At 60.0% G+C, this 115,343-nt stretch carries 83 protein-coding genes and 1 tRNA gene (2 of these 84 only partly in view); 47 read left to right on the top strand and 37 right to left on the bottom strand.

From position 1 onward, the window contains the following. From xylB to AC1RMX_RS04850, 11 genes are all read right to left on the bottom strand, one after another. Positions 1–715, bottom strand: the 5' portion of a protein-coding gene (gene xylB / locus AC1RMX_RS04800; RefSeq protein WP_096820356.1) for a xylulokinase. Its footprint begins 782 nt before the window's first position; 715 of the gene's 1,497 nt are visible here — the first part of the coding sequence; it begins with the start codon at positions 713–715; its stop codon lies beyond the left edge, outside the window. A gap of 14 nt (positions 716–729) precedes the next feature. Next, positions 730–2,202: a mannitol dehydrogenase family protein gene (locus tag AC1RMX_RS04805; RefSeq protein WP_102619821.1), complete on the bottom strand. Its 1,473-nt coding sequence runs from the start codon at positions 2,200–2,202 to the stop codon at positions 730–732. Positions 2,203–2,218: 16 nt separating this feature from the next. After that, entirely contained in the window at positions 2,219–3,322 is a 1,104-nt protein-coding gene (locus tag AC1RMX_RS04810) for an ABC transporter ATP-binding protein (RefSeq protein ID WP_493070728.1), read from the bottom strand. A gap of 33 nt (positions 3,323–3,355) precedes the next feature. Next, a complete protein-coding gene (locus AC1RMX_RS04815) occupies positions 3,356–4,186 on the bottom strand; it encodes a carbohydrate ABC transporter permease (protein WP_096820359.1) in 831 nt (276 codons plus the stop codon). Positions 4,187–4,194: 8 nt separating this feature from the next. Further along, the gene (locus tag AC1RMX_RS04820) at positions 4,195–5,121 is read right to left on the bottom strand and encodes a carbohydrate ABC transporter permease (protein ID WP_096820360.1); all 927 of its coding nucleotides are present in this window, start codon (positions 5,119–5,121) and stop codon (positions 4,195–4,197) included. 80 nt (positions 5,122–5,201) lie between these two features. Then, positions 5,202–6,512: an ABC transporter substrate-binding protein gene (locus tag AC1RMX_RS04825; protein WP_493070730.1), complete on the bottom strand. Its 1,311-nt coding sequence runs from the start codon at positions 6,510–6,512 to the stop codon at positions 5,202–5,204. Between the two features lie 227 nt (positions 6,513–6,739). Further along, complete coding sequence (locus AC1RMX_RS04830; RefSeq protein WP_096820362.1) at positions 6,740–7,645, bottom strand: AraC family transcriptional regulator; 906 nt, start codon at positions 7,643–7,645, stop codon at positions 6,740–6,742. Positions 7,646–7,698: 53 nt separating this feature from the next. Next, positions 7,699–8,577 (bottom strand): PI-PLC domain-containing protein, encoded by an 879-nt coding sequence (locus tag AC1RMX_RS04835; protein ID WP_096820363.1) that lies wholly within the window; start codon positions 8,575–8,577, stop codon positions 7,699–7,701. Between the two features lie 146 nt (positions 8,578–8,723). Next, positions 8,724–10,016: a glycosyltransferase gene (locus AC1RMX_RS04840; protein WP_493070732.1), complete on the bottom strand. Its 1,293-nt coding sequence runs from the start codon at positions 10,014–10,016 to the stop codon at positions 8,724–8,726. An 84-nt stretch (positions 10,017–10,100) separates the two neighbouring features. Continuing rightward, positions 10,101–13,967, bottom strand: a complete 3,867-nt coding sequence (locus AC1RMX_RS04845; protein ID WP_493070734.1) for a hypothetical protein — start codon at positions 13,965–13,967, stop codon at positions 10,101–10,103. Positions 13,968–14,169: 202 nt separating this feature from the next. Continuing rightward, positions 14,170–14,535, bottom strand: a complete 366-nt coding sequence (locus tag AC1RMX_RS04850) for a response regulator (protein WP_096820366.1) — start codon at positions 14,533–14,535, stop codon at positions 14,170–14,172. Between the two features lie 263 nt (positions 14,536–14,798). On the opposite strand from AC1RMX_RS04850, the gene AC1RMX_RS04855 reads away from it, so the two are divergent. From AC1RMX_RS04855 to AC1RMX_RS04875, 5 genes are read left to right on the top strand one after another with little or no spacing between them, the layout of a single operon-like run. Next, positions 14,799–18,290: a response regulator gene (locus AC1RMX_RS04855; protein WP_192560860.1), complete on the top strand. Its 3,492-nt coding sequence runs from the start codon at positions 14,799–14,801 to the stop codon at positions 18,288–18,290. Then, positions 18,290–19,123 carry a CheR family methyltransferase gene (locus AC1RMX_RS04860; RefSeq protein WP_096820368.1) on the top strand — a complete coding sequence of 278 codons (834 nt, stop codon included), beginning with the start codon at positions 18,290–18,292 and terminating at the stop codon, positions 19,121–19,123. Before AC1RMX_RS04855 ends, AC1RMX_RS04860 begins: the two co-directional genes overlap by 1 nt. Then, on the top strand, positions 19,120–19,713 hold the full coding sequence (locus AC1RMX_RS04865; RefSeq protein ID WP_096820369.1) for a chemotaxis protein CheB: 594 nt from the start codon (positions 19,120–19,122) through the stop codon (positions 19,711–19,713). Before AC1RMX_RS04860 ends, AC1RMX_RS04865 begins: the two co-directional genes overlap by 4 nt. Further along, a complete protein-coding gene (locus AC1RMX_RS04870) occupies positions 19,707–20,921 on the top strand; it encodes a hybrid sensor histidine kinase/response regulator (protein WP_096820370.1) in 1,215 nt (404 codons plus the stop codon). The genes AC1RMX_RS04865 and AC1RMX_RS04870 overlap by 7 nt, the downstream gene beginning before the upstream one ends. Positions 20,922–20,965: 44 nt before the next feature. Continuing rightward, positions 20,966–21,343: a response regulator gene (locus AC1RMX_RS04875; protein ID WP_007954537.1), complete on the top strand. Its 378-nt coding sequence runs from the start codon at positions 20,966–20,968 to the stop codon at positions 21,341–21,343. A 13-nt stretch (positions 21,344–21,356) separates the two neighbouring features. Here AC1RMX_RS04875 and AC1RMX_RS04880 read toward each other — a convergent pair whose 3' ends face one another. The 3 genes from AC1RMX_RS04880 to AC1RMX_RS04890 form a co-directional block, all read right to left on the bottom strand. After that, entirely contained in the window at positions 21,357–23,027 is a 1,671-nt protein-coding gene (locus AC1RMX_RS04880; protein ID WP_493070738.1) for an ATP-binding protein, read from the bottom strand. Further along, on the bottom strand, positions 23,024–24,526 hold the full coding sequence (locus tag AC1RMX_RS04885; protein ID WP_192560862.1) for an ATPase domain-containing protein: 1,503 nt from the start codon (positions 24,524–24,526) through the stop codon (positions 23,024–23,026). Before AC1RMX_RS04885 ends, AC1RMX_RS04880 begins: the two co-directional genes overlap by 4 nt. Positions 24,527–24,665: 139 nt before the next feature. Beyond that, positions 24,666–25,721, bottom strand: a complete 1,056-nt coding sequence (locus AC1RMX_RS04890; protein ID WP_096820373.1) for a tetratricopeptide repeat protein — start codon at positions 25,719–25,721, stop codon at positions 24,666–24,668. 192 nt (positions 25,722–25,913) lie between these two features. Here AC1RMX_RS04890 and AC1RMX_RS04895 point away from each other — a divergent pair, with 192 nt between their 5' ends. Genes AC1RMX_RS04895 through AC1RMX_RS04905 form a run of 3 tightly spaced genes read left to right on the top strand, consistent with a single transcriptional unit; the run spans position 25,914 to position 29,224 of the window. Then, positions 25,914–28,049 (top strand): FUSC family protein, encoded by a 2,136-nt coding sequence (locus AC1RMX_RS04895; RefSeq protein WP_493070741.1) that lies wholly within the window; start codon positions 25,914–25,916, stop codon positions 28,047–28,049. Continuing rightward, positions 28,039–28,239: a DUF1656 domain-containing protein gene (locus AC1RMX_RS04900; protein WP_096820375.1), complete on the top strand. Its 201-nt coding sequence runs from the start codon at positions 28,039–28,041 to the stop codon at positions 28,237–28,239. Before AC1RMX_RS04895 ends, AC1RMX_RS04900 begins: the two co-directional genes overlap by 11 nt. A 4-nt stretch (positions 28,240–28,243) precedes the next feature. Beyond that, complete coding sequence (locus AC1RMX_RS04905; RefSeq protein WP_493070743.1) at positions 28,244–29,224, top strand: HlyD family secretion protein; 981 nt, start codon at positions 28,244–28,246, stop codon at positions 29,222–29,224. A 59-nt stretch (positions 29,225–29,283) separates the two neighbouring features. Here the strand turns inward: AC1RMX_RS04905 and AC1RMX_RS04910 are convergent, their stop codons facing one another. The 6 genes from AC1RMX_RS04910 to AC1RMX_RS04935 all read right to left on the bottom strand — a co-directional run bounded on the left by AC1RMX_RS04910 (position 29,284) and on the right by AC1RMX_RS04935 (position 37,003). Then, positions 29,284–30,705 carry an efflux transporter outer membrane subunit gene (locus AC1RMX_RS04910; protein ID WP_096820377.1) on the bottom strand — a complete coding sequence of 474 codons (1,422 nt, stop codon included), beginning with the start codon at positions 30,703–30,705 and terminating at the stop codon, positions 29,284–29,286. Further along, complete coding sequence (locus tag AC1RMX_RS04915; RefSeq protein ID WP_096820378.1) at positions 30,702–33,881, bottom strand: efflux RND transporter permease subunit; 3,180 nt, start codon at positions 33,879–33,881, stop codon at positions 30,702–30,704. The genes AC1RMX_RS04910 and AC1RMX_RS04915 overlap by 4 nt, the downstream gene beginning before the upstream one ends. 15 nt (positions 33,882–33,896) lie before the next feature. Further along, positions 33,897–35,150: a multidrug efflux RND transporter periplasmic adaptor subunit MexE gene (gene mexE / locus AC1RMX_RS04920; RefSeq protein ID WP_096820379.1), complete on the bottom strand. Its 1,254-nt coding sequence runs from the start codon at positions 35,148–35,150 to the stop codon at positions 33,897–33,899. Between the two features lie 276 nt (positions 35,151–35,426). Continuing rightward, positions 35,427–35,879: a DUF805 domain-containing protein gene (locus AC1RMX_RS04925; protein ID WP_096820380.1), complete on the bottom strand. Its 453-nt coding sequence runs from the start codon at positions 35,877–35,879 to the stop codon at positions 35,427–35,429. Positions 35,880–35,894: 15 nt separating this feature from the next. Beyond that, complete coding sequence (locus AC1RMX_RS04930; protein ID WP_096820381.1) at positions 35,895–36,242, bottom strand: DUF4190 domain-containing protein; 348 nt, start codon at positions 36,240–36,242, stop codon at positions 35,895–35,897. Positions 36,243–36,343: 101 nt separating this feature from the next. Continuing rightward, positions 36,344–37,003 carry a hypothetical protein gene (locus AC1RMX_RS04935; protein WP_096820382.1) on the bottom strand — a complete coding sequence of 220 codons (660 nt, stop codon included), beginning with the start codon at positions 37,001–37,003 and terminating at the stop codon, positions 36,344–36,346. Positions 37,004–37,337: 334 nt separating this feature from the next. Between AC1RMX_RS04935 and AC1RMX_RS04940 the strand changes: the two genes are divergently transcribed. Further along, the gene (locus AC1RMX_RS04940; RefSeq protein ID WP_096820383.1) at positions 37,338–38,522 is read left to right on the top strand and encodes a sugar transporter; all 1,185 of its coding nucleotides are present in this window, start codon (positions 37,338–37,340) and stop codon (positions 38,520–38,522) included. 417 nt (positions 38,523–38,939) lie between these two features. On the opposite strand, the gene AC1RMX_RS04945 is transcribed toward AC1RMX_RS04940, so the two are convergent. From AC1RMX_RS04945 to AC1RMX_RS04965, 5 genes are all read right to left on the bottom strand, one after another. Next, a complete protein-coding gene (locus tag AC1RMX_RS04945) occupies positions 38,940–40,565 on the bottom strand; it encodes a GTPase (protein ID WP_176504841.1) in 1,626 nt (541 codons plus the stop codon). Next, positions 40,552–42,405 carry a dynamin family protein gene (locus AC1RMX_RS04950; RefSeq protein WP_096820385.1) on the bottom strand — a complete coding sequence of 618 codons (1,854 nt, stop codon included), beginning with the start codon at positions 42,403–42,405 and terminating at the stop codon, positions 40,552–40,554. Before AC1RMX_RS04950 ends, AC1RMX_RS04945 begins: the two co-directional genes overlap by 14 nt. After that, entirely contained in the window at positions 42,402–42,866 is a 465-nt protein-coding gene (locus AC1RMX_RS04955) for a hypothetical protein (RefSeq protein WP_096820386.1), read from the bottom strand. Before AC1RMX_RS04955 ends, AC1RMX_RS04950 begins: the two co-directional genes overlap by 4 nt. Positions 42,867–42,895: 29 nt before the next feature. Then, complete coding sequence (locus AC1RMX_RS04960; RefSeq protein ID WP_493070752.1) at positions 42,896–43,741, bottom strand: GTPase; 846 nt, start codon at positions 43,739–43,741, stop codon at positions 42,896–42,898. Positions 43,742–44,186: 445 nt separating this feature from the next. Continuing rightward, entirely contained in the window at positions 44,187–45,101 is a 915-nt protein-coding gene (locus AC1RMX_RS04965) for a LysR family transcriptional regulator (protein WP_085709803.1), read from the bottom strand. Positions 45,102–45,371: 270 nt separating this feature from the next. On the opposite strand from AC1RMX_RS04965, the gene AC1RMX_RS04970 reads away from it, so the two are divergent. From AC1RMX_RS04970 to pgm, 4 genes are all read left to right on the top strand, one after another. Beyond that, complete coding sequence (locus AC1RMX_RS04970; protein ID WP_085731020.1) at positions 45,372–46,394, top strand: zinc-dependent alcohol dehydrogenase family protein; 1,023 nt, start codon at positions 45,372–45,374, stop codon at positions 46,392–46,394. A 546-nt stretch (positions 46,395–46,940) separates the two neighbouring features. Beyond that, the gene (locus AC1RMX_RS04975; protein WP_493070754.1) at positions 46,941–48,395 is read left to right on the top strand and encodes a hypothetical protein; all 1,455 of its coding nucleotides are present in this window, start codon (positions 46,941–46,943) and stop codon (positions 48,393–48,395) included. A 49-nt stretch (positions 48,396–48,444) separates the two neighbouring features. Beyond that, the gene (locus AC1RMX_RS04980) at positions 48,445–49,845 is read left to right on the top strand and encodes an aminotransferase-like domain-containing protein (protein ID WP_493070756.1); all 1,401 of its coding nucleotides are present in this window, start codon (positions 48,445–48,447) and stop codon (positions 49,843–49,845) included. A gap of 109 nt (positions 49,846–49,954) precedes the next feature. Beyond that, a complete protein-coding gene (gene pgm, locus AC1RMX_RS04985; protein WP_096820391.1) occupies positions 49,955–51,601 on the top strand; it encodes a phosphoglucomutase (alpha-D-glucose-1,6-bisphosphate-dependent) in 1,647 nt (548 codons plus the stop codon). 63 nt (positions 51,602–51,664) lie between these two features. Here the strand turns inward: pgm and AC1RMX_RS04990 are convergent, their stop codons facing one another. Next, the gene (locus AC1RMX_RS04990) at positions 51,665–52,360 is read right to left on the bottom strand and encodes a pirin family protein (RefSeq protein ID WP_085731268.1); all 696 of its coding nucleotides are present in this window, start codon (positions 52,358–52,360) and stop codon (positions 51,665–51,667) included. Positions 52,361–52,639: 279 nt separating this feature from the next. On the opposite strand from AC1RMX_RS04990, the gene AC1RMX_RS04995 reads away from it, so the two are divergent. Beyond that, positions 52,640–55,114: a UvrD-helicase domain-containing protein gene (locus AC1RMX_RS04995; protein ID WP_493070758.1), complete on the top strand. Its 2,475-nt coding sequence runs from the start codon at positions 52,640–52,642 to the stop codon at positions 55,112–55,114. A 57-nt stretch (positions 55,115–55,171) separates the two neighbouring features. On the opposite strand, the gene AC1RMX_RS05000 is transcribed toward AC1RMX_RS04995, so the two are convergent. Further along, positions 55,172–55,444: a DUF1652 domain-containing protein gene (locus AC1RMX_RS05000; RefSeq protein ID WP_096820481.1), complete on the bottom strand. Its 273-nt coding sequence runs from the start codon at positions 55,442–55,444 to the stop codon at positions 55,172–55,174. A gap of 263 nt (positions 55,445–55,707) precedes the next feature. On the opposite strand from AC1RMX_RS05000, the gene AC1RMX_RS05005 reads away from it, so the two are divergent. The 14 genes from AC1RMX_RS05005 to AC1RMX_RS05070 all read left to right on the top strand — a co-directional run bounded on the left by AC1RMX_RS05005 (position 55,708) and on the right by AC1RMX_RS05070 (position 77,085). Next, on the top strand, positions 55,708–56,523 hold the full coding sequence (locus tag AC1RMX_RS05005; RefSeq protein ID WP_493070760.1) for a helix-turn-helix domain-containing protein: 816 nt from the start codon (positions 55,708–55,710) through the stop codon (positions 56,521–56,523). A gap of 51 nt (positions 56,524–56,574) precedes the next feature. Next, positions 56,575–57,981 (top strand): NAD(P)/FAD-dependent oxidoreductase, encoded by a 1,407-nt coding sequence (locus AC1RMX_RS05010; protein WP_493070762.1) that lies wholly within the window; start codon positions 56,575–56,577, stop codon positions 57,979–57,981. 41 nt (positions 57,982–58,022) lie between these two features. Further along, positions 58,023–58,367, top strand: a complete 345-nt coding sequence (locus AC1RMX_RS05015; RefSeq protein WP_493070764.1) for a cupin domain-containing protein — start codon at positions 58,023–58,025, stop codon at positions 58,365–58,367. A gap of 56 nt (positions 58,368–58,423) precedes the next feature. Next, positions 58,424–59,509 carry a polyamine ABC transporter substrate-binding protein gene (locus AC1RMX_RS05020; RefSeq protein ID WP_273539067.1) on the top strand — a complete coding sequence of 362 codons (1,086 nt, stop codon included), beginning with the start codon at positions 58,424–58,426 and terminating at the stop codon, positions 59,507–59,509. Positions 59,510–59,912: 403 nt separating this feature from the next. After that, complete coding sequence (locus tag AC1RMX_RS05025) at positions 59,913–61,370, top strand: serralysin family metalloprotease (RefSeq protein ID WP_096820397.1); 1,458 nt, start codon at positions 59,913–59,915, stop codon at positions 61,368–61,370. Between the two features lie 93 nt (positions 61,371–61,463). Continuing rightward, positions 61,464–61,892 carry an AprI/Inh family metalloprotease inhibitor gene (locus AC1RMX_RS05030; RefSeq protein ID WP_158243853.1) on the top strand — a complete coding sequence of 143 codons (429 nt, stop codon included), beginning with the start codon at positions 61,464–61,466 and terminating at the stop codon, positions 61,890–61,892. 204 nt (positions 61,893–62,096) lie between these two features. Next, entirely contained in the window at positions 62,097–63,881 is a 1,785-nt protein-coding gene (locus AC1RMX_RS05035; protein ID WP_096820398.1) for a type I secretion system permease/ATPase, read from the top strand. Beyond that, a complete protein-coding gene (locus AC1RMX_RS05040) occupies positions 63,878–65,227 on the top strand; it encodes an HlyD family type I secretion periplasmic adaptor subunit (protein WP_096820399.1) in 1,350 nt (449 codons plus the stop codon). The genes AC1RMX_RS05035 and AC1RMX_RS05040 overlap by 4 nt, the downstream gene beginning before the upstream one ends. A 2-nt stretch (positions 65,228–65,229) precedes the next feature. Beyond that, entirely contained in the window at positions 65,230–66,594 is a 1,365-nt protein-coding gene (locus tag AC1RMX_RS05045) for a TolC family outer membrane protein (RefSeq protein ID WP_096820400.1), read from the top strand. A 42-nt stretch (positions 66,595–66,636) separates the two neighbouring features. After that, positions 66,637–69,588 (top strand): autotransporter serine peptidase EprS, encoded by a 2,952-nt coding sequence (gene eprS / locus AC1RMX_RS05050; protein WP_493070766.1) that lies wholly within the window; start codon positions 66,637–66,639, stop codon positions 69,586–69,588. A 121-nt stretch (positions 69,589–69,709) separates the two neighbouring features. Beyond that, positions 69,710–72,796, top strand: coding sequence for an autotransporter serine protease (locus AC1RMX_RS05055; protein WP_096820402.1), 3,087 nt, complete (start codon positions 69,710–69,712; stop codon positions 72,794–72,796). Between the two features lie 57 nt (positions 72,797–72,853). After that, the gene (locus tag AC1RMX_RS05060) at positions 72,854–74,542 is read left to right on the top strand and encodes a polyurethane esterase (RefSeq protein ID WP_493070769.1); all 1,689 of its coding nucleotides are present in this window, start codon (positions 72,854–72,856) and stop codon (positions 74,540–74,542) included. Between the two features lie 151 nt (positions 74,543–74,693). Further along, complete coding sequence (locus tag AC1RMX_RS05065; protein WP_493070771.1) at positions 74,694–76,547, top strand: polyurethane esterase; 1,854 nt, start codon at positions 74,694–74,696, stop codon at positions 76,545–76,547. A gap of 163 nt (positions 76,548–76,710) precedes the next feature. Next, on the top strand, positions 76,711–77,085 hold the full coding sequence (locus AC1RMX_RS05070) for a hypothetical protein (RefSeq protein ID WP_096820405.1): 375 nt from the start codon (positions 76,711–76,713) through the stop codon (positions 77,083–77,085). Positions 77,086–77,143: 58 nt separating this feature from the next. Here AC1RMX_RS05070 and AC1RMX_RS05075 read toward each other — a convergent pair whose 3' ends face one another. Next, positions 77,144–77,368 (bottom strand): YgdI/YgdR family lipoprotein, encoded by a 225-nt coding sequence (locus AC1RMX_RS05075; protein WP_096820406.1) that lies wholly within the window; start codon positions 77,366–77,368, stop codon positions 77,144–77,146. Between the two features lie 197 nt (positions 77,369–77,565). Between AC1RMX_RS05075 and AC1RMX_RS05080 the strand changes: the two genes are divergently transcribed. From AC1RMX_RS05080 to AC1RMX_RS05090, 3 genes are read left to right on the top strand one after another with little or no spacing between them, the layout of a single operon-like run. Next, the gene (locus AC1RMX_RS05080; protein WP_493070773.1) at positions 77,566–79,218 is read left to right on the top strand and encodes a VRR-NUC domain-containing protein; all 1,653 of its coding nucleotides are present in this window, start codon (positions 77,566–77,568) and stop codon (positions 79,216–79,218) included. Beyond that, positions 79,215–81,533, top strand: coding sequence for an ATP-dependent DNA helicase (locus AC1RMX_RS05085; RefSeq protein ID WP_493070775.1), 2,319 nt, complete (start codon positions 79,215–79,217; stop codon positions 81,531–81,533). Before AC1RMX_RS05080 ends, AC1RMX_RS05085 begins: the two co-directional genes overlap by 4 nt. Before the next feature lie 10 nt (positions 81,534–81,543). Next, positions 81,544–83,463 carry a hybrid sensor histidine kinase/response regulator gene (locus AC1RMX_RS05090; RefSeq protein WP_493070777.1) on the top strand — a complete coding sequence of 640 codons (1,920 nt, stop codon included), beginning with the start codon at positions 81,544–81,546 and terminating at the stop codon, positions 83,461–83,463. 48 nt (positions 83,464–83,511) lie between these two features. On the opposite strand, the gene AC1RMX_RS05095 is transcribed toward AC1RMX_RS05090, so the two are convergent. Then, on the bottom strand, positions 83,512–84,666 hold the full coding sequence (locus tag AC1RMX_RS05095) for a MalY/PatB family protein (RefSeq protein ID WP_493070779.1): 1,155 nt from the start codon (positions 84,664–84,666) through the stop codon (positions 83,512–83,514). Between the two features lie 218 nt (positions 84,667–84,884). On the opposite strand from AC1RMX_RS05095, the gene fdnG reads away from it, so the two are divergent. The 7 genes from fdnG to AC1RMX_RS05130 all read left to right on the top strand — a co-directional run bounded on the left by fdnG (position 84,885) and on the right by AC1RMX_RS05130 (position 93,939). Beyond that, positions 84,885–87,950: a formate dehydrogenase-N subunit alpha gene (gene fdnG, locus AC1RMX_RS05100; protein ID WP_493070781.1), complete on the top strand. Its 3,066-nt coding sequence runs from the start codon at positions 84,885–84,887 to the stop codon at positions 87,948–87,950. Then, the gene (gene fdxH, locus AC1RMX_RS05105) at positions 87,951–88,886 is read left to right on the top strand and encodes a formate dehydrogenase subunit beta (protein WP_096820413.1); all 936 of its coding nucleotides are present in this window, start codon (positions 87,951–87,953) and stop codon (positions 88,884–88,886) included. Beyond that, positions 88,883–89,536 (top strand): formate dehydrogenase subunit gamma, encoded by a 654-nt coding sequence (locus AC1RMX_RS05110; protein WP_249486209.1) that lies wholly within the window; start codon positions 88,883–88,885, stop codon positions 89,534–89,536. The genes fdxH and AC1RMX_RS05110 overlap by 4 nt, the downstream gene beginning before the upstream one ends. Before the next feature lie 3 nt (positions 89,537–89,539). Then, positions 89,540–90,466 carry a formate dehydrogenase accessory protein FdhE gene (fdhE, locus tag AC1RMX_RS05115; protein WP_493070784.1) on the top strand — a complete coding sequence of 309 codons (927 nt, stop codon included), beginning with the start codon at positions 89,540–89,542 and terminating at the stop codon, positions 90,464–90,466. A 48-nt stretch (positions 90,467–90,514) separates the two neighbouring features. After that, complete coding sequence (gene selA / locus AC1RMX_RS05120) at positions 90,515–91,921, top strand: L-seryl-tRNA(Sec) selenium transferase (protein WP_493070786.1); 1,407 nt, start codon at positions 90,515–90,517, stop codon at positions 91,919–91,921. Further along, on the top strand, positions 91,918–93,837 hold the full coding sequence (gene selB, locus AC1RMX_RS05125) for a selenocysteine-specific translation elongation factor (RefSeq protein WP_493071157.1): 1,920 nt from the start codon (positions 91,918–91,920) through the stop codon (positions 93,835–93,837). Before selA ends, selB begins: the two co-directional genes overlap by 4 nt. A 6-nt stretch (positions 93,838–93,843) precedes the next feature. After that, a tRNA-Sec gene (locus tag AC1RMX_RS05130) sits at positions 93,844–93,939 on the top strand. Between the two features lie 11 nt (positions 93,940–93,950). Here the strand turns inward: AC1RMX_RS05130 and AC1RMX_RS05135 are convergent. Continuing rightward, on the bottom strand, positions 93,951–95,246 hold the full coding sequence (locus AC1RMX_RS05135) for an OprD family porin (RefSeq protein ID WP_493070788.1): 1,296 nt from the start codon (positions 95,244–95,246) through the stop codon (positions 93,951–93,953). A 163-nt stretch (positions 95,247–95,409) separates the two neighbouring features. Between AC1RMX_RS05135 and AC1RMX_RS05140 the strand changes: the two genes are divergently transcribed. Beyond that, complete coding sequence (locus AC1RMX_RS05140) at positions 95,410–97,020, top strand: mechanosensitive ion channel family protein (RefSeq protein WP_493070790.1); 1,611 nt, start codon at positions 95,410–95,412, stop codon at positions 97,018–97,020. Between the two features lie 5 nt (positions 97,021–97,025). Here the strand turns inward: AC1RMX_RS05140 and AC1RMX_RS05145 are convergent, their stop codons facing one another. Then, on the bottom strand, positions 97,026–98,360 hold the full coding sequence (locus AC1RMX_RS05145) for an ATP-binding protein (protein ID WP_493070792.1): 1,335 nt from the start codon (positions 98,358–98,360) through the stop codon (positions 97,026–97,028). Further along, on the bottom strand, positions 98,357–99,082 hold the full coding sequence (locus AC1RMX_RS05150) for a response regulator (RefSeq protein ID WP_102619865.1): 726 nt from the start codon (positions 99,080–99,082) through the stop codon (positions 98,357–98,359). The genes AC1RMX_RS05145 and AC1RMX_RS05150 overlap by 4 nt, the downstream gene beginning before the upstream one ends. A 146-nt stretch (positions 99,083–99,228) precedes the next feature. Between AC1RMX_RS05150 and AC1RMX_RS05155 the strand changes: the two genes are divergently transcribed. After that, positions 99,229–99,555 (top strand): hypothetical protein, encoded by a 327-nt coding sequence (locus tag AC1RMX_RS05155; RefSeq protein ID WP_493070794.1) that lies wholly within the window; start codon positions 99,229–99,231, stop codon positions 99,553–99,555. Continuing rightward, a complete protein-coding gene (locus AC1RMX_RS05160) occupies positions 99,555–100,235 on the top strand; it encodes a DUF3313 domain-containing protein (RefSeq protein ID WP_493070796.1) in 681 nt (226 codons plus the stop codon). The genes AC1RMX_RS05155 and AC1RMX_RS05160 overlap by 1 nt, the downstream gene beginning before the upstream one ends. A gap of 62 nt (positions 100,236–100,297) precedes the next feature. On the opposite strand, the gene AC1RMX_RS05165 is transcribed toward AC1RMX_RS05160, so the two are convergent. The 3 genes from AC1RMX_RS05165 to AC1RMX_RS05175 all read right to left on the bottom strand — a co-directional run bounded on the left by AC1RMX_RS05165 (position 100,298) and on the right by AC1RMX_RS05175 (position 105,440). Then, positions 100,298–101,545, bottom strand: a complete 1,248-nt coding sequence (locus tag AC1RMX_RS05165) for a carbohydrate porin (RefSeq protein ID WP_493070797.1) — start codon at positions 101,543–101,545, stop codon at positions 100,298–100,300. 84 nt (positions 101,546–101,629) lie between these two features. After that, a complete protein-coding gene (locus AC1RMX_RS05170; RefSeq protein ID WP_493070799.1) occupies positions 101,630–104,035 on the bottom strand; it encodes a glucose/quinate/shikimate family membrane-bound PQQ-dependent dehydrogenase in 2,406 nt (801 codons plus the stop codon). Positions 104,036–104,306: 271 nt separating this feature from the next. Beyond that, positions 104,307–105,440, bottom strand: coding sequence for an aminotransferase class V-fold PLP-dependent enzyme (locus tag AC1RMX_RS05175; RefSeq protein WP_493070801.1), 1,134 nt, complete (start codon positions 105,438–105,440; stop codon positions 104,307–104,309). 148 nt (positions 105,441–105,588) lie between these two features. Between AC1RMX_RS05175 and AC1RMX_RS05180 the strand changes: the two genes are divergently transcribed. Then, positions 105,589–106,200 (top strand): dTMP kinase, encoded by a 612-nt coding sequence (locus AC1RMX_RS05180; RefSeq protein WP_493070803.1) that lies wholly within the window; start codon positions 105,589–105,591, stop codon positions 106,198–106,200. Here the strand turns inward: AC1RMX_RS05180 and AC1RMX_RS05185 are convergent. Further along, positions 106,193–106,774 carry a TetR/AcrR family transcriptional regulator gene (locus AC1RMX_RS05185; RefSeq protein ID WP_096820428.1) on the bottom strand — a complete coding sequence of 194 codons (582 nt, stop codon included), beginning with the start codon at positions 106,772–106,774 and terminating at the stop codon, positions 106,193–106,195. The two genes, AC1RMX_RS05180 and AC1RMX_RS05185, sit on opposite strands and share 8 nt — an antisense overlap. A gap of 118 nt (positions 106,775–106,892) precedes the next feature. Here AC1RMX_RS05185 and AC1RMX_RS05190 point away from each other — a divergent pair, with 118 nt between their 5' ends. Genes AC1RMX_RS05190 through AC1RMX_RS05200 form a run of 3 tightly spaced genes read left to right on the top strand, consistent with a single transcriptional unit; the run spans position 106,893 to position 112,617 of the window. Then, entirely contained in the window at positions 106,893–108,050 is a 1,158-nt protein-coding gene (locus tag AC1RMX_RS05190; protein ID WP_096820429.1) for a MexC family multidrug efflux RND transporter periplasmic adaptor subunit, read from the top strand. Between the two features lie 27 nt (positions 108,051–108,077). Further along, the gene (locus tag AC1RMX_RS05195) at positions 108,078–111,209 is read left to right on the top strand and encodes a multidrug efflux RND transporter permease subunit (protein WP_493070806.1); all 3,132 of its coding nucleotides are present in this window, start codon (positions 108,078–108,080) and stop codon (positions 111,207–111,209) included. Positions 111,210–111,213: 4 nt separating this feature from the next. After that, positions 111,214–112,617, top strand: coding sequence for an efflux transporter outer membrane subunit (locus AC1RMX_RS05200; protein WP_493070808.1), 1,404 nt, complete (start codon positions 111,214–111,216; stop codon positions 112,615–112,617). Between the two features lie 83 nt (positions 112,618–112,700). Here the strand turns inward: AC1RMX_RS05200 and AC1RMX_RS05205 are convergent, their stop codons facing one another. Further along, on the bottom strand, positions 112,701–113,267 hold the full coding sequence (locus tag AC1RMX_RS05205) for a TetR/AcrR family transcriptional regulator (protein ID WP_493070810.1): 567 nt from the start codon (positions 113,265–113,267) through the stop codon (positions 112,701–112,703). 536 nt (positions 113,268–113,803) lie between these two features. On the opposite strand from AC1RMX_RS05205, the gene ectB reads away from it, so the two are divergent. Both ectB and AC1RMX_RS05215 read left to right on the top strand, forming a co-directional pair. Next, positions 113,804–115,057 (top strand): diaminobutyrate--2-oxoglutarate transaminase, encoded by a 1,254-nt coding sequence (ectB, locus tag AC1RMX_RS05210; protein ID WP_493071159.1) that lies wholly within the window; start codon positions 113,804–113,806, stop codon positions 115,055–115,057. Continuing rightward, positions 115,054–115,343, top strand: the 5' portion of a protein-coding gene (locus AC1RMX_RS05215; RefSeq protein WP_192557898.1) for a GNAT family N-acetyltransferase. Its footprint extends 178 nt past the window's final position; only the first 290 of its 468 coding nucleotides appear in the window; the start codon lies at positions 115,054–115,056; its stop codon lies off the right edge, out of view. Before ectB ends, AC1RMX_RS05215 begins: the two co-directional genes overlap by 4 nt.

Genomic DNA, 115,343 nt, shown 5'->3' on the forward strand with positions numbered 1-115,343 from the left:
TGGGGTTGATACCCAGTTGTTCGGCAATCGCCGGCAGGATCGTGCCGACCGCTTGATGGGCGTCGATCAGCTCCGGCAGCGCTGCTTGCAGACGGCCGCTGGCATCGATGTCGCGCAGCAGTTGCAGATCCCATTGGCGGGTGCGCACATTGAAATAGCCGGTGCCGGACGCGTCGCCATATTCGCTACAGCTACGGCCGGTGAGCCAGAAGTTCAGGTAATCGTGGGGCAACAGGATCTTTGCGATCCGTGAGAAAACGGCGGGATGTTGTTCCTTGGTCCATAGCAGTTTGGACACGGTGTAACCCGGCGCGATGACCACGCCGAGGCGTTCCAGCGAGCCTCTTTCGCCGCCCAGGTAAGTCAACAGCCGATCGTTTTCTGCGGTGGTTTCGGTGTCGCACCAGAGCTTGGCCGGGCGCAGTACCTGGCCTTGGTCATCGAGCAGCACCAGACCGTGTTGCTGGCCGGAAACGCCGATTCCGAGGATCGACTGGCCGTCGACATTTGCTGCCAGCAACGCACGCCGGGTGGCGAGGGCGAAGGCCTCCAGCCACTGCCCGGTGTCTTGCTCGCGACGGCCGTTGGCACCGCTGATCATCGTGTGGGCGGCGGCGCCCTGGCCCAACACCTGACCGCTGGTGGCGTCGAGGATGATGGCTTTGGTGCCTTGGGTGCCGCAGTCGATGCCGAGGAAGAGTTGTTGGGTTGTCATGAGTACCTCACCCGTCAGGACAGAATGCTTTCCAGAGTCCGCGTCACCCCCTCTTCCCGCAAGCTTTTCAGGCACCACTCAAATGCCGCCACAAACTCCGTCGAACGCGGTATCGCCGTACCGAAGATTTCTTCAACCCCCAACAACCGCTCAGTAATCAGCGAATCCTCCGCCACCAACGCCTGACAAAACGCCGCCCGAGGATCCGGAATCGAATAAGTATCGCCATTCTCATCCACGCCTTTCAGATACAACGCCCAGGCCGCCACCACCAACGCCGCCCGTTTGGTCTCACGTCCATCCGCAATCAACCGATTGATCGTCGGAATGGTGAACTTGGGAAACTTCGACGAACCATCGGAGCAAACACGTTCAAGCTGATCGGCAATCGCCTGATTGGAGAACCGCGCCACCAGCGTGTTCTTGTACTCGGTCAGGTCGATGCCCGGCACCGGCGCCAGTTGCGGGGTCACGTCCAGGTCCATGTAGGCGCGCATGTAGCGCACGAACAGTGGGTCGTTCATGGTGTCGTGGACGAAGCGGTAACCCTTCAGAAAGCCCAGATAGGTCAGGGCCAGATGACTGCCGTTGAGCAGTTTGATCTTCATCTCTTCGTAGGGCGAAACGTCGTCGGTGAACTGCACGCCGACCTTTTCCCAGGCCGGGCGGCCGTTGACGAACTTGTCTTCCAGCACCCATTGCACAAACGGTTCGCACACCACCGGCCAGGCGTCGTCGACGGCGTGTTTGTCCGCCAGTTGCAAGCGATGCGCCGTGCTGGTCATCGGGGTGATACGGTCGACCATGGCGTTGGGGAAACTGACGTTGGCGTCGATCCAGTCGCGCAAGTCCGGGTCAAGCAGCGCGGTGAAGGCCAGCAGTGCCTTGCGGGTGACGGCGCCGTTGTGTGGCAGGTTATCGCAGGACATCACGGTAAACGCCGGAATGCCCGCCGCACGTCGCCTGGCCAGCGCCGCGCAGAGGAAACCGAACACGGTTTGCGGCTGTTGCGGGTAAGTCAGGTCGTGCTGAATCTGTGGCAGGTGCGTCATGAACTCGCCGTTGCTGTCATCAATGCAATAGCCACCCTCGGTGATGGTCAGCGAGACGATGCGGATCTGCGGGTCGGCGAGTTTGTCGATCAGCACCTGGGCACTGTCGCTGGCCAGTAGCATGTCGCGGATCGAACCGATGACGCGGACTTCGGTGTCGTCGCTGTCACCCAGTTCGAACAGGGTGAACAGGTAGTCCTGTTCCTTGAGGTCGTCACGGGCGCGGCGGTCTTCGGCGCGCAGGCCGACGCCGCAGATCGCCCAGTCCAGCGCTTCGCCGGTGTTCATCAGCGCATCGGTGTAATACGCCTGATGCGCGCGATGAAAACCACCGACGCCAATGTGGGCGATGCCCTGGCGTGTGTCACTGAGGCTGTAGGCCGGCAACTTCACTTCGGCGGCGAGGCGATTGAGGTTCTGTTTGTTGAGTTTCATCGGGTCAGTCTCGAAATCAGGCGGCGGCGCGCATCGGGCGGGTCAGCGCCACGCCGTCAGCATCGAACAGATGGCAGTGGGAGGCGTCCAGGTGCAGGTTCAGTTGTTCGCCGTAACGGCTTGCCAGATCACCGCGCACGCGCATGGTCAGGGCTTCGCCGGCGTTGGTCTTGACGTGGCAGAAGGTGTCGCTGCCCAGCCGTTCGCTGACGTCGGCGGTGACTTGCAGGGTGCAGTCGCCCGGTTGCGCCAGCTCCAGATGTTCCGGGCGAATGCCCAGGGTCACGGCGCTGCCGACGCTCAGGTTTGCCGCGTTGAACGGCAGGGTGATGCGCGTGCCGGCGTCCAGCGAAACTTCGCAGCTCTGGCCGTCGACCCGGGCGATCTTGCCCTTGAGGAAACCCATTTTCGGCGTGCCGAGAAACCCGGCGACGAACAGGTTGGCGGGGTTGTGATACAGGTCCAGCGGCGAGCCGACCTGTTCGATCTTGCCGCCATTGAGCACCACGACTTTGTCGGCCATGGTCATGGCTTCGACCTGATCGTGGGTCACGTAGATCATCGTCGCCTTGAGGTCCTTGTGCAGGCGCAGCAGCTCCAGGCGCATTTGCACCCGCAGGGCGGCGTCGAGGTTGGACAGCGGTTCGTCGAACAGGAAGATTTTCGGGTTGCGCACGATCGCCCGGCCGATGGCTACGCGCTGACGCTGACCGCCGGACAGTTGCTTCGGCTTGCGTTCGAGCATCGGGCCGAGTTCGAGAATCCGTGCCGCTTCGCCGACTTTCTTCTCGACTTCTGCCTTCGGTACGCCGGCCAGGTCGAGGGCGAACGACATGTTCTTTTTCACGGTCATGTGCGGATACAGCGCGTAGGTCTGGAACACCATCGCCAGGTCACGCTTGGCCGGGCTGACTTCGGTGATGTCGCGCCCGTCCAGTTCGATGGTGCCGCCGCTGACTTCTTCCAGGCCGGCGATCAGTCGCAGCAGGGTGGATTTGCCGCAGCCCGACGGGCCGACGAATACCACGAATTCCTTGTCGTTCACCTCAAGGTCGATGCCCTTGATGATGGAAAAGCCTTCGAAGCCTTTTTGCAGATTCTTGATTTTCAGGTTGGCCATGATGGCGCTCCTTTTATATTTGTTCTTTAAGGGCTATTTCACGGCGCCGAACGACAGGCCGCGCACCAGTTGTTTCTGGCTGATCCAGCCGAAGATCAGGATCGGCGCGCAGGCAAGCGTCGAGACGGCCGACAACTTGGCCCAGAACAATCCTTCGGGGCTTGAGTAGGAGGCGATCAACGCGGTCAGCGGCGCGGCTTTGGACGAGGTCAGGTTCAGCGACCAGAACGCTTCGTTCCAGCACAGGATCAGCGACAGCAGCACGGTCGAGGCCAGCCCGCCCTTGGCGATTGGCAGCAGCACCCGGAGCATTTCCTGCATCAGCGTGGCGCCGTCGAGGCGGGCGGCTTCGAGGATGTCCTTGGGGATGTCTTTGAAGTAGGTGTAAATCATCCAGACCACGATCGGCAGGTTGATCAGCGTGTAGATCACGATCAGCGCAATACGCGTGTCGAGCAGGCCGAAACTCTTGGCCAGCAGGTAGATCGGCATCAGCACGCCCACCGGCGGCAGCATTTTGGTGGAGAGCATCCACAGCAGCGTGCCCTTGGTGCGCTGGGTTTCGTAGAACGCCATCGAGTAGGCCGCCGGCACCGCGATCAGCAGGCAAAGAGCCGTGGCGCTGAAGGAAATCACCACCGAGTTCCAGGCAAAACTGAAGTAATCACTGCGCTCGTTGATGTGCAGGTAGTTCTCCAGCGTCGGCGTGAAGATGAACTGGGGCGGCGTGGCGAAGGCGTCGATTTCGGTCTTGAAACTGGTCAGCACCATCCAGAAGATCGGGAAGAAAATGATGATCGCGATGGCCCAGGCCAGCGTGCCGAGCAGCAGGCTTTGCAGCCGGCGGGATTGTTGGAGAGTCATGGCAGGCCTCAGGCTTTGTCAGTCAGGTTTTTACCGATCATCCGCACCAGAATGATCGCGGCGATGTTGGCGATGACCACGGCGATCAGGCCGCCGGCCGAGGCCATGCCGACGTCGAACTGCACCAGCGCCTGGTTGTAGATCAGGTAGGCGAGGTTGGTCGACGCGTAGCCGGGGCCGCCGTTGGTGGTGGTGAAGATTTCGGCGAACACCGACAGCAGGAAGATGGTTTCAATCATCACCACCACGGCAATCGGCCGCGCCAGATGCGGCAGGGTCAGGTGCCAGAAGATCGCGACAGGGCCGGCGCCGTCGAGGCGGGCGGCTTCTTTCTGTTCCTGGTCGAGGGACTGCATGGCGGTCATCAGGATCAGGATTGCGAAGGGCAGCCATTGCCAGGAAACAATGATGATGATCGACAGCAGCGGGTAGTGCGCCAGCCAGTCCACCGGTTGCGCGCCGAACAGCTTCCAGAGGTAGGCGAGGATCCCGGAGACCGGGTGGAAGATCAGGTTCTTCCAGATCAGCGCACCGACCGTGGGCATGATGAAGAATGGTGAAATCAGCATCACCCGCACGATGCCGCGGCCGAAGAACTCGCTGGCCTCCAGCAGCGCACTGATCAACACACCGAACACCACGCTGATCAGCAACACGCTGCCCACCAGCAGCAAGGTGTTGGTGGCGCCGGGCAGGAACCCGGAGTCGGTCAGAAAGTAGGTGAAGTTATCCAGCCCGACGAATTCATTGATGCCCGGGTCGAGCAGGTTGTAGCGGATCATCGAGAAATAGACGGTCATGCCCAGCGGCACGATCATCCACAGCAGCAACAGGGCCACCGAAGGGCTGACCAGAAACCAGCCGGGATTGGCCACGCGGTTTTTGCGCTGGGGTTGCGACAGGTCGATGTGGGCTTTGGCAGTTGAAGTATTCATGGCGATCACGTACTCGAGATACAGCGAGTTCTTTGAAGGGAGGGAGCAAGCTCCCTTCCTTCAATTGAAGAGGGCAGTGGTTACTTGGGGTAACCCGCGCGCTTCATCTCGCGTTCGGTGGTTTGCTGGGCGGCGGTCAGCGCCTGGTCGACCGTGGTCTGGCCGATCAGTGCCGCCGAGAACAGCTTGCCGACCTGGGTGCCCACACCCTGGAACTCAGGAATGGTCACCAGTTGAATGCCGATGTAAGGCACAGGCTTGAGGGTCGGTTTGCTCGGGTCAGCCGCTTTCAGCGACTCCAGCGTGACCTTGGCAAACGGTGCGGCGCTCATGTAGGCGTCGCTGTAGGTCGAGGCACGAGTACCCGGCGGTACATTGGCGATGCCGTCGGTCTTGGCGACCAGTTCGCCGTACTCTTTTGAGGTGGCCCAGGCACTGAATTCTTTGGCGGCGTCCTTGGCCTTGGAGCTGGTCGGAATCGCCAGCGCCCACGAGTACAGCCACGCCGAGCCTTTATCGGTGACCTGATGCGGCGCAAAGGTGAAGCCGACGTGATCGGCGACCTTGCTCTGGGTCTTGTCGGTGACGAACGAGCCGGCGACGCTGGCATCGACCCAGATTGCGCATTTGCCACTGTTGAACAGCGCGAGGTTTTCGTTGAAACCGTTGCTGGAGGCACCCGGTGGGCCGGACTTCTTCATGGTGTCGACGTAGAAGTTCAGCGCGTTCTTCCATTCCGGGCCACTGAATTCGGGTTTCCACTGCTCATCGAACCAGCGTGCGCCGTAAGCGTTGGCCACGGTGGTGATCAGCGCCATATTCTCGCCCCAACCGGCCTTGCCGCGCAGGCAGATGCCGTATTGCTCCTTGTCCTTGTTGGTGAGTTTTTCGGCGAAGCCTGCGATCTGCTCCCAGGTCGGACGCTCCGGCATGGTCAGGCCGGCGTCCTTGAACAGGTCGGTGCGGTAATAGGTGATCGAGCTTTCGGCGTAGAACGGCAAGGCGTACAGCGAACCCTTGACCGACAGGCCTTCACGCACCGACGGGAACACATCGTCGAGGGCGTAGCTGGTCGGCAGATCCTTCATCGGTTCCAGCCATCCTTTTGCACCCCAGAGTGCGGCTTCGTACATGCCGATGGTCAACACGTCGAACTGACCGCCCTGGGTGGCAATGTCGGTGGTCAGGCGCTGACGCAGGACGTTTTCTTCCAGCACGACCCAGTTCAACTTGATGTCCGGATGCTCGGTCTCGAAGGTTTTCGAGAGCTTTTGCATGCGGATCATGTCGCTGTTGTTGACGGTGGCGATGGTCAGGGTCTGGGCGCCAAGGCTGACGCTGCTGAGGGTCATGCAGGTGAGGGCAAGCAGAGCTTTTGCAGTGGGTTGCATCGTGCACTCCTTTTCTGCACCCGGTGGGGGACAGAAGGACAGTTATTGTTTTTGTGTCTTCCGGCTGCAGGAAGAATGTGCACTGATTACAGCCTTCAATCGCTGGGCTGACAAATCATCCCTAGCACTTGAATCGATACTTTTTTGCACTCTCGATTGAGGCGACAAACACAGGGAAGGGCGTTTCAGGACGGCGAGGGCAATGAAACCGTACAGGTTTTCGGGCGTCAGCCGTGGTTTTGCTCGGTCAGACGCTGCACCACCAGCCGCCGATAATGCGAGGGCGTCATGCCTTTGAGCTGCTGAAAGCGCCGATTGAAATTGGAGATGTTGTTGAAGCCCGATTCGAAACACACCTCGGTCACCGGTTTGTCACCGTCCGCCAGCAGTTCACAGGATTTGCTGATGCGCAGACGGTTGACGAATTCGATGAAATTGCGCCCCGTGGCCTGCTTGAACACGCGGCTGAAATAGGTCGGTTTCATGCCCAGGTGTTCGGCGACTTCCTCCAGCGGCAGTTCGCGGGCGTAGTGGGCGAAGATGTAATCCACCGCGCGGTTGGTGCGGTCGATGTTGTGTTCGTCGGCCAGTTGCGGCGTGGTTGCTCCAGACAGCAATTGGTAGTCGTCGGAGGCCGCCAGCAATTCCATCAGGATGAAAAAGTGTCCGAGACGGGTGATCCCGCTTGAATCGGCGATGCGTTGCATCAGGGTCATGGCCTGACGAATCGTCTGCGGTGAGCGGAATTCGATGCCGTACTGCGCGCGTTCCAGCAGTGGCGCCAGAGTCTTGAGTTCGGCGAACACCTGATGGCCGCTTTCGAACAGTTCATCGGTGAAGTTAACCAGCATGTCGCGTTTCTCGACCACTTCGTCTTCGGCCACCTGGCTGATCCAGTTGTGCGGCAGGTTGGGGCCGGTGAGGAACAGCGTCTGCGGGTAGAAGTTGCCGATGTAGTCGCCGATGAATACCTTGCCCGAACTGGCCACGATCAGGTGCAGTTCGTATTCCTTGTGAAAATGCCAGCGCACCAGCGGGCAGGGGAAGCCGTGCTGGCGATAGATGATGGACAACCCGTTGTGGTCATCCATCAATTCATAAGAGGGGTCGGTGACGCGGGCGGTTCGGGTCATGGTCGGGCGCTTTTTTTGTTATCGCCCGGCGATCATGCCTCTTTGCGCGCCCGTTACGCCAGCAGGCGATCAGCGGGGCGCAGGTGGGCCTTGGTTTGATTCACGGCACGGCAGAACGACACGATGTTGCTCTCTTCGATGAAGTCGACGTTGATGACGTTGCACTTCATTGCCCAATCACTGTTGTCTGGATCGAACCACTCGTTCAGTTCTTTATGAATATCAACCGGGCCGCCCAGTGCGGTGTAACAGGTGGCGGACAACGACCAGGGTTTCCACGCGCCAGGTGGGGATTTCAGGACATTGCCGATGAACTGTTTCAACTCCGCCGAGCCGGTCAGATCGCTGCCCGACCATTCATGGTTGATGTAATCGATGAACACGTTGCGATCAAGTTGCCAGTGTGACCGAGCGGCCGCGAATACACGTTGCTCTTTGCTGATGTGTTTGAGTTGCCCAAGGCCGGCGCTCAGGTTTCTGCTCGGGATCAAGCGATGTCCGAGCAGGTGAATCATCATTTTATTGAAGTAGTCATAATCGAAGTCGTTACCGTCGAGACTGTGGAAGTCCAGAACAATGAACTCGTCCGGGTTTTTCTTCAGAAAGTTTTCTACGTCGGTGATCAAGCTGCCCAGGGTTCGGGAGTTGCGGTGTCCGCCATGGTGAGCACGGAATCTGCCGACGCCTTCGGCCTTTGGCTCGTAGGCCAGGCGAATGTCCAGCACCCGTGCGCCATGGTGAAGTTGGGCGTGAAACGAGTCATGCTGGCAAGCCAGCCAATGACGGGGTGGGCCGAACACTGGATAACTGGCGCGCCAGTCGCTGCCGGCGTTGTGGGTTCCCGGCAGGGTCAGTTCGGATATCGAAAGTGAATCAATGGACGGTGTCGCCGCCATCCAGTTATAGGAGGCGTAGTTATTGATATCGGTCATGCATGCATCCTGCATAAGTTAATTGAGACGCCACTCTTTAATAACGAAAGTGGCGCGGGCAGGATGTTTATAGTGTTTAGCTTTTCAGATGGCTATCTATCGATTGATACAGGTTGTTGGTTGTTGTGTTTATAAATTTCCGGGCTTTATTGTTTGTTTGCATTCTTTGCTTCAATCCACTGCGCCATGTATTGCGTGCTCTTGTGCGAGTGATGTCGCAACATGCTGCCGGTGAAGTTGTTGCGTCTTAGTTGGGCAATGTTTGCGCGACAGTCCAGCAGTTTGTTGATCAGCGCCGCCCCATGTATGGCCTGCTGATAAACCTCCTGGAGTAGCGCGTGCCCCTGGGATTGGGCCGCTTGCCAACGCACCTCGTCTCGATAAAGCTCGACCGCGGCATTGGCCAGATCCTGCGCCGTACGGCAGACAGCGCCCGGCCAGGGTTGGTCGGTATGCATGCCTTCAGCGCCAATCGGCGTGGTGACACTCGGCGTGCCGCAAAGCATGGCATCGATCAGTTTGCCCTTGATGCCGGCGCCAAAACGCAGGGGCGCCAGGCAGATGCGCGCATCGGACATGACCTGCAACGCATCCTCGGCCCAGTTCATGATGTGAAAACCCTGCGCTGCATTGTGCAGTGCTGCAGCCTTGGGCGGCGTGTAGGCGCCGTAGATGTGCAATTGTGCTTTGGGCAGTTGTTCGCGGATCAGTGGCCAGACGCTCGACTTCATCCATAAAACCGCGTCCCAGTTCGGCGCGTGACGGAAATTGCCAATACTGAGGAAGTGCGCGCGCTCCTCGAAAGGTTTTGCCGGTGCGCTGGGCGGTTCGACCATCAACGGACACCAGTGCAACAACTCGGGCGGCAGCTTGAACTGCTGCACCAGCAACTCGATTTCCACCTGCGAAATCATCAGGTTCAGATCGCAGCGGTAGAGCGCGGCGATCTCGCGCTTGGCCAGGTCGGTGTCGGCCATCAGGTCGAACTCTTCGGCCAGCGCCGGGGCAAACAGCTGATCGAAATCGTTGGCGTCATCGCTGAGCTTGAGGCGATCCTTCAACCGCTGATGACGGGCATGCCGCAGGCTTTGCAGATCCGATGTTTCCAGAACGCGCAAGGCATCAGGGCAGTGCTTTTCCACTCGCCAGCCGAACTGCTCTTCGATCATGAACTGGTCGAACAGCACGATATCCGGGGCGAGGTCGCTGATGAAGGTGTCGAAGCTGCTGTTGTTCAGCTCGATCGGGACTTCGCGGATGCCCAATGCAGTCAGGTCGGCGCGGTGCTCACCGGTGCCGGCAGGGCTGGCAAAGGTGATTTGCCAGCCTTGTTGCAGGAAGGTCTCGAGAATCTGCATCACGTGCCCGCTCGCAGCGGAGGAGCGGGGTTCCGGCCAGACGTAACCAATGACGAGGACTTTGGTTGCGGGCTGACTCATGAGAAACGATTCCTGGGACGAAGAGACGAAAAAAAAGGCGCGCGAATTAGAACACAATGCGCGCGTCCGCCGATCCGCTTTTTCTCAGATCGATGCCCTGGCGAGTTTGAGCCGAACCGAACCATCGATGAAACCGAGTTGGTTGGTTTTCTTCACTCCGTTCTGAATCCGGGCGAGATTGAGCAAGAACGCTTCCCGGTGAGTGCGTACCTGATCGAGCATGGAAACTGCCAGAGAGTAGGAGTCTGCGTTGAGCAGTGCCGGGTGTTTTTTCACCAGTGTCGGCAAAGTATTCTCAATGAGCCCCAACAGCTCGAATCCCTCATCATTGATAGCCTTGAAATGCGGATTGGACAGGTTTTTAGGGTGCGCCTTGTGGGCGTCCTTGGCGAAATCCAGTAACCCGGCCACGTCCATATCCGCAGGCCCGGCCCCGGCGTGTTTCATTTGCCCGTAGTACAGATCCAGCGAATCCGGCGCGCCGTGCGCCATTTCATGAATCAGTACATCACCGATTCGGCCATCATCGTACTTCGCCATACGGTAATAATCGTCCAGACCTTCGGGGTAGATCACCAGAAACCGCTCAGGTGTGTTTTTCAGATACGAACCATCGAGGACGCTGGTCTTCCAGCGCTTGTAAACCACCGGGCGCAACGCAGCGTTAGCCTCTGAGCCTTTTCTGAAAGACATGTTGGCGAGCGTGACGAAGTCCAGATCGTTTCGCATTTTGTGCAAGTTTGACTTCACATGCTTGAGCACTTCATCGGAGTCATTGCCGAAAACATGCTTGAGGACGGCTCGCACGTCAGCGCTGTCGGTATCCAGAAGCATCAGCGTCGCATTGTCGAGTTTCGACTTGGCGGCCGGCAGTGCTTTTTTCACATAGGCCCGGGTGTAACTGAAAGGCTTGGCACGACCGAAAAACTGTCGAAGTGGCGCCAGTGGTGACACCTTCAGGTTTCTCAATGTCGGCCCCCATGCACCGCCAACCCTCAGGTTCAAGGCGTACCAGTCACTGTTGCGCTGAAGTGCCAGCAGATTGACCGGATCCCCCAGGTCATCCGCCGCTTTCCAAGTGCCCTGAAACAAATCGGTTTTTTGCGCGGCCTTGACCAGGTCATAAGACTGAGCACTGCCCGTCAGCCTGCGCAGTTGGCCAGTGGCGGTTTCCACGGCGTTGAGCCCGTGTTTGCTCAGGAGCAGGGCACCTTTCCTGGCCAGTCGTCCCCCTTGCACAGCCAGCGCCGGCAAGCCATCGAGCGGATTGAAGATCGACACTGAAAAGTGAACACCCGCCTTGGCAATACTCAGAACTTTGGCAGTCGTAGATGTCGTCTTGCCGACGACGCCGACAATTGTGGCCCCGAACCCGACTACCAGCCCCAACAGCGCCAGTCCATCGAGTATGCAGCCGCCGATGCCTTCGGATACTCGATGTGCATCGCCGGAGCGGATGTCCTCAATGCATTTTTTGAAGGGCACGATCACATTGATGATGGCGTCATTCACTGTTTCGTTATCGACGCGTATCTTTTGCAACTCGGTCTGCGCGTACAACGCCGAGTAAAGTTCTTCACGGCTGGCTACCGGGTGATTGCCCAATACGCCCTCAGCCAGCGCTTCCAGCGCTCGGGAAAAGAACAGTGGGACTGGCTGGACTTCATCTGAAGCCAAGGCGAAATTCCAGAGTTTTTCTACGATTACACTGGACGTCAGCCCTCGTTTCGGCTCGCTGCCATTCAAATAGGCATCAACGTCGAGAGGCCATTGCCGCTCAGGTTTTTTGGGTTGAAAGTCCGTATCGGCACCCGAATAGGACAGTGATTGCTCTTCGAACGCCACACTGCTGGATTGCAGCATATCGGCCAACTCCGGTCGTTCGCGACAGAGTCCCCTGAGCGAAAACAGCTCGTAACAGCGAAAAACCTTGCCTTGCTGGCATCCCAGGATAATGCCGTAACGGCCCTTGGCAGCATTGCGCTGGCGTAGGGTTTCCTCAAATGGATTAAGAGGATTTACCGATTTTCGGACGGTATATAAGGTAATCAAGCCATTGGCGATCATTGTCCTGTCACGCTCTGGCAAGTGGGAGACTGCCATTTTCAGGATGGCCGCCTGGGACTTATTGAGTGTCTGGTGGTATTGCTCAAAAGCCTTGTTGAATATCGAATCAATCGGTTTCAGTTCACTGAGTCGTGAAAAAGCGCCAGGGGGCGAGTTGAGTTTTTCCGTGGTCATGAACTTGTCAGTCAGTTTGCCGTTTACGACCAGATCACCCGACATGTAAAGGTCGAGAACCGAAGCGCGCAGTCTCTCTATCTTGGAGTTTTCGCCCGATACATTACCGAGACTGACCGGATGATAAAGAATCAACCATTCAAGAAAATTGCGCTCACCCAATGCAGGATCGAATTTGGCCTTGAATACTTTTTCTTCAAGATAATCACCCTCAGGCATAACGCGTTTCAGTTCTTGCAACGCCAACTCCCGCCGATCAGGCGGCACAATCGCAATCCCCGTTTCGACGTCATTCAACGCTTCCACATATTGGCTGAAACGGTTGGCGGCGGTGGTAAAAGCGTTCAGGTCATCGTCGTTGCCGGTGATATCAGGCAGGACACCGTTGAGCATTGCCCATTGGATGATGGGTGCGATGGTCGTCAACTCGTGCAGCGTGCGCTGAGCTGTACTGACGGGCGCCAATTCCGAAAACGCCTTGATCCGGTCGTAGGTCATCAAGCGCGATGCCCCGGGTGCCGTCAGCTCGATCAGTGCGACAGCCTGAGACACGATCACCCAACCTGGCTTGCCGATGGTCAACTCGGCGGGCGTTTGTTGAACCAGTAACTGTGGTGCGGCGCAGGCCAGCAGCAGGTGAGCAGCCAACGGAGCGTAGAGCGGGTCCAGTTGCAATTCGCGGGTCAATTGCCATTCAAACGCTTCAACCACCTGCGGCGCCGTTTTGGCAGCATTGCTCGGGTGATACAACTGAAAACCGGCAATGACTTTCGCATGCCGTTCGACTTCAAATCCGAGATCGAGAATCAGCGCCGTAGCCACCATGCATTTGATCTGCCGCGAGGCCACTTCTTGATGGTCTGCGTCCAGATGCCATCCGAGGCGATCATGCAGACGGATGCCCAGCGCAACGGCCTCGGGTGTCTGCAGTAAATGATCCAGATAAATGGCTGCACGCTCGCGTCTCAGGCTGGCCGGGAGCGACTTGTAGTCCGGCGTGGCGATATGTTGCAGCAGACTGCCCCGGCTCTGTGTTGTCTCCTTCGCGATCTGCTTGATCGTTTGACGTTCGACGGCCGAAAGGTGGAAGGCTGATTCGGCAGGCGCCATCAGCAATTCGTGATAATCCCCGGTCACCGGGCTGTCCGGCAGTTGAAATTCCAGCCAGGCAATCAGATCGCGTACTTCGGCAACGGTGGAGGGCAGTGTGTATTGATGAAAGTTCAGCCATTGCTTGAGGCCAAACACCTCGGCGCAAAACACATAACCACCGGTTTGTAACGCACACTCACCAAGCGTGAGGATGTCCTCTCGCAGTTCGGAGGTGATCACGGCGTCGTGGGTGATTTCAACCCAGGAATCATTGACCCATACCCTGAGTCTGGCCTGTTCGTCGATGCACACGACAGTGCCGACAGGCAGAGAATGTTTCTCTGCGAGAAATAGAAAGTCTTCGGTTTCCAGCATCTTCGACAAGGCGATGCGGGCATATTCGACAGCGCTGTCAAACGTGGTGTCCGACAGGCGTGAAACAGTGGTGTAGTGCAAGTCAACGGATTCACCGTGCGCACAGTTATCCGCAATACCTGAGAGTGTTAAAACGATGCTGGCTTTCTCTGCCTGATCAAGTTTCTGGCGTTCGGCGAAATACCCGGAATCAAACACAACATTATCAACACCCAGCAGGCTTCCGTTCTGTGCAAGTTGCATGAACAATTTATCCTTGAATTGTTTGTACGGTAGTGGACCTCCCTGTGTGTGAAAGTTGGAGATGCAACAAACTCACAACTACGGGGGCGGCGCCAGAGTAAGTGTGTTTTGCCGCGAGTGGATAGTTGTAGTTGGTTTCAAAGTTGGTCAGGGCAGATTGAAGACCTGCCCGTTGGATTTTTCTCGGATGGAAGTTTCGGTCTCAGGATTGACCAAGAACTGATTTTACCTTGTCACGCAATTGATCAATGGAAAACGGCTTGCCGATCACATGCATGTCTGCCGGCACTTCAATGGTTTCGGCATAGCCGCTGGCGAACAGAATGGGTAGAGCAGGGCGCAAGTTGCGCGCTTCAGTAGCCAATTGACGGCCATCCATGATCGGCAAGCCGACGTCGGTCATCATCAGGTCGATGTGTTGATTCACATCCTTGATGATCTCCAGCGCCTGCTCGCTGCCGTCCGCTTCCAGAACCTTGAACTCCAATTCCTCCAGCACGTCGACGATCAGCATGCGCACGATGGCATCGTCTTCTACTACAAGGATGGTGGACGCAGTGGTGGACATAGTGGCGGCTCTCAAGAATGGGGAGGGTGGCGCCGGTCGATCAAAATTGCCGGGCTCTTGCATGAGTAAGTGGCGCATAGCCACAAGTTCCCGAATGGATACAAAAAAGAATAGGTGCAAACGGGCGGGCAAGGATAACCGTTGGCCTGTGAATCGGCGCAGGCAAATGTGGGAAAACAGTGCTAACACTGTGAGAAAAATGGATCCATGCCGCCGTTTTGGGGCAAACTCCTTGGTTTTCAACAGTTCGACAAGGCTGCCACATGTCCTCTCCGTCTTCGGTTGATGAGCAACGGTTTCGCAAACTACTGAGTCGCAACGTCAGCCTGCCTTTGGGTGTGGGCGCAATCAGCGCGGTGTTCTTCGTTTGCCTGATCACCTATCTGTTGTCGGTGATCCAGTGGGTGGAACACACCGACCGGGTGATCAATAACGCCAATGAAGCGGTGAAACTCACCGTCGACCTGGAAACCGGCATGCGCGGTTTCCTGCTCAGTGGCGACGAACACTTCCTCGACCCGTATGAAACGGCGAAGCCGCGTATCTCCGTAGCGCTCAACACCTTGCTTGAACTGACCGCCGACAACCCGGTGCAGACCGACCGCCTGCGTCGCCTGCAAGCCTTGCAAACCGAGTGGGCGACCTACGCGCAATCGATGATCGACCTGCAGCGCGCCAGCGGCGACTACAAGGCCGCGGTCAAGGCCGGGCGCGGCAAACGCCTCACTGACGAGATCCGCAAGCAATTCGAGGACGTGATCGATACCGAGCAGACGCTGCGCACCACGCGCAACGAAGATGTGCGCCGCACCACCATCTGGAGCATCAGCCTGTACCTGCTGTTCATCGCCGGTATCAGCGGTTTGCTGGCTTATATCGGTCGTCGCGATCTGCTCAGCCTTTCCAGTAGCTATGGCGCCAACCTCGCTGCGCAAAAGGCCAGCGCAGAACGCCTGGAGCAGCAGGCCTGGCTGCGCACGGGCCAGACCGAGCTGGCCGAACAAGTCCTGGGGCAACTGACGCTCAATCTGCTGGGCCGCAACATTCTGCAGTTCTGTGCCCAGTACCTTGGCACTGCCGTGGCTGCGTTGTATGTACGCGAAGAGCATGGCGGGCTCAAACGCGTGGCTAGCTATGGTTTCTCCCGCGAGCAGGAAGAGCAGGAACAATCGATCTACAGCGGTGAAGGCATTGTCGGCCAGGTCGCGCAGCAGGCGCGGCTGATTCGTCTCGATTCGGTGCCGGCCGACTACTTCAAGGTCAGCTCCGGATTGGGCGAAGGCCTTCCACACAGCGTGCTGGTAGTACCGACCAGCGATGACGACCGGGTCAACGGCGTGATCGAGCTCGGCTTCCTGCGTCCGCTCACCGAGCGTGATGTGGCGCTTCTGGAACGGATTGCCGGCAACATCGGCACATCCATCGAAGCGGCGCGTTACCGTCAGCGTCTACAGGAAGTGCTGGCCGAAACCCAGCAGCTCAACGAAGAGTTGCAGGTGCAGCAGGAAGAACTCAAAACCGCCAACGAAGAACTGGAAGAACAGTCGCGGATTCTCAAGGAGTCCCAGGCGCATCTGGAAACCCAGCAAGTCGAGCTGGAGCAGACCAACGAGCAACTGGCCGAACAGGCCCAGACCCTGGCCGAGCAACGCGACGCCATGGACCAGAAGAACACCGAGCTCAATCAGGCTCAGGTGCAACTGGAAGAGCGCGCCGAAGAGTTGCAGCGTTCGAGCAAATACAAATCCGAATTCCTCGCCAACATGTCCCACGAACTGCGCACGCCGCTGAACAGTTCGCTGATCCTGGCCAAGCTGCTGGCGGAAAACCCGCAGGACAACCTCAGTGCAGAGCAGGTGAAGTTTGCCGAGTCGATCTATTCCGCCGGCAACGATCTGCTCAACCTGATCAACGACATTCTCGACATTTCCAAGGTTGAAGCCGGCAAACTCGAAGTGGTCCCGGAAAACACCAGCGTGGCGCGCCTGGCCGAAGGCCTGCGCGGTGTATTCGAACCACTGGCGGCGGACAAGAAACTGGCGTTCAGCGTCGAGTTGCAGCCGGACGCACCGATTACGCTGTTCACCGATCGCCAGCGTCTGGAGCAGGTCATCAAGAACCTGCTGTCCAACGCCGTGAAATTCACCGAACACGGCACAGTCAGCCTGACCATCGCCGGACAACCGGACGATCGCATTGCCTTTATCGTGCGCGACTCGGGGATCGGGATTGCCCAGGACCAGCAGGAAAGCATTTTCGAAGCCTTCCGCCAGGCCGACGGCACCACCAACCGCAAATACGGCGGCACCGGGTTGGGCCTGTCGATCTCCCGGGATCTGGCGACCTTGCTGGGCGGCTCGATCAGCGTCAGCAGCGCGCCGGGGCAGGGCAGTGCCTTTACGCTGGTGTTACCGCAGCAATACAGCGAACCGGGTGATACGCCGGTTGCACCGCTGACCTTCAGTCCGCCGGCGTCCGCACCGGTCATTACACCTGCCGTCGCGGTGTCGCCGCTGGCGTCCGTCGACATCCCGCGTTTCAACGACGACCGCAACAAGGCACCGTTCGATACCCGCTGCATTCTGGTGGTGGAAGACGAGCCGAATTTTGCCCACATCCTCTACGACCTGGCCCACGAACTGGGCTATCAGTGCCTGGTCGCCCACGGTGCGGATGAAGGTTATGACCTGGCGAAAGAGTTCGTGCCGGACGCGATCCTGCTGGACATGCGCCTGCCGGACCACTCGGGCCTGACCGTTCTGCAACGCCTGAAAGAACACGCCGAAACCCGGCACATCCCGGTGCACGTGATTTCTGTGGAAGACCGCGTCGAAGCGGCCATGCACATGGGCGCTATCGGCTACGCGGTCAAACCGACCACCCGCGAAGAACTCAAGGACGTGTTCGCGCGCCTTGAAGCCAAGCTGACCCAGAAGGTCAAACGCGTGCTGCTGGTCGAGGACGACGATCTGCAACGCGAAAGCATCGCCCGCCTGATCGGTGATGACGACATTGAAATCACCGCCGTCGGCCTGGCACAGGACGCGCTGGAGCTGCTGCGCACGACGATCTTCGATTGCATGGTCATCGACCTGAAGCTGCCGGACATGCTTGGCAACGATCTGCTCAAGCGCATGTCCACCGAAGACATCTGCTCGTTCCCGCCGGTCATCGTCTACACCGGACGCAACCTGACCCGCGATGAAGAGGCCGATCTGCGCAAGTATTCGCGTTCGATCATCATCAAGGGTGCGCGCTCGCCGGAACGTCTGCTGGATGAGGTCACACTCTTTCTGCACAAAGTCGAATCGCAGTTGTCCCATGAACGGCAGAAGATGCTCAAGACCGCGCGCAGCCGCGACAAGGTCTTCGAGGGTCGCAAAGTGCTGCTGGTGGACGACGATGTACGCAACATCTTCGCCCTGACCAGCGCGCTGGAAACCAAGGGTGCAGTCGTGGTGATCGGCCGTAACGGTCGCGAAGCGATTGAAAAACTGAATGAAGTCGAGGACATCGACCTGGTGCTGATGGACGTGATGATGCCGGAAATGGATGGTTTTGAAGCCACCATGGAAATCCGCAAGGATCCGCGCTGGCGCAAGCTGCCGATCATTGCGGTAACGGCCAAGGCCATGAAGGATGATCAGGAGCGCTGCCTGCAGGCGGGCGCCAATGATTACCTGGCCAAGCCCATCGACCTGGATCGCCTGTTCTCGCTGATTCGCGTGTGGTTGCCGAAGATGGAACGCATTTAGTGGAACGTAGTTACTCAGCAGAACGAAACAGCGAAATCGAATTGCGCTTGCTGATCGAGGCGATCTACCTCAAGTACAGCTATGACTTTCGTGACTACTCCGGCGCGTCGATCAAGCGCCGGGTGCAACATGCGTTGAGCCAGTTCGAATGCGCGACGATTTCGGCGTTGCAGGAGAAGGTCCTGCACGACCCGACGGCGTTCATGCAATTGCTGCAATTGCTGACGATTCCGGTCAGCGAGATGTTCCGCGATCCGTCGCACTTCCTGGCGATCCGTCAGGAGGTGGTGCCGCTGCTCAAGACGTATCCGTCGATCAAGATCTGGATCGCCGGGTGCAGCACCGGTGAGGAGGTCTATTCGATGGCGATTCTGTTGCGCGAGGAAGGCTTGCTCGACCGCACGATCATCTACGCCACCGACATCAACCCGCGCTCGCTGGACAAGGCCAAGCAGGGGATCTTTTCGATGGAAAACGTGCGCGCCTACACCGCCAACTATCAGCAGGCCGGCGGTCAGCGCTCGTTCGCCGACTACTACACTGCTGCGTATGGCTACGCGATTTTCGACAAGAGCCTGTGCGAGAACGTGACCTTCGCCGACCACAGCCTGGCGACGGACAGCGTATTCTCTGAAACTCAATTAATTTCATGTCGTAACGTGTTGATTTACTTCAATAAAAAACTTCAGGATCGAGCATTCGGATTGTTCCATGAGTCGTTGTGCCACCGAGGCTTCCTGGTGTTGGGCAGCAAGGAAACGCTGGATTTTTCCGGCTATTCCAACCAGTTCGAGCCCTTGGTGAAACAAGAACGGATCTACCGCAAATCATGAACAGTGCAGCGGACTTGCCTCGGGTCGAGGCGATTGTGGTCGGGGCTTCCGCCGGTGGCGTCGAGGCCTTGTTGACGATGCTCGGTTCGCTGCGGTCAGGGTTCGGGCTGCCGATCATCATCGTCCTGCACCTGCCGGAAGAGCGGCGCAGCCAGCTCGCCGATGTGTTTGCCCGGCGAGTGGCGTTACCGGTCGCCGAAGCCATCGATAAACAGGACATTCAGCCCGGCACCGTGTATTTCGCCACACCGGGCTATCACCTGTCGGTGGAACAGGACCGCAGCCTGTCGTTGAGCCTGGAAGACCGCTTGCATCATTCGCGGCCTTCGATCGATTTCCTGTTTGAGTCCGCAGCCGATGTCTACGGCCCGGCGCTGGCTGCCGTGCTGCTGACCGGGGCCAATCACGATGGCGCGCGGGGCCTGGCGCAGGTCAAGCGCCATGGCGGGCTGACCATTGTTCAGGATCCGGACGACGCTCTGGTGGCGACCATGCCCGAGGCCGCCCTGAAGATTCATCAACCGGATCACATACTTCCCATACGCGGCATCGGCCGTCTGCTTGTCGAGCTGGAACGAATCGCATGCTGAGTAATATCCAGGCAAAACTGCTGATCGTCGACGATCTGCCCGAGAACCTGCTGGCTCTCGAAGCGCTGATCAAACGCGAAGACCGCACCGTCTACAAAGCGCTGTCGGCGGACGAAGCGCTGTCGCTGCTGCTGCAACACGAATTCGCCATGGCCATCCTCGACGTGCAGATGCCCGGCATGAATGGCTTTGAACTGGCCGAGCTGATGCGCGGCACCGAGAAAACCAAGAACATCCCGATCATCTTCGTCAGCGCTGCCGGCCGTGAACTGAATTACGCGTTCAAGGGTTATGAAAGCGGTGCCGTGGATTTCCTGCACAAGCCGCTGGATATCCACGCGGTGAAGAGCAAGGTCAACGTATTCGTCGACCTGTATCGCCAGAGCAAGGCGATGAAGCAACAGGTCGAAGCCCTCGAACAGAGCCGCCGCGAACAGGAAGCGCTGCTTCAGCAATTGCAGAGCACCCAGGGCGAACTGGAGCAGGCGGTGCGCATGCGTGACGATTTCATGTCGATCGTCGCCCACGAAGTGCGCACGCCGCTCAACGGCCTTATCCTCGAAACCCAGCTACGCAAGATGCACCTGGCCCGGGACAACGCCGCCGCGTTCACCCTCGACAAGATGCACGCGATGGTCGACCGCGACGAGCGCCAGATCAAAAGCCTGATCCGCCTGATCGAGGACATGCTCGACGTGTCGCGGATCCGCACCGGCAAGCTGTCGATCCGACCGAGCCGTTTCGATCTGGCGCAACTGGTCGGCAACCTGCTGCAAAATTTCGCCCAGCAGATCGAAGCGGCCGAGACCGAAGTCAGCTTCACCGCCGCCGAACCGGTGGAAGGGCAGTGGGACGAATTCCGCATCGAGCAAGTGGTGTCGAACCTGCTGACCAACGCCTTGCGTTATGGCGGCAAGAGCCCGGTGCAGGTGCGGGTTTATCGCGAAGGCAATGAGGCTCGGGTCGAAGTCGCGGACCAGGGCATCGGTATCAGCGAGGAGAATCAGAAACGCATTTTTCAACAGTTCGAACGGGTTTCCGCCAAGACGGTGGTGGCCGGCCTCGGGCTGGGTCTGTTCATTTCCGAGCAGATCGTCGCCGCCCATGGCGGTTCCATCGTCGTCGAGAGCAAGATCAACGAAGGCGCCCTGTTTCGCGTTTGTCTGCCGCTCCAGGAAAACGGCGAAACAAACGCAACCTCTGAGTGACCACACGGTCGTATCAGCAGCTATTGACCGAACAAAGGCTTCCCATGAGCGTAGATGCACAAGATGTAGTACTCGTCGTCGAGGACGAACCGGTGATCCTGATGGTCCTGACCGATTATTTGTCAGGCCAGGGCTATCGCGTGTTGCAGGCCGAAAACGGCGAGCAGGCGTTCGAGATTCTGGCGAGCAAGCCGCATCTGGACATGTTGATTACCGATTTCCGCTTGCCGGGCGGGATCTCCGGCGTGCAGATCGCCGAACCCGCCGTCAAATTGCGACCTGATCTGAAAGTGATCTTCATCAGCGGCTATCCGCAGGAAATTCGTGAGACCGGCAGCCCGATCACGCGCCGGGCGCCGATCCTGGAAAAACCGTTCGATCTGGATGTGTTGCAGGAGAAGATTCAGGAACTGCTGGCCTGAGGCGTCAACCGCCTTAGCTCTTGATCATCTCCCGCACCTTCGCCGTCAACAGATCGAAGGTGAACGGCTTGGTGATCATCTGCATGCCCGGGTCGAGAAACCCGCCGCGTACCGCGGCGTGCTCGGCGTAACCGGTGATGAACAGGACTTTCAGCTCTGGCCGGTATTGCCGGCCGATTTCCGCCAGTTGCCGGCCATTCATGCCCGGCAGGCCGACGTCGCTGATCAGCAGATCGATACGTTGCTCCGAATCCAGAATCGGCATGGCGCCGTCAGCATCGCCGGCTTCGACAAACCCGTAACCCAATTCACTCAATACCGCGCTGACCAGCACGCGCACGGCCGGGTCGTCTTCGACGATCAAGATGGTTTCGCCTTCCACGGCGTTCGGCGCCTGCTCCGTGTCTGCTAGCGCGTGAGGCAGTGACTCGCCCTGGAAACGCGGCAGATAAAGTTTGACCGTGGTGCCTTGATCGATCTTGCTGTCGATCGACACATGTCCACCGGATTGCTTGCTGAAACCGTAGATCATCGACAGGCCCAGCCCTGTGCCCTGGCCGATGGGCTTGGTGGTGAAAAACGGATCGAACGCGCGGTTGATCACGCTCTGCGGCATGCCGCAGCCATTGTCGGTCACGCTCAACACGACGTAATCGCCCGGCGACAGATTGCTGTAAGTCGCAGTGAAGTCGCGGTCCAGCACCTGATTACCGGTTTCGACTACCAGATTGCCGCCGTCGGGCATCGCATCCCGAGCGTTGATCACCAGGTTGAGCAGGGCGCTTTCCAGTTGATTGGGATCGGCCTCGGCCACCCACAATTGTTCGTGCAGACGCATATCCAATTGAATGCTTTCATTGAGGCTGCGTTGCAGCAATTCGCCCATCGATTGCACCAGATCGTTCATCTGCACGGCTTTGGAGTCCAGCGACTGGCGCCGGGAAAACGCAAGCAAGCGGTGAGTCAGGCCGGCGGCGCGGTTGGCTGACGTCACGCCCAGATCGATCAGGCTGTCGAGGTCGTCGGTACGACCCCGTGCAAGACGCCGGCGCAGCAATTCGAGACTGCCGATAATCCCGGTCAGCATATTGTTGAAGTCGTGAGCGATACCGCCGGTGAGCTGGCCGACCGCTTCCATCTTCTGCGACTGGCGCAGCGCTTCTTCGTTGTGCCGCAGTTGCGCCGTGCGTTCCTCGACTTGTTGCTCAAGGGTTTCGAGGGTTGATTGCAGGCGTCGCTCGCTTTCGCTCAGATCGATCAGACGGTCGCGGGCTTCGTACTGTCGTCGTCGTCCGCGCAGGGCAGTCGTGACCAGACTGATCAAGGTCGCCGGATGGAAAGGGCGTTCAAGGAATGTCACGTTGCCCAGCAATTCACTGAGTCGCGAGGAGGGACCTTGTTCGGACCCACCGTGATGGGTGAGCAGGACGATCGGCAGGTCCGACCACGCAGGTTGTTGCTTCAGGTAGGCCAGCAGGCCTTCCAGGTCCGGGCCATTCAGGGCCTCGGCGGCGATCAGCAGCAGACCGGCGCCGGGTTCCAGTTCGGCGCACAGATGCCCCAGGCCGGACGTGATGAGACCGCCGTAACCGGCCTCGTTGAGGATCATCAGCGCGATCTGGCTGTCGCGACCCAGGGGCGCGAGGATCAGCGCCCGTTCGGACAGCGGGACGGTGACGGTCACAAGTTGTCTTCCTTGAGCAGCGGATTGCTCGCGCCGAGGTAGGTCGGCACGCCGCGCAGTACACCCTGGAAAGCTTCCAGCGGCTCGCCGATGGTCATGCCCTGGGCGGAAATCCGGTATTCACGAATGGTCGATTCGTGGCTGCCGGTGCGTTTCTTGATGATCGAAATCGCCCGACGCACCTTGCCGAGGGCTTCAAAGTAGCGCAACAGGATCACGGTGTCGGCCAGATACGTGATGTCCACCGGCGCCTGCATGTCGCCGACCAGACCGTGCTGGGCGACGGTCATGAAGGTCGCGGCGCCTTTGCGGTTCAGGTACAGCAGCAGTTCGTGCATGTGCAGGACCAGCGCGTTCTCTTCCGGCATCGCGGCCTGATAGCCGTTGATGCTGTCGATCACCACGGTCTTGATGTCGGCTTCATCAACGCAGCGTCGTACCCGGTGAGAGAATTCGCCGGGAGACAGTTCGGCGGCGTCGACTTGCTCGATCAGCAGATTGCCGGTGGCTTGCAGGGCCTTGAGGTCGATGCCGATGTTCTTCATGCGCTCGAACAGCAGCCCCAGTTCTTCATCGAAAATGAACAGTGCCGCTTTCTCGCCACGCGTGACCGCAGCGGCAGCGAAGATCATCGAAATCAGCGATTTGCCGGTACCGGCCGGGCCGAGAATCAACGTGCTGGAGCCGGTTTCGATCCCGCCGCCCAGCAGCGCGTCCATTTCGTGGATGCCACTGGTCAATTGCAGACGCGGGTAATCGCCCCGATGTTCGGCCGCCACCAGACGCGGAAAGACATGCACGCCATCGCCCATGATGGTGAAGTCGTGAAAACCGCCGCGATATTTCTGGCCGCGGTACTTGATCACCCGCACACGTCGGCGTTCGGCGCCGTAATTGGGGGTCAACTCTTCGAGGCGGATGACACCGTGGGCCACGCTGTGCACGGTTTTGTCGAGGGACTCTGTCGTCAGGTCGTCCAGCAACAATACCGTCGCGTCATACCGCACGAAGTAGTGCTTGATCGCCAGGATCTGGCGGCGATAACGCAGGGAGCTTTGCGCCAGCAGACGGATCTCCGACAGGCTGTCGAGCACCACGCGGGTCGGTTTGAAACGCTCGACCACTTCGAAAATCTGTTTGGTGGCTTCGCCCAGCTCCAGATCAGAGGAATACAGCAGGCTCTGCTGATGCTCGGCGTTGAGCAGGCTTTCCGGCGGTGTCAGCTCGAAAATCTCGATGTTTTCGTTCAGGTCCCAGCCGTGGGAGAGTGCACCCTGGCGCAGTTCGCGCTCGGTTTCGGACAGCGTGATGTACAGCGAGCGCTCGCCGGCCCGGGCGCCGGCCAGAAGAAAATGCAACGCCACCGTGGTTTTACCGGTACCGGGCTCGCCCTCCAGCAGGAACACATGACCGCGAGACAAACCGCCGGCCAGAATGTCGTCCAGCCCTTCGATGCCTGTGGCGGCTTTTGCGCTGATCAACTCGTTCGATGTAGACAAAAAATGCCCTCTCATGACTAGGGGAAACGAGGCAGCGGGCGGTGTACGCCTTTGCGGGCTGCCTGTTTACTTGACCCTTTGCCGAGAGGGCGGTTCCGAATTTCTTGCGAGATGTGTCGAGGATGTTGTCTGACGTCGCTCAGAGACCTTGCTGCAGAGACGGATCGTCCGGATTCATCTGTTCGAGTTGGGCCAGCAGGACCTGCACGTTCTGTAACTGACCACTTTCTTTCCAGTAATTGATCAGCAGCACGCGGGCCTTGCGGTCGGCGGGGTGGCGCTGGACGATTTCCTGCAACTGTTTCTGCGCCGCTTCCAGTTCCTCAGCGCCGTGCAGCGTGGTGGCGAGGTCGTAGCGATAGTCCTTGTTGTCGGGCTCCAGCTCCACGGCTTTGGACAGGCCGAGCAGGGCGAATTCGCGTTGATCGTGATGTAGCAGCCACAGGCCCAGCGCATGTTGCAGATAGGCGGAATCCGGCTGAGCCTTCAATTGTTGGGCCAGCAGTTGTCGGGCAGCGTCACTCTGGCCCTGACGGTCAAGCACTTCGATCTGCATCACCAGCGCCGGCAGGTTGGCAGGATCCAGGCGCAGGGTTTGCTCAAGAGCATCCTGTGCCTGCTTGAGCTCGGCATTGTGCAGATACAGACGTGCCAGTTGCGCGTAGTTGGCGGCGCTTTCCGGTTGGCTCTTGAGTGCCTGCTCCCACACGTCGATGCCTTGCTGTAGCGGCGCGAAATAAAGGCCCAACTGATCGGGGGACAAGCCGAGCAGAGCGTTGATCGCGGTAAATCGAACGTCCTGATCCTCATCGTCGAGCAACGGGCCGAGCAACAGACTGCGCTGGCCGCCCGGCACCAGGCCGGTCACGCTCCTGATCGCCGCCATTCGTACATCCGGGGATTCGTTCTGCAGATCGGCATCGGCCAGTTTCAACGCTTGCGGGCTCGGGTAGTTCGGCAGTTCGGCGTGCAGCCAGACACGCCGCTTGACCGACAGGTCCGGACGCCCCAGCTGTTGGTACAAAACCCGCGCCGCGCCCGGTTGACCGGCTCGTGCGGCGGCCAGCGCTTCACTGAAACCATGCTTGATGGCCTCCGGCACCACGGGCGCGGTGCTGCGCAGGGACAGCCATCCAACCAGGAGGACAAGCACGAGGCCAAGACTGATGAACAAGTAGCGGCGGGACTGAGGCATGCAGGTATCCGAAGCTTTTATATTGACGCAGAGGGGGCAAGCTTCGGTCAGCTGAAGCCGTGAGTCAAACGCTGTACCCGATATGACCGACCACCATTGATGAATAGCCCTACAACATCTGTCGGCCCCGGAAGCCGGCCAGCTCTCGATGCAGTGACTACGCTTGGTGAAGTTCCTTTGGCGAGTGCGCTCATGCAAGCCCTGTTCAACTATTTCAAGGCCGTGATCCACCCTGGTCAGGCAGTGCTGCTGTTTGGCCTGCGCACCATTGCGGCCGGGCTACTGACGCTGTACCTGGCGTTCCTGTTCGATCTGGATCAACCCAAGTGGTCGATCATGGCCGTGGTCATCATAAGTCAGCCACTGGCGGGGATGGCGTTGGCCCGCAGTTTCGGTCAGGTCATTGGCACTACCCTTGGCGCTGCTGTGGCGGTGCTGATCATGGCGATTTTTCCTCAGGCGCCTTTGCCATTCATCACAACCCTGGCGCTGTGGCTGGCCCTGTGCACGGCTGGCGGCACGTTGCTGCGCTACACCAGTTCCCAGGCGTTCGTGCTCAGTGGCTACACCGCCGTGGTGGTGGCGCTGCTGGCAATCCCGGATCAGGACGGCACCTTTCTTCTGGCGGTCACCCGGGTCACTGAAACCTTGCTCGCGGTGGCCTGCGTCTGTGTTGTCAGCCTGCTCACGGCCCGCCCCGAGGCGGTTTCGCGCAACTACTTCGCCAAAGTCGATCAGGTCATCAAACTGGTTGCCACCCATGCCGCCGCAGTGATTCGTACCGAAGAAAGCGAAGCCGAATTCCAGCGCCGGCAAATGCAGTTGCTCGGAGAAATCAGCGCCCTGGAAGGCTTGCGTCGCCATCTGTATTTCGATGCCCCGCGCCTGCGCAGTGCCAACAACCTGGTGTTGATGCTGGGCAATCAACTGATGCTGCTGACGTCGCGCCTGACAGCCCTGCGTCATCAGCGCCAGTTGCTGACCGCGCGCTGGGACGGCGATCTGCCGCTCGAGGTCCAGCGTTTGCGTGCCGATGAGCTGGCGTTTCTCGATCAATTGGCACAGTACGGGCGTTCACTGCCGGAAGACATGCGGCACCAACTGGTTGTCCTGCAGCAACAATTCGAAGCGCTGGCCTACAGGGCCGAACAGTTGACCGAAGACATGAGCGCCACCTTGCGTTCGCTGGCATGGGCGCTGCGTTGGGAGCAGGCGCGGCTGTTGCAACAACTGGAGCAGATCCTCGAACTGAGCGAAGCGATACAGGAAGGACGGGAGGCCAGTTGCATGTTTCGCGGCCAGTCTAGTCCGCTGCACCTGGATTTCACCCTGGCAGCCATGAACGCCATCCGGGCCTTCAGCGCACTGCTGGTGGCCGGGCTGATCTGGATCGAAACGGCGTGGGACGGTGCACGTGGTGGAATGATTCTGGTGGGAATTCTGTGTTCACTGATGGCAACGTTCCCGCGCCCCTTGATCGCTGCGCAGAGCTACGCCCGGGGATTGGGCCTGGCACTGGTGGTTTCGGCGCTGTATCAGTTCATGCTGGTGCCGGCGGTCAACGACTTCGAATGGCTGGCGCTGTTGCTGGCGCCTCTGCTCTATGTGATTGCGGTCGGACTGGCCAGCCCGGCCACGGCGGGCATCGGCATGGGGCTGGGATTGTCGAGTTTCCTGATGCTCGGTCCGCAGAACGTCGGCACCGGGCAGAACACCGCTATCCAATGGTTCGAGTTTGCCGGTGCCTACGTCAGTGCGGCGATGCTGGCCCTGATCGTCTATGCCTGGATTTTTCCGTTCCGCCCGGTGTTGCGAATCCGCCGGTTCTACAACGAAGCGCGGGAGCAGGTGTATCAACTGACGAAAGTGCCCGCTACAGACGAACAGCAATTCACGTTCGAAAGCCGCATGGTCGATCGCCTGACAACCATGCTGGGGCTGTTGCCGGCAGCCAATGATCCGGATATGCAACGACGATATGAAATCAGTCTTGCCTGTGTGGCACTCGGCGTGGCCATCCAACAGCTCAGGCAACAGTTGCAGGGCAACGCCTTGCTCACGGACGCTTTCGGCCAGCAACTGATGACCGCTTTGCGCCAGACCGGCCGCTTCGTCGCTGGCCGTCCGGATGTGCACCTGCCAGCCTTGCTGACGACGCTGCACGCGCTCGGTGATCAGTTGGATGACCTGCATGCCGCGACGCATGAACACCTGTGGTCCGTGTTTCGTATGCGCGTTGCTTTGTTGATCGTCGTCTCGTTCCTTGAACGTCACGGTGAGTATCTGCAACACAACGTCCCTGAAGGAGTACCGGCCCTTGCCCATTGATTTCGAGGTCGGTGGCGTCTACCTGCCGCCCATTGCTCAGGCCCTGATTCTGGCCATCCCGGTCTTTCTATTGCTGGACTGGGTATTGCGCCGCCTCGGCGTGCTGCGTCTGGTCTGGCATGAAGCGCTGTTCGAAGGGGCGTTGTACGCCTGTGTTTGCGCCACATTGATTTTGTTGATGGGAGCCTGATGCCTTGAAGACGTTGCTCACTCGATTGACGACATTGGCAGTGGTGTTGCTGGCAATCGTGCTCGGCTGGTTCGCCTGGGAGCATTACACCCGAGCCCCATGGACACGGGATGCGCGGGTGAGGGCGGACGTCGTGACCCTGTCGGCGGATGTCTCGGGGCGTATCGTCAGTCTGGCGGTGCAGGACAACCAGCATGTCGACAAGGGCCAATTGCTGCTGGAGATCGATCCGGCTCGCTACAGCCTGGCGGTTGAACATGCCAGGCGTTCGGTCGAAGTGGCCAGGGCCACGCTCGGCCAATCCCGGGCCGCCATCGTAGCCAGCGAGGCGTTGCTCAAGCAACGCGAGAGCGAAGAACGGCGCAGACGCACGCTCAAGCAGGGCTTTGCGATTTCCGGGGAAGAATGGGAAAAGTCCAGTACCGAAGTGGCCGTGGCCCAGGCTGATCTGCTGCGCAACCAGGCCAATCTGGGTCTGGCGCAAGCCAACGTGCAATTGGCGATTGCAGCACTGACTCAGGCCGAGCTGGACTTGCAGCGCACCCGTGTCGAATCGCCGGTCAGCGGCTATGTCACCAACCTGTTGACCCGTCAGGGGGATTACGCGGTGGCTGGCGGCGCGTTGCTGGCACTGGTCGACAGCGACTCGTTCTATGTCAGTGGCTATTTCGAGGAAACCAAACTGCCAAGGATCGAGGAGGGTGACCGCGTGCGGATTGAATTGATGAGCGGCGAAAAATTTGGCGGCACGGTGCAAAGCATCGCCTTCGCCATTGCCGACCGCGAAAACGCGCCGGGCAGTCGATTGCTGGCCAACATCAACCCCAGTTACACCTGGGTGAAGCTGGCGCAGCGGGTCCCCGTGCGAATCGGGATCGACCCGGATTACGCGGGCAAGGGGCGTTTGAGGGCAGGCACCACGGCGACCGTCACGGTGCTGGAAAACCATGAAAGACAGGCACAAAAAAGCCCCGCGACCGAATGATACGCGGGGCAAAGAATTTGGTTGGTTGCGGCCAACCAAAGGAGCTCTTTAAAAAACTGTTACTTGCTGGCGACCGTTTCTGGCTGCCAACCACCGCCGAGGGCCTTGTAGATCGCGACGATGCCGCGATACAGATCGACTTCGGCCTGGGCCTGACTGTCTTCGGCGTTCAAACGCTCACGCTGGGCGTCGAGCAGCACGAGGAAATCCGTGGTGCCTTCGCGATAGCGGATTTCAGCCAGATCGGCAGCCTTGCGGCTTGATTCGCTCTGGCGGATCAGCGAAATCAACCGTTGCTGGCGTTTGCCGTAATCGCTGAAAGCGTTTTCCGATTCTTCCAGAGCCAGCAGCACCTGCTGCTCGTAGGTCGCCAGTGCGCCTTCGGCATCGGCGTCGGCGCCACGCAAACGGGCCCGCACGCTGCCAAGGTCGAACGCCGCCCAGGTGATGCTCGGGCCCAGTGCCCAGGCGTTGGCCGCCGAGGAACCGATCTGCGAACCACGCCCGGCCGTCCAACCAAGGAAACCGCTGAGGCTGACCCGTGGGAACAGGTCGGCCTTGGCCACACCGATACGTGCCGTGGCGGAAGCCAGTTTGCGTTCGGCGCTGAGAATGTCCGGACGACGTTGCAGCAGTTCGCCCGGGTTGCCGATCGGCAATGCCTTGGCGATGGCTGGCAAGTCTTTCGGGCTCAGGTCGACGGTCAGCTTGTCCGGACGCTCGCCCAACAGGGTAGCGATGCGGTTTTTCTGGCGAACCTGTTCGGCCTGCAATTGCGGCACGCTGGCTTCGACCGATGCCAGACGCGCATCGGCACGTTCGACATCGAGCTGGTCGCCAACGCCGGCGTCACGCAGGCTGATGGTGATCTTGCGCGACTCCTGTTGGTTCTCCAGGTTGGCCACGGCGATCTTTTCCCGCAGTTGTGCACCGCGCAGTTGACCGTAAGCGTCCACCAGTTCGGCAATCATGGTGACTTGCAGCTGGTACAGATCGGCTTCGGCAGCCTGCTGGTCAGCGTCGCTGGCTTCCAGATTGCGCTGGATGCGGCCAAACAGATCGATTTCCCAGGCCATGTCCAGACCCAGGTCGTAGCGTTCGCTGTTGACCCGTTTGGTGGTCTGGCCGGGAATCTGACCCTTGGCCAGATCGCTGCTGGCGCGGCTGGTGATGGTCGGCATGGCGTCATTGCTGACGTCGTCGCGGATCGCCCGTGCGGCTTTCCAGCGGGCGAACGCCACGCGCAGTTGGCGGTTCCCTTGCAGCGATTGAGTCACCAACTGGTTGAGGGTCGGATCGTCGAACTGCTGCCACCAGATGCCTTCGAACTTCGAACGGTCAAAGTTCTTCTGGCCGGCGGCGCCGTCGGTGGCGGCCGTGATGTTGGCCGCCTCCGTGGCTGGGGTCTTGTAGTCGGGACCGACTGCACAGGCGCTCAAGGCCAGTACCAGCAGGCTCGGCAGGAAGACTTTCAGACTCATTGTTGCGCCTCCAGTTTCAGGGACTTGGCCGCTTTGCGAGCCTCACCGCGTTCCACGAAGTTGCGGATCAGCACATAGAACACGGGGGTCAGCAGCAGACCGAAGAAGGTCACGCCGAGCATCCCGGAGAACACCGCCACACCCATGGCATGACGCATCTCGGCACCGGCACCGCTGGAGAACACCAGTGGCACCACACCCATGATGAACGCGAACGAGGTCATCAGGATCGGCCGCAGACGCAGACGGCAGGCTTCCAGTACAGCGGCCAGCGGGTCGAGACCTTCTTGCTGTTTGTCCTTGGCGAACTCGACGATCAGAATCGCGTTCTTGCACGCCAGGCCCACCAGTACGATCAGGCCGATCTGGGTGAAGATGTTGTTGTCACCGCCAGAGATGATCACACCGGTAATAGCCGACAGCAGGGTCATCGGTACGATCAGGATCACCGCCAGTGGCAGGCTCCAGCTTTCGTATTGAGCGGCGAGCACCAGGAACGCCAGCAGTACGCAGAGCGGGAACACGAACAGCGCGGTGTTGCCGGACAGAATCTGCTGGTAGGTCAGGTCGGTCCACTCGTAGGTCATGCCGTTCGGAAGTTCATCCTTGAGCAGTTTCTCGATGGCTTTTTCGGCCTGGCCGGAGCTGTAGCCTGGGGCTGCGGCACCGTTGATTTCAGCGGTGATGAAGCCGTTGTAGTGCATCACGCGATCCGGACCCGAGGTGTCGCTGACCTTGATGAAGGTCGCCAACGGGATCATTTCGCCCTTGTTGTTGCGTACTTTCAGCTGGCCGATCTGGTCGGATTCGAGGCGGAACTGCTGTTCAGCCTGAACGTTGACCTGATAGGTGCGACCGAAGCGGTTGAAGTCGTTGGCATACAGCGAACCCAGGTAGATCTGCAGGGTGTCGAAGATGTCGCTGACGGCCACGCCGTGGGTCTTGGCTTTTTCGCGGTCGATGGCAGCATCGACCTGCGGCACGTTCACGGTGTAGCTGGTGAACAGCCCGGCCAGTTCAGGCACGCTGTGGCTCTTGGTGATGATATTCATGGTTTCCTTGTACAGCTCGTCGTAGCCCAGGTTGCCCCGGTCTTCGATTTGCAGGCGGAAACCACCGATGGTGCCCAGACCTTGTACCGGCGGCGGCGGGAAGATCGCCATGTAGGCTTCCTGGATCCCGGCGTACTTGCCGTTCAAGGCACCGGCAATCGCACCGGCGGACATGCTCGGGTCTTTACGCTCGTCGAACGGTTTGAGGGTCACGAACACGATGCCGGCGTTCGGGCTGTTGGTGAAGCCGTTGATCGACAGGCCCGGGAACGCTACGGCGCTTTCCACGCCCGGCTGTTTCAGGGCCAGGTCGGACATGCGCTTGATCACGTCTTCGGTGCGGTCCAGGCTCGCGGCGTCCGGCAGTTGCGCGAAGGCCACCAGGTATTGCTTGTCCTGGCCGGGTACGAAACCGGTCGGGGTGCTGGAGAAACCGAAGAAGGTCAGCACCATCAGGCCTGCGTACAGGAAGAGGGCGATGCCGCTGCCACGGATAACCCGGCGCACGGTGCCGACGTAGCCATGGCTGGCGCGGTCGAAGAAGCGGTTGAACGGACGGAACAGCCAGCCACCGAAGATCTTGTCCAGCACTTTGGAGAAGCGGTCTTTCGGTGCGTCGTGACCTTTGAGCAACACAGCGGCCAGCGCTGGCGACAGGGTCAGCGAGTTGAAGGCCGAGATCACTGTCGAGATCGCGATGGTCAAGGCGAACTGCTTGTAGAACTGACCGGTGAGGCCCGAGATGAACGCAGCGGGTACGAACACCGCACACAGCACCAGCGCCGTGGCAATGATCGGACCGGTCACTTCACCCATGGCCTTTTTGGTCGCATCGAAGGGGTTGAGCCCCAGTTCAATGTTCCGCTCGACGTTCTCCACCACCACGATGGCGTCGTCCACCACGATACCGATCGCCAGTACCAGGCCGAACAGCGACAGGGCGTTGAGCGAGAAACCGAACAGGTGCATCACCGCAAACGTACCGATCAACGATACCGGTACCGCCACCAACGGAATGATCGAGGCGCGCCAGGTCTGCAGGAACAGGATCACCACCAGAACCACGAGGATCAGCGCTTCGAAGAGGGTGTGAACCACCGCCTCGATGGAGCCACGCACGAAGATCGTCGGGTCATAAACGATGCTGTAATCCATGCCTTGCGGGAAGCTTTTCTTCAGTTCTTCCATCTTGCCGCGAACTTCGTTCGAGATTTCGATGGCGTTGGAGCCCGGGCGCTGGAAGATCGGGATCGCTACGGCAGGCTGGTTGTTCAGCAACGAACGCAGGGCGTATTGGCTCGAACCCAGTTCAACGCGGGCGATGTCTTTCAGACGCGTGATTTCACCGTTGTCACCTGCGCGAATGATGATGTTCTCGAACTCTTCCTCGGAGACCAGACGGCCCTGAGTGTTGACCGACAACTGGAAGCTCTGGGCATTCGGGGCAGGGGGGGCGCCCAGTTGGCCGGCGGCGACCTGACGGTTCTGCTCGCGAATGGCGGTCACGACATCAGTGGCAGTCAGATTGCGCGAAGCGGTCTTGTTCGGATCGAGCCATACACGCAGCGAGTAATCGCCCATACCGAACAGCTGCACATCACCGACACCACCAAGGCGAGCGAGCTCATCCTTGATGTTGAGGATTGCGTAGTTGGACAGGTACAGCATGTCGTAGCGTTTATCCGGCGAGGTCAAGTGCACAACCATGGTCAGGTCGGGCGAGGCCTTGTCGACGGTGATACCGATGCGCGTCACTTCTTCTGGAAGTTTCGGCTCGGTCCGGGTCACGCGGTTCTGCACCTGCACCTGCGCGTTGTCCAGGTCAGTGCCCAGGGCGAAGGTGATGGTCAGGGTGATCTTGCCGTCAGCGGTCGACTGCGAGGACATGTACAGCATGTTCTCAACGCCGGTGATGGCCTGCTCCAGTGGAGCAGCCACGGTTTCACCGATGACTTTAGGGTTGGCACCCGGGAAGTTGGCACGCACCACCACGGTCGGTGGCACGACTTCCGGGTATTCGCTGATCGGTAGTTGGAACAGCGAGATCGCACCGGCGATCAGGATCAGCAGCGAAAGCACCGCTGCGAAGATCGGCCGTGAAATGAAGAATTGGGAAAAATTCATCGGAGTTGTCGTCCCTTAACCGCGTGGGGTCGCAGCAGCCAGTTTCACAACCGATCCCGACGCGCCTTTGGCAGGTGCGACTTTGGGCAGGTTGCTGGCTTCCAGCGCTTGTCGTTGTTGAGCCAGTGCAGCAATGGTCTGCTCGCTGGCCATCGGGATCACTTCAGGCGTGACCGGAGAGCCAGGGCGAACCCGTTGCAGACCCTTGACGATGATCGTGTCGTCCTTGTTCAGGCCGCTGCGTACGATGCGCAGGCCTTCGATCTTCGGACCGAGTTCAACGGCGCGGTAGGCAGTCTTGTTGTCGCCATCCATCACCAGCACGAACTTCTTGCCGAGGTCGGTGCCGACGGCTTCATCGTTGATCAACATGGCGTTGTAAGTGCCGCTGCCGACCAGTTTCAGTCGTGCGTACAGGCCCGGGGTGTAGGTGCCGTCGCTGTTGTCGAACACGGCGCGACCACGGATGGTACCGGTCTTCGGGTTGACCTGGTTGTCGACGAAGTTCATCTGACCCTGGTGCGGGTTGCCATCTTCATTGGACAGGCCCATGTACACCGGCGTGGTCGCGCCGCGCTGACCCTGACGGGCGAGTTGAGTGTATTTGAGGAACACACGCTCATCGGCGTCGAAGTAGGCGTAGACCTTGTCGGTGGACACCACGCTGGTCAGCGGAGTGGTGTCGGCAGTCACCAGGTTGCCGGCGGTGATCTCGGCACGGCTGACACGACCGCTGATTGGGGAGGTTACGCGGGTGAAGCTCAGGTTCAGTTTGGCCAGATCCAGCTGCGCTTGCAGGGCGCCGACAGCGGCACGTGCTTCTTGTGCAGCGCTGGTGCGCGAGTCAGCCAGTTCGGCGGAGATGGCGTTGCTGGCACGCAGGCGCTCGCCACGGCCGGCTTCGTTTTCACTGCGGGTGGCGTTGGCGCGGGATTGGGCGACCAGGGCTTCGAGGCGGCGAACCTCAGCCTGGAACGGACGCGGGTCGATCTGGAACAGCAGGTCGCCTTTCTTGACCAGTGCACCTTCAGTGAAGGCGACTTCGTCGATCTGGCCGGAGACCCGCGGACGGATTTCAACGGTTTCCGGCGCCTCGAGGCGCCCGGTGAATTCGTCCCACTCGTTGACCGGTTGTTCCAGCACCTTGGCCACACTGACCTTGGCAGCAGGCATGGCGGCGGCGGTCTCTGGAGCTTTGCCGCAGGCGCTCATCACCATCACGGCCAACAGAGCCAACGGGAAGCGCAAATGTTTGAGTGATTGTTCCATGGATGCATCCGCCAATGTATTGAAGATGGGCGGATGATGCTCGGCGGGTTGATAGCAAACGAATCGAATGACACGAAGGTAACTATCATTCGGAATGATATAAGACCGAGCGAAGCCCTCTAGCATGCACCTTTCGTTAGGGGGCTATCAAATGAAATGATGACAAAACTGTGTTGCGTGGCAAGTAAAAAAGCAGCAACACCTTTTCAAAGGTGAATTGCAGAAACAAAGAGACGGCCACGTGGGCCGTCTCGATCAGCTAGGTGTCGACGTGTTTCAGTTGACGCCCTTGCGGTTTGGACCAAAACGATTCGGGCCCGGCTGGCTGTCTTGTGCCAGGAACACGATGTTGACGATTGGCAGCAACAACCACCAGCCGCTGCGGTCGGTGTCGTGCATGCGGCGTACGCCTACCGCGAGCGCCGGCAGGAACACTGCCAGACTATAAAGGTTGTACAGGATGCCTTTGGTGTTCAGCATGGCATCGAGAACGCCGATGACAATGGAAACCCCAAGGTTGATCAGAATGAACATCCAGTATTCACGGCGAGTGGCGCGACCCTGAAACACTACGTAGTTCTTCAATGCTTCGAGGTATGGGTTACCCGTCGTGATGGCGGGGCCACTTGCATAGACTTGTTGTGTTGCTTGAGGCGCCCCGCACTGCGGGCAAGCCACGGCCAGACTGCTAATTTCCTTGGCGCAACCGCGGCAGAAAACCATGCTCATATTTTTTCCCTAAAATTATTCAATCGATAAACAGGACAACACAAACGCGGCAATACCTGACAAAACAATGCCGGCAATCGCGAGGTTTCTTCCTGAGTGTTTTTGGTTGATACAGACGATGCCGCAAATGAGGCCCGCGAGGCTGAGAGTTCCCACACCGACAATCGCGTCCCTGTCCCATTCGGAGTCATCAAACAGGGTGAGTGCGCTGATAATTCCGAGGATCAACGAAACGATGGCCAGCCAAGGCATTTCGGCTTGCGTTTGCGGCACTGAGGCCTGTTGGGCGGCCCCGCATTGGGGGCAGGTGAGCGCCGTTTCGTGTAGCTCCTTGGCGCATGCACGACAATAGACCATTGCCATCGTTTTCCTTAACTGAGTGCGAGTGCCCGACCTTCCATCGGTCGGGGCGGCGGTAAGTTAAACTTTATTACCGGATTTGTCATTAAGCACTTTGCCATTACTCATGAGCCAGGGTTTCTGGGCTCATCGTCCACACTCACCTTCAAGCGCAACGTCAGACCTTGAAGCTGTCTGTTTTTCAACATGCCCAGTTCCGGCCCCTTGCGTTCGTTGCCATTGGCGTCCAACCCTCGACACTGGAGACTGGACTTGAGGGAACGATCAGACGATGGATCTTGCCAATGGCAACGCACGGCGAGTATTTGCTCATCGATTCGTGTCGCCGGTTTTTCATTCTCCCCAAGGAATGTTTCAACCTTGAGGCCGACCGAGGACGTATCGATCGTTTTTTCGACTGTCGCAGAGTGACCAGCAATATTGAAATCAATGCCACTGAGCACCAAGAAACAATCTCCGACCTTGCGACTCACCGCTATCTCGAACTCGGAAGTGAAAGGCGTGGCGTGGGCATCGGCATAGAACTCTTTTCTATCAGGCTGCGGATCGCCCGCGTAATCGTCGGGCAATATGCATATCCCTCCGAACAGCTCGCTGTAATGCGCGGTGGTGTAGACATTGAATTGTGCAGGCATTTCAGTCTTGAGCGTGAATGTGTTCGAGAGCATCGCGCAGCCGCTGCCCAGCAGCATGGAACTGGCGACAAGCAGGGTACGAACGGAGCGAAAAGCACGGTTGGTGAAGTGATTTTGTTGCGGGGGCATCAGTACTTCCTTGTAACGTCTTGGGGGGCATTTCTGGCTTTCAATGGTTTGCCGGAAGATCCACATGGCTGAATGTCAGGTCAATTGCAACACTGCTCCCGAGTAAGAAATGCGGGAACTTGATATCCATATGGCAATTGATTGCGCTACGCAGGCCAATGAAGCGCGCTGCGGTTCAGGGCAGCGGGGTGCACTCGAAAATGTGCGCCGAGAGTTTCCCACCCGACGGACAAGTCGCCGTTTCTTTATAGTAAAGTCGCCATCGAACCACCTGTCGTCTGAGGCTTTTCGGCAATTGGTGTACGTAAAAACGACAGATGGGCACGACTTATAAATGAACAATTCCACGACTACAACCAGCGGCAATTGGTATGCGGTCATTGCGCTGGCACTGGCTGCGTTTGTCTTCAACACCACCGAGTTCGTCCCTGTCGGCCTGTTGAGTTCGATCGGCAGCAGCTTCGACATGACGTCGGCTCAGGTCGGTTTGATGTTGACCATCTATGCGTGGGTGGTGTCGCTGACCTCGCTGCCGATCATGCTGCTGACGCGCAACGTCGAGCGGCGCAAGCTCTTGATCGTGCTGTTTGCGATGTTCATCGTCAGTCATATCCTGTCGAGTCTGGCGACCAGCTTCGCTGTCCTGCTGGTGAGCCGGATCGGCGTGGCATTGTCGCATGCGCTGTTCTGGTCGATCACGGCTTCTCTGGCCGTGCGTCTGGCGCCACCGGGCAAGCAGGTTCAGGCCTTGGGCTTGCTGGCCACCGGCACTTCCCTGGCGATGGTGCTGGGCATTCCCCTCGGCCGGATATTGGGCGAAGCGATGGGCTGGCGAACCACCTTTATCGCGATCGCGGTGCTGGCGGCAACGTTGGTGTTCTGGCTGGCCAGGGTCTTGCCGTTGCTGCCCAGCCAGAACTCGGGGTCGCTCAAAAGTTTGCCTTTATTGTTGAAGCGACCTGCGCTCGTAGCGATCTATATCCTGACCGCGATGGTCGTGACGGCTCATTTCACCGCTTACAGCTACGTGGAACCGTTCGTTCAGGTCGTGGCGGGCATGAGTGGCGAGACGGTCACGCTCATCCTGCTGTTATTCGGCGGTGCGGGGATTTTCGGATCCCTGCTGTTCAGTTGGCTGCATCGGTATAGCCCGCAGCGTTTTCTGATTGTCGCCGTGTCGTTGCTCGCGTTGTGCCTGGCGTTGCTGTTGCCCTTGAGCGGCAAGGTCTCTTACCTGTGCACGCTGAGCCTGTTCTGGGGAATGGCGATCATGGGATTCGGTCTGGCGTTGCAGTCCAAGGTTCTGGTGCTGGCGCCTGATGCGACCGATGTGGCGATGGCGCTGTTTTCGGGGATCTACAACATCGGTATTGGTGGCGGGGCACTGATGGGGAGCTGGGTGGGGAGCCAGTTTGGTTTTGCTTATGTCGGGGTCGTTGGCGGGATGTTGGCGGCGTTGGCGTTGTTGCTTTATTGCCTGTCGGTCTATCGTCTGGCTCGGCCCGGGGCTTCTGCCTGAGTTCTTGAACCGCTTTGCCAGCAAAAGCAAAGCGGTTTCGGAAAGGCTTCTATTTAATCTTTCTTGTAACTACATCAGTGCCATGCAGATCGGGCATGCCCAAAGAGTCAAAGCTCGCCTCGGCAGGCATCCAAACCGGCATCCACATCCTCGTGCACTTCATTCATCTGTATGCGCCCACTTTCTCATCCGTTGCCGATCTTCTGGCAGCTTCGGCACATGCACCATTGGCAGATCATCCGCCGGAAACTGTAGTTGATTGCGTTGATCGTCGAAGAGTACGTGGGGGCTTGAGGGTCGACAGTACCTTCATGACCTGTAGCCTGAGTTGCAATAGTTGGTGTTGGCGAAGCGGGCTGTCTATTAATTGAGTGCCATCCCTCCTTGCGCAGTCGCGCAAGGAGGGGCACTAACGAGTCAATACGCTTGACGTAGCGCCAGCAGGGCTTCTTCGAACAAATGCTGGTCTTGCGTCTGTTCTTGCCCGCTTTGCACGAGCAGCGCGCGCTGGGTCGCCATCCATTCATCGATCGGCTTGAAGACTTCCTCAATCACCAGCGCAATCTGGTTCAGATAGGCTTGGCGCAAGTCTTCGACAAAGGTGCTGGCCGCATCCTCTACAGCCTTGGTCTGGCGCTCCAGCATGGCCTTTTCGGCCTTTTCACTGCTGATGGCCTGGTAAATTCCGTAAATGGCCATCCCAGCCTGCAGCAGCGGGCCAGCCCAGCGTCCGGCCATGGCGGCCCAGCGTTCCATGGTTTTCTTGCCGATCCCCTTGAACAAGGTTGGCAATAGCTCTTTGCCCAATTCCAGCGCCTTCTTCACGCCTTGCTCGGTTATCGTTTTCAGGTCACCCATGGGCATTTTGCGCATGGCATCCTTGAGCGCTGGCGACAATCCACTGTCGTCATTGCCGTTGCTCTCGCGAGTAACGCCATTCACGCAGGCGTGAGCTGCACCGAAGGCGCTGTCGGCCAACGTCTGGCCAATGTCTTCAAGTTTGCGCTGGGTTGCCGGCAACTCGGTCTTGAGGGCAGTCATCATGTCGGCGGTCAGCGATGCGATGACGCTTGACGCGCCGTCTTCCATGGCCTGCTCGCCCTGTCCAGCGGGCTGGAGGTGCGCATCGTTGATTAGCGCAACGACACTCGACTTGGCGCGTACGCAGCGGCTGTCGAGGTGATGACGCAGCACGTTCTGCAGTCGGTCACGCTCGCTATCGACCTGCATGCGGGCTTTGTCCAGCGCTAGCGCCTGCTCATTACCGCCGGCCTGATGCAGGCGCATCAGGGCCAGTTCGATGGCTTCTTGCAGGTCTTTGCAGCAGGTCTTGAACATAACGCCACTGTCACTGCTGGCAAGGAAATCGCCCAGCGCCTGTTCCAATTCGAGGATGCCGCTGAACTCCACCAGTGGCTCCTTGCTTTCGATACGGCCGCGCAGGGCAGCCTTGGCGTTGACCCAGTGAATCGGCACCTGCTCCAATATATCTCCGATGCCGTGGGCGAGGGCGGCGCTCTGCAGATGCTGGCGCAGGTTGTCGTTGATGATGACGAAGTCGCGGCTGTCGTGCTGCACACCAGCCTTGTTGTTGACGATCAGCATCACCCGGCGGCCCGAGACGACGATCTGCGCCAGGCGTTCCCAGGTGGCGACCTCGTCAAGCGTACCGCCGGCTGCCACCACAAACAGGACCACTTCGCTGTCCTGCAATTGCTGCATCGCAACTTGCTCATGCCTGATCGGCGCATCGAGACCCGGTGTGTCCAGGAGCGCGTATCCCTGCCAAGGATACTCGGTCACCACCGAGGTTTCCGGGTGGTCGGCCATTGGCGCTTCGGCGCGTCCCATCAGGGCGTTGAGCAGCGTGCTCTTGCCCGCGTTGTAGAGCCCATAGACCATGATCTGCGGACGCAGGCGTGCCGCTCGGCTATGCAATTGGTTGCCCAATTCGCTGGCGCGTTCGGCTGGCAACCAGCGCTGGAGCGGCGCAGTTATCGTGTCGTAGGTGGCGAGTACGCGAGTGAAGTCAGGCAGGGCCATGATCGAGTTCCTTGCTAATGGCGTTGATCTGTTGCGCGGCGAGGTCATCCAGGTTTTGCAGAGCCTGGCTGAGGTTTGACAGCCAGGTCGATACATCGACGAAGCACAGCGCATCGAGCTGGAGGTAGAGCCGGTTAAGGCGATCTTTGGCGTAGTCGATGAAGTGTTCGCGCGTAGACAGAGAAACTTCGTCACGGTTGTCGCCGACAATGATCTCGAACTCAGTCGTCTCATCGAAATGGCCGCCTGCTGCCCCCCCAGCCTTGGCGCCCATCCAGCCACCGAGGGCGGCACCGATCAACCCGCCGATTAAGGTTCCGGCTCCCGGAGCTATTAACGTACCAAGGGCGGCACCGGCCTCAGCCCCGCCCCAACCGCCGAGCCCGGCCCCTCCGGCCTTGCCGATGCCTTCGTTGCGCCGCGATTGGTAGCTGACGCTGCGCTTACGAGAGGTAAACCCCGGTAGCGCCTTGCCAACCGGCGCCACGCTCTGGGCTGTGTGGCCCAGGTCTTCGAACTTCTGCCCGATGGCTTCGCACAGCGCCCCGGCGCACTCGGCGAATTGGCGGTCGAACAGCGCCCAGCACGCGTCGGAAAATCCTTGGTCGTTCAGAGCATATTGATCAGCCAGCTTGTTGATCTCCATGGGCAGGCGCTGCTGCAGTTGGGAGAGTACGCGCTCGGTGTTGTTTTTCAGCTCTTTGCGCGCGTTGGCCAGTTCATTCTGCAACTCGCTCAAGAGCACCTGCTGTAAACCAATCGACTCGCTCAATTGGCGGCAGAAGGCTTGCAGATTCTTCAGCGGCACTTGCTGCTTGATTTGCAGGCCTTCGGCAACGGCAAGGCGGCCGACTTCTCCCGCAAAGTCGGCCAGGCCGCTGACTTGCCAGCGCTCTTGCTGCTCCTCGGCGGAGCCTTGCTCGGCATAACAGGACGAGATGGAGTGAACCTTGAGATCATCCAGCGAGCATTCGGGGGCGGATTCGCGCAGGGCCTGGATGAAGTAGCCGACTTGCAGCTGGCGTGCACTGTCGCTTTTCATGATCAGCGTCTTCACGACCTCACCGTCATCATTCACGTCCACGTCGTTTTCGTCGCTGCCGGTGAGCAGCACGATCATGTTCTTGTCCCTGTGCAACAGTGCCCTGGCCTCGTCCAGGTCCGAGCGCCGGCCCGGGCTTTCAGATTTGCTGAGGAAGATCACCAGGTCGGCGGCGTCGACGTAGTCCTTGGTCAGTTCGCCGTTGCCCGCGTTGACCGAATGCAGCCCGGGCGAGTCGACCCAGGTCAGCCCTGGCAGGCGGAAGCCTTGGATGGCACTGGTGGCTTCCACGACATCGACGCCGAAACAGCCGTTTTCGCGGATTTGCGCATCGCTGGTCTGTTCGCACAACTGCGTGGAGGTTTCGCTGAAAAACTCAGGCTTGGGCTGCGCCTGGGCGATGAGTTGCGCATCGGGTTCGGTGCGGCCATAAGCCAGGTAGTTGCCCAGCGAAGACTTGCCAGCCTTGACCTTGCCGAAGACAAACACCAGCAGAGAGTCGCCGAATTTGCTGCGGAACTGCGTGTTGCGCTCGTAGGTCCTGACGTTCTTGATCCAGGCGTCGAAGCGCTCATCCAAATTGTTTTGGCAGGCCTTGGCAAAGGTCAGAAAGGGATGATCTGGAGCCAAGCCAGAGCGGCTCCAGGGCGAAGTTGTGCGAATCCGCTCCAGCGCATCCAGAGTCTGCTTGAGACGCGCTTCGCGCGCCTCGACCTGGCGTTGCACATCGTTGAACCCTTGCGCGACCTGCGCAAAGACATGCAGCAGTTCGCTGCGATTGGCGGGAGCGGAGGTCATAGCGATCTGTCCAGTAATTGTCGTTTCAAGCGTTTGAGGTCTTGAATTTCAGCGCGCAGGGCTTTGGCCTGGCGCTCGCGCTCTAGCCATTCAGGGCTGAATCGGGTGTTTGGGGCCAGCAGGCGCAAGGCCTTGAGTTGGCCTTGCGCTGTGGCTTGAGGCGGGCTGGCGATAAACGCCTGGAGGCTTTCTATCGTCACGCCGGCGTGGCTTTTGCCTGAAAGTATGAGGTCGGCCTTGTGCGAAACCATCAGCTCGCTCAGCTGTGCGTCGATGTCCTGAGTGAACCGTTGGTTGCGCTGCGCCTGAGCTTGATCCCTGTCCTGTTTGCGGGTCCGCGCTTCGGCGCGTTCGCGTAACCTGGCGCGGGCCTGACGCTCGGCTTCTTCCTTTTCACTGCTGTCGGAATTGACGACCGCTGCCACAACGGTTCCGATCACGGGTATCAGTAACCACCACATATTGAATCTCCTTGCGTGGTATCAATCAGTCAGCCGCGGGCCAAGCCATGGCTTACCGATTCGAAGAGTCCGTCGACACTACTTTGTAACTGTTCGAGCTGAGTGGCCTGCGTGCCTTCGAGCTTGACCAGTCGCTTTCTGCGCTGGGCAATTAGCTGGTCGAGGAAGCGCTCCAGGACATCGCGGCGGTGATCGTCGCGTTCGGCACGCTGTTTGCCTACGCCTCGTTCAAGCAGCCCCGGATGCGCCTGCAAATGCTCGCGCAAAGAGTCGAAGCCACTCAGTTCGAGCAGCTTCGTGTTGCGCTTACGCACACCGTTGCGCAACGTGGTGAATGAGGTTGCGAAGGTAGCCGGCACGGTCCCGAACAGCGACTGCAAGATCTTGCCGATCGCCTGCTCGCTGACTTCCTGCTGAGTGACGCTTTCGGCATGGGTGAGCACCACCACCAGGTGGCGCTCCAGATCCGGGCGACGGCGCTTGAGTTCGCACAGGAAGGCCGTTTCGACTTGTTCAAGCGTGGCGGTACGCAAGTTGTGCACGAACAAAATCACATCGGCATTGGCCAGACCCAGCCACGCGAGCCGATCATCCTCATCGCAGGCGTCGATCCCCGGGGTATCCAGATAGAGGCGTCCTTCATGCTCCAAGGTCTGTAATTGCGTGGTTGCCCGTATTTCCTTGGTTTTGAAGACTTCCGTTTCAATATGCCCGGTCAGGCCGTTGAGCAGTGCGCTCTTGCCCGCATTCATCAGTCCGCATACGGCAATCCGAGGTGCCGGGCCGAGGCTTTTTGCCTCTTCCAGCTCCTTGCGCAGGCGGCAGAAGTCAGGGTGTTGCTGGGTAAGCTGAATCAGCAGGTCGTCGTCCGGCACCTTTCGCTCCATGTATTGGATCCCGTTTGGTGCATAGCATGGCGATGAGATGGCTGAGTGGCAACTGGCTATTAGTCGTGAATCACTAGGAGTGAGCGGCCGAATTTCCGGCTGCGCTTTGAAAAGCGAAGGGGTGAGGTCTGAATTCAGCTTGGCAAGCTACACCTGCGATATCAATTGCACAGGAGGTTTCACTCGGTTGCTCACGCACTTGGGCAGAGTAGTGCTTCTCATCGGCCTACCTTCACTCCGCGGTGTCTGGGAAGAGTAACGGCTGAGTTTTCGAAAGAGGACTGTTGAACTCTAAACTGGGGGCATCCTTTTCAAACTATCCAAAGCATGCGCTCAGATGTGCCCCCAATGTAGCAATCCACTGAAAGTGGATGGGTCTGCATGGCTTATGAAAAGCCAGTAATGATCAGCTAAACAGCCTGATCGACGAAACCTAAAGGCTGTCCGGATCCCCGAAAAACATCTGAATCCGCGACCGTAACCAACGCTCCCCAGGATCGTTATCCTGCGACCCACGCCAGGCCATGTGCAGTTCAAACGTGCGTGTCGGCAACGGCGGGTCTTCTGCGCGCACACCGCCCGCAGACGTCAGCGCATCAGCCGTGTAATCCGGCACGGTCGCGACAATGTCGGTCCCGGCCAGCAACGTGCTCAAACCGTTGAACTGCGGCACGGCCAGCACCACGTGGCGTTTGCGGCCGAGCTTTTCCAGTTCTTCATCGATAAAGCCACTGAGGTCGCCGGCAAACGACACCAGCGCATGCGGGCGGGCGCAATAGTCATCCAGGCTCAATGGTCCCGGCACCGTATCGGCGCGCAGCAGTTTCGGCTGGCTGCGGCGCAAGACTTTGCGCTTGGCGTTGGCCGGCAGGTCGGTGGTGTAGCTGACGCCGATCGAGATTTCACCGGAGGCGAGCAGGCCGGGCATCAGGATGTAGTTGACGCGACGGACCACCAGCACAATCCCGGGCGCCTCGGCCCGCAGGCGCTTGAGCAGCATCGGCAACAACGCGAATTCGACGTCGTCCGACAAGCCGATCCGGAATACCGAGGTGCTGGTGGCCGGATCGAATTCGGCTGCGCGGCTGACCGCTGTCGAAATCGAGTCCAGGGCAGGCGAGAGCAGGGCGAAGATTTCCACCGCACGAGCAGACGGTTCCATGCTGCGCCCGGTGCGTACAAATAGCGGATCGTCGAACAGTCCGCGCAGGCGCGAGAGCGCCGCGCTGATCGCTGGCTGGCCGAGAAACAGCTTCTCCGCAGCGCGGGTCACGCTGCGTTCGTGCATCAGCGTTTCGAATACGATCAACAGGTTCAGGTCGACACGACGCAGGTCATTACGATTCATCTGGAGTCCTGGCAGAGTCATCAAGCTTGACGAGAGCGACCATATGAGAACAATGGCCGGCATGAATCTTACGGGGAAAGGCTGGTAGTCTGCACCGGGTAATTCAGCTTTACTGAGAAGGCGGCAGCAGTTTTTTCATGGATTTGCTCAATGCTGGCCATACTGCGGAATCAATGACAGGCATGTCGACTATTAATAGCCACTGATAGTCTTGGCTGGAAAGCCCAGATAGAGTTCAGGGCATTAGAGGTTACTTTGACGAGGTTTGCGATGTCCCGCACGATCCGTTTTCACAAGTTTGGTCCGGCCGAGGTGCTCAAATGCGAAGAGCATGCGGCCGCTCAGCCAGGTCCTGGCGAAGTGCAGGTGCGTGTCGAGGCGATCGGCATCAGCTGGTACGACACGCTCTGGCGTCAGAACCTGGCGTCGTCTCAGGCCCGCCTGCCTTCAGGCCTGGGTCATGAAATGGCTGGTGTGGTCACGGCCATTGGCGACGGTGTCGAAGACCTGATTGTCGGTGACAAGGTGGCGAGTTTTCCGGCCGAGAGTCCCAATGACTATCCGGTCTATGGCGAACTGATCGTTCTGCCGCGTACGGCGCTGACCCGTTATCCGGACGTGCTGAACCCGATCGAAGCCAGCGTGCATTACACGCCGCTGTTGATCGCCTATTTCGGTTACGTCGATCTGGCACGCGTCAAACCCGGGCAGTTTGCCCTGGTCACTGACGCCAGTCATTGCGCCGGTCCGTCCTTTGTCCAGTTGGGCAAGGCGCTGGGTGTGCGAGTGATTGCCGCCACGAAAACCGCGGAAGAGCGCGAATACCTGCTGTCCCTCGGTGCCGAGAAAGTGATCGTCACCGAAGAAGAAGACCTGTTGATGCGGATCAACAAGATCACCGACAACCGTGGCGTCAATGTCGTGTTCGACGGTCTCGGTGGCCCACAGATGTCGCTGCTTGGAGATGTGCTGGCACCTCGCGGCAGCCTGGTTTTGTATGGCCTGCAGGGTGGCAACCAGACGCCATTCCCGGCCTGCGCAGCGTTCCAGAAGAACATCCAGTTCTTCGTGCACTGCATCGGCAACTTCACCGGGAAGCCGGAACTGGGCATCGTCCAGGATCACGTCGCCTTGCAACGTGCCCTGCGTGACATCAATCAGTTGACGGCCGACCGCGTGCTGCTTCCGCTCAAGACCCGGGTCTTCCCGTTCAACGAGTTTGTCGAAGCACACCGCTACATGGACGAATGCCCTTGCCGTGAGCGGGTCGCCCTGCAAGTCGAACCTGCCTGACCGTTGTGATCAGAGTCCGTGGCCCCACGGACTCTTGTGCGTTCCATCCTTCAGACCAAGAGAAACCCTGGGCGCGACGCCTGGGGACGTTCAGCAACTGAACTGGTTTTTACTCTTGATCTGTATCTTCTAATCGCCCTCCAGACCCTGATAATTGAATGACTACTTTCATCTCAAGGAATGAGCTATGGCTGTGCATTCTCTTTTTCCTGCGCGATACAAAATGATTGTCGAGAGTCGATATCTTGATTTTTGTTTAATTGCTGTAGGGCGGTCGCGTAATCCCTTCTTTTTTTCTTGTGCTCATCATGCGCAGGCCATTGTAAGAAATTTCCCAGGAAAACTTCCTTCTCGAGAAAACCCTGTAACGGCGGGGGCTTGCGGCGTGCGAGTCATAAACATGAATTATTGCGAGCCCAACTGTTTCAAATAACTACAAAACCTTAAGTGTTAGCATTTCAGCGTCTATTAATTAATGAAGAATGATTGCGCGTCCGGCGTTCGTGGTTGCGCAATATAAAACCTTTGATATCGGGTGAAGTACTGATGAGCACGATCCATGACCAGGCAATGAACTATGTCTACCAGCAAGTATTGCAACGATTGCTGAGTTTCTTTTCCCGTGCAGAACGCACGGCATTGCAGCTGTTGATTCAGCGACTGGCGGTGGCTGCCGGGGGCATGGATCGAATCGGCGAATTCAAGGTGCTGGTGACGCAATCGGGCACTCGTGATTGCTGTTACAGCCTGGCCCTGATGCGCGCTGCGCAACTGAGCATCGCCGGACGGGCTCCGGGCACTTTTCAGTTGCGGGTGGCAACCCTGCGCGGTTGCGCCACACCGCCCTCGGCACTGCACAACATGCACCGCAGTTTCAGCGCACTGTTTCTGTATGACGACCCAAGGGTCGAACTGCTGATGATCGACAATCGGGAGGTCTTGCCTTTTAACCATCAGGCGCCGCTCACCGACGATGGTCGGGAGGCGAATCGCATCAATCTGCTGATGGTTGGCCACCGCCGGCGCTGGGGAGAGAGCCTGGAGCTTTGGGACGACGCGTACCTGGCCACCGCCGAGTTCTACGGGCAGGTCGCACGCTGGAACAACGGCGTCGATGCCTTGGTCAGCAGCGACTCCGCACGCAGCCAGGAGCATTTTCTTCAGGGACTGGATCGCGCCGCCCAGAAGGCCGGCATCGGCGCGCTGCCGAAGCGGGGGGCCGGATTCGAAGAGCTGTTCAATCTGCTCGACGGCATGGGGGGCGACTGCTATCGCGAGCTCCACGCAGAGTCCGATCTGCTGCCGTGGCGTCCTCTCGGTCAGTTCGAAGCCTGTCGGCGCACCCATTACATCGGCATCGATGACATGGTGGTGGGCAAGATGGAGGAGCGGTGGCCCTTGCTCAGCGACTTTCTCGGGTTTCAGACAGATGATTTGTTGTTCGAGCCAGGCACCGGCGAGTCGCCAGATCCCTTGGTCGCGGCCTACCTGAGCGGTCTGCAAGCCAACTACATCGGCGGTCACGATTATGAAGTCGGGGTCTCGGAATACCTGCAGCGTTGCCTGGCAGTGATGCGTCGCAAAAACCTGCCGGAGCAGATTTGCGAACGGTTTGTGGCGACGTTCGGCAACCTGTCCGATCTCAGCGAGCATCGATCGTTGGCCTCCTCATCCTTGCAAAAGAGTTTCGGGCTCAATGAAGCGCAACTGGTCTGTCTCTTGTTCGCGCCTTTCATCGAGGGCGGAGCCGGGCTCGAACGTTTTCTGCGCACCTGCCATCCGGGCATGCTGGTGGCCATGCCGGATCTGCATCGTGCGATGCAGGGATTGCACGCGCCGGAGCAGGTTCTGCAATGGATGACCGATGTCAGTGGGTTGCCCGTGCGGCTGATCAGTCGGCTGTATGCCATGGACGCCATTCAAATGGCCGATCAGGCAACGCACGCCCCGAGTCCGGCCGACCGCGAGGTTGCCGCAGGCGACCGTACGGCGGAAGGTTGAACGTGAGCGTAGCGCCCGGTCACCAGAGAATGCCTGCGGACGCCGGTTCATGAATGCCTCGCGTGAAAACGATTTCGCCTATCAGGCGGTCTATCGCTATCTCACCCAACTGATCGAAGGGCCAGGCGGGGAAGGGGCGGTTCGGCTGCCCTCATTAAGGCAACTGGCCGAACGGCTGAACGTGTCGATATCGACCATTCAGTACGCCTACGCACTGCTTGAACGAGAAGGCCGGGTCTACTCCGTGGCCAAGTCCGGTTATTTCGCACAGCCGGCATCCACCGTCATGCCGCCCGGGCGAGGCAATGATCTGCTGGAAACCGTCTACGTCAACGCCAGATGTCTCGGCATGCGCGTATTGAGTGCTGACGACCCGGCTTCGATTCAACCTCTGGACAGCCCGTTGCTGATGCTTGAACGGGAGCTCATGCGTCAATATCCCCGCCAATCACAGGCACCGGCCCAGCCTTGTGGCGAGCTGGAGTTGCGCACGCTGCTGGCCGCTCGCTATACCTCATCACCCACTCATTGCTGGCATGCCGAGGATGTCTATATCGGCGCCGATGTGAGAGGGGTGCTGGAGATCCTGATCGCGGTCCTTGAACTGCGTCACACGACCGTGGTGGTCGAGTCTCCCTGCGACTGGGTGATATTGCGCTTGCTTCAGTCTGCCGACGTGCGGGTCATCGAGCTGCCGGTACAGCCCGGCGGAGGGGTCGATCCACGGCATCTGGCCTCGTTACTGGAAACCGAACCGGTACGGCTGATCCTGCTGCCGTCGCAATTGAACATGCCCCATGGCAGCCTGGCGCCTGCCGATAATCGCGAAGCCATCGCGCGCCTGCTCAGGCTCCACGGTACCTGGGTGCTGGAAAACGACAGTTACAGTGAATTGGGCGATGACTGCGCAAGCCGACCTCTGCGGGACTTGCTGGACCCCGATCGCCTATTGGTGTTTTCCACGTTCGAAAAGGTCATCGGTGTCGAAGCGCCCTATGGCTATGTGCTCGCTCGCCAATGGCGCAACGACCTGCAACGGCACTTTCTACTGCGTTCGTTTCGCTTGTCGCCGATTCGCCAGAAAGCCATTGCCCGACTGTATGCCAGCGGTCGTGTCGATCAACATCTACCGGTGCTCAAGCGTCTGCTCAAGGAGCGTCGTACACAGTTGATCGATCTGCTGCGCGAAGGACTGGGCGATGCACTGCACATCGCCGAGCCGCAGGGCGGTGCGACGGTCTGGGTGCGTTCATCGCGTCGGGTGGCGATGGGCACGGTGTTTCAACGGCTGCTCAAGCAACATGTGTTGATCGCGCCGGGAGAGCTGTTCAGTACCCAAGGCATGCATGGGCAACACATGCGACTGAGCGCGATAGGCAGCAGCGGGCAGGAGATGGCAGGCGTCGTCGGTTTGCTTGGCGATGCCTTGCGACTGGCCCCCGATGACTGAGCTGTTAAAAAACATCGGGGATGCACTGGATAGATCCCATCGCACTACGGTCAAACTGCCAGTAAACTCCGCTGTAATTTCCTGAACCACTCTATTTCAGAGGTTTTGCATGACACTCAGTCCTTTTGCGGGCAAACCGGCACCGGCAGAGTTGTTGGTCGACATCCCGCGACTGGTAACGGCGTATTACACCGGTCAACCCGACGCCTCGATTTCCACCCAGCGTGTGGCGTTTGGTACTTCCGGGCATCGTGGCAGCTCCTTCGACTTGAGTTTCAACGAGTGGCACGTTCTGGCCATCAGCCAGGCGATCTGCCTGTACCGCGAAGCCCAGGGCATCACCGGTCCGCTGTTTGTCGGCATCGATACCCACGCGCTGTCGACGCCGGCCGGGGCCAGCGCCCTGGAAGTGCTGGCAGCCAACGGTGTGACTGTGATGATCGCCGAAGGCGATGAGTACACCCCGACACCGGCAGTGTCCCACGCCATTCTTTGCTACAACCGCGGCCGCACCACCGGCCTCGCTGACGGCATCGTCATCACACCGTCGCACAACCCGCCACAAAGCGGTGGCTACAAATACAACCCAACCAACGGTGGCCCGGCCGACACCCACATCACCAAGTGGATCGAAGCCAAGGCCAACGAACTGCTGGCCAACAAACTGGCAGGCGTTAAACGCATCGGTTACGAGCAGGCGCTGAAAGCCGCCACCACGCATCGTCACGATTACGTGAATACCTACGTTGCCGACCTGATCAATGTCATCGATTTCGATGCCATCCGCGGTGCCAAACTGCGTCTGGGCGTCGATCCGCTGGGTGGAGCAGGGGTGCGCTACTGGTCGGCCATCGCCGAGCACTATCGCCTGGACCTCGACGTAGTGAACAAGGAAGTCGATTCGACGTTCCGTTTCATGACCGTCGACTGGGATGGCCAGATCCGCATGGACCCGTCGTCCAGCCACGCCATGCAGGGCCTGATCGGCCTCAAGGAGCGCTTCGACGTCGCGTTCGCCTGCGATCCGGATCACGACCGTCACGGCATCGTTACCCCGTCCGGCGGCCTGCTGGCACCGAACAACTATCTGGCCGTGTCGATCGACTACCTGTTCCAGAACCGTCCGCAGTGGCGCGCCGACGCGGCCGTGGGTAAAACCGTGGTTAGCAGTGGCCTGATCGATCGTGTGGCCAAGCGTCTGGGCCGTCGCCTGTACGAAGTGCCGGTCGGCTTCAAGTGGTTCGCCGACGGTCTGTTCGACGGCTCGCTCGGTTTCGGCGGTGAAGAAAGCGCCGGCGCATCGTTCCTGCGCAAGGACGGCGGCGTCTGGTGCACCGACAAGGACGGCCTGATTCCGGCCCTGCTGGCTGCTGAAATGACTGCCCGTACCGGCCGCGACCCAAGCCAGGCTTACCGCGCACTGACCGATGAACTGGGCGAGCCGTTCTCGGTGCGTGTCGATGCCAAGGCCAACCCTGAGCAGAAAGCGCTGCTGAGCAAGCTGTCGCCGGAGCAAGTCACTTCGACCGAACTGGCGGGCGAGAAGATCCAGAGCATTCTCAGCAAGGCACCGGGCAACGATCAGGCCATCGGCGGCCTGAAAGTGATGACCGAGAACGGCTGGTTCGCCGCGCGTCCTTCGGGCACCGAAGACATCTACAAGATCTACGCTGAAAGCTTCATCGGTGACGACCACCTCAAGCAACTGGTGGCCGAAGCGCAAACCCTGGTGGATGGTGCAATTTCCACGAAGTAATCCGCGCTGAATAAAAAAGGGCGACCTCAGAGGTCGCCCTTTTTTTGCCCGCCATTCAGCCGATCAGGCCAGATCCACCAACACGATTTCACTGTCTTCAATGGCTGTGACGGTCAGCACCGGTTCATGACTCACCGCGACACCGTCTCGAGCTTGCGCACGCAAGCCGTTGACTTCAATCACGCCGGTGGCCGGTACGAGGTAGGCGCGACGTCCGGCATCGAGGCGATACTCGGCGGTTTCCCCGGCCTTGATCGTGGCTGCCACCAACCGGGCATCGGCGCGAATGCGCAGACTCTCATCGTCACCGACCTTGCCGCTGGCGAGGGTCACAAAGCCTTCGCGCTCGCCTTTGGGAAACGGTTTGGCACCCCACGAAGGTGGTGCACCGGTTTCGGTCGGCATGATCCAGATCTGAAAGATCTTGGTAGCGGTCGCCTCCAGGTTGTATTCACTGTGGGCGATCCCGGTGCCGGCGCTCATCACCTGAACGTCGCCGGCTTCAGTGCGGCCCTTGTTGCCCAGGTTGTCCTGGTGGGTGATCGCACCTTCACGCACGTAAGTGATGATTTCCATGTCCCGGTGCGGGTGAGTGGGGAAACCGGTTCCCGGGGCGATGATGTCGTCGTTCCATACCCGCAGATTGCCCCAGCTCATGCGCTGTGGATCGTAGTACTCGGCGAACGAAAAATGGTGATGGGCATCCAACCAGCCGTGATGGGCGCCGCCCAGCGAGCTGAAGGGTCTGAGTTCAAGCATGATCTTCTCCTCAAAAGGTTCGTCATGGGGCGTTTCGGCCGCAGCCACGAAGCGAGACCGGTGATTGATGGCGAGCATCATCTATCAGCCAACAATCGAGAAAAAGCGTAAAAAGTGCTGCATTCCCATCGAATTTATTGATGTTATAAACCTCGAAACGCTCTCACGCAGCCTTCAGTTCATCGCCTAACTCGATGACCTGTAAGCATTTCGCTAGAACTCAAGGGCAAATGCAGACACCATAGCCCCCAACAGCCTCACCTCCTGGAGTCCGTCAGCGTGGCGCAACACACCCCCGATCTTCCTCCCGAACTTCGTCCCCTGGCCGAGATGCCGTGGTTCAAACGCCTGGCGGCGCGTTTCCTGGGGCACGGCCTGACGCAACTGCGCGCCCAGCATCGGGCTTCGTGGCTGCACGGCCAGGCCGATGGCTTTCGCAGCGGTCACACCGCCGGGGTCGATTACGGTTACAAGGAAGGCAAGGCTGACGGCCTGGAAGAGGGCCGTCAGGTGTTGTTGATCCGCGACAGCCGCAGCACCGAGCATCGCGCGCCGAGCATCGACAACCACCTGTTCGATGACTGGCGCCTGCCACTGACGGCCGAGCTGAAGAAGCGCATGAAGGCTGACGTCGCCCGCTTGCTGCCGGCCCACGCCCAGCCGAGCGTTGCGCAGTGGAAGATGATTTTCAGTGATACGCCGTCAACCTCGGTGATCGCCGGAGCGGGTGCCGGCAAATCGACCACGCTGGTGCTGCGCATTCTGCTGCTGACGCATTATCTGGGCTTTGAGCTGGATTCGATGACCGTGGTGACCTTCACCCGTGAATCGCGCAAGGACTTCATCAACAAACTGATTGAGCTGTTTGCCCTCTGGGGGCAATTCCTGAGCCACAAAACCGCTCGGGATCTGGTGCGCACCTTCCATTCGCGCATTCTGCCGATGGTTCGCAGCCTGCCGGGGTTCGAGCGTTTGCAGGCTTTTGAAAACCTCAGCCTCCGGCCGCAGGGCGGGGACGATGACGTCGACAGCAACCCGTTTGATCTGCGGATCAACGACGCCCAGCGGCAGCAGCTCAACGCCTGTTATCACCGTCTCTACACCGAGGACGAGCGTTTCCGGCAATTGATCCAGCCACTGTCCCGGCATGCCTTGCAGCTCAAGGAGCTGGAACGCGATCACCCGGACGTGCAAAAGCGCATGGCGGTGACCGAACTGGCCGCCAAGCGCGACGAAGAACTGTGCGACGTGATCGAAGACTTGTGGTTCCGCGCCGGTGCCTGGCCGATCAAGGGTATCGAGCCGAACCGCCAGACCTTCGAAGTCAACGGTGCGAACTTCCACTGCCATGGCTACATTCCGAGCCTCGATGCCTGGGTCATTTTGGGCTTCGATCCGCGCGAAAATCCGCAAGTCTGCCGCCCAAACGCCAAGCTGACAGTCCGTGCAGAGTGGGCAGTCAAGCGCACCCTGTTTCAAGCTTTCTGCCGTAAGCCATTGATTTGGATAGATAGTTACGAGTCATCAAAGCGCATCCTGGCCACATTGGCAGGTGATGCCAGTGCCGGGCCGGGCTTCGATTACAAGGTCAAGGGCGAGCTCGCATCCGCGCCGTTGCTGGACTGTTTTGTCGCCGCCGCCGGCTTTATCGAAAACCTGGGCCTGGATGTACCGGACGCCGTTGGCCGCATGAGTTTCGCCAATGATGATCCGGACCGGTTTTTCTTTGAAGCGCTGAGCCTGTTCTGGCGCGCGCTGGAAGATCATTTGCTCGATCAGAAACCACCGGTCATGACCTACAACCGCATGTTCGCGCTGTTCAGCGAGCACTCGCCGGAAAACCTCAAACTGCTCAGCGATGAACTGCTGCGGCCCATGTCGCACCTGATGATCGATGAATTCCAGGACGTGTCGCCGCAAATCGTTTCGTGGATTCGCGCCAGCCTTGCGGAAATCCGCAGCCGTGGCCCGGCCATGCACGTCGGGCGCGGGGCGCAGCGTTCTTCCTTGCTGTGCGTGGGGGATGACTGGCAGTCGATCTACGGCTGGCGCGGCAGTTCGCCGAGTTACTTCATGGAGTTCAACAAGGAGTTTTCATCGCCGAGCACCACGCGGGTGATGCTCAGCGACAACTATCGCAGCCATCAGCACATCATCGACGCGGCAGAGCACATCGTCCGTGCGGCGCCGGCGATTCCCGGCAAGAAAGCCAAGGCCAGCGGCGAGGAGAAGCCGCTGCAACCGGTCAACGTACTGGAACGCGACGATCAGGCACTCGGCCAGCGTCTGGCGGAGCACTACAGAAACGGCGATTCAATCCTGATGCTTTATCGAAAAAGCAGCGATAAGTCATTGATAGAGCAGCATATTCAGTCTGTAGTTAATGTTGATTCTAGCTTGCCGTACGAGTCCCGACGCTTGAAGCAACTGACCTATCACAGCGCCAAAGGCTTGCAGGCCGATGCGGTGTTCTTGCTCGGTGACTGTCAGCATCTGACCAGTTCGCCGTACAAGAATCAGGTCTACCGCATGGCCGGACTGGGTAAGGTCGGCGACAACGAGCCTTACGACACCGCGCAGAAGGACGAAATCCTGCGCCTGGCCTATGTCGGCATCACCCGGGCGGTGAGTCATTGCTACTGGTACGTCGAACCGCAGGACGCCCAGGCAGTGAACATGCCGCGCGCCTCCGATCGGGTCGCCAAGGGCAAGCCGTTCTTCGTCGATCACCGGCCGGAAAAGAAAACCGCCTGAAGCGAACGCCCACAAAAAAGCCCGCAAACAGCGGGCTTTTTAATTCAGATCAATAACTTAGGCGTAACTCCTGAGAGATTCCGGAGGAACAAACGCTTCCAGCTCATCCTCCACGGCTTCGATTATTCGTTCCACATCCGCCGCATTCATGACCGTGGCACAAGGAATGCCGGCAATGGCGATCAGGGTTTCGCCGCTGGCCCGGTCGAACAGGCGGGCGATCATGCTGCCCGGCGCGTCCATCGTGGCCTCGAAACCCATGGGATGAAAATGCCAGCGCATCAGCTGGCAGGCATTGGGGAACGTAACCTTGCTTGACCCTTTATTCATGTGTTGCCCGCCTTCTTCATCGAGCGCTTCCGTTTGCTCATGGTAGGTGGGAAGAGCCTTCATTGGCTCAACCGGTGACTGCCCTTAAAAGTAGCATCTGGATGTGAAAAACCTGTGAGAATTTTCAGGCCATTTGGCGATTGCAGGGATTTTTTTGATGTAAGTCATGGTCGACGAAAACCTTGCCAAAGTGCCATCACCACTGGCTGGTTGATGCTGCGCCCGAAGTTGGGCAAGCTCGGTTCTTTTTCCAAGAGTCCCTTATGCACGCCGATGATGACGGCCCGCAACAGACCCAGGCCACGGCCGAAACGGTCATGCGCTATCACCTGAGCTGGAAACACCGGGACCTGGATGGCGTCATGGCGCTTTACCATCCGGACATCCAGTACAACGACTTCTTCCAGAACCGCGTGCTCGGCCTCGACGAACTGCGCGAGTACGTTCGCGTCAGCATGCCCCGTGAATCCGACGAAGCGCTGGAGCATTGCGACCGGATCCGCATCGACGGCAACACCGCGTTCATTCAATACGAAGTGACACTGCGCGGCGGCAATGGCCTGGTGTCGTTCCGTTCCAGCGAAGCAATTACCGTCAAGGACGCGAAAATCTGGCGAGTCAATGAGTACGCATCACTGGTGCGTGAGCAGGGCTCCAGCACTGCGACACCGAGTCAGCGTCCAGCGGCGAGCCGACTGGGCCTGTCGCCACGTCAGTTGAGTTTCATGGCCGAAGACCTGCAGCAGTATTTCCAGCGTCAGCAGCCGTACCTCGATCCCGAACTGGATCTGCAGCGGGTGGCGAAGGAGTGCGGTTACAGCCGCAACCAGATTTCCTATCTGCTGAACCAGGTGCTGGGACAGAGCTTCTATCGCTACGTCAATCAGGCGCGGCTCCAGCATTTGCTGCAATCGCTGGACAACGCCGCGCCGCCACTGCGCATCGATGAGCTGGCGTTTGCCGCCGGGTTCAACTCGCTATCGGCTTTCTATAGCTGTTTTCGCCAGCATACCGGCCAGTCGCCCAAGGCCTACGCCAAGCAAATTTCTTTGCGGACACGCGCGCAAGACAGTCACTGAGGTCAGCCACTAGGATCGACGCCATCGAAACCTGGATTGGCGGAGTCTTGCATGCCGGCGTGGCGCACTATCAGTTTGTGGATGGACCAACTCGACGAGCCGCTCACCGCGCGCCCGGCGCTGGAACAAGACCTAGACGTCGACGTGGCAATCATCGGCGCCGGTTACACCGGGCTTTGGACGGCGTACTACCTGAAGAAACACGCGCCGGGCCTGGACATCGCCATCATCGAGGCACAAACCGCCGGTTTTGGCGCATCCGGCCGCAATGGCGGCTGGTTGATGGGCAATCTGCTGGGCGAAGATCGCCTGCTGGCAGGCCTGTCGCCACAACAGCGCCGCGCCTCATTCGATCTGCTGCACAGCATTCCTGATGAAGTGGAAGTCGTGCTCGAGCGCGAAGGCATCGACTGCGATTACCGCAAGGGCGGGGTGCTTTACTGCGCTGCGCGCTATCCGGAACAGGAAGCCAGCCTGCGCGACTATCTGAACAAGCTGCATGCCCAGGGCCTGACCGACGACGATTATCGCTGGCTGAATCCTGAACAACTGGCCCAGCAGATTCGCGTCGCCAAACCTTACGGCGGCATCTTCGCCCCGCATGTGGCGACCATTCAGCCGGCAAAACTGGTGCGCGGCCTGGCCCGAACCGTTCATGGCATGGGCGTGAAGATCTACGAGAACAGCCCGGTGACCCATTGGCAGGCGGGCAGTCTGCGCACCGACAAGGCCAGCGTGCGCAGCCGCTGGATTGTTCCTGCCATCGAAGGCTATTCGGTGACATTACCGCCACTGGGTCGTTATCAATTACCGGTGCAGAGCCTGATTGTCGCCACCGAACCGTTGTCGGCCGCGACCTGGGACGAAATCGGCCTCAATCGTGGCCAGGCCTTCAGTGAATTCAGCCGTCAGGTCACCTACGGCCAGCGAAGTGCCGACAATCGGCTGATTTTCGGTGCCCGTGGCGGCTATCAGTTCGCCGGTCAGTTGCGGCACAACTTTGATCTGACTCGGGACGAGGTGGAGCTGCGGCGTTACCTGTTTGGCGAACTGTTCCCGCAACTGAAAAACACTGCGATCACCCATGCCTGGGGCGGCAACCTCGGCATGTCGCGGCATTTCAAACCGCACATGCTTTGTGATCGGGCCAACGGCATTGCGCTGTCCGGCGGATATGGCGGGGAGGGCGTGGGGGCTTCCAATCTGGGCGGTCGCACCCTGGCTGACCTGATTCTTGAGCGCGATTCCGAACTGGTGCATCAACCGTGGGTGCTGCCGGACGGCGGGATCCATGCGCTGCGAGCGTGGGAACCGGAACCGTGCCGCTGGCTCGGCTACAACGCGATCATCAAAAGCTTCGTCCACGAAGACCAGACCCTGGCCAACCCGGCGACCGCGCCCTGGCGGCGCAAGCTTGCCAGTCGGGTGGCCGGGTTCATGGAAGGTTTCATGCACTAAACGTCGTTTAATTCCAGACAGCCTTTAAGACAGGAAGCGCCATGAGCATCACCCAATTCAAGAACACCGCCACGCTGCCACTGGACGAATCCAATCCGGTGGCCGTGCCGCTCGGCACACCAGTGGCCATTGCGTCGACCACCAGTGTGGAGCGCGACGACGGCGTTGAAACCGGCGTCTGGGAATGCACGCCCGGGCGCTGGCGACGGCAGATCACCGCCCAGGAGTTCTGCCACTTCATTTCCGGGCGCTGCACGTTCACCCCGGACGGCGGCGGCGAAACCCTGCACATACAAGGTGGCGACGCACTGATGTTGCCGGCCAACACACTCGGCATCTGGGATATCCAGGAGACCGTGCGCAAGACCTACGTCCTGATTTTCTGACGCCTTGATCCTTTTGATTGCCTGCCAACAACAATAGCCAATACAGGAATCGATCCATGATCCGAAAGACCCTCGCTCTCGCCCCCTTGATGCTCGCCGCTTCCCTTGCTCAGGCAGCGGAAACGGTCAAGGTCTACAACTGGTCCGACTACATCGCGCCGGATACCGCGAAAAACTTCGAAAAGGCCACCGGTCTCGGCATCACCTACGACGTCTACGACAGCAACGAAACCCTCGATGGCAAGTTGATGACCGGCAAATCCGGTTACGACGTGGTGTTTCCGTCCAACCATTTCATGGCCCGGCAGATTCAGGGCGGCGCGCTGATGAAGCTCGACAAGAGCCAGTTGCCGAACTGGAAGAACCTCAACCCGGTATTGCTCAAGGCCTTGCAGACGAACGATCCGGGCAACGAACACGGCTTCCCGTACCTGTGGGGCAGCACCGGCATCGGCTACAACATCGCCAAGGTCAAGGCTGTGCTGGGCGATAACGCGCCGGTGGATTCCTGGGACCTGATCTTCAAGCCCGAAAACATGGAAAAACTGCAGAAGTGCGGCGTGGCGATCCTCGATAACGGCCCGGAATTGCTGCCAGCGGCGCTCAACTACCTGGGTCTGCCGCATCACAGCAAGAATCCCGAAGACTATAAAAAGGCCGAAGCCCTGCTGATGAAAGTCCGGCCGTACGTCAGCTACTTCCACTCTTCGAAGTACACCAGCGACCTGGCCAATGGCGATATCTGCGTGGCGGTCGGCTTCTCCGGGGACATCCTGCAAGCGGAGAACCGCGCCAAGGAAGCCAAGAACGGCGTCGATATCGGTTATGCGATTCCCAAGGAGGGCGCCGCCATCTGGTTCGACATGGTCGCCATGCCCGCCGATGCGCCAGACGCCAAGGCCGGTTACGCCTTCATGAACTACTTGCTGCAGCCCGACGTCATGGCCAGCATCAGCAACTACGTGCACTACGCCAACGGCAACGAACAGGCCGACAGCCTGATCGACCCGGCCATCAAGAACGATACCAAGGTGTATCCGAGCCCGGAAATGATGGGCAAATTGTTCGCGCTGGAAGCCATGCCGCTGAACATCGACCGGATCCGCACTCGCGTCTGGAACAAGATCCGTACCGGCAGCTGAAAAATCTGCCGGAGCGGGTTTTCCTCCGCTCCGGCAGCGGTATATGACGCCTGCAACTTGTGTTTATTTGGTTGATATCACTTCGCTGGCACCGCACTAATAAAGTGCAGGAAAGTGAGACGCGTCTAACAAAAAGTAACTTACCGATATTTAATATTTAAATAAGAAATCGTCAGACAATTAGGCAAACTCACCACACTTACAACATTCTTCTCGCCGCACGCGCTTTGTTTACGGGACTTTCCCGGAATAGTTCAATTTGATCTCAAAAAAACGCTAGACGTTAGATTTCAAATTGTGTCAGGTTTCTAACGCCTTCATTGGGCGAGTGATAGGACAATCTCGCCAGAGGTTGTCGCTATCGGACAAAAACTGTTCCATTGCTAAACAAGGAAGTGTGTTTATGTCGAAAGTAAAAGCTAATGCTATTGATACCGCCGAACAGGCTTTCCAGCTGAACGCGGCACCACTGGCCGCGCCAAGCTCGGCGTTCAACCAGATCAATAGCTTCAGCCATCAGTACGATCGTGGCGGCAACCTCACGGTCAATGGCAAACCCTCCTTCTCGGTGGATCAAGCCGCTACCCAACTGTTGCGAGACGGTGCCTCCTGGCACGACCTCGACGGCAGCGGCAAGATCGAACTGACCTATACCTTTCTGACGTCCAAAACCGCCAACTTCAGCGGCCTGGGAGTCACCGGTTTCAGTCAGTTCAGCGCCCTGCAGAAAACCCAGGCCGTGCTCGCCATGCAATCCTGGGCCGATGTCGCCAACGTGACCTTTACCGAAGCAGCCAGAGGTGGCGACGGCCACATGACCTTCGGTAACTACAGCGGCGGTCAGGAAGGCGCGGCGGCGTTTGCTTTCCTGCCAGGCACCGAGCCAGGCTATGACGGTCAGTCCTGGTACCTGACCGGCAGTGGGTACGACGTCAACAAAACCCCGGGCCTGAACAACTACGGACGTCAGACCCTGACCCACGAAATTGGCCACACTCTGGGCCTGTCTCACCCTGGCGACTACAACGCCGGGACTGGCAACCCGACCTACAATGACGCGACCTACGGGCAAGACACCCGCGGCTACAGCCTCATGAGTTACTGGAGTGAAAGCAACACCAGCCAGAACTTCAGCAAAGGCGGCGTGGAAGCTTATGCCTCCGGCCCGCTGATGGACGACATTGCCGCGATCCAGAAGCTCTACGGCGCCAATCTGACCACCCGTACCGGTGACACTACCTACGGCTTCAACTCCAACGCCGGTCGCGATTTCCTCAGCGCGTCCTCTTCGTCGGACAAGCTGGTGTTCTCGGTGTGGGATGCGGGCGGCAAGGACACCTTCGACTTCTCGGGTTTCACCCAGAACCAGAAGATCAACCTCAATGAAGCCTCGTTCTCCGACGTTGGCGGCCTGGTGGGCAACGTGTCCATCGCCAAGGGCGTCACCATCGAGAACGCCATCGGTGGCTCGGGCAACGACCTGATCATCGGTAACAGCGCAGCCAACGAACTCAAGGGCGGTGCCGGCAACGACATCATCTGGGGCGGCGGTGGCGCCGACAAGCTGTGGGGTGGTTCGGGTTCGGACACTTTCGTGTTCGCAGCCAGTTCCGACTCCAAGCCGGGTGCGATCGATCAGATCCTCGACTTTGTCAGCGGTCTCGACAAAATCGACCTGACCGGTATCACCAAAGGCGCAGGCCTGCACTTCGTCAGCGCCTTCACCGGTGCGGCGGGCGATGCAGTCCTGACTTCCTCGGGCGGCAACAGCCTGCTCTCGGTGGACTTCTCCGGGCACGGCGTGGCTGATTTCCAGGTCAGCACCGTTGGCCAGGCAGCGCTCAGCGACATCGTGGCGTGATGTGAACCGGGAAAGCGGCGCGTGATGCGCCGCTTTCTTCACTTGCATCGCTTTGGCTGGTAAGCAAGGCTACGCGCCGGAGTGAAATTTCCTATGATCCAATTCGCTTTTACCCGCAAAGCGGCGGCGTACCTGTTGCCGGTGCTGATGATGATTTCTGGAGAAACAACTATGGCAAGCAGCCTGAGACTCGAAGATCCATCGGTATTTGCCGGACAGTGGCAAGCGACCCTGAGCGACCGCAACGACGCTCCCGAAGCCCAGGCTTTGCAGGACAAACCGTCGAACACCTGCCTGATCGACCTTGAAGCCAACCAGACGCTGGGCAAGGGCGCCGACTGCCTGAGCGCATGGCTGCAGGACAGCGCCATCGGCTGGTTTCCCGATCCGGACGGTCTTTCGATCACCGGCAAGGAAGGCTCAAGAATCCAGTTTTTCAGCCGACAACGTGATGGGCTTTATCTGAGCACTTTGAAGTCAGGCCTGGTGATTACACTTGAGCGAGCTGCCAAACAGCCCTGATCACCGGAACCGACTCACAGTTTAAATATAAGGCACCCCGTGACAGTTATAAGGCTCTCTTCAATAACACGGACGCCGGTTTTAATCGCGAAAGTTGTTATCGAAGTGTAAGCGGACACTGTCGGTGTATGTCCCGCCCCGTGTGCGGGCTATTAATTGAAGTCTCGCCAAGCACGGCGGGGAATATCATTTCAGGAATAATCAATGAAGATGGCGAAGGCCCCAGCCACCGCTCCCTTATTCAAGGCATTGGGTGACTATAAAAGCATTCTGATCAGCGTCGGATGCTTTACCGCACTGATTAACGTGCTGATGCTGGTGCCCTCTATTTATATGCTTCAGGTCTATGACCGGGTGCTGTCTTCGCAAAACGAAACCACGCTGGCGATGCTCTCGCTGATGGTCGTGGGATTCTTCGCGTTCATCGGCCTGCTGGAAGTGGTGCGCAGCTTCATCGTGATCCGCATCGGCAGCCAGCTGGAGCGTCGCTTCAACCTGCGGGTCTATCAGGCCGCGTTCGAGCGCAACCTGTTCAAGGGCGAGGGCAATGCCGGCCAGTCCCTGGGCGACCTGACCCACATTCGCCAGTTCGTCACCGGGCCTGCGCTGTTCGCGTTCTTCGATGCGCCGTGGTTCCCGGTCTATCTGTTTGTGATTTATCTGTTCAACGTCTGGCTCGGCGTCCTCGCCACTGCCGGCGCGCTGTTGTTGATCGCCCTGGCGTGCCTCAACGAATACATGACCAAGAAGCCGCTGGGCGAAGCCGCCGGTTACTCGCAAAAATCCAGCCAGCTGGCCACCAGCCACCTGCACAATGCCGAAACCATTCAGGCCATGGGCATGCTTGGTTCCTTGCGCAAACGCTGGTTCCAGGTGCATTCGCGCTTCCTCGGCCTGCAAAACCAGGCCAGCGACACTGGCGCGGTGATCAGCTCGCTGAGCAAGACCTTGCGCCTGTGCCTGCAATCGCTGGTACTGGGCCTGGGTGCCTTGCTGGTGATCAAGGGCGACATGACCGCCGGGATGATGATTGCCGGTTCCATCCTGATGGGCCGCGTGCTCAGCCCGATCGACCAGTTGATTGCCGTATGGAAACAGTGGAGCGGGGCGAAGCTGGCGTACCGCCGACTCGACTCCCTGCTGCAGGCTTATCCGCCGAGCGACGACGCCATGGCGCTGCCGCCGCCAAAAGGCCAGATCACCTTCGAACAAGTCAGCGCCGGCCCACCCGGGCAACGTGCCGCGACCTTGCACATGGTCAATTTCAATCTGGCGGCCGGTGAAGTCCTGGGCGTGCTGGGTGCTTCCGGTTCTGGTAAATCGACACTGGCGCGGGTGCTGGTCGGCGTGTGGCCAACCCTCGGTGGCACGGTTCGCCTGGACGGTGCCGACATTCATCGCTGGAATCGCGATGATCTCGGCCCGTACATCGGCTACCTGCCGCAGGACATCGAATTGTTCAGCGGCACCATCGCCGAGAACATCGCCCGTTTCAGCGAGGCCGACCCGCAGAAGGTGGTGGCCGCCGCGCAACAGGCCGGCGTACACGAAATGATCCTGCGCATGCCGCAGGGCTATGACACGCAACTGGGCGAGGATGGCAGCGGTCTGTCCGGCGGCCAGAAGCAACGTGTAGCCCTGGCGCGTGCGCTGTACGGCACACCGAGCCTGGTGGTGCTGGATGAACCGAACTCCAACCTCGACACCGTCGGCGAAGCCGCATTGTCCAGCGCCATCGTGCAACTCAAGGCGCAGGGCACCACGGTGGTGCTGGTGACGCACCGTTCTTCGGTACTGGCCCAGGCCGACAAATTGCTGGTACTCGCCGATGGCCGTCTGCAAGCCTTCGGCCCGAGCCAGGATGTGCTCAAGGCGTTGTCCGGCAACCAGGCGCAACAGCCACAACAAACTGAAAAAACCGCGCAGGCACCGGGCGGGCTCAGCTTGAGCCGGCAGTACCAGCCCACGACAAGGAATTCGGGTGTATGAGCAGCGCGAGCATGAACACTGAAAACGAAGCAACGATGGAACACGCGTACATCACCGAACGCCCTGAGCGCGACGCTAAATTCTTCGCCCGCATGGGCTGGATTCTGGCACTGGCCGGCGCTGGCAGTTTCTTTGCCTGGGCCGCACTGGCACCGCTGGATCAAGGGATTCCGGTGCAAGGCACGGTGGTGGTCTCCGGTAAACGCAAGGCCGTGCAGTCGATGAGCAGCGGTGTGGTCAGCCGGATTCTGGTGCGCGAAGGCGAGATCGTGAAACAGGGTCAGCCGTTGTTCCGCCTCGACCAGACCCAGGTCGCCGCCGATGTGCAGTCGCTGCAGGCGCAGTACCGCATGGCCTGGGCCAGCCTGGCACGCTGGCAGGCCGAGCGCGACAACCTCAAGCAGGTGACGTTTCCGGCAGAGCTGAGCGACAACGCGGACCCGCGCCTGGCCCTGGTGCTGGAAGGTCAGCGCCAACTGTTCAGCAGCCGCCGCGAAGCGTACTCCCGCGAGCAGGCCGCCCTGCGCGCCAGCATCGAAGGCGCCACTTCGCAACTGGCCGGCATGCGCCGCGCCCGTACCGATCTCAACGCCCAGGCCGACTCCCTGCAACAGCAGTTGAGCAATCTGCAACCGCTGGCGGACAACGGCTACATCCCGCGCAACCGCTTGATGGAATATCAGCGTCAACTGTCGCAAGTGCAGCAGCAGCTGGCAGAGAACACCGGCGAAAGCGGCCGGGTAGAGCAGGGCATTCTTGAATCGCGTCTGAAACTGCAACAGCACGGCGAGGAATACCAGAAGGAAGTCCGCACCCAACTGGCCGACGCGCAACTGAAAAGCGTCACCCTGTCCGAACAACTGACCTCCGCCGGTTTCGATCTGCAACACAGCGAGATCGTGGCGACGTCGGACGGCGTGGCCGTCAACCTCGGTGTGCACACCGAAGGCGCCGTGGTCCGTCAGGGTGAAACCCTGCTGGAAATCGTTCCGCAAGGCACGCGCCTGGAAGTGGAAGGGCACCTGCCGATCAACCTGATCGACAAGGTAGGCACGCACCTGCCGGTAGACATCCTCTTCACCGCATTCAACCAGAGCAAGACACCGCGTGTTCCCGGCGAAGTCAGCCTGATTTCCGCCGACCAGATGGTCGATGAGAAAACCGGCGTGCCGTATTACGTGTTGCGCAGCAGCGTCAGCGATCAGGCCATGGAGAAACTCAACGGCCTGGTGATCAAGCCCGGCATGCCGGCGGAAATGTTCGTGCGCACTGGCGAACGTTCACTCCTCAACTACCTGTTCAAACCGCTGCTCGACCGGGCCGGCTCCGCGTTGACTGAAGAATAAGGATGTTCGGCTGTATGAATAAGCTTTCCATGCTGGCGGCAGCGTTCGCGCTGCTCGCGGGCAACAGTGCAGTGGCGGCCATGGGGCCGTTCGAGATCTACGAACAGGCGTTGCGCAATGACCCGGTGTTCCTCGGCGCGATCAAGGAACGTGATGCAGGCCTTGAAAACCGGGCCATTGGCCGCGCCGGGTTGTTGCCAAAAGTCGGTTACAACTACAACAAGGGCCACAACACCTCGAAGGTCACGCAGCTCACCGATCGCGGCAACTTTACGGAAAACCGCAACTACAACAGTTACGGCTCCAACCTGACCCTGCAACAGCCGTTGCTCGACTACGAGGCCTACGCCGCGTATCGCAAAGGTGTGGCGCAGTCGCTGTTTGCCGACGAGAACTTCCGGGGCAAGAGCCAGGAACTGTTGGTGCGGGTGCTCGACAACTACACCAAGGCCTTGTTCGCTCAGGATCAGATCGACATCGCCCAGGCCAAGAAGAAGGCGTACGAGCAGCAGTTCCAGCAGAACGAGCACATGTTCAAGCAGGGCGAAGGCACGCGGACCGACATTCTCGAAGCCGAGTCGCGCTATGAACTGGCGACCGCCGAGGAAATCGAGGCCCGCAACGAACAGGATGCCGCGCTGCGTGAACTGGGTGCGCTGGTTGGTGTGCCGACAGTGGACATCACCGATTTGGCGCCGCTGGATCAGAACTTCCAGACCTTCGCGTTGATGCCGGCCAACTACGACACCTGGCACGAACTGGCGATCAGCAACAACCCGAACCTGGCGTCACAGCGCCAGGCCGTGGAAGTGGCACGTTATGAAGTGGAGCGCAACCGCGCCGGGCACCTGCCGAAAGTCAGTGCCTACGCCTCGATGCGCCAGAACGAATCGGAAAGCGGCAACACCTATAACCAGCGCTACGACACCAACACCATCGGCATCGAAGTCAACGTGCCGTTGTACGCCGGTGGCGGGGTGTCGGCATCGACCCGTCAGGCCAGCCGCACCATGGAGCAGGCCGAGTACGAACTGGACGGTAAGACCCGCGAAACCCTGATCGAACTGCGTCGCCAGTTCAGTGCCTGCCTGTCCGGCGTCAACAAACTGCGCGCCTACCAGAAAGCCCTGACGTCGGCCGAGGCGCTGGTGGTCTCGACCAAGCAAAGCATTCTTGGCGGTGAGCGGACCAACCTGGACGCGCTGAACGCCGAACAACAACTGTTTACCACCCGCCGCGATCTGGCCCAGGCCCGCTATGACTACCTCATGGCCTGGACCAAATTGCATTACTACGCGGGCACCTTGAGCGAGCAGGATCTGGCTCGGGTGGACGAAGCATTCGGGCAAGGCCCACGGACGCAATAGCACCGTAGTTTTTACACAAAACAACAAAAACGAGTGGTGAACATGGACGTACGCTTCAAGCCGGTTTCGGTCGGCACCCTGTTGCTTGTGATTTTTATCAACCCGGCCCAGGCGCAATACGTGGATTCGGGCAAACCCGGCGATCCAGCCAGTTGGCGCTCCGCCGAATTCCTGCGGGACTGGGGGCTGGACCGGATGCAGGCCGATCAGGCCTACGCCGCCGGTATCACCGGCAAGGGCGTGAAGATCGGTGCGCTGGACTCCGGTTTCGACGCGGCCCATCCTGAGTTCGCCAGCGACCGCTATCACCCGGTCTCGGCCAGCGGCAGCTATATCGATGGCTCGCTGTTCACGGTCAACGGCACGCTTAACCCGAACAACGATTCTCACGGCACGCACGTGGTCGGCACCATGGGCGCTTCCCGTGATGGCAGCGGGATGCATGGCGTGGCGTTCAATGCGCAGATCTACGTCGGCAACACCAACAAGAACGACAGTTTTCTGTTCGGCCCCAATCCCGACCCGCGCTATTTCAAGGCGGTGTACGACGCACTGGCCGATGCCGGCGTGCGGGCGATCAACAACAGTTGGGGCAGTCAGCCGCCGGATGTCAGCTATCGAACCCTGGCGGACCTGCATGCGGCTTACGCCCAGCACTGGAACAAAGGCACCTGGCTCGATGCCGCCGCCGATGTTTCACGCCGCGGCGTGATCAACGTGTTCAGCGCCGGCAACAGCGGTTACCCCAACGCCAGCGTGCGTTCGGCGCTGCCGTATTTTCAGCCGGACCTGGAAGGCCATTGGCTGGCCGTGTCGGGGCTGGATCAGAGCAATCAGCAGAAATACAACCAGTGCGGTATCGCCAAATACTGGTGCATCACTACGCCGGGAGCAAAGATCGACAGCACCATTCCCGACGGCGGCTACGCGATCAAGTCCGGCACCTCGATGGCCGCGCCCCATGCCACCGGCGCTCTGGCGCTGGTGATGGAGCGTTACCCGTACATGAACAACCAGCAGGCGCTGGAAGTGCTGCTGACCACCGCCACTCAACTCGACGGCAGCGTGACGAGCGCACCGACCGAACGGGTCGGCTGGGGCGTCGCCAACCTGAAGCGGGCGATGGGCGGACCGGGGCAATTGCTCGGCGCGTTCGACGCGAATCTGGCCACCGGGCAACGCGATGTGTGGAGCAACGACATCTCCGACAAGGCGCTGATCCAGCGTCAGAGCGAAGACCTCGCCGAGCACAGTGCCTGGCAGCAAACCCTGCAAAGCAAAGGTTGGCAGAACGGAATTTCGGCAGGCGCCAGCCAACAGGACCAGACCGATTACGCCGTCGGCATGGCCCGTGATGCGGCCGCCGCCAATCGGGTGTATCAGGGCAGCCTGATCAAGTCCGGCGCCGGGCAATTGATTCTGACTGGCGACAGCACCTATCGCGGCCCGACCACGGTCAATGGCGGCCTGCTGAGCGTCAACGGTTCGCTGACGTCCGCCGTTACGGTTAATGACGGCGGCACCCTCGGCGGTTCCGGCCGGATCGGCGCACTGATCGCCAACAGCGGCAGTCGTGTGGCGCCGGGCAATTCCATCGGCACCTTGAATGTGGCCGGTGACGTGACCTTCGCGCCGGGCTCGACCTACGCGGTGGAGCTGTCACCGACCGCCAGTGACCGCATCGTCGCCGGCGGCACGGCGTCCATCAGCGGTGCCACCGTCAGTCTGTCGCTGGAAAACAGCCCGACCTTGCTCAGCACCTCAGAAGCGAAAAGCCTGCTCGGTCATCAGTACGACATTCTGCAAGCGGCCGGTGGCATCCAGGGTCAGTTCGGCGCCGTGGTGCCGGACTACCTGTTCATCGGTGGCAGTCTCGCGTACAGCGGCAACGGCATCACGCTGAATGTCGAGCGCAACGCAACGTCCTTTGCCAACGTCGGCCAGACCCCGAACCAGCGGGCCGTGGCCAGCGCCGTCGAAGGCATGGGTGCCGGTAACTCCGTGTACGAAAGCCTGTTGCTGTCGGCCACCGCCAGCGATGCGCAGCAAGCCTTCCAGCAACTGAGCGGGGAAATCTACCCGGCCCTCGGTTCGGTGCTGATCAACGACAGCCGCCAGCTGCGCGACGCCATCGGCGAACGCCTGCACGATGCAAACGCCGCGCAAAGCAACGGCTGGATCAAGGCCCTCGGCGCCTGGGGCACGACCGATTCGCAACACGACACCGCCGGCTACAGCACATCCATCGGCGGCCTGCTGGCAGGCGTCGACGGCGCGCTGGACGAGCAGACCCGCATCGGTCTGGTCACCGGTTACAGCGACAGCTCGTTGAGCATGGGTTCTGGCACGCATTCCTCGGCCAAGGTCGACAGTTACCACCTCGGCGCTTACGCCGGGCACAACATCGGCGACTGGCGTCTGAGCACCGGCGCGGCCTACAGCTGGCATCGCGCCGACGTCAAACGTGATCTGCAATACGGCGACGTCAGCGCCAAACAGAAAGCCAAGGTCGATGCCGCCACCACACAGGTATTTGGTGAAGCGGCCTATCGACTGAATCTGCAACCACTGGTCCTGGAGCCGTTCGCCAATCTGGCCTACGTGCATCTGGACAGCGACGGTTTCACCGAGAAGGGCGACGCTGCGGCGTTGAAAAGCAGCGGCGACCAGCGTGACGCGGTGCTCAGCACCCTCGGCGTCAGGGCGATCAAGACAATCAACCTGTCGGGCACGCAAAAACTCGATGTCAGCGGCCATCTCGGCTGGCAGCACAGCCTCACCGACATCGAGGCCGAGCAGCATTTGCGTTTCGCCAGCGGCAGCGCGCCGTACAGCGTCGAAAGCTCGCCACTGGTGCGCGACGCCGCGCTGGTCGGCGTGCAGGCCAGCCTCGCGCTGAGCCGCGACGTGCGGGTGAACCTTGATTACAACGGACAACTGGCCAACCGCGAGAAGACTCACGGCGTTGGCCTGAGCCTGAACTGGAAGTTCTGACTGATCGTTCCCACGCTCTGCGCGGGAACGCCTCACGGGTTGCATTCCCACGCGGGAGCGTAGGAGCGATCAGGTTCTGAACAAACGGATTTTGTGCAACATCACTAAGGAAGGTCGCTGGATGAAAAATAACAACACCCCCGCGCAATCGGGTGGATGCTTTCGCCTGAAAACTCTCAATCGCGCCTTGCTTTGCGCCTTGGCCACCTGGGGTAGCGCACACGCTGCGCCCTACGTGGAAAACGGCCGGGCAGGGGATGCCGCCAGTTGGCGCAGCGCCGAATTCCAGGCGGATTGGGGCCTGGGCGCGATTGGCGCGGATTACGCCTACGCCGCCGGTTACACCGGTAAAGGCGTGAAGCTGGGGATCTTCGACCAGCCGGTGTACGCCGCGCACCCGGAGTTTTCCGGGCCGAACAAAGTGGTGACCCTGGTCACCAGCGGCATTCGCGAATACACCGACCCGTACATCCCGGTCAAAGCCGGGGACGCGTTCCGTTATGACGGTTCGCCCTCGGTCGGTTCCGACGGCAAGCTCGGCGCCCACGGCACCCACGTTGGCGGCATCGCCGCCGGCAGCCGTGACGGTGGGCCGATGCACGGCGTGGCGTTCGGTGCGCAGATCATCAGCGCTGACAACGGCGACCCGGGCCCGGAAGACGGTATCGTGCGCGGCAACGACGGCGCGGTGTACAAGGCCGGCTGGGATGCCCTGATCGCCAGTGGCGCGCGGATCATCAACAATAGCTGGGGGATCGGCATCACCGACCGCTTCGATCTCGGCGGCCGTGACCCGGCGTACCCGCATTTCACCGTCAACGACGCGCAATTGCAGTTCAACGAGATCCGCACACTGCTGGGCACCAAACCCGGCGGCGCCTACGACGGTGCAATCGCCGCCGCGCGCAGCGGTATCGTGACGATTTTCGCGGCGGGCAACGACTACAACCTGAACAACCCGGACGCCATCGCCGGCCTCGGTTACTTCGTGCCGGACATCGCGCCGAACTGGATCACCGTCGCCGCACTGCAAAAGAACCCGGATCTGGCCAGTGCCAATCCCTACATCATGAGTACGTTCTCTTCGCGCTGCGGCTACACCGCGAGTTTCTGCGTCTCGGCACCGGGTACGAAAATCTACAGCTCGATCATTGAAGGCACCAACGCCGACAACCTGACCACCGGCTACAAAAACTACAACGGCACCTCGATGGCCGCACCACACGTGGCCGGTTCCATGGCGGTGTTGATGGAGCGCTTCCCGTACATGTCCGGTGATCAGGTTGCCAGCGTGTTGCGCACCACGGCCACTGACCTTGGCGCACCGGGCATCGACGCCCTGTACGGCTGGGGCATGATCAACCTGCGCAAGGCCATCGACGGCCCGGCGATGTTTGTCACCGAACAAGACATTCCCGAAGAATTCCGCATCCAGGGCGCCTATGGCTCCGGCCAGTTCGTGGCCGACCTGCCAGGCATCGGCGCGATCATCGACGCCGGCAAACCCACCGAGCGCGTGTGCACCGACATCACCTGCGGTCTCGACACCTGGCGCAACGACATTTCCGGCCACGGCGGTTTGACCAAGCAAGGGATCGGCACCCTGGTCATGACCGGCGCCAACACCTACACCGGTCCGACCCTGGTCAATCAGGGGCGACTGGCGATCAATGGCTCGCTGCAATCGGCGGTCACGGTCAACGACGGTGGCATCCTCGGCGGTAACGGGCACATCGCGGCACTGACCGCGAAGAGCGGCGGTATCGTCGCGCCGGGCAACTCCATCGGCACCTTGAACGTGGCCGGTGACGTGACCTTCGAACCGGGTTCGACCTATTCCGTCGAAGTCTCGCCGACCAGCAGCGACCGCGTTGTCGCTGGCGGCACTGCAACCATCGAGGGCGCAACCGTTGCGCTGACGCTGGAAAACAGCCCGACACTGTTGACCACGACTGAAGTGAAATCGCTGCTTGGCAGCCAGTTCAACATTCTGCAGGCGGCGGGCGGCATTCAAGGGCGCTTCGGCCAGGTCTTGCCGAGCTATGCGTTTCTCGGCGGCACCCTCGATTACTCCTCGGGCGGTGTTCAACTGAACGTCGGGCGCAACGGTGCGTCCTTCGCCAGTGTCGGCCTGACCCCGAACCAGCGTGCCGTCGGTGCAGCCGCCGAACGTCTGGGCGCGGGCAATGCGTTGTTCGAAACCCTGTTGCTGTCGCCGACCGCCGCTGTCGCGCAGGACGCCTTCCAGCAACTGTCCGGCGAGATTCACCCGGCCATCGGCACCATGCTGATCAACGACAGCCATTACCTGCGCGATGCCGTGGGCGAACGTCTGCGCGAGCGGGATCTGTTCGACGCCGGCGCACCGACGGATGACCGCAGCAACGCCTGGCTCAAAGTGCTGGGCGCCTGGGGCAAGAGCGATGGCGGCTATAAAAATGCCGACTCCAACAGCTCCATCGGTGGCTTGCTGGCCGGTGTCGACGGGCTGATCGCTGAAGATACGCGTCTGGGTTTCGTTACCGGTTATAGCGACAGCTCTTTGAACATGGGCAAAGGTACACATTCGTCTGCATCGGCCGATAGTTATCACTTGGGTGCGTACCTGGGGCATCAGATCGATGCCCTGCGTCTGACCGCCGGCGCGGCTTACAGCTGGCATCGCATCGACGTCAAACGTGATCTGCAATTTGCCGGTGTCAGCGGCAAGCAGAAAACCAAACGCGATGCGACCACCGCGCAACTGTTCACAGAAGCAGCCTACGATCTCGGTCTGCAACCGATGAATCTGGAGCCGTTCGCCAACCTGGCTTACGTGCACCTGAACAGCGACAGCTTCACCGAGAAGGGTGATGCCGCCGCACTGAAGGGCGGTGAAGATAACCGCGACGCCGTGCTGTCGACCCTCGGTGTCCGCGCCAAGCGCACGTTTGCCCTGTCGGACAAACATCAGCTTGAACTGGGCGCGACTCTGGGCTGGCAGCACAACCTGAGCAGCGTGGATTCCGACAGCCACTTGGCCTTCGTCAATGGCAACAGTGCATTCACGGTGCAAAGTGCGTCGATGGATCGCGATGCGGCAGTGGTCGGCGTTCGTGCCGGCCTGGCGCTCAATCGCGATGTCCGGGTCAACCTGGACTACAACGGACTGATCGGTTCGAACGAGAAGGACCACGGTGTGGGCCTGACGCTGGACTGGCAGTTCTAAGGTGTAGCGGCAGTTCGGCAAAGAACTGCCGTTTTTGAAAGGAAGAGAGAGCACGACATGGGACTGTTTGACTACAAAAATGCCGACGGCAAAGCGTTGTACAGCGATGCCATCGCACTGACGCTGTATTCCTACACGCCGACCGGGCAGGCTTTGCCCGGCACCGGTTGGGCGCCACTGGGCGCCACGGCACTGGGTTATCAAGGAAAGACCGACGCGAAAGGCACATTCTTCGGCGAGAAGGACGGCTTCACCAGCGCCGAGGCGGAAGTGCTCGGAAAATACGACGCGGCGGGCAAGCTGATCGGGATCGGCGTGGCCTTTCGCGGCACTGGCGGGCTGGATTACAGCGACACCTTCGGTGACATGAAAAACAACCTGCTGGCAGCCATCGGGCCAGTGGATTACGCCACCAACTACGCGAAAAACGCCTTCGACAACCTGCTCAAGGCCGTGGCCGCGTTTGCCACGGCCCATGGCATCGCCGCCAAGGACGTGCTGATCAGCGGCCACAGCCTCGGCGGTCTCGGGGTCAACAGCGTGGCGGATCTGAGCGCGAGCAACTGGGGCGGGTTCTTCAAGGACGCCAACTACATTTCGTTCGCCTCGCCGACCCAGAGCAGCACCGGCACCAACGTGCTGAACATCGGCTACGAGAACGATCCGGTGTTCCGTGTACTCGACGGCACCACGTTCAGCACGGCGTCGATGGGCAAACACGACAAGCCGCACGACTCGACCACCGACAACATCGTCAACTTCAACGATAACTACGCGTCCACCGCGCAGAACCTGGTGCCGTTCAGCATCGTCAATCCGCTGAACTGGTCGGCTCACAGCTCGCTGGGGTATGCCGATGGCCTGAACCGGGTGATCGACTCGAAGTTCTACAACCTCACCAGCCAGGACTCGACCATCATCGTGTCCAACCTGGAAGCGTCCTCCCGGGGCAAGACCTGGGTCGAAGATCTGGGCCGCAGCGGTGAGCCGCACACCGGCAGCACCTTCATCATCGGCACCGACAGCAACGACTGGCTCAAGGGCGGGGCGGGCAACGACTTCCTCGAAGGGCGCGCCGGTGATGATCTGTTCCGCGATGACGGTGGCTTCAACATCCTGCTCGGCGGCCAGGGCCACAACACCTTCGATCTGCAGAAGCCGTTGCAGAACTTCAGCTTTGCCAACGACGGTGACGGCACGCTTTACGTGCGCGACGCCTACGGCGGCATCAGCATGACTCGCGACATCGGCGCGCTGGTGAGCAAGGAGTCGGGGTCGTGGTGGAGCAGCAAGGAAATCACCTGGACCGTCACCGGCAAAGGCCTGGCCAACGGCGCCGAGCTGACCCAGTACAACCATTCGCTCAATGGCGGTGCTCTCGGCGACACGCTCAAAGCCACCGCTGACGGCGACTGGCTGTTCGGTCTGGGCGGCGACGATCACCTGTTCAGCGACAAGGGCCACGTGACTTTCGTCGGCGGCGCCGGCAACGACGTGATGAGCGCGGCGGGTGGCAACAACACCTTCCTGTTCAGCGGCGCCTTCGGCTTCGATGCGATCAATGGCTACCAGGGCAGCGACAAACTGGTGTTCATGGGCGTTCAGGGCGCAGGGCAGGGCTACGACTACAAGCAACACGCTTCGCAGTCCGGCGCCGATACCGTGCTGAAGATTGGCGACTATGCCGTGACCCTGATCGGGGTGGGTGTGGCTAACCTGTCCGACTCGAGTTTCGTGTTCGCCTGATTCCGTGTGGGAACCACCGTGGCTTGCGGTGGTTCCCATTGGGGTTGCATGACACAAATGTTGTAACTGAAATGCTCCGGAACGCCTCGGGAGGGGCGCTTTGGTTGTGAGCTATCTCTGAATAATTCCAACAAAGAGAGAGGCAACAGCAATGGGTGTGTACGACTACAAGAACTTCAGCTCAGCGGATTCCAAGGCGTTGTTCACTGATGCCATGGCCATCACGCTGTACTCCTATCACAACCTCGACAACGGTTTCGCTGTCGGGTATCAGCACAACGGCTTCGGCCTCGGCCTGCCGGCCACGCTGGTTTCGGCGCTGATCGGCGGCACGGATTCGCAAGGCGTGATTCCCGGACTTCCGTGGAACCCCGACTCGGAAAAACTCGCTCTGGACGCCGTGAAAAAGGCTGGCTGGACGCCCATCACCGCCTCGCAACTGGGCTATGACGGCAAGACCGACGCTCGCGGAACCTTCTTCGGCGAAAAGGCCGGCTACACCAGCGCGCAAGTGGAAATCCTCGGCAAGTACGACGCCCAGGGCCATCTCACGGAAATCGGCATTGCCTTTCGCGGCACCAGCGGCCCGCGGGAAATCCTGATCGGAGACTCCATCGCCGACGCCATCAATGACCTGCTCGCCGCGTTCGGCCCCAAGGATTACGCCAAGAACTACGTTGGTGAAGCCTTCGGCAACCTGCTGAACGATGTGGTGGCCTTCGCCAAGGCCAACGGTCTCACCGGCAAGGACGTGCTGGTCAGTGGTCACAGCCTCGGCGGCCTGGCGGTCAACAGCATGGCGGACTTGAGCGGCGGCAAATGGGGCGGGTTCTTCCAGGACTCCAACTACATCGCCTACGCCTCACCGACCCAAAGCAGCACCGACAAAGTGCTCAACGTCGGCTACGAGAACGACCCGGTCTTCCGCGCGCTCGACGGCTCGACCTTCACCGGCGCCTCGCTTGGCGTACACGACGCGTCGAAAGTGTCGGCGACCGACAACATCGTCAGCTTCAACGACCACTACGCTTCGAACGTGTGGAACGTGCTGCCATTCTCGATCGTCAACGTCCCGACCTGGATCTCGCACCTGCCGACAGCCTACGGCGACGGCATGAACCGGGTGATCGAGTCGAAGTTCTACGATCTCACCAGCCGTGACTCGACGATCATCGTCGCCAACCTGTCGGACCCGGCGCGGGCCAACACCTGGGTGCAGGACCTCAACCGCAACGCCGAAACCCACAAGGGCAGCACCTTCATCATCGGCAGCGACGGCAACGACCTGATCCAGGGCGGCAGCGGCAATGACTACCTTGAAGGACGGGCCGGCAACGACACGTTCCGTGACAGCGGCGGCTACAACGTCATTCTTGGCGGCGCCGGCAACAACACCCTCGACTTGCAGCAGTCGGTGAACAAGTTCGACTTCGCCAACGACGGTGCCGGCAACCTGTACATCCGCGATGCCAACGGCGGGATCAGCATCACCCGCGACATCGGCAGCATCGTCACCAAGGAGCCGGGTTTCCTCTGGGGCCTGTTCAAGGACGACGTGACCCACAGCGTCACGGCGGATGGCCTGAAGGTCGGCAACAACGTCACCCAGTACGAGTCGAGCGTGAAGGGCACCACTGGCGTCGACACCCTCAAGGCCCACGCCAGCGGTGACTGGCTGTTCGGCCTGGACGGCAACGATCACCTGATCGGTGGCGTGGGCAATGACGTGCTTGTCGGCGGCGCCGGCAATGACCTGATGGAGTCGGGCGGCGGGGCGGATACGTTCCTGTTCAACGGCGCGTTCGGCCAGGACCGGGTGGTGGGATTCACCGGCAACGACAAACTGGTGTTCCTCGGTGTGCAGGGCGTGTTGCCGGGCGATGACTTCCGCGCCCATGCCACCTCGGTGGGGCAGGATACGGTGCTGAAGTTCGGCGGTGATTCCGTGACGCTGGTCGGGGTTTCGCTGAGCAGTCTCAGTGCCGATGGCATCGTGATCGCCTGAGGGTGATGGTGGAGGGGGAATTCTTTCCCTCTCCACATCAAAAGTGACTCATTGGCCACTACCTGACTCAAACCCCTGCACCAACAGGAAATGCGGACTAAAGCCAATGACGATGTAACCGTCATGTATAGGCAAGCCGCCATTGAGTACAGGAGATTCAAACGTGAAAGGTTTCAAGGGGTATATCGGTATCGTCGGGTTGGCGCTGCTTTCGGCCAACGCCTGGGCCGATCTGCCTCACAGCTCGATTCTGAGCCGCTATGGCGTCAGTACCGATGAATTGCCAAAGCCGGTCGAAAGCGATGAAGTCAAACCCGTTGAAGAGAAAAGCCGCTTTCATATCCAGCCCGAACAACCGTTCGTGACCGTTCGTATCGGCGAAAACAATGAGCCCGAAATGACCGGCAACCTGAGCATCGACCGCATGGCGCAACAGGAGCGTCAACGTTGCCAGCGCTTGCAGGAAGAAATGGTCCGGCGCGGTGAACGCGCGTTGAACTGCGACGGCACCCTTCCGGGCATGGCATTACCCCGCTGAAGAATGCAAAAAAGGCTGCGCTCCAACAGGATTGCAGCCTTTTTTGATGGGGTAACCGTCAATCTTCCTTGCGCACCGTGGCCACTTCGTCGGACTTCACGCGGATCTTCGCGCCGGAAATGTCCCGAAACTCATAAAAACCATCGTCGGACTTGGTCTTCGGCATGTCCTGGGTCAAATACTGCGTGCCGTTCTGCAACGTCACCACCGTCGGGGTCGAGCAACCGGCCAATGCCAGCAAAGCCACAGCTGCCATCGGCATAGCCATTTTTCTGAAATTCATACCCAGCGTTCCTCATTCAATTCGACCGATGCCGGTCTTCTAACGCGGTTGGTGCCGAATAGCCCGCAAAAGTTCGATGGACTGGCGAAAAAACCCGAATCGCGGATGCCACTGATCCTTTTCCGTTTGCACCCGGCGGGGCGGAACTGGTATCTGTACGCATAACCAGTATTCGTTCGCCATGGCCCCTTATCACCGTGACTTCCAGCCCCCTCGACGATCCGTTCTATTACCTCAACAACTTCCGGCAAGTGCTTGACTGGCTTGAGCTTCGTTATGCCGATGTGATGAGCGAAACGGAACACGCTTTCATCCGCGACTTCAAGGCACTGCCTCGCGGGTCCCAGGGTTTGCTGGTGCGGATGGTGATGCGCAAGGGCGTGCATTTCCGGGCGGGCAAGCTCAGTTATGCGGAAATTGGCGACATCGCGCTGGCCGCGCAGCCGTTGCTCGATCATGGCTGGCTGGATGAGCAGGCGCTGCTGTCGATGCCGGAGTTGTTCGATCTGTTGCTGAAGGTCGAAGTCCTGCAAGCGTTCGGCCCGGCGATCGACACGCCCAAGGGCCGCAAAGTCGACTGGCTGCCGGTCCTGCATGAGCAGTTTCCCGAATTACGCCGCTGGCACGACTGGTGCCCGCAAATCGCGGATCGGCTGTTCAGCCTGACGCTGATGGATTTGTGCGACCGGTTTCGCCTGATGTTCTTCGGCAACCTGTATCAGGATTGGTCGGAGTTTGTCCTCGCTGATCTCGGGATCTTCACCTACGAAAAAGTCGAATTCAGCGCCGATTCCCGGGGCCTGCGCAGCCGGGCCGACGTCGATGCCTGCCTGTTCCTGCACGATTGTCAGCAACGTTTCGAAGCGGGCGAGGCGCTTGAGCCGATTGCCGAAGAGCTGAGCGCTTTGCAGTTCGACAACCCGTGGCTGCAACGTCGACTCGGCAAGTTGCTGTTCCAGATCGGCCAGCATTGCGAACGCATCGGAGAGTTTGCCCTGGCCTTGAGCCTGTATCGCGACTGCGCCTACCCCGGCGCGCGGTTGCGGATGGTTCGGGTGCTGGAGCGCTGTGGCGAATATGCGCTGGCGCTGGAGCTGGGCACGCTGACCGAACAGGCGCCGGAAAGCGCCGCCGAACAACAGGGCCTGCAACGGGCGCTGCCACGTCTGCGGCGCAAACTCGGCGGGCCGGCGCTCAAACGCGTTGCGCCAAGACCGGTGGAACGGCTGGATCTGCACTTGGAACGGCTCGATCCGGCGCTGTCGGTGGAATATCACGTGCAGGCGCATCTACATGAAGACACCGGCCCGGTGCATTACGTCGAGAACAGCCTGATCAACTCACTGTTCGGCCTGCTGTGCTGGCCGGCGATTTTCGCACCGTTGCCGGGTGCGTTTTTCAATCCGTTCCAGCGTGGGCCGGCAGATTTGCTTCATGAGGATTTTCAGGGCCGTCGGGCCGAACTGTTCGAGGCCTGCCTGGCGGAACTCGACGACGGCCGTTATGCCGACACCATCCGCAGCCGATTTGCCACCAAGTGGGGCATTCAGTCGCCTTTCGTGTTCTGGGGCGCGCTCAATGAAGAACTGCTGGAACAAGCGCTGACCTGCCTGCCGGCCGAACACCTCAAGCACTGGTTCAATCGCCTGTTGCTGGACATCAAGGCCAACCGCGCCGGCATGCCGGACCTGATCCAGTTCTGGCCGCAGCACAAGACCTACCGGATGATCGAAGTCAAAGGCCCCGGCGACCGCTTGCAGGACAACCAACTTCGCTGGCTGGAGTTTTGCCATACGCACCAGATGCCGGTGGCCGTGTGTTACGTGCAATGGGCGGAGCAGGGCGCTTGAGCTACAGCATTGCGGTGCGGGCGTTGTGCGAGTTCACCGCCAAGTGCGGCGATCTGGACTTGCGCTTCACACCGTCGCCCACCGCGCTGGAAGGTATCGCCGGTCACCGCACCGTCGCCTCGCGGCGCAATGACGCCTATCAGAGCGAAGTCGCGCTGGAAGGTGAATTTCGCACTTTGAAGGTCAAGGGCAGGGCGGACGGCTACGATCCGACGCAGAACTGTCTGGAGGAAGTCAAAACCTACCGTGGCGACCTGAGCAAACAACCGGCCAACCACCGCGCGCTGCACTGGGCGCAGGCGAAGATCTACGGTTGGCTGATGTGTTGCCGGTTGCAGCTGGAGCAGATCAATCTGGCGCTGGTGTACTTCGATATCGTCAGCGAAAAGGAAACCTGTCTGGTCGAAGCCTTCAGCGCCGAAACCTTGCGCGGATTCTTCGAACAACAGTGTGGCTTGTTCCTGGCATGGGCAGAACAGGAAATGGCCCACCGTGAGGCCCGCAATCACGCGGCGCAGCAGTTGAACTTTCCCCATCCCGAGTTCCGCACCGGCCAGCGTCATCTCGCCGAGTCGGTGTTCAAAGCCGTCAGCACCGGCCGCTGCCTGATGGCCCAGGCCCCCACCGGCATCGGCAAGACCCTCGGCACGCTGTTCCCGATGCTCAAGGCGCTGGCGCCGCAGCAACTGGACAAGGTGTATTTCCTCACCGCCAAAACCCCAGGGCGCAAACTCGCGCTGGACGCCGCTCAAGTATTGTTCGATCGCAGCGAAACCCTGCCACTGCGGGTGCTGGAGATGGTCGCCCGGGAGAAGGCTTGCGAGCATCCCGACAAGGCCTGTCATGGCGAGTCCTGCCCGTTGGCCCAAGGATTTTACGATCGACTGCCGGCGGCACGTGAAGCCGCCAGCCGATTGCAATTGATGGATCAGGCAGCGCTCCGCGATGTCGCCGCGCAACACTCGGTGTGCCCGTATTACCTGAGCCAGGAAATGGCGCGCTGGGCCGATTTGGTGGTGGCGGACTACAACTATTACTTCGATTTCAGCGCGCTGCTGTTCGGCCTGGCCCAGCTCAATCAATGGAAGGTCGCGGTGCTGGTGGACGAGGCGCACAACCTGGTCGAGCGCGGGCGGCAGATGTACAGCGCCACCCTCGATCAGGCAATCTTCAATGGCGTGCGCAAAACCGCGCCCGAGGCTTTGAAAAAGCCTTTGCAGCGGGTCAACCGTGAATGGAATGCCCTGCACAACGCGCAACTGGCGCCGTATCAGGCTTACGACAAGGCGCCGGAAAAACTCCTGCAAGCGATCACGTCGTGCAGCGCGAGCATCGGCGATTACCTCAACGACCACCCGCAAGGACTCGACAGTGGCTTGCAGAATGTCTACTTCGAAATGCTGCAATTCGGTCGCGTAGCGGAGTTGTTCGATGCGCATTACCTGTTCGACATCAGCAAGCGCGACCTCGACCGCAAACGCCCGTTATCGCAACTGTGCCTGCGCAACGTGGTGCCGGCCGCGCTGCTCGGCCCGCGCCTGAAAGCGGCCCGCAGCAGCGTGCTGTTCTCCGCGACCCTCAGCCCGCGCCACTATTACGCCGACTTGCTCGGCACCCCGGCCGACACGGTGTGGATCGACGTTGAATCGCCGTTCAGCGCCGAACAGCTGCAAGTGCGGATCATCAGCCAGATCTCCACCCGGTTCACCCATCGCCAGGCATCGCTGGAGCCGATTGTCGAGCTGATCGCCCGCCAGTTTGGCGAGCGCCCGGGCAACTATCTGGCGTTCTTCAGCAGCTTCGATTACCTGCAACAGGTCGCGCAACTGCTCGCAGAACGGCATCCGCACATCACGCTCTGGCAGCAATCGCGGGGCATGGCCGAAGGGCAGCGGCAGGCGTTTCTCGATCAGTTCACGACGCACAGCCAGGGCATCGGTTTTGCGGTACTCGGCGGCGCGTTCGGCGAAGGTATCGACCTGCCCGGCGCCCGGCTGATCGGTGCCTTCGTCGCCACGCTGGGTCTGGCGCAGCTCAACCCGGTCAATGAACAGATGAAACGGCGCATGGCGGCGATCTTCGGTGCCGGTTATGACTACACCTACCTGTTCCCCGGCGTGCAGAAAGTGGTGCAAGCCGCCGGGCGGGTGATCCGCACCCAGCAGGATCGCGGTGTGGTCATGCTGATCGACGACCGTTTCGCCGAGAGCCGGATCCAACAGTTGTTGCCGCGCTGGTGGCAGCTCGACCATGCAGATGCGCCTTTCCAATCCGCCGGTTTGACGCATACTCCTGTTATTGAAAATCTGCTTTGAGCCAAGCCTGATGAGCGAGAACAAGAAGTCCGCTGCGATCGAAGAAATGCGCTTTCGCCTGTTGATCGATGCCGTGGTCGATTACGCGATCTACATGATCGACCCCAGCGGCATCATCACCAGCTGGAACTCCGGGGCCAAACGCTTCAAGGGTTATGAGGAAGCCGAGATTCTCGGCGAGCACTTTTCGCGGTTCTACACCGATGAAGATCGCGCCGTCGGCATGCCGCAGCGCGCACTGGATACGGCGATCCGCGAAGGGCGGTTCGAAGGTGAAGGCTGGCGGGTGCGCAAGGACGGCACGCACTTCTGGTGCCACGTGGTGATCGACCCGATTTTCAGCCCGAGCGGGCAATTGCTCGGGTTTGCCAAGATCACCCGCGACCTTACCGACCGCAAGATGGCCGAGGAAACCCTCAAGCAAAGCGAACAGCAGTTCCGGCTGCTGGTGCAGGGCGTTACCGATTACGCGATCTACATGCTCAGCCCGGAAGGCCGCGTAACCAACTGGAACCCCGGCGCGCAGCGGATCAAGGGTTATGCGCCAGACGAAGTCATCGGCAAACATTTCTCGATGTTCTACACCCCGGAAGACCGTGAGACAGGGGAGCCGCAACGCGCCCTGGAAACCGCCGTGCGCGTAGGGCGCTTCGAGAACAAGAGCTGGCGCCTGCGCAAGGACGGCACGCGGTTTCTGGCGCATGTGGTGGTCGATGCGATTCGCGGCGAGACCGGCACGCTGCTCGGCTTTGCCAAGATCACCCGGGACGTGACCGAAGCCCACCAGGCGCAACTGGCACTGGAGCAAACCCGCGAGGCGCTGTTCCAGGCGCAGAAGATGCAGGCCATCGGCCAACTCAGCGGCGGTATCGCCCATGACTTCAACAATCTGCTGACGGTAATCCTCGGTAACCTGGAGATCGTGCGCAAACGTGTCGGCGACGATCCGAAGGTCAGCCGCCTGCTGGAAAACGCCACTCAGGGTGCATTGCGTGGCGTGTCACTGACCCAGCGCATGCTGGCCTTCGCCCGGCGCCAGGAACTCAAGACCGAAGCCGTGGACATTCCGAAACTGGTGCAAGGCATCACCGGCCTGTTGCGCAGTTCACTGGGGCCGGGGATTCGCATCGAAACGCAGTTTCCCGAGAATCTCGAAACGGTGCTGGCCGATACCAACCAGCTCGAACTGGCGGTGCTCAACCTGGCCACCAACGCGCGGGATGCGATGCCCGAGGGCGGCAGCGTGGTCATCGGCGCGCAGCCGCAAGTGGTTCTGGAGCAGAGCCAGTCGAGCCTGGCAGCGGGGCGTTATGTCTGCCTGAGCGTGACCGACACCGGCGAAGGCATGGACGACGAGACACTGGCCTCGGCGACCGATCCGTTCTTCACCACCAAAGGCCTGGGCAAGGGCACGGGGCTGGGGTTGTCGATGGTGCACGGCTTCATCGAACAGCTGGGCGGGCGTTTCATTCTTAAAAGCGTGAAGGGGCAGGGGACTTGTGCGGAACTCTGGCTGCCGGTCGCCGTCGACGGGGTGGCGACCAAACCTCTGAGCCCGAGGCCATCCACGGCGTCAGTGCCGCGACTCAGCGTTCTGGTGGTGGATGATGACAGCCTGGTGCGCACCAGTACCAGCCTGCTGCTGGAGGATCTCGGGCACCGGGTCATTGGCGCGGCATCCGGTGCGCAAGCTCTGGAATTGTTCGATCAAGGGGAAGTCATCGACCTGATGATCACCGACATGGCCATGCCGAAGATGAGCGGTGCGCAACTGGCCCACGCGGTGCGTTTGCTCAAGCCGGACCTGCCGATCATCCTGGCCACCGGTTATGCCGAGCGCCTCGAAGGCTTTGCGGCGGAGTTGCCGCGGCTGTCGAAACCGTTCAATCAGATGAATCTGGTGGAGATCATCGCCCAGTCGATGAAATGACAAAAAAGAAGCCCGGCCATGAAGGCCGGGCTTTTTTTTGCGTCGGTGTCAGGCCTTGCGTTCGGCCAGACTGCGTTCCATCCGCGCAATGCCTTCTTCCAGCAGCGAGCGCGGGCAACCGAAGTTCAGGCGCACGAATTGCTGGCTGTGATCACCGAAATCCAGTCCCGGGCTGAGCCCGACGCGGGCCTGTTCGAGGAAGAACTGCTGCGGATTGTCCAGCCCAAGCGCCGAGCAATCGAGCCACGCCAGATAAGTGCCCTGTGGCACGTTGATCGTCACGCCCGGCAGACGGCTACGAACCGCTTCGACCAGAAAATCACGGTTGGCTTGCAGGTATTGTTTGAGTTCCTTCAGCCACGGGCCGGCCTCGCTGTAGGCCACGCGAGTGGCTTCCATACCCAGCGGATTGACGCTGTCGACCATGCCGCAGCGGGCGTGGTTGACCCGTTCGCGCAGGGCACTGTCCTGAATGATCATGAACGAGGTCTTGAGGCCGGCAATGTTGTAGGCCTTGCTCGCCGACATCAGGGTGATGGTGCGACGGGCGATCTCCGGGTTCAGGGACGCGGTCGGAATGTGCACGCGACCGTCGTAGCACAACTCGGCATGGATCTCGTCGGAGATGATCCAGGCATCCTGCGCCACGCAGATGTCCGCGACCGCTTGCAGTTCTTCACGGCCAAAGACCTTGCCGATCGGGTTGTGCGGGTTGCTCAGGAGCAGGGCGCCGCCACCGGTCAGGGATTCACGCAAGGCGTCCAGCGGCGTGGCGTAGGTGCCGTCGGCCTGGGCGGTGAATTCCAGCTCGACCCGGTTCAGGCCCCAATGGCCCGGCGCGTGGCGCAGCGGCGGGTAGTTCGGGGTTTGCACCACGACGTTCTGCTGCGGTTGCACCAATGCCTTGAGCGCCATGTTGAAACCCGACTCGACACCCGGCAGGAACACCAGTTCCTGGGGTTTCACGCGCCAGGCGAATTTGTCCCACAGGTCGGCAACGATGGCTTCGCGCAGGTTGTCCTGGGCCACGCTGTAACCCACTAACGGGTGCAGCAGACGCTGTTGCAGCGCCTCGATGACTACCGGTGGTGCCGCGAAATCCATGTCAGCGACCCACATCGGCAACACGTCGGCCGCATAGCGGCTCCACTTGGTGCTGCCGGTATTGTGGCGGTCGAATACCTGATCAAAATCGAAAGTCATGCGCGGTCTCTGAAGGCGGAGATGGGTCGTGCCCGGGATGATAAACCTCCATCCCCTGTGGGCGCGAACTTGTGACCGATGAATGGCCGACGGTCGGTTTTCACACTGGGCAAGCGCACGTTGTCTAGAGTGAAAGGATCGGCATTTGTCTGCCGCAACCGTGTTTGTCCAGAAAAACCCGGCTCAAGTACCGGGTTCCACCTGATCAGGAGTGCACGATGGATCTCAGCCGTCGTCAGTTCTTCAAGGTCGCCGGTATCGGCCTTGCAGGCTCTAGCCTGGGCGCGTTGGGCATGGCCCCGACGCTGGCCTTCGCCGAGCAGGTGCGCCACTTCAAGCTTGCCCACACCCATGAAACCCGCAACACCTGCCCGTATTGCTCGGTCGGTTGCGGCTTGATCATGTACAGCCAGGGCGATACGGCGAAGAACGTTGCGCAAAACATCATCCATATCGAGGGCGACGCCGACCACCCGGTCAACCGCGGCACGCTGTGCCCGAAAGGCGCGGGCCTTTTGGACTTCATTCACAGCCCAGGTCGCTTGCAGTACCCGCAGGTGCGCAAGCCCGGCAGCAGCGAATGGACCCGGATCACCTGGGACGAAGCGCTCGACCGCGTCGCCGACCTGATGAAGGCCGACCGCGACGCCAATTTCGTCGAGAAGAACGCCCAGGGGCAAACGGTGAATCGCTGGCTGACCACCGGATTCCTCGCAGCGTCGGCGGCGTCCAACGAAGCGGGCTATATCACCCACAAGGTCGTTCGCAGTCTCGGCATGCTGGGGTTCGATAACCAGGCGCGTGTCTGACACGGCCCGACGGTGGCAAGTCTTGCCCCGACGTACGGCCGTGGAGCCATGACCAACACCTGGACCGATATCGCCAACGCGAATCTGATCCTGGTGATGGGCGGCAACTCCGCTGAAGCGCATCCGTGCGGCTTCAAATGGGTGACCGAAGCCAAGGCGCACAACGCCGCGCGGCTGATTGTGGTCGACCCGAGGTTTACCCGAACCGCCTCCGTGGCCGATTACTACGCGCCGATTCGCACCGGCAGCGACATCGCGTTCATGGGCGGGCTGATCAATTACCTGCTGACCGAGGACAAGATCCAGCACGAATACGTGCGCAACTACACCGACGTGTCGTTCATCGTCAAAGCCGGATTCGGCTTCGAGGACGGACTGTTCACCGGTTACGACGCAGCCAAACGCAGCTACACCGACAAATCCAGCTGGGGTTACGAACTGGGCGAGGACGGCTTTGCCAAAGTCGACCCGACCCTGCAGGACCCGCGCTGCGTCTATCAGTTGATGAAGCAGCATTACAGCCGCTACAACATCGACCTGGCGAGCCAGATCTGCGGCATGCCGGTCGATGCGATGCAGAAAATCTGGGAGGAAATCGCCACTTGCTCGACGCCGGGCAAGACCATGACCATTCTCTACGCGCTGGGCTGGACCCAGCACTCGATCGGCTCGCAGATCATCCGCAGCGCGGCAATGGTGCAACTGTTGCTGGGCAACGTCGGCATGCCGGGTGGCGGGGTCAACGCCTTGCGCGGGCACTCGAACATTCAGGGTCTGACGGACCTCGGGTTGCTTTCCAACTCGTTGCCGGGTTACCTGACGCTGCCGACCGACGCCGAACAGGACTACACCGCCTACATCAAAAAACGCACGCAATTGCCGTTGCGGCCGGGGCAGTTGTCCTATTGGCAGAACTACAGCAAGTTCCACGTCAGCCTGATGAAAGCCTGGTACGGCGCCAACGCGACCGCCGAGAACCAGTGGGCCTACAACTACCTGCCGAAACTCGACATCCCCAACTACGACATCCTCAAGGTGTTCGACCTGATGGGGCAGGGCAAGGTCAACGGCTACATGTGCCAGGGCTTCAACCCGATTGCCGCGCTGCCGGACAAGAACCGGGTGATGGCGGCGCTGGCCAAACTGAAATGGTTGGTGGTGATGGATCCGCTGGCCACCGAAACCTCGCAGTTCTGGGAAAACGTCGGGCCGTACAACGATGTGAAGAGCGCCGATATCCAGACCGAAGTCATTCGCCTGCCGACCACCTGCTTTGCCGAAGAGGACGGCTCGCTGGTCAACAGCAGTCGCTGGCTGCAATGGCACTGGAAAGGCGCCGACGGCCCGGGCGAGGCGCGCACCGACGTGCGGATCATGACCGAGCTGTTCATGCGCCTGCGTCAGCGCTATCAGACTGAGGGCGGGACCTATCCCGATCCGATCCTCAAACTGTCCTGGCCGTACAAGATTCCGGAAGAACCGTCGCCGGAAGAAATCGCCAAGGAGGTCAACGGCTACGCCACCACCGATTTCACCGACGCCACGGGCGCGGTGATCAAGGGCAACTCGCAACTGGCGGCGTTCGCCCAGCTCAAGGATGACGGCAGCACGGCGTCCGGTTGCTGGATCTTCTGCGGCAGCTGGACCGAGGCCGGTAACCAGATGGCCCGGCGTGACAATTCCGATCCTTACGGCATGCATCAGCATCAGGGCTGGGCGTGGGCCTGGCCGGCGAACCGGCGGATTCTCTACAACCGTGCCTCGGCGGATGTCTCGGGCAAACCGTGGGACCCGAAAAAACGCCTCGTGTGGTGGAACGGCAAGGCCTGGGGCGGCACCGACGTGCCGGACTACAAGGCTGACGTGCCGCCGGAAGCCGGGATGAACCCGTTCATCATGAACCCCGAAGGCGTGGCGCGGTTCTTCGCCGTCGACAAGATGAACGAAGGGCCATTCCCCGAGCACTACGAGCCGTTCGAAACGCCGATCGGCATCAACCCGCTGCACCCGGACAACAAGAAAGCCACCAGCAACCCGGCGGCGCGGATCTTCGATTCGGTGTGGGACAGCCTCGGCGTGGCCAAGGATTACCCGTACGCCGCCACCAGTTATCGACTGACCGAGCATTTCCACTTCTGGAGCAAACACTGCCGGTTGAACGCGATTGCCCAACCGGAGCAGTTCGTGGAAATCGGCGAAGTGCTGGCGAAAGAGAAGGGCATCGCTGCCGGTGACCGGGTGCGGGTCAGCTGCAAGCGCGGGTTCATTGAAGCGGTGGCGGTGGTGACCAAAAGGATCCGGCCGTTGCAGGTCAACAACCAGGTGGTGCACCAGATCGGCATTCCGCTGCACTGGGGTTTCACCGGCCTGACGCGTCACGGTTACCTGACCAACACCCTGGTGCCGTTCCTCGGCGATGGCAATACCCAGACCCCGGAATCCAAGTCATTCCTGGTCAACGTGGAGAAACTATAAATGGCCAGCCAAGACATCATTGCCCGCTCGGCCACCACGACCCCGGCACCCTCGGTGCGCAATCAGGAGGAAGTCGCCAAGCTGATCGACACCACCAAATGCATCGGCTGCAAGGCCTGCCAGGTCGCGTGCTCGGAATGGAACGAGTTGCGCGACGAGGTCGGCCACAACCACGGCACCTACGACAACCCGCAGGATCTGAGCGCCGAATCGTGGACGTTGATGCGTTTTACCGAGCACGAAACCGACGCTGGCAACCTCGAATGGCTGATCCGCAAGGACGGCTGCATGCACTGCGCCGAGCCTGGTTGTCTGGCGGCATGCCCGAGCCCGGGGGCGATCATCAAGCACGCCAACGGCATCGTCGACTTCGATCAGGATCACTGCATCGGTTGCGGTTATTGCATCACCGGTTGCCCGTTCAACATTCCGCGCATTTCTCAGAAGGATCACAAGGCCTACAAATGCACGCTGTGTTCGGACCGGGTGGCGGTAGGGCTGGAACCGGCCTGCGTGAAAACCTGCCCGACCGGGGCGATTGTCTTCGGCTCCAAAGAGGACATGAAGACCCACGCCGCCGAACGCATCGTCGACCTCAAGAGCCGTGGTTTCGACAATGCGGGCCTGTATGACCCGGCAGGCGTCGGCGGCACGCATGTCATGTACGTGCTTCATCATGCCGACACGCCGAAGATCTACGCCGGGCTGCCGGAGAATCCGGCGATCAGTCCTTTGGTAGGGTTGTGGAAAGGCATCAGCAAACCCCTGGGCCTGCTGGCCATGGGGGCGGCGGTGCTGGCCGGGTTCTTCCATTACGTGCGGATCGGCCCGAACCGCACCGAAGAGGATGATCACCCGGAACCGCCCGACACCTCGGTACACGTGGTCGACCCGGCGGTGCACACCTTCGATCCACGCGGGGAGGACCGGCCATGAGCAACAAGACGATCCTGCGTTACACCGCCAACCAGCGCACCAACCACTGGCTGGTGGCGATTCTGTTCTTCATGGCCGGGCTTTCGGGGCTGGCGCTGTTTCATCCGTCGATGTTCTGGTTGACCAACCTGTTCGGCGGCGGGCCGTGGACGCGGATCCTGCACCCGTTCATGGGCGTGCTGATGTTCGTGCTGTTCCTTGGCCTGGTGTTTCGCTTCTGGCGTTCGAACTTCTTCATCGACAACGACTGGAAGTGGCTACGGCGCATCGACCGGGTGCTGGTCAATGACGAAGAGACTGTGCCGCCGGTGGGCAAATACAACGCCGGGCAGAAGATGCTGTTCTGGACTTTACTGCTGTGCATGCTCGGGCTGTTGTTCACGGGGCTGGTGATCTGGCGCGCGTACTTCAGTCATTACTTCGGCATCACCACGATTCGCTGGGCGATGTTGCTGCATGCACTGGCGGGGTTTGTGCTGATCCTGAGCATCATCGTGCACATCTATGCCGGCATCTGGATCAAAGGCTCGGTGGACGCGATGCTGCATGGTTGGGTCAGTCGCGCCTGGGCCAAGAAACATCACGCACTCTGGTATCGCGAGGTGGTTTCCAAGGAAACACCGGAGCGACCGGTCACCAAAAAGGGCTGACATTTGCCAACCATTCTTGAACCCGGGGAAATCGAAGCGGCGGCCAGTGCGCCGCCGTTTCTGTATTTGCCGCCGCACAATCTTTTCCTGCTGCGCGCCGAACGTCTGGAACGCTTGGCGGACGGCCATCCGCTGGCCGACTACCTGCGCCTGATCGCCGGATTGTGTCGCGTGCAGCAGCAGATCCTCGACGATCCGCCCTCGACCGGGCCAATCGACGAGCAACGGATCGAAGTCTGCCGGCAACATGGCATGCCGCCATTCGCCGCCGACACCTTGATCCGTGAGGACGCGTGGCAGGCGTACCTCGACGCCTTGCTGCAACGCTACAACGCACCGGAGCAAACCGCCGTGGCCGAAGCGCTGACAACGTTGCGACTTGCCAGCGCCGGTCAGTTGCGGGCCTGGGCCGTGGCGCTGGTCAGCGGTCAGTATTCGCTGGTGCCGGCGGCGTTGGTGCCGTTCCTTGGCGCGGCGCTACAAGCGGCCTGGAGCCATTGGCTGCTGAGTGCACCCAATCTGCAACTGGCGCCCGGCAACAGCCTCAGCCAATGCCCGGCCTGCGGATCGCCGGCCATGGCCGGGGTGATCCGCCATCGCGGCAAACACAATGGCTTGCGCTATCTGGTGTGTTCGCTGTGCGCCTGTGAATGGCATGTAGTGCGGGTCAAATGCGTGTATTGCGAACAGAGCAAAGGGCTTGAGTACCTGAGCCTTGAGGATGATCGTCACGCTGCCAATCAGGCGCCGTTGCGGGCGGAGGTCTGCCCGAGTTGCAACAGCTACCTGAAATTGCTGTACCTGGAAAACGATGCGGACGCTGAAGCGCTGTCGGCGGATTTGAGCAGTCTGTTGCTGGACATGCGTCTGGCCCAGGACGGTTATCAGCGATTGGCGCCGAATCTGTTGCTGGCGCCCGGAGACGAATGAACCGAGCGTCTACACTCTGGCGCAACGGCTTTTTATCCGGAGCGCCTGATGCCTGCCAGTGTTGCCCAGCGTTTGCCATCCATCGACAGTCTGTTGCGTCATATCGCCTTGCAGCCATTGGCCGAACGCCACGGGCGTGAGGCGCTGCTGGCGGCGTTACGCCAGTTGCTGGACGATTTGCGCGAGACGGTGGTGGCGGGGCAGTTGTCCGCCGTTGAAATCAGCCCAGAAGCACTGGCCGGCAGAGTCGCTGAGCGCCTGTCGATACAGCAGCGCAGTCAGGTGCGGCGGGTGTTCAACCTGACCGGTACGGTTTTGCACACCAACCTTGGCCGCGCGCTGCTGCCGGAGGAAGCCATCGAAGCCGTGCAACTGGCGGCGCGTTATCCGTTGAATCTGGAGTTCGACCTGGCCAGCGGCAAGCGTGGCGACCGCGACGATCTGATCGAAGGCCTGATCCGCGAATTGACCGGCGCTGAAGCCGTCACCGTGGTCAACAACAATGCTGCGGCTGTGCTGCTGACGCTCAACAGCCTCGGCGCACGCAAGGAAGGCATCATCTCTCGCGGTGAGCTGATCGAAATCGGCGGTGCCTTTCGTATCCCCGACATCATGGCCCGCGCCGGTGTGCGCCTGCATGAGGTCGGCACCACCAATCGCACCCACGCCCGGGATTACGAAGCGGCGATCAGCCCGCGCAGCGGTTTGATCATGCGCGTGCATGCGAGCAACTACAGCATCGAGGGTTTTACCGCCCGTGTACCTACATCCGAGCTGGCCGAACTGGCCCATCGTCATGGCTTGCCACTGCTTGAAGACCTCGGCAGCGGTAGTCTGCTGGACCTGACCCGCTGGGGGCTGCCGGCGGAACCGACGGTGCGTCAGGCGCTGCTCGATGGCGCGGATATCGTCACCTTCAGTGGCGACAAACTGCTCGGCGGGCCGCAGGCGGGCGTGATTGTCGGGCGGAAGGAACTGATCGCGAAAATCAAGAAGAACCCGCTGAAACGCGCCTTGCGGGTCGACAAGATGACACTGGCGGCGCTGGAAACGGTGCTCGGGCTCTATCGTGATCCGGATCGCCTGGCTGAGCGTTTGCCGACCTTGCGTCTGCTGACCCGCCCGCAAGATGAAATCCTGGCTCAGGCCGAACGCCTGCAACCGGTATTGACCGGCGTTCTCGGTGAAGGCTGGACCGTCACTGCCGTGGCGGCGCTGGGCATGATCGGCAGCGGCAGCCAACCGGTGGCGCGTTTGCCGAGTGCCGCGTTGTGCGTGCGGCCGCAGGTTTCGAAACGCCTGCGCGGGCGCTCTCTGTTGAATCTGCAGACCGCGTTGCGCGAGTTGCCGATACCGGTGCTGGGGCGGATCGACGATGACGCGCTGTGGCTGGATCTGCGGCAACTCGACGACGAACCGGCGTGGCTGGCGCAGCTCGGGCCGTTGCAGACATGATCGTCGGCACCGCCGGGCACATCGACCACGGCAAGACCTCGCTGCTTCAGGCGCTGACCGGTCAATCCGGCGACCGCCGCCCTCAGGAGCGCGAGCGGGGCATGACCATCGACCTGGGTTATCTCTACGCCGAGCTGGCGCCCGGAGCGGGGCTGACCGGTTTCATCGATGTGCCGGGGCACGAGAAATTCACTCACAACATGCTCGCCGGCGCCCAAGGCATTGATCTGGTGTTGCTGGTGGTGGCGGCGGATGACGGCGTGATGCCGCAGACCCGCGAGCATCTGGCGATTGTCGAGTTGCTGGGGATTCCACGGGCGCTGGTAGCGATCACCAAGGTTGATCGGGTCGAGGCGGGCAGGGTGGTGGAGGTTCGCCAACAAATCGAAGCCCTGTTGGCGCCCGGTCCGTTTGCCGGGGCGCCGATGCTGGCGGTTTCAAGTGTGACGGAAGAGGGTGTCGATGCCCTGCGGCAGGCTTTGTTGCAGGTGCAAAGTGAAGTGTTGAAACGTAGTCGCGAGGGTGGATTTCGTCTGGCCATCGACCGGGCATTCAGCGTGGCCGGTGCCGGGATTGTCGTGACGGGCACGGCGCTGTCGGGAATGGTTGCCGTGGGCGACAAACTGATCCTCGGGCCGCAGGGCAAAACGGTACGGGTGAGGGGGCTGCATGCCCAGAATCAACCCGCAGAACTGGCGTTTGCCGGCCAACGTGTGGCCCTGAACATCAGCGGTGATCGCCTGGAGCTCGGGCACATCCATCGCGGGCAATGGCTGCTCGCCGAAGCACTGTTCGCACCGACTCAACGCCTGGATATCGACTTCCAGTTGCTGCCCGATGAGACGCGCACCTTCGAACACTTTCAGCCCGTGCATCTGCACCTCGGCACCCAAGACGTGATCGCCCGTGTGGCGTTGCTGGAAGGTCCGAGACTGAATCCGGGCGAGAGGATGTTCGCGCAACTGTTGACCAATACCCCGGTGCACGGCGTGAAAGGCGATCGACTGATCCTGCGCGACCCCAGCGCCCAGCGCACGCTCGGTGGCGGTCAGTTGCTCGACCCGTTCGCCCCGGCCCGGCAACGGCGCAGCCCCGGGCGTCTGGCGCAATTGCGGGCGCTGGCGATCAGCAGTGATCTTGAACAAGCGTTGCCGACGTTGCTGGAATACAGCGAAAGCGGCATTGATCCGCAGCGTCTGGAGCGTCAGTTCAACCGTCCGCGTGAAGGCTGGGCGCTGCCGGACAACGTCCGCCTGATCGAAACCCGTCAGGGGCAGAGGCTGTTCAATGCCCAGCGCTGGGGCATTCTGAAGTTCACGCTGCTGGAGCAACTGGCGCGTTTCCATGAACTGGAACCCGACCAGATGGGCCCCGACCGTGATCGTTTGCGGCGCTTCAGCGGACTGAACATCGAGCATTCGACCTTCATCAGCCTGCTGGAGGAACTGCGCAGCGCCGGCTCGCTCACCGCCAGCGGCCCGTGGCTGCATTTGCCGGATCATCAGGTGCGCTTGAATGCCGACGACGAAACCCTGTGGCAGGCCTTGCAGCCGCTGTTCGAACAGGCCGGCTTCGACCCGCCATGGATACGCGACGTGGCCAAAGCCGTGGGCCAGGACGACGCCACCGTTCGGCTGTTACTGCGCAAACTGGCGCGGCTGGGCGTGATGCATCAGGTGGTGCGGGACCTGTTCTTCACCGACATCACGCTGCGGCAAATGGCGGCCGTGCTGTTGCGCCTGGGTGAAGAAAATCCGCCGATTCAAGTCACGGCGTTCCGCGATGCGCTAGGCTTGGGACGCAAACGCAGTATCCAGATCCTCGAATACTTCGACCGCCTCGGCCTGACCCGGCGTCTCGGCGAGGGCCGGCAAATCCGCTTCGGCAACGCGCTGGCCAACCCCGGCGCCGACTGAGTTCAAGGAAGGCAATCGCGCCCGGTGGCGCGGCCGGGCTTCAAACCCGGTTGGGGACGGCATCCGTTCCCGGGCAGGTTCGACTCCGGCTGCCTTCCGCCACTTTTCTGTCTTCAGAACCCCAACGGGTACTGAATCACCACGTAGATCCGGTCAATATCATCCCCCGCCTGAGCGCTGTTGGCCCGGTGCGAGACGTGGGACAACTGCACGGAAAGATCCTTGGCCGCGCCGGACTGGACGATGTAGCGCAGATCGATGTCGCGCTCCCAATGCTTGCCGCCGTCGCCTTGTTGCGGCTGGAACTGGCCGCTGTCTGCGTCGAACGGGTTGTAGGCGCCGCCCTTGGGCGCGTGAGTACCGTCGATGTGGCTGCCGGAGACGTAGCGGGTCATGAAGTTCAGGCCGGGAATGCCGAATGCACCGAGATCGAGGTCGTAGCGGGCTTGCCATGAGCGCTCGTGGGCGCCGTTGAAGTCGGCGTATTTGATCGAGTTGGCCAGGTAGATCGAGTCGCCACCGACGAAATCGAATGGTGTGTCACCGTTGACGCGTTGCCAGCCGAGCATCACCGCGTGGGCGCCAATGGTGTATTTGCCCGAGAGGCTGAACGCGGTGTTGTCGATTTCGCCGGCAAGGGCCTGCCCGGTATCGCGGGTGTGGTAGACGTTGGCGTCGATCAATACGCCGGACTGTTTGAAATGCAGGTTGGCGTAGTACTGGTGCCAGGTTTCGCTGAGGTCTGACACATACAGCGCGCCACCGACCGGGCTTTCACTGAACAGGTCTGCGCCGATGAAGCTGATCCCGCCGGCCTTCGTAGTGGCGCCATAACCCTGGAAATCGCTTTTGCCGGTAGAGCTGTCCTGATTCTTGAACGCCGTGAAATGCCCGGCCACCAGATTCACATTGTCGATTTCGCGGCTGTTGAGTAGAAAACCGGTGGCGTATTCCGGCTGCAGACGTTTGTCCGAGGTGTCGAACACGGGCGTCTCTACCGTCATTTCGCCGAAGGCGAGGGTGGTTTTCGAGGCCTTGAGTTTCAGCGCACCGCCCGCGCTGGAATAGTCGCTTTCGCTGCGACCGTCGCTGTCCACGGGTAACAGCCCGGTGCCCGAATGTCCTCGGCCGCCATCCAGTTTCAGCCCATAAAAGGCATGGGCATCGAGACCGAACCCGATCGTTCCGTCGGTGAAACCGGATGCGAAAGTACCGATAAACCCCTGAGCCCATTCCTGTTTGTAGTTCTTCCCGGCAGGAGAGGGCGAGCGGTAGTCGTTGCTCAGGAAGAAGTTGCGGCTGAGCACTTCACCTTTGGCGTCATCCAGAAAACCACTGGCGCAGGCTGAGTTGGCCAGACCGCCAAACAGCAGGGCCAGCGTGATACGCGATGGCGGAAAACCTTTCATGTGTCAGTGACCGGCGTTGATGAAATGTCGCCGGATTGTCGTGCGGTCTGCTTCCGGAGGATTGAGCGGGTGTGCTGAGTTGCCTATCTGACAACCCTTGATCGCTGAACTACGCTGCGTTCTGTATTCCCGCACTCATAACTGTGGCGTAAGGAACTGACACATGCGGAGCCGGTTGCCTGCGTTGTTGATGTTTGTTTTCAGCGTGTTCTGCTCGACACTTCTGTGGGCTGAAGACAGCGCAAAACCTGCCGACGAGCCCGTCGAGTTGAAGGTAGCCAACCGCAGCATCATGGTGTTTCGCGCCACGCTGCTCGGGGAGGCGCCGGCATCTCGGGTCAAACGGGCCAAAGCGGTCATCGCCGAAGCCCTGGATGAGTCGGATGACCGTACCGTCACTGTTGACCCGATGCAGGACAACTACCTGGTGCTGCTGGGCAACAAACGGGCCTTTATCGTCTCGCCCAAGGATGTCGACAGCCTCGACTATCCCTCCGTGCAGATGGCGGCGCAGGGCGCGGCGGAAAAGTTGCGTCAGGTCGTGGCGGAAACGCAGGAAGCCAGGAGCCTGCATCGGATGCTACGTGCGCTCGGCGCTGCGGCGCTCGCCACTGGCATTTATTTCGTGCTGCTATGGGGCATCGCCTGGTTGCAGCGTCGATGGCTGAAGAGATTGCCCGAGTTGATGCGTCGGCATACCCAGGCGCTGAAGGTCGGACGAATTCCGGTGGTGGATGCCAATTATCTGTATCCACTGGTCATTCGCGTGTTCTGGCTGCTGCGCTGGTTCGTCATTCTGCTGTTGACGTATGAATGGCTGGGTTTTGTCCTGTCGCGGTTTCCGTACACTCGCCCTTGGGGTGAGAGCCTCAACAACTACCTCATCGAGGTTGCCAGCTATCTCTTGCAGGCCATCGTGGGCGCCATCCCCGGGCTGGGCGTGGCGTTGGCGATTTTCTTCATTGCCCGAGGCGCCACGGCGTTCAGCCGTCGGGTGCTGCGGCGCATGGCAACCCCGGGAACGTTCAACTGGCTGAACGAGGAAACCCTGCAACCCACCCAGCGCCTGACGTCTCTGGCGATCTGGCTGTTTGCGCTGGCGATGGCCTATCCGTATTTGCCCGGCGCCGGCACTGACGCCTTCAAGGGGTTGTCGGTGCTGATCGGCCTGATGATTTCGCTGGGTGCCACCAGTGTGGTCGGGCAGGCGGCGGCCGGGCTGATCCTGACGTACACCCGAACCTTGCGCCCAGGTGAATTCGTGAAAATCGGTGAACATGAAGGCACGGTGACGGAACTCGGCATGTTCACCACTAGCATCCGCACCGGGTTGGGAGAGGTGCTGACGCTGCCCAATTCGATGATCACCGGCACGGTCACCAAGAACTACTCACGCACGGTGCAGGGCCCTGGTTATGTGGTCGACACGGTGGTGACCATCGGCTACGACACACCGTGGCGCCAGGTGGAAGCGATGCTGCTGGAGGCGGCCCGACGAACGCCCGGCGTGCTGGAGATTCCGCCAGCACAAGTGTTCCAGACTGCGTTGTCCGATTTCTATCCCGAATACCGTCTGGTGGCGCAGGCCATTCCCAGTCAGCCTCGTCCGCGTGCCGTGTTGCTGAGCATGCTGCACGCCAATATTCAGGATGTGTTCAACGAATACGGCGTGCAGATCATGTCTCCGCACTATCTGGGTGACCCCGAAGAAGAAAAACGCGTGCCGAAGGAAAAATGGTTTCCGGCCCCGGCACAAGCGCCAACGGATACGTGACAGCCTCAATCGACAACAGGCAATTCAACCCTCGCCACCAGTCCCGAGCCTCGGCGATTGCTCAAGGTCAGTTCTCCGCCCTGTTCACGAACAATCGCCCGGGCCGCCGAGAGGCCGAGCCCGACACCGCCGGTTTCACGGTTGCGCGAGGTTTCGAGGCGAAAGAATGGATCGAACACCCGTTGCAGCGACTCTTCGGGAATCCCCGGCCCTTCGTCGCAGACTTCGATGCAGATCGAGCGAGCATTGCGACTCAGTGCAATACGTGGACGTTCGCCGTATTTCACGGCGTTTTCCAACAGGTTGACGATCACCCGTTTGATGCCCAGTGGCCGACCGTCATAGACCATGTGGGCCGGGCCACTGAAGTCGATTTGCAGGTTCTGATCGCGGTAATCGTCAAGGACGGTTTGCAGCAGCTCCGACAGATCGAACGCAGTAGGTTGTTCCAGCTGTGTGCCTTCGCGGAAAAACGCCAGGGCGGCGTTGATCATCGATTGCATTTCTTCGATGTCGCGAATCAGTTTCTGCTGATGATCGAGGTCTTCCATGAACTCGCTGCGCAGGCGCATCCGGGTCAATGGCGCGCGCAAGTCATGGGAGATGGACGCGAGCATGTGGGTGCGTTCGCCAATGAAATGCTGGATCTGCGCCTGCATGGTGTTGAAGGCGATGATGGCCTGGCGGATTTCGTGGGGCCCTTCGATCTCGATGGGCGGTGCGTTCAAATCACCGCCAAAACGCCTTGCGGCGCCGGCAAAACGTTGCAGCGGATTGGCCAGTTGGCGGGTGGCAATCCAGGCCACCAGCAACGTCGCGACCAGTCCCAGAGCAATGATCACCGCGATCCGGGCATCCAGGCTCAGTCCCCAGCTTCGTTCCGGTGGCGTGAATGTCAGCCAGCTGCCATCGGCCAAAGGCACGAGGGCGACGTAATGCGCCTGCGCACTGCCTGGCGGCCAGTCGTCGGGGTTGAATACTTCGATTTCCCGGTCATCACCGAGCAATTGTCGCAGCGCAGGAACCTTGCCGGTCTCGACCGGTTCGCCGTCCCCGGGCAGATTGAACTGGCTGCGTTGCGCATTCCATAACACTTCAAGCGTCGAACTGCTGGCCGCGCTCGCCAGTTGCGGGCGCAATTGGGCGGGTGCCGCCTCGATCACGCGGGTGCTCGCGGCAATCCGCTCCAGCAATCCGGTTCGTTCGATGGGAGGACGAGCCCAGATACCCGCGACCTGCACAAACAGCGCATTGAGAATCAGCGAGGCGATCATCGCCGCAACGATGGTCAGGGCAATCCGGCGACTGAGGGTGTCGCGCCGCAAGAGTCGGCCGATCATGAACGGCTGACCTTGGCCGTGAACATATAGCCGCCATTGCGCACGGTGCGGATCAGGTCCGGGCGTTTGCTGTCCGGTTCGATCTTGCGCCGCAGCCGGCTGACCTGCACATCGATGCTGCGGTCAAAGGCTTCGTGTCCCTGGCCATGGGTCAGGTCGATCAGTTGCTCGCGGGTCAGGATGCGCTGGGGATGCTCGAGAAAAACCAGCAGCAGATCAAACTCACCGCCGGACATCGGGATCATCACCCCCTCGGGTGAGCGCAGTTCACGGCAGGTGATGTCCAGGTGCCAACCGGCGAAGGTCATGACCGGTCGCGCCGGTTCGCTGGTGCGCTGGCCTTGTTCGCCGGCGCGCCGTTGCAATGCGCGCACCCGGGCCAGCAACTCCTGGGGCGCGAAGGGCTTGGTCAGGTAATCGTCGGCACCCAGCTCCAGGCCGACGATCCGGTCACTCAGTTCAGCCATGGCCGTGAGCATGATGATCGGGATCCCCATCTGCGCGCGGATTTTCTGGCACAGGCTCAAGCCACCTTCACCCGGCAGCATCAGGTCAAGAATGATCGTGTCCGGCCGCGCCTGTTCGATGGCGGCCCACATGGCCTGGCCATCGGGTGCCACGTCGACGTCGTAGGCGTGCTGAACGAAGAACTTCTTCAGCAGGGACAGAATTTCCACGTCGTCATCGACGATCAGCAGTCTGCTCACGTTTGCAGGATCCATGAATCAAAAGAGGGCATCTAAAACCATTTCGAAGGCGGGGTCATATATTTCAATCGAGCAACATTCCTTCGGTGCGGACATCAGCCAGACATCCTCGGGCAAAAAACCTCGGGCACTCTGCCGGCATTCCATCCAAGGGGGCTCATATGAAGGATATGAAAAGCGCTTATTCCACTCAGGGGCATGGCGCGGTGCGTCCACTGATCCTGACCCAGCGCACCAATACCGGCGCTCTCAATGCGCCGATCTTTTTCCAGGAAACCTGTCTGGGGATCGCCCAGGACCAGAGCCAGCTCGTCATGCGCCGCTACTTCGAGCGCTTCAGCCCGGCCGACAGCCATTGGGTGGAATACATCCACTCCATTCCCACCGCCGAATTCATTCACTGGATCATGACCCACGGCCAGTTGCGCATCGAGTGTTCTGAAAATACCCCGCTCAGCCAGATTCAGGCCGCAGGGGAAACGCATTGATGAGAAACCATCACTCACTGGCGCTGTTGCTCGCAGCCAGCCTGAGCCTCTCGGCCTGCAGCAATAAAAAGGTCGCGCCTGACATGTATTCCGGTTTTTTGAACGACTACAGCACGCTGAAGGAGCAGCAGACACCCTCGGGGCAGACGATATTGAGCTGGGTCAGCCCGGCGTTGGCGAGTGGTCGCTACACACGGGTCTATCTGGCGCCAAGCCAGTTTTACCCGAAGGTCGAGCCGACTGGAAGGATTCCGCAGAGCACTCTGTCGGGTGTGACCGGCTACTACGACGCGGCCCTGAGGCAAGAACTGGGAAAAATACTGCCATTGGCTTCGAAGCCCGGCCCGAACACACTGGTTGTGAGGCCAGCCATCACGCAGGTCGCCACCAGTACCCAAGGCCTGCGGTTTTATGAATGGCTGCCCGTCACCCTGGTCGCGGCCGGCGTCAGTACGGCTGCCGGCATTCGTGATCAGGACAGTGAAATCGCCACTGAAGTGTCCCTCGAGGATGGTTCGACCGGCGAGGTCGTGGCGAAGGTCGTTCGCAAGGGCACAGGCGTTCCACTGGAAAACGACAAGCAGGTGATGACGGCCGATAACGTCAAGGGTGTGCTCGATGGTTGGGCCACGGACTTGAGTCAGTCTTATGTCGTGGCCCGCAAGGCATCGTTACGCTGACAGCGCCGAGGTCAGAGACTTGCTTTCACCTGCAGTCCGAACACCAGTGCATTGTCGATGTCCTACCCGGAAAACGCGCCCGGCTCGATGATGTACTGCACGTTCGGTCGCAGGGTCAGCCATTGGGTGGCCTGGTAGCCGTAACCGAGTTCGATCAGTTGCTCGGAGCTGTCCAGGTTGGACAGCGGCGTGCCGTTGGCCAGCGCGGCGTCTTGTTGCACGTCGCGGCTGCGCGGGTTCTGCACGGCGCGACCGTAACCCAGGGCGATGGTGTCACGCGGGCGGCCTTCGAACGGCTTGTACAGAACCACACCAGTGCCGTACCACTTGCTGAACGGTGAGGCTGCTTCACTGGCGGCCGAGTATTGACCGAAGGCGTGCAGGCTGCGGCCCTCGGACGATTGCGAACTCCAGACCGCCTGATCGATCAGCAGGTAATGACCGCCGCGACCGGACACTTCCTTGTCGCTGCCGATGCGTTTCACGTCGGAGCTGTCGTAGTAGTAGCCGAGTTTGTATTCACCAGGCAGGGTGCCTGCGTGTTTGTAAACCAGTTCGACAGGTACCACAGTACCGGTGGTGTGTTTCGGGCCCAGGTGCCAGGCGCGGCTGGAGTTGCCGTTGCTTTCGGGGTCGACGTTGAACGCGGCGACGCGCAGTTGCCATTCCGGCGACAGGTCGTATTTGACCCGCACACCCAAGTGCGCATTGGGGTAGTTGGTCCAGCCGCTGCCACCGGACATGTTCAGCGGGTGCCCGCAGAAACCGGCGTTCATGAAATTGCAGAGGATGCCGCTGTCGAGGCCGCCGAGGTCGTTGCCCATGGCCATATAGCCGAGTTTGACGTTCAGTGCCGGGGTGAACAGCGTGCGCTCGTAACTCAGTTCGGTCAGGCGCGTGTAGAGGCCGCCGTAGTTTTCCTGGATCGGCAGACGGTTGCCGACCAGGTCTTCCGAGGCGCTGTTGCCGCGACGGTCGTTGATGGTCAGTTGGACCTTGCCCGCGTTGTCCACACCATAGATTTTGCTCAGGTCGAACTGTGCGCCGAGCTTGATGTTCTGCGAGTAACGGGCCGAGCGATGCAGGCCGCCGTCGGCGTTGTAAGCGGTTTCGCCAGTGTAATCACCGGTGAACTTGATGCCGTCTTCATCGAGCTGGTGGCGCAGGCCGCCCCAGTCGCCGGTCAGGGTGTTGCGGGTGAACACGTTCGAATCGGAATCGGCGAAAGCGGGCAGGGCAGTGCCGCAGGTGAGACCGAGCAGCACGCCGGTGAATATGCTGGAGTGAGAAAAGCGAACAGCCAATGACATTGCTGAAATCCAAAGCTGAGGACATGAAACGACGCGACACCCGAAGGTGTCGCGCACAAGTGAAGTAAAGGAGGGCGCAGCGGTTTACGGCAGGGCGTAAGCCATTACGTAGTCACCGCGATCGGTCGATTGACGAGCGCCACCAGCGGTGATGACCACGTATTGTTTGCCGGTTTTCGGCGACACATACGTCATCGGGCCGCCCTGACTGCCGACCGGCAGACGTGCTTTCCAGATTTCTTCACCGTTGCCGCTGTTGTAGGCGCGCAGGTAGAAGTCCTGGGTGCCGGCGATGAAGATCAAACCACCTTGAGTCGACAGCGTGCCGCCGAGGGTTGGCAGACCGATCTTGATCGGCAGATGCATGCGGATGCCCAGGGGACCTGTGTCTTCAACGGTGCCGACCGGCACTTGCCAGGCGACTTTCTGGGTCTTCATATCGATGGCGGTCAGGGTGCCGAACGGCGGCGCCTGGCACGGAATACCAGCCACCGACAGGAAGCGGTTCTTGTTCACCGCGTAAGGCGTGCCTTTCAGTGGAACGGCGCCCATGCCGGTGTTCAGCGCTTCGCCACCGGAGGTTGCCTCGCCTGTGTTCTGCGAAGGGATCATCTGAATCCACAGACCCAGACGCATGTCGTTGACGAAGATGAAACCGTGCACCGGGTCAGTGGAAATGCTGCCCCAGTTCATGCCGCCCAGTGAACCCGGGAAGCTCAGGGACTTGTCAGTGCCCGGCGCGGTGTACAGACCGTCGTAACGCATCGACTTGAAGTCGATCCGGCACAGCAACTGGTCGTATGGCGTGGCGCCCCACATGTCCGATTCGGTCAGGTGCTGGGCACCGATCTGCGGCATGCCCACCGATTTTGGCTGGGTTGGCGAGTAAGGTTCGTTCGGAATGTTCGAAGCCTTGACTGGTACTTCTTTTACTTCGGTCAGTGGTTTGCCGGTGGCGCGATCCAGCACGTAGATCTGCCCGGCCTTGGTGCCGATCACCAGCGCCGGCACGGTTTTGCCGTCCTTGTTGAAGTCGATCAGGCTTGGCTGCATCGGCAGGTCGAAGTCCCACAGATCGTTGTGCACGGTCTGGTAGACCCACTTTTCTTCGCCGCTGTTGGCGTCCAGCGCCAGAATCGATGCGCCGTAGGTGTGGTCGAGTTTGCTGCGCTCGACACCGTAGATATCGGTGGAAGAACTGCCCATCGGCAGGAAGACAGTGTTGGTTGCCGGGTCGTAGGACATGGGCGCCCAGCTGTTCGGCGTGCTGCGAACATAGGTTTTGCCATCGGCCGGCGCCTTTTTATCCTGCGGGTTACCCGGGTCGAACGCCCAGCGCATGGCGCCGGTGATCACATCGAAACCACGGATCACGCCGCCCGGCATGTCGGTTTGCACATTGTCGGCCACGCGACCGCCAACGACGACGGTGGTGCCGGCCATCAGTGGCGCGGAGGAGAGTTGATAGTAGCTGTCCGGAACATCACCCAGACCGGCCTTCAGATCAACCTGGCCGTTGTTGCCGAAACCCTGGCAGAACTCGCCGGTGTCGGCATCGACAGCGATCAGACGTGCGTCGATGGTGTTGGTCAGCAGACGGCGTGTGCAATTGGCGGCGGGAGCGGCCGGGGTCTCGGTCACTGGCGAGCTGGCTGGTTTGGCGACCGCAGCGCTGGCGTCGAAGTAGGCCATGCCACGGCAACGCTGCCAGACTTTCGACTGGGCGTTGATGGCGTTTTTCCAGAGTTCTTTACCGGTGTCGGCATCCAGCGCGATCAGGTTGTTGTGCGGGGTGCAGATGAACACCTTGTTGCCGATCTGCAGCGGGGTGAGCTGGTCTTCAGCGCCATTGCCGTCACTCTCGGCGATGTCGCCGGTGTGGTAGGTCCAGGCGACTTTCAACTTGCCGACGTTAGTGCGGTTGATCTGGTCCAGCGCGGCGAAGCGGCTACCACCTTCGGTATTGCCGTAGTGCGCCCAGTCTTTCTGCGCCTTTTCCGGTTCGACCGGAGTGAGGCCCGGGCCGGTGCCGGTAGGGGCGACCGTCGGGTGTGCGACGAACATGTTGCCGGCCGCCACGGCCAGGCCAACAGCCAGAACAGCGGCAATGCCGTACGCACCACGTCCCGGAACGCCACCGTTGGCGCGCTTGAGCATCGGGTAGACCAGCGCGACCGCCAGGCCCACGGCGCTGAACATGAACAGACGAGAGAACACCGGCCAGAACACCAGGCCTGCGTCGCTCACGGCCCAGATTGCCGTTCCCAGCAGAAACGCGGCGAAAAGCCACGCACCGGCAGGCTTGCGACGTGCGATCAGCAGGCCGGAAATGGCCATGACCAAACCACCCACCAGGAAGTACCAGGAGCCTCCCAGGCTGACCAATTTCACACCGCCAGCGGCCAGTGCCAGGCCGAGCAGGGCGATGATCACCCCGAGCCCGACCAGAATGAATGTTGATATGCCCGAGAGGCGTTGACTCTGCTTCACGTTGAATGTCCCGTTGAAATGAGGCGGGCAGTATATCGTTAGGTAACTACCTAGTTAAATCACTAATTCAGAATGAAAGGGGTTTTTGCGCTCAATGGTGCGACGAATCGACGCTGGCCTTGTCCTCGCTGGTCCTCAGGGACTATTGAAATGGTGGGGAAGTCTTTTATTTGCCAGCAGATATGGAATTTATGACAGGTTGTTCGCGGCTTGATGGTTTCCGCCGAACAGGATCGGCGGAAACGGTATTTGCTGCGGGCGAGACGAGGACTTAGTTAGCCATCACCTCATCCAGTGCCTGCTCAAGCGTGCTGACCGTCCGCTCGATGTTGTGCAGTTTTTCGAGTCCGAACAGACCGATACGGAAGGTCTGGAAGTCGGCCGGTTCGTCGCATTGCAACGGCACCCCGGCGGCGATCTGCAGGCCGTGGTTGGCAAATTTCTTACCGTTTTTGATATCGGCATCATCGGTGTAGCTCACCACGACGCCTGGGGCCTGAAAGCCGACTGCGGCCACGCTTTTGAAGCCTTTGCCGGTCAACATTGCGCGCACCCGATCGCCCAGAACCTGCTGGTCGTCGCGGACCTTTTCGAAACCGTAGGCTTGCGTCTCTTTCATCACGTCGTTGAACCGCGCGAGAGAATCGCTGGGCATGGTCGCGTGGTAGGCATGTCCGCCCTGTTCGTAGGCCTGCATGATCTGCAGCCACTTTTTCAGGTCGCAGGCGAAGCTGCTGCTTTGCGTCTGCTCGATGCGCTCGAGAGCCAAAGAACTGAACATCACCAGAGCGCAGCAAGGGGAGGCGCTCCAGCCTTTCTGCGGTGCGCTGATCAGCAGGTCGACTGCGCATTCGAGCATATCAACCCAAAGCGTGCCGGAAGCGATGCAGTCCAGGACGAACAGGCCACCCACTGCATGCACGGCGTCGCCGACGGCCCGCAGGTACTCGTCGGGCAGGATAATCCCTGATGAGGTTTCAACGTGGGGGGCGAAGACAATCTGCGGCTTCTGCGCCGCAATGGCTGCCAGCACTTCGTCCAGAGGGGGCGGGGCGTAGGCCGCCTGGCGACCCGTTTCGACCGGTCGGGCTTTCAGTACCGTAGCGGCCGCCGGGATGTTGCCCGTCTCAAGGATCTGGCTCCAGCGATAACTGAACCAGCCGTTGCGTATCACCAGGCATTGCTGGCCGGTGGCGAACTGTCTCGCCACCGCTTCCATGCCGAATGTGCCGCTGCCCGGAACCACCGCAACCGCCTCGGCGTTGTAGACCTGTTTCAGGGTCTGGGAAATGTTTTTCATCACTGCTTGAAATGACTGCGACATGTGGTTGAGCGAGCGGTCGGTGTAGACCACCGAGTACTCGACAAGCCCTTCAGGATCAATTCCGGGATATAGCTTTGACATGGGGTGACTCCTTAAGTGATTCCCTGGCAGTCAAAAGGTCTGGCGAACATCATCGGGAAGCAAGTCTAGGCAAAAGGCAGGGATGAGCTGATTGAATTGCAGAAATGACGATAGAGTGGTCATCAATGTCTCAATCGTTGCGTGAAGAATGAATCGTCCGTTGTTTATTTCTCTGGATGGGCCAAAAGGAACCGGCAAAACCACATTACTGGAAGCCGTTACGGCAGTACTGAGGGCCGACAACAAGAAAGTCATCCGACTTTGCGAGAGAAAAAGCGATCCCTACCGGGGTGCCACCATGGCCCTCGTCAACGAACTTGCCAGAAATCATTCCCGGGATCTGGAGTGGGCGGTGTGTCAGCGCTTTGCTGATAGCCGTAGCTGGATCTCCCGGCACGTGCTGACTGAACAGCCGGTGGGCAGCATTATCTTGATCGATCGCTGGTATCCGTCTGACGCCGCGTTTCGCCAAACCGTCCCGTTTGCAGAGATTCTCCAGTTGAACATCGAACGAAACGTGCAGGTGCCTGACCTGCATGTCGGCGTCGTCACCGCGCCGGATATTTCATGGGCCAGGGCAAAGGCACGATCCAGAGGACTGGGCGGTACTGTGATCCAGAAGCACGCTGAGCATGTCGCGTGTACAGAGACGTTCGAGCAAGCGGCTGCCGATCATGGCTGGGCTTTGTGCCGTAATGAAGGAACGATCGAAGACGCTACGATGCAGGTGGTTTCCGAGATTTATAAATTGATTAGCTGATCAAGAAAGGCGCAGGTAGACGAGCAGCCAACACCCCATTCAGAAACATCCGCTCAAGCGTCCGCGCCGAATCCGCATGAGCCGCGCGCCCGCGCAGTTCGGCATCCACCAGGCCGTAGACCAGCGATATGAACAGCTCGGTAAAGATCGCCGCGGTGATATCGATGCGAAACAGCCCTGCCTGCTGGCCTTTCAAAAAGAACCCGTCCAACGCCTCAAGATAAAACAGCCAGCGTCTGCCCCCCTGTTCCAGATCGAGAAAATCAGGACGGTATTGCGCCATCAAAAAGGCCAGCAACTCGCGGTGGGCGAGGTGTTCACGAATCAATCGGCGCAGCGCCTCCAGCGGCTCCAGATGCTGCAGGCCGGCGTTGTCGATGATCAGCTTTAGCGTGCCCTCGGCGTGCTCCTCCAGTTTTGCGGTCAGGTTTTCCCGTGTTCCGCAGTAGCGGTGCAGGGTGGCCTTGCTCACGCCAGCCAGTTGCGCCAACTCCTTCATCGTCGCCCTCGGCCGGTTGGCCACGGCCAGGGTCAGCGACTTGAGCATCTGTTCATCATGGGAAATCGAGTTCATCAGAGGCCTTGAGCGGTGTTCATATAAGATTCACAAAATACCCACATGAGACATTATTGACTCATTGGGATTTGAAACGTAGCATTCGCGCCAAATTCGATCAAGCCTTGGGTGAGTTATGGGCAATTTGCGTGCAGTAGGGATGGCGGGATCGCTGGCAGTCGCCATTGCGTTGGCCGGGTGTGGACCGGCGAGTGAACAAGCGGCGGTGGCGGAAGTGGCGCGCCCGGTAGAAGTGGTGGCCGTGAAAACCGAGCCTTTGGCGCTGACGTCGGAGCTGCCGGGCAGGGTGGAGCCGATGCGCGTTGCGGAAGTGCGCGCTCGGGTGCCGGGCATCGTGATGCAGAAGCGTTTTGAAGAGGGCGCAGACGTCAAAGCCGGGGATCTGTTGTTCCAGATCGATCCTGCACCGCTGAAGGCAGCGTTGTCGCGGGCCGAAGGTGAGCTGGCTCGCGCTCAGTCTGTTGCGCTTGAGGCTCAGGCGCGAGTCAAGCGCTATGAACCGCTGGTAAAGATCGAGGCGGTCAGCCAACAGGATTTTGACAGCGCCATGGCTGACCTGCGCAGCGCTCAGGCAGCCACCCGTTCGGCCCAGGCCGATCTGCAAAGCGCCCGGTTGAATCTCGGTTATGCCTCGGTAACCGCGCCAATTTCCGGCCGCGTCGGCCGTGCACTGGTCACTGAAGGGGCATTGGTCGGGCAGGGGGACGCGACGTTGATGGCGCGGATTCAGCAACTGGATCCGGTGTATGTCGACTTTACTCAGTCGGCCGCCGATGCACTGCGTCTGCGCGAGTCGCTCAAGGACGGAAAACTCTCCGCCGACGACAACAAGGCACTGTCGATTCGCGTCGATGGCACCCAATACGAGCGTCAGGGTGCGCTGATGTTTACCGATGTCGCCGTGGATCGCGGCACGGGGCAGGTGTCGTTGCGCGGCAAGTTCGCCAATACCGACGGCGTGCTGTTGCCGGGCATGTATGTCCGTGTGCGTACGCCACAGGGCACTGACAGCCAGGCCATTCTCGTGCCGCAACGTTCGGTGCAGCGGGGCAGCGATGGCGGCGCCCAAGTGATGGTGGTCGGCGCAGATGACCGGGTCGAATCACGCAGTGTGGTCACCGGTGCCATGCAGGGATCGCGCTGGCAGATCAGTGAAGGCTTGAAGGCGGGCGATCAAGTGATCGTTGGTGGCCTTGCCGGTCTGCAACCGGGGGCCAAGGTCGTACCGGGTCAGTCCCAGGCCGTGGCTCAGTCGTCTGAGTCGAAACAGTAAGGGCGCCGTCGCCGCGAGGATTTCCCGATGTCCAAGTTTTTCATCAAACGCCCGAACTTTGCCTGGGTGGTGGCGTTGTTCATCTCTCTGGCCGGCCTGCTGGTCATTCCGATGCTACCGGTGGCGCAATATCCCGACGTCGCGCCGCCGCAGATCAAGGTGACAGCGACTTACCCCGGTGCCTCGGCGAAAGTGCTGGTGGATTCGGTCACCAACGTGATTGAAGAGTCGCTCAACGGTGCCAAGAACCTGCTGTATTTCGAGTCGACCAACAACTCCAACGGCATCGCCGAAATTGCGGTGACGTTCCAGCCGGGTACTGATCCGCAGCTTGCCCAGGTCGACGTGCAGAACCGCCTGAAAAAGGCTGAGTCGCGCATGCCGCAAGCGGTACTCACCCAAGGTCTGGAGGTGGAGCAGGCCAGTGCCGGTTTCCTGCTGATCTATGCGCTCAACTATAAGGAAGGCTCCCAGCACACCGACACGACCGCGCTGGGCGACTACGCCGCGCGCAACATCAACAACGAACTACGGCGGGTGCCGGGCGTCGGCAAGCTGCAATTCTTCTCCTCTGAAGCCGCGATGCGCATCTGGCTCGACCCGCAGAAGCTGGTGGGTTATGGACTGTCCATCGATGACGTGAGCACCGCGATTCGCGGGCAGAACGTGCAGGTGCCGGCCGGCAGTTTCGGCAGCACGCCAACCAGCAGCCAACAGGAACTGACCGCCACGCTGGCAGTGAAAGGCACGCTGGATAATCCGCAAGAATTCGCACGCATCGTTCTGCGCGCCAACGAGGACGGCTCGACGGTCAAACTGGGCGACGTCGCCCGAGTGGAGATCGGTCAGGAGAGTTACAACTTCAACTCGCGTCTGAACGGCAAACCGGCCGTGGCAGCGGCGATCCAGTTGTCGCCCGGCGCCAACGCAATCCAGACCGCAACGGCCGTAAAAGAACGCCTGGCCGAACTGTCGACGTACTTCCCGGACGACGTGGAATATTCCGTTCCCTACGACACGTCGCGTTTCGTAGATGTCGCCATCGAGAAGGTGATTCACACCCTGATCGAGGCGATGGTGCTGGTATTCCTGGTGATGTTCCTGTTCCTGCAGAACATCCGTTACACGTTGATCCCGTCGATTGTGGTGCCGGTGTGCCTGCTCGGCACACTGGTGATGATGTACCTGCTGGGCTTCTCGGTGAACATGATGACCATGTTCGGCATGGTGCTCGCCATCGGCATTCTGGTGGACGATGCCATCGTGGTGGTGGAGAACGTCGAGCGGATCATGGCGGAAGAAGGGTTGTCGCCGGTCGATGCCACGATCAAGGCCATGGGGCAGGTATCAGGCGCGATCATCGGTATCACCCTGGTGCTGTCGGCGGTGTTCATGCCGCTGGCGTTCATGTCCGGTTCGGTGGGGGTGATCTATCAGCAGTTCTCGGTCTCGCTGGCGGTGTCGATTCTGTTCTCGGGTTTCCTCGCGCTGACGTTCACACCAGCACTGTGCGCCACTTTGCTCAAGCCGATTCCGCAAGGACACCATGAAAAGCGCGGTTTCTTTGGCGCCTTCAACCGTGGCTTTGCCCGACTCACTGAGCGTTACTCGATCCTGAACAGCGGGCTGGTCGCGCGTGCCGGTCGCATGATGTTGGTGTACGTCGGCATTATCGCGATGCTCGGTTACTTCTACCTGCGTTTGCCGGAATCCTTTGTGCCCGTGGAAGACCAGGGCTACATGATCGTTGACGTCCAGTTGCCACCGGGCGCGACCCGGACTCGCACCGAAGCGACCGGCGAACAACTGGAACGCTATCTCGCGTCCCGTGATGCGGTGCAGTCGATGTTCCTGGTCTCGGGTTTCAGCTTTTCCGGGATGGGTGATAACGCGGCACTCGCGTTCCCGGTGTTCAAGGACTGGTCGCAGCGTGGCGAAGATCAATCGGCGATGGCCGAGGTCATGGCGCTGAACGAGCAGTTTGCCGTGACCAACGACGGCGCCGTGATGGCGGTGCCGCCGCCACCGATTGACGGTTTGGGCAACTCCGGTGGTTTTGCGCTGCGCCTGCAGGATCGTGCCGGTCGGGGTCGTGAAGCCTTGCTCGCCGCCCGTGACCAGGTGCTCGGTCAGGCCAACGGCAACCCGAAAATCCTCTACGCCATGATGGAAGGTCTGGCCGAGTCGCCGCAATTGCGGGTGGTGATCGACCGTGACAAGGCTCGCACCTTCGGTGTGAGTTTCGAGTCGATCAGCAGTGCGTTGTCCGCCGCGTTCGGTTCTGAAGTGATCAACGACTTCACCAACGCTGGCCGCCAACAGCGTGTGGTGGTGCAGGCCGAGCAGGGTGATCGGATGACCCCGGAAAGCGTACTCAAGCTGTACGTGCACAACAGCGCGGGCGATCTGGTGCCGCTCAGCGCCTTCGTCACCACTCACTGGGAGGAAGGTCCGGTGCAAGTGGTGCGTTACAACGGATATCCATCGATCCGCATCGTCGGTGACGCCGGACCGGGCTATAGCACCGGTGAAGCCATGGCGGAAATGGAACGAATCGCTGCGCAATTGCCGGCGGGTTTCAGCTACGAATGGACGGGGCTGTCGTATCAGGAAAAGGTCTCCAGCGGTCAGGCGACGCAATTGTTCGCGCTGGCGATCCTGGTGGTGTTCCTGTTGCTGGTGGCGCTCTACGAGAGCTGGGCGATTCCGTTGACGGTGATGCTGATCGTGCCAATCGGTGCCATCGGTGCGGTGCTCGCGGTGATGGTCGCCGGCATGCCTAACGACGTGTATTTCAAGGTGGGCCTGATCACCATCATCGGTCTGGCGGCGAAGAACGCGATCCTCATCGTCGAGTTCGCCAAGGAGCTGTGGGAGAAGGGCTACAGCCTGCGCGATGCAGCCATCGAGGCCGCGCGCCTGCGCTTCCGTCCGATCGTCATGACTTCCATGGCGTTCATTCTCGGTGTGGTGCCGCTGGCATTGGCCACCGGGGCAGGGGCCGCGAGTCAGCGTGCAATCGGTACCGGTGTGATCGGCGGGATGCTCAGCGCGACGTTGCTGGGTGTGCTGTTCGTACCGATCTGTTTTGTCTGGGTGCTGTCGCGGTTGCGCAGTAAACCCGCACCTATCGAACAACCCGCTTTGGCTCAGGAGTGATTCCATGCGTATTTCAGCATTCTCTACGCTGGTGATCGCCATGCTGCTGGGCGGTTGCTCACTGGCACCGACTTATGAGCGTCCTGTTGCGCCGGTTGCGGAGCACTGGGCGGGGGAGTCGACCAAGCAGGGCAGTCCGATTAACCAACTAGCTTGGCAGACGTTTATCGTCGATCCCGAACTGCGTCGCCTGGTGGTGATCGCGCTGGACAACAACCGCTCTTTACGCCAGACACTTCTGGATATCGAACAAGCGCGGGCGCAATACCGTATCCAGCGGGCGGACCGGGTGCCGGGCCTGAATGCCGGTGCATCCGGCAATCGTCAGCGCCTGCCGGCGGATCTGGCCAGCAATGGCCAGGCGGGGGGCGTCAGCAGCTATCAGGTCGGCGTGTCGCTGCCGGAATACGAGCTGGATCTGTTTGGCCGGGTAAAGAGCCTTAGCGACTCTGCATTGCAAGAGTATCTGGCGACTGAAGAGGCGGCCCGCGCCGCGCAGATCGCCCTGATTGCCGAAGTCAGTCAGGCTTATCTGATTCACGATGGCGCCCAGCGTCGCCTGGATCTGACTCAGCAAACGCTGATCAGCCGCGAGTACTCGTTTGCACTGATCAGCCAGCGCCGATCAAACGGTACGGCGACAGCGCTGGACTATCAGGAAGCATTGGGACTGGTGGAACAATCGCGCGCCGAACAGGAAAGCAATCTGCGGCAGAAACAGCAGGCTTTTAACGCGCTGGTGTTGTTGCTCGGCACCAAGGATGCAGCGAAAGCAATTCCTGAACGGCTTTCGACGGAGCCGATGCTGGTTCAGGACATTGCGCCTGACACCACCTCCACGTTGATCGAGCGCCGTCCGGACATTCTCGCCGCCGAGCATCGATTGCAGGCGCGCAATGCCGACATCGGCGCTGCACGGGCGGCGTTCTTTCCGCGCATCAGCCTGACCGGCAGCTTCGGCACATCCAGCGCACAAATGTCCGGTTTGTTCGACGGAGGCTCGCGGTCCTGGAGTTTTGTGCCGAACCTGTCGCTGCCGTTGTTCGATGCCGGGCGCAACAGTGCTGGCCTGAGCCTGGCCGAAGCCCGTAAGGACTCGGCGGTGGCGGCTTATGAGGGCACGATTCAGACGGCGTTTCGCGAGGTCGCCGATGCACTGGCCGCCACCGACACCTTGCGCCGGGAAGAGGCGGCCCGACGCGCGCTGGCCGACACCAGTAGCGAAACGCTGAAACTGGCCAAGGCGCGTTATGAAGGCGGCATCGACAGTCACCTGCGTTACCTCGATGCCCAGCGCACCCGCTTCGTCAACGAAACGGCATTTATCGAGGTCAGCACCCAGCGACAGATTGCCCTGGTCGATCTGTTCCGCTCGCTGGGCGGAGGCTGGTCGCCAGAAAAGTCCTGACAACAGCTCCTTTGGGTTGGCACGTCCAGCCATTCAGCCCCGTGAACCGAGAGGTCACGGGTTTTTTTTTGCTTGGCGGAACGTTATTGAGGACGGACGGGATTGGCCGCACCATGCAGGAACATCTGTTCCACGACATTGGCCGAGTTGGCACTGGCGGCACGCCCGCGGCGTTCGGCATCGACCATGGCGAAAATCATGGTCAGGAACAGCTCGGTGAAGACCGCGGCAGTGATATCGATACGGAACGCACCCAATTGCTGGCCGCGCAGAAAAAATGCATCGAGGGCATCGAGATAGAACTGCCAGCGTTTGCCTTCATCGGTGTTCGCGAAGGTGTCGGGGCGATACTGAAAGAGCAGGAAAACCAGCATTTCACGATGTGCCAAATGCTCATTGACCAAACCGCGCAGGGCTTGCACCGGATCGCCATTCAACAGGTCGGTCGAGGTGGTGATCTGGTTGAGAACCGTCTCACCATGGCTTTCCATCATCAACACCAGATTGTCACGGGTGCCGCAAAAGCGGTGCAGCGTCGCCTTGCTTACGCCAGCGGCTTCAGCCAGCTCCTTGAGCGTCGCGCGGGGGCGATCAACGATGGCCAAAGCCAGCGCCTTGATGAGTCGTTCGTCTTGGGGAGTCAGGGACATCAGTCAATCTCGGATCGAATTTCAATGTCGGGAATTGTGCAGGAAAAGCTCTTTACTGCAACGAAAACCAAAAAAATCGAGAAATTTACTTCATCTGAGACAATTTTTACTCAACGCCCCCGGCACGCCGCGCAACGCTCTTGCCTCCCGCCAATCCCAAGCCTGAAACGAGCGACGGGCGATTCTGCCGACCAAAAACGCCTCATCACGGTTACTGATTTGTATGTTTGGGCATTTCACAGAACCAGTAATAAGCATATGAATTTATAGTTGGTCGTTTGTTCACGAATTACTGATAGTTTAATAAGCGAAAGACGTCATTGTTCCTGCTGGCCAACAGAGCGGGTCATGTTTCAACGGATGAAAGTTGTACACGGACTTCACGGATGATAGACCTCTCAGCATTCGCTACATGGCCACTGGGAAATCGCTATGCCTGTTGGAAGTCCATTCAATTGGATTGATAAACGGTACCTGACATGACGGCTACGCTGAACTACTCACTTCCCCACCTTGCACCTGCCACGCCACAGTCCCTGGATATATTTGAGCTTAAAGAGTCTAACGTTCGTTCTTACTGCCGTGACTTCACTGCCACCTTTCACACCGCTGAAGGGTCGACCTTGACCAGTGAACAAGGTCAGGTGTTCATTGACTTTTTCAGCGGCGCGGGGGCTCTGAACTACGGACATAACAACCCGGTTTTGAAAGCTGCGCTGCTCGACTATATCGAGAGCAATGGCATTACCCATGGCCTGGATTTCAAAACTACGGCCAAGAAGAACTTCCTGACGGCGTTCGATGAGCAGATCCTGGCCCGTCGCAACTTGCGCTACAAAGTACAGTTTCCCGGCCCTACCGGTACCAATGCGGTGGAGGCCGCCATCAAACTGGCCCGCAAGTACACCGGCCGCCAGAATATCGTGGCATTCACCAATGCGTTCCACGGCATGTCCCTGGGCAGCCTCGCCTTGACCAGTAACCCGCGTAAGCGAGCAGGGGCCGGGGTCACCTTGAACAACGTGACGTTCATGCCGTATGACCAGTATTTTAGCGACGACCTGGACACCTCGTTGTACCTGTCCAAGATGTTGCGCAGCGGTAGCGGCATCGATAAGCCAGCGGCCATCGTACTCGAGACAGTGCAGGGTGAGGGCGGTGTGAACAGCGCTTCGGCCGCCTGGGTACAAGCGGTGCAACGTATCGCCCATGACAATGACATTCTGTTGATCATCGACGATATACAGGCAGGCTGCGGCCGCACAGGGGACTTCTTCAGCTTTGAGGCCCTGGGTGTCACCCCGGATATCGTGACCTTGTCCAAATCCATCAGCGGCTATGGCTTGCCCATGTCCCTTGTTTTATTGGCGCCCCATCTGGATGTATGGGAGCCGGGGGAACACAACGGCACGTTTCGCGGCAACAACCTGGCATTTGTCACGGGCAAGGCGGTTATCGATCACTATTGGAGCGATACCCGTTTTACCCAGGAGCTCAGCGCCAAGGCAGACCTGCTGCATCAAGGGCTGCTGGCGTTATCCCGGGACTTTGCGAGCAAGGCGCCTAATCGCCTCAAAGGGCGCGGGTTCTTCCGAGGCATTGAGTTCGATGACAAGTCCCTGGCGCAGAGAGTTGCGGCACAGGCCTACGCGGGCGGGCTGATCATTGAAACTTCAGGCATCGACAACCAGGTGCTCAAGTTCTTGCCGGCACTGACAATATCCCCCGCGCAGATCACTCAGGGTTTGCACATACTGGAGCAAGCCTTTGCCGAGGTGACCGCATCATGAGTGATCAAATCATTACTCGGCATGCGTCCCTCGACGACGCTGCGGCGATTGCGCCATTGCTGGACAAATACCGCCAGTTCTATGGTGAAGTCTCCGATCTGGTCCGCTCACTGGAGTTTATTAAACAGCGATTTTTTCTGGGCGAAACAATTTTTGTTGTTGCTGAAGTCAATAACGAAGTCATTGGATTCACCCAACTATTCCCCAGTTTCTCAAGTGTCACACTGGAGCGCCTCTGGATACTCAATGACTTATATGTCGAATCGTCAAAGCGCAAGAAGGGAGT

The sequence above is a fragment of the Pseudomonas sp. GW822-FHT03F04 genome (assembly GCF_058801405.1).

What these genes read in the sequence shown, in the direction of transcription:
- AC1RMX_RS04805 (WP_102619821.1), bottom strand. Translation starts at nt 2,202, where the DNA reads ATGAAACTCAACAAACAGAACCTCAATCGCCTCGCCGCCGAAGTGAAG.
- AC1RMX_RS04810 (WP_493070728.1), bottom strand. Translation starts at nt 3,322, where the DNA reads ATGGCCAACCTGAAAATCAAGAATCTGCAAAAAGGCTTCGAAGGCTTT.
- AC1RMX_RS04815 (WP_096820359.1), bottom strand. Translation starts at nt 4,186, where the DNA reads ATGACTCTCCAACAATCCCGCCGGCTGCAAAGCCTGCTGCTCGGCACG.
- AC1RMX_RS04820 (WP_096820360.1), bottom strand. Translation starts at nt 5,121, where the DNA reads ATGAATACTTCAACTGCCAAAGCCCACATCGACCTGTCGCAACCCCAG.
- AC1RMX_RS04825 (WP_493070730.1), bottom strand. Translation starts at nt 6,512, where the DNA reads ATGCAACCCACTGCAAAAGCTCTGCTTGCCCTCACCTGCATGACCCTC.
- AC1RMX_RS04830 (WP_096820362.1), bottom strand. Translation starts at nt 7,645, where the DNA reads ATGACCCGAACCGCCCGCGTCACCGACCCCTCTTATGAATTGATGGAT.
- AC1RMX_RS04835 (WP_096820363.1), bottom strand. Translation starts at nt 8,577, where the DNA reads ATGACCGATATCAATAACTACGCCTCCTATAACTGGATGGCGGCGACA.
- AC1RMX_RS04840 (WP_493070732.1), bottom strand. Translation starts at nt 10,016, where the DNA reads ATGAGTCAGCCCGCAACCAAAGTCCTCGTCATTGGTTACGTCTGGCCG.
- AC1RMX_RS04845 (WP_493070734.1), bottom strand. Translation starts at nt 13,967, where the DNA reads ATGCAACTTGCACAGAACGGAAGCCTGCTGGGTGTTGATAATGTTGTG.
- AC1RMX_RS04850 (WP_096820366.1), bottom strand. Translation starts at nt 14,535, where the DNA reads ATGTCCACCACTGCGTCCACCATCCTTGTAGTAGAAGACGATGCCATC.
- AC1RMX_RS04855 (WP_192560860.1), top strand. Translation starts at nt 14,799, where the DNA reads ATGTCCTCTCCGTCTTCGGTTGATGAGCAACGGTTTCGCAAACTACTG.
- AC1RMX_RS04865 (WP_096820369.1), top strand. Translation starts at nt 19,120, where the DNA reads ATGAACAGTGCAGCGGACTTGCCTCGGGTCGAGGCGATTGTGGTCGGG.
- AC1RMX_RS04870 (WP_096820370.1), top strand. Translation starts at nt 19,707, where the DNA reads ATGCTGAGTAATATCCAGGCAAAACTGCTGATCGTCGACGATCTGCCC.
- AC1RMX_RS04875 (WP_007954537.1), top strand. Translation starts at nt 20,966, where the DNA reads ATGAGCGTAGATGCACAAGATGTAGTACTCGTCGTCGAGGACGAACCG.
- AC1RMX_RS04890 (WP_096820373.1), bottom strand. Translation starts at nt 25,721, where the DNA reads ATGCCTCAGTCCCGCCGCTACTTGTTCATCAGTCTTGGCCTCGTGCTT.
- AC1RMX_RS04895 (WP_493070741.1), top strand. Translation starts at nt 25,914, where the DNA reads ATGCAAGCCCTGTTCAACTATTTCAAGGCCGTGATCCACCCTGGTCAG.
- AC1RMX_RS04910 (WP_096820377.1), bottom strand. Translation starts at nt 30,705, where the DNA reads ATGAGTCTGAAAGTCTTCCTGCCGAGCCTGCTGGTACTGGCCTTGAGC.
- AC1RMX_RS04915 (WP_096820378.1), bottom strand. Translation starts at nt 33,881, where the DNA reads ATGAATTTTTCCCAATTCTTCATTTCACGGCCGATCTTCGCAGCGGTG.
- mexE (WP_096820379.1), bottom strand. Translation starts at nt 35,150, where the DNA reads ATGGAACAATCACTCAAACATTTGCGCTTCCCGTTGGCTCTGTTGGCC.
- AC1RMX_RS04925 (WP_096820380.1), bottom strand. Translation starts at nt 35,879, where the DNA reads ATGAGCATGGTTTTCTGCCGCGGTTGCGCCAAGGAAATTAGCAGTCTG.
- AC1RMX_RS04930 (WP_096820381.1), bottom strand. Translation starts at nt 36,242, where the DNA reads ATGGCAATGGTCTATTGTCGTGCATGCGCCAAGGAGCTACACGAAACG.
- AC1RMX_RS04935 (WP_096820382.1), bottom strand. Translation starts at nt 37,003, where the DNA reads ATGCCCCCGCAACAAAATCACTTCACCAACCGTGCTTTTCGCTCCGTT.
- AC1RMX_RS04940 (WP_096820383.1), top strand. Translation starts at nt 37,338, where the DNA reads ATGAACAATTCCACGACTACAACCAGCGGCAATTGGTATGCGGTCATT.
- AC1RMX_RS04945 (WP_176504841.1), bottom strand. Translation starts at nt 40,565, where the DNA reads ATGGCCCTGCCTGACTTCACTCGCGTACTCGCCACCTACGACACGATA.
- AC1RMX_RS04950 (WP_096820385.1), bottom strand. Translation starts at nt 42,405, where the DNA reads ATGACCTCCGCTCCCGCCAATCGCAGCGAACTGCTGCATGTCTTTGCG.
- AC1RMX_RS04955 (WP_096820386.1), bottom strand. Translation starts at nt 42,866, where the DNA reads ATGTGGTGGTTACTGATACCCGTGATCGGAACCGTTGTGGCAGCGGTC.
- AC1RMX_RS04965 (WP_085709803.1), bottom strand. Translation starts at nt 45,101, where the DNA reads ATGAATCGTAATGACCTGCGTCGTGTCGACCTGAACCTGTTGATCGTA.
- AC1RMX_RS04970 (WP_085731020.1), top strand. Translation starts at nt 45,372, where the DNA reads ATGTCCCGCACGATCCGTTTTCACAAGTTTGGTCCGGCCGAGGTGCTC.
- AC1RMX_RS04975 (WP_493070754.1), top strand. Translation starts at nt 46,941, where the DNA reads ATGAGCACGATCCATGACCAGGCAATGAACTATGTCTACCAGCAAGTA.
- AC1RMX_RS04980 (WP_493070756.1), top strand. Translation starts at nt 48,445, where the DNA reads ATGAATGCCTCGCGTGAAAACGATTTCGCCTATCAGGCGGTCTATCGC.
- pgm (WP_096820391.1), top strand. Translation starts at nt 49,955, where the DNA reads ATGACACTCAGTCCTTTTGCGGGCAAACCGGCACCGGCAGAGTTGTTG.
- AC1RMX_RS04990 (WP_085731268.1), bottom strand. Translation starts at nt 52,360, where the DNA reads ATGCTTGAACTCAGACCCTTCAGCTCGCTGGGCGGCGCCCATCACGGC.
- AC1RMX_RS05000 (WP_096820481.1), bottom strand. Translation starts at nt 55,444, where the DNA reads ATGAATAAAGGGTCAAGCAAGGTTACGTTCCCCAATGCCTGCCAGCTG.
- AC1RMX_RS05005 (WP_493070760.1), top strand. Translation starts at nt 55,708, where the DNA reads ATGCACGCCGATGATGACGGCCCGCAACAGACCCAGGCCACGGCCGAA.
- AC1RMX_RS05010 (WP_493070762.1), top strand. Translation starts at nt 56,575, where the DNA reads ATGCCGGCGTGGCGCACTATCAGTTTGTGGATGGACCAACTCGACGAG.
- AC1RMX_RS05015 (WP_493070764.1), top strand. Translation starts at nt 58,023, where the DNA reads ATGAGCATCACCCAATTCAAGAACACCGCCACGCTGCCACTGGACGAA.
- AC1RMX_RS05020 (WP_273539067.1), top strand. Translation starts at nt 58,424, where the DNA reads ATGATCCGAAAGACCCTCGCTCTCGCCCCCTTGATGCTCGCCGCTTCC.
- AC1RMX_RS05025 (WP_096820397.1), top strand. Translation starts at nt 59,913, where the DNA reads ATGTCGAAAGTAAAAGCTAATGCTATTGATACCGCCGAACAGGCTTTC.
- AC1RMX_RS05030 (WP_158243853.1), top strand. Translation starts at nt 61,464, where the DNA reads ATGATCCAATTCGCTTTTACCCGCAAAGCGGCGGCGTACCTGTTGCCG.
- AC1RMX_RS05035 (WP_096820398.1), top strand. Translation starts at nt 62,097, where the DNA reads ATGAAGATGGCGAAGGCCCCAGCCACCGCTCCCTTATTCAAGGCATTG.
- AC1RMX_RS05040 (WP_096820399.1), top strand. Translation starts at nt 63,878, where the DNA reads ATGAGCAGCGCGAGCATGAACACTGAAAACGAAGCAACGATGGAACAC.
- AC1RMX_RS05045 (WP_096820400.1), top strand. Translation starts at nt 65,230, where the DNA reads ATGTTCGGCTGTATGAATAAGCTTTCCATGCTGGCGGCAGCGTTCGCG.
- eprS (WP_493070766.1), top strand. Translation starts at nt 66,637, where the DNA reads ATGGACGTACGCTTCAAGCCGGTTTCGGTCGGCACCCTGTTGCTTGTG.
- AC1RMX_RS05055 (WP_096820402.1), top strand. Translation starts at nt 69,710, where the DNA reads ATGAAAAATAACAACACCCCCGCGCAATCGGGTGGATGCTTTCGCCTG.
- AC1RMX_RS05060 (WP_493070769.1), top strand. Translation starts at nt 72,854, where the DNA reads ATGGGACTGTTTGACTACAAAAATGCCGACGGCAAAGCGTTGTACAGC.
- AC1RMX_RS05065 (WP_493070771.1), top strand. Translation starts at nt 74,694, where the DNA reads ATGGGTGTGTACGACTACAAGAACTTCAGCTCAGCGGATTCCAAGGCG.
- AC1RMX_RS05075 (WP_096820406.1), bottom strand. Translation starts at nt 77,368, where the DNA reads ATGAATTTCAGAAAAATGGCTATGCCGATGGCAGCTGTGGCTTTGCTG.
- AC1RMX_RS05090 (WP_493070777.1), top strand. Translation starts at nt 81,544, where the DNA reads ATGAGCGAGAACAAGAAGTCCGCTGCGATCGAAGAAATGCGCTTTCGC.
- AC1RMX_RS05095 (WP_493070779.1), bottom strand. Translation starts at nt 84,666, where the DNA reads ATGACTTTCGATTTTGATCAGGTATTCGACCGCCACAATACCGGCAGC.
- fdxH (WP_096820413.1), top strand. Translation starts at nt 87,951, where the DNA reads ATGGCCAGCCAAGACATCATTGCCCGCTCGGCCACCACGACCCCGGCA.
- AC1RMX_RS05110 (WP_249486209.1), top strand. Translation starts at nt 88,883, where the DNA reads ATGAGCAACAAGACGATCCTGCGTTACACCGCCAACCAGCGCACCAAC.
- selA (WP_493070786.1), top strand. Translation starts at nt 90,515, where the DNA reads ATGCCTGCCAGTGTTGCCCAGCGTTTGCCATCCATCGACAGTCTGTTG.
- selB (WP_493071157.1), top strand. Translation starts at nt 91,918, where the DNA reads ATGATCGTCGGCACCGCCGGGCACATCGACCACGGCAAGACCTCGCTG.
- AC1RMX_RS05135 (WP_493070788.1), bottom strand. Translation starts at nt 95,246, where the DNA reads ATGAAAGGTTTTCCGCCATCGCGTATCACGCTGGCCCTGCTGTTTGGC.
- AC1RMX_RS05140 (WP_493070790.1), top strand. Translation starts at nt 95,410, where the DNA reads ATGCGGAGCCGGTTGCCTGCGTTGTTGATGTTTGTTTTCAGCGTGTTC.
- AC1RMX_RS05145 (WP_493070792.1), bottom strand. Translation starts at nt 98,360, where the DNA reads ATGATCGGCCGACTCTTGCGGCGCGACACCCTCAGTCGCCGGATTGCC.
- AC1RMX_RS05150 (WP_102619865.1), bottom strand. Translation starts at nt 99,082, where the DNA reads ATGGATCCTGCAAACGTGAGCAGACTGCTGATCGTCGATGACGACGTG.
- AC1RMX_RS05155 (WP_493070794.1), top strand. Translation starts at nt 99,229, where the DNA reads ATGAAGGATATGAAAAGCGCTTATTCCACTCAGGGGCATGGCGCGGTG.
- AC1RMX_RS05160 (WP_493070796.1), top strand. Translation starts at nt 99,555, where the DNA reads ATGAGAAACCATCACTCACTGGCGCTGTTGCTCGCAGCCAGCCTGAGC.
- AC1RMX_RS05165 (WP_493070797.1), bottom strand. Translation starts at nt 101,545, where the DNA reads ATGTCATTGGCTGTTCGCTTTTCTCACTCCAGCATATTCACCGGCGTG.
- AC1RMX_RS05175 (WP_493070801.1), bottom strand. Translation starts at nt 105,440, where the DNA reads ATGTCAAAGCTATATCCCGGAATTGATCCTGAAGGGCTTGTCGAGTAC.
- AC1RMX_RS05180 (WP_493070803.1), top strand. Translation starts at nt 105,589, where the DNA reads ATGAATCGTCCGTTGTTTATTTCTCTGGATGGGCCAAAAGGAACCGGC.
- AC1RMX_RS05185 (WP_096820428.1), bottom strand. Translation starts at nt 106,774, where the DNA reads ATGAACTCGATTTCCCATGATGAACAGATGCTCAAGTCGCTGACCCTG.
- AC1RMX_RS05190 (WP_096820429.1), top strand. Translation starts at nt 106,893, where the DNA reads ATGGGCAATTTGCGTGCAGTAGGGATGGCGGGATCGCTGGCAGTCGCC.
- AC1RMX_RS05195 (WP_493070806.1), top strand. Translation starts at nt 108,078, where the DNA reads ATGTCCAAGTTTTTCATCAAACGCCCGAACTTTGCCTGGGTGGTGGCG.
- AC1RMX_RS05200 (WP_493070808.1), top strand. Translation starts at nt 111,214, where the DNA reads ATGCGTATTTCAGCATTCTCTACGCTGGTGATCGCCATGCTGCTGGGC.
- AC1RMX_RS05205 (WP_493070810.1), bottom strand. Translation starts at nt 113,267, where the DNA reads ATGTCCCTGACTCCCCAAGACGAACGACTCATCAAGGCGCTGGCTTTG.